Here is a 115,343-nt window from a genome sequence, read left to right as displayed (position 1 = left end):
GGACGCACGGCCGCACAACGCGAGCACCACGAGAACCCCTGCCAGCAAATGCCGATGGAATCGCTGCACCCGCTTCCTCACGAGCCGATATTGAGTGCCCGGCGCAGCCGAGTCAACGCACTCTCTTGCCGAACGGCGTCGCGGCTACCGGCTCGCCACCGTGCCTCCCGGGAATCTCATCCGCACACGCATCATTGACGCAGGGCGGGCCTTCATTCCGACGCAATCGATTGCGTCGATCTCGTATCTACTCAACGTTAGGCGCTGCCCAGCCCTCTCAGCATGCGACTCCTCCTCGCACTCAGAGCTCTCTTCTTCGTCCTGCTGCTACCCGGCACAGTGGCCGGCTGCATCCCATTCAGCATCCTCCGAGACGGAAACCTACTGCGCGTCCCGGACCTCGGGCTCGCCTCCGTCTGCGCCGCCGTCTTCGCCATCACCGGTGCCCTTGTCCTCCTCCGGTGCGTCTGGGACTTCTTCGACGAAGGCAAGGGCACTCTCGCCCCTATCGATCCCCCACGCTTCCTTGTTGTCCGAGGTCTGTATCGGTTCACCCGCAACCCGATGTACAATGGCGTCATCGCCCTCATCCTCGGGGAGGCGTGGCTCTTCCGGAGCATCGATGTGGCTGAGTACGCAGTTCTGGTCCTCATCCTCTTCCATCTATTCGTGGTTCTCTACGAGGAGCCTGCTCTCGAGTCACTGTTCGGGGAGTCGTATCGGGCCTACCGGCGTGCCGTTCCCCGCTGGGGCTTCACCACTCGGCCGTTTCAAGAGAGCACCGGGAGCACCGCCTGACATGCCGTTGCAGCTGACTGTCGCTCGCCCCGCGTGCGTGAGTACACGCAGCGGGGCTCGCGCCAGCAGCTGAACGCCGGTCGTCAGGCGTCCGGCGTTCGCGTCCCGGCTACGCCGCCGGGACGTTCAGGATGCCTGGACTCGCGGCTTCTCAATTGCACGGCGCGAATGCCGTACCTTCGTTCGTGAACTGCCTGGACGCAGAAGTTGAAGATGGCGGAGAGGGTGGGATTCGAACCCACGGTCCCTTCCGGGACACACGATTTCGAGTCGTGCTCCTTAAACCGGGCTCGGACACCTCTCCGGGAAGCGGCAATTACAGCCGCGACATGCCCCGTATGCAACTGCGCAGGAGGCCAGCATGCATGCCGCCGTGTGGGAACGCGTGGCGCCGGTTGCCTCGCGCCGTCGCCCGCCGCTTTTGCAGAGCCGGCGCCCGTCGTGAGACTGCCGGCCTGGAACGGTCAATTTCAGCGGCCGCGCCTGTCGCGAAAGAAGCTGCTCAGCAGCGCCGACGCCTCGGCCGCCAGAGGTCCCTCGCGTGATTCGAAGCGGTGATTGAGACGCAGGTCGCGGCCTACCTCGTACAGGGAGACGGCCGCTCCCGCTTTCGGGTCGCGGGTCGCGAACACGAGCCGCTCGATGCGCGCCTGCACGAGCGCACCCATGCACATCAGGCACGGCTCGAGCGTCACGTACAGCGTTCCACCGACACGATGGTCGCCGAAACCGGCGGCGGCGCTGCGCAGCGCGAGGATCTCGGCATGGGCACTCGGATCGCGATCGGCAATCGTGCGGTTTCCGGCGCGCGCGAGCACGAGCCCGTCGCGCACGAGCACGGCACCTATCGGAACCTCGCCGCGCGCACCGGCACGCTCGGCTTCTTCGAGCGCTTCGCGCATCCAGCGAAGGTCGGCGTCCGCGTCGGCGTCGTCACCGAGGCGACCGTGCTGTGCGTTGTCGCCGGTCACCTCGCGGCGGGCGGATTCTGACCGGAATTCTGCGGTCCCGGGCGCGGCGGCAGGACAGGATGCTGCAGGAGCGACGGCTTCGCAGGCGGCACGGCAGGTGCACCGCCCTCGTGCCTGGTGCCGTCTTCCACCGGCTTGCCGAACATGTTCGGCTGCATTCCGTTCTGGATGATGGGCGCGGCGCGGCGGGTGGTCGTGTTCGATGCGGGCAGGTGCGTGACCACCGTCGGAGCGGGAGCCGCAGCGGCCGGCGGCGTTTTGCCTGCGCCGGCTCCCGCCGCAGCAGATCCCTTCGCGTTCGGCTTGTTCTGCATCGCCCTGCCAGCGTTCTTCGGCGCCTTGCCCGCGGCCTCGGCGTGCGGCACGGGCGTATGGCCCGCCGACGGCATCGCGATTTCTTCGATCGTGCGAACCTGCGGGCTCGGCCACACGAGCGCAACGATCCCGACAAGAGTCGCGATGACCATCAGGATGTAGGCCCAGCTCCGGTACATCGACGGCTCGCGGGCAGGCTACGCAGCGGATGGCCGAATTGCAATGACGCCGCACGAGGCGACGCGCAGGGCGCGCGCCGCGGCTCGATGCGGATGGCATCGCGCCGAGGCGCCGTCTGCGGAGATTCCGACCGCGCTCAGGAGGTCGGACAGGTGAGCGTCACGGTCTGCTGGCCCACCGCCACGCGCAGCGTGCGCAGCGCGTCGGATGCCGTCACCTTGCCGCTGGCATCGTTGTCACAGACACGCGGGCTGCACGTGATCTGGCCCACTGCCGCCTTGAGCGTGAGCAGTGCGTCGCTCGACGTGATCGTTCCGCTGCCATTGACGTCGCCGCACTTGATCAGCACGCAGCCCACGCCGCAGTACTCGCCGGTGGTGAACGTCGAATTGCCGTCGTCGCACTGCTCGGGCGGATTGACGTTGCCGTCGCCGCAGAACCCGCAGCCCTGGACCGGAGTGCCCGTGCAGGTTCCGTTCGCGCAGATATCGCTGGTCGTGCACGAGTTGTTGTCGTTGCACGGCGAGGTGTTGTTGCTCGTTCCGCAGCCGGTCGCCGAGCAGAAGTCGTCGGTGCACGGGTTGCCGTCGTCGCACTTGGTGTTGTTCGGCACGTGCAGGCACTGGCCGTTTCCGGCGGCGCAGCTGTCGTCGGTGCAGTCGATGTTGTCGCTGCAGTTCTTGGCCGGGTGCTGGCAGGTGCCGCCGTTCAGGGCCGTATTGCAGACGTCCGCCGTACAGGCGTTCCCATCACTGCACAGCGGAACGGCGTTCGGGTGCGCCGGATCGTAGCCGGGCGTCTGCGCGATGCACTTCTCGTTCTGGCAGTCGCTGCTGCAACCGTCACCGCTGACCGTGTTGCCGTCGTCGCAGGTCTCGCCAAAATCGAGGGTGCCGTTGCCGCAAGTGGGGCAACCGGGCACGCCGGGCAGGCTCGGATCGACGATCTTGGTGGCTGCCGGAGAGACGGTCCCGCTGATGATCGGCGGCTTGGCGGCCGACCGGTAGATCAGCTTGTTCGCTCCGTTGGCGCCGGTGGTCACCGAGCTGCCCGCCAGCAGCTTCATGTTATCGAACGCGAGCTGCTTCAGCGTGTTGGTGCCGTTCAGGCAGTTGTTGTCGACGTTGCTGCCGCTCTGCAGCGTCAGGCGGCAGCCGTCGAGCTCGAGCTGTCCGCCGCCGCTGGTGGCGGCCACGGTGATCTCGCCGCCGAAGCTGATGTTCTTGCCTGCGCCGAGGAAGACGAGCCCGCCGATGCCGCCGTTGCCGGCGCTCGCATCGGCGAAGCCGCCGTAGGTGATGTCGCCGCTGTCGGTGGCCAGCGAGCAGACGCCGCCGCCGCCGTTGCCGCCGGTCACGTCGAAGGTGCCGGTGCTTCCGACGCTGAGCAGGCCCCCGCTCGTGATGTCGACGAATCCGCCGGTGCCCTGGATGCCGAGGGCCTTGGCCGTGATGTCACCGTTGAGCGTGAGCGTGCCGCCGATGTCGAACGTCACGTCGGAGCCGTAGCCGTCCGGCGTCGAGCCGTTGCCGATCAGGCGCGTGTTCGCGTTGAGCACGGCGTTGCGCACCGTCGAGAAGTCGATGCAGCCGCCGTCACCCGCGAAGTTGTCGACGTCGGTATGTCCGGTGCTCTCGATCGTCGTCTTGTTGGTCGGCGACGCGCCGTTGAGGACGATGTCGCGCCCGGCGTCGTAGCAGTGGTCGCCGCCGAATCCCGCGCCAGCAGCCGAGTTCGCGATGACGCTGCTGTTGATGACGATGTCGTTGCCGGCAGTGAAGTCGGGTGATCCGCCGTCGAAATCGCCTCCGATCACGTCGATTTCGGCACCGATCGTGATGTCGGTGGCGGAATCCAGCTCGACCGAGCCGCCCTGGGAGTCTCCGCCGGCGTTGGCGGTGACCTTGGCGGTGATCGAGATCGACCCGGAAGCCGCCTCTACGGTGAGGTCGCCGCCGTCGGACTCGATGTTGCTGCTGTTCAGGTTGACCGGCTTGGAAATCGACACCGAGTCGGCGGCGCGCAGCTCGATGTTGGCCGGGAAGTCGGAGTTGCCTGCGATCGGACCGTTCATCGTGAGCGAGGCGGAGCCGACCGAGCAGTCGCCGAAGAAGCAGTCGCTGGTGGCCGAGCAGGCCAGCGCGACCGCGGGACTGTGACACATGAGCTGGGCCGGGCAGGTGCCGAGCTGGCAGTCGGCGTTGGTCGAGCAGCGCACGAACGTCGCAGCGCCCGAGCACTTCTTCAGGATGGGGCTGCAGTTGCCGAGCTGGCAGTCCGAGTCCGCCGTGCACGTGCGCGACGACTTGAGTGAGCAGCGGCGCGAATCGCAGGCGCCGAGCTGGCAGTCGGCCTGGTCGACGCACGCTCGATTGTTCGGGTTCGGGTTCGGATTGGAGCATTGGCGGCGCGCCCTGATCTTGACGGTGCCGCTCTGGGTGCCGGACGCTCCGATGCCTGCTGCGTCGATCGCTGCAGCCGTCGTCGTCGCGAGAAAGGGGCCGCAGTCGATTTCGCCGCTGCCGATGCCGAAGTTGAACTGGCCGGCGCCGGTGACGTTGACGGTGCGGGTGCCGAAATCGAGCACGGCGCCGTCGGTGACGTCCATTTCGCTTGTCACGTTGCAGGGATTGGGGTTGCCCGGACAAACGTCGGCTGCCGTGGTGACCGAGGTGGCCGCCCATGCGTACGCCGCGAGGACCGAGGAGCACGCGACGGTCGCGGCCAACAGGAAAACTTTGCGAGGAAGTGCGCGGATCACTGGACTGCTCCCGGCTGGCCGCCGATACCGCTACGGCCGTTGCCCGTCGACTCGAGGCCGTTTACCTGGTGACCTGCGCCCGTTGCGACGACGCCCAGGCCGCCGTTCATCGACGAGTGCGACGACGACAGCACGTTGCCGCGGCCGCTGATCCTGGTGCCGTTGCGGCCGTTCTCGTTGGTTTCCGCCTGGATCTGTGCGCCCGAGGCGTGGACGGAAAGTCCGTCGCGGCTGTTGTTGTTGGCGACGACACCGTGGATCTGGATGTCGTGTCCGGACACCGTTGCACCGCCACGGCCGTTGTCCTGCGAGTGCACGTCTTCGATCTGGATGCCGCTGACGCGCACGTTCAGGCCATCGAAGCGGTTGTGGTGAACGTCGAGCCCGCGGATCGCGCGCAGCGCAGCGTGGCCCGACGCGCGGATGCCGATCGCGAAGTTGGCGATCTCGGCGCGAGTGTCGCCCGCGTCTCCGCCGATGATCGTCGAGCCGAGACGCCCGCCGCGAGCGACGAAGATCCCGGCGCCGTGGCCGTGGCCCGCCAGGCTCTGGCCGCCGAGATTGAGCGTGACGCCGTCCGAGCCGGGGGGAACCTGGATGATGAGGCCGTCATCGGTGCATGGCTCGACCGCGACAGGGTCGGTGGCCCAGATCACAGTGTCGGAAACGACGATGTCGCCGCACGAGCACGCCACGCGCTCGCCGCCGACGTCGTCGCCGCAATTGGCGGCCTGCGCTCGTCCCGGAAACCCGAGCGCGGCCAGGCACGCGGCAGCGATCACCGCAGCCCGCGCGAGAGGCGCGAGATCATTGAACGATGTGGGAAGACCCATCGTAAGCTCCTGGTGTCAAAGCAGGGGAATCCTGCCGGAAAACCCGCACGACCCGCGCCGCGCAAGCTCTCCCCTCGCCTCGCGCTTCATTGCCGCGAGGCACAAGCGCCCCGCGCTTCCTGACCGTGAAGCGCGGCGGCAACGCGCTTCCGTGAAGCGCGACGTGGAGGATAAGCACGAAAAAACGTGAAGTATAGTTGGCTTTTTCTGCGACTCACGAAAGCAGGACATCAAGCTTTCCACGTCGCTCGAGGGCGACGAGCTCGTCGCACCCCCCGATGAAGCGGTCGTCGATGAAGATCTGCGGAAAGGTCCAGTGTCCCGTTCGCTCACAGAGCCGCCTACGCTCCGCCTGATCGGCCGTCACGTCAATTTCGCGGTACGGGATTGCCTTGGAGTCGAGCAGGGCCTTGGCGCGGACACAGTACGGGCAGCCCCGAAGGACGTAGATCAGTACAACCGCCGCTTCGGATCGCTCACCCTTCGCCGCTTCGGATCGCTCACCCTTCGCCACTTCGGCTCGCTCAGCCTTCGCCACTTCGGCTAGCTCATCCCTTGCCGCCCGTCAGCTTGGTTTCGAGCTGATCCTTCTCGACCGTCAGCTCGCCGATGAGCTGGTTCAGCTTGGTGATCTCCATGTCCAGGCGGCGCAGCCGGTTGGTGTCGGTTTCTCCGGCCGATGCGCCGTATTTCGTCTGCCAGACGTGGATGACGACCACGGGGACGTTGTAACGGCGCGCAAGGTCGGCCGGCTGCATTCCCATCTTCGCGAGTTCGAGGATCTCGCGGATCTGGGTCTCGGAGTATTGGGTCCATCCCGACGCCGCCATGCTGACCTACCCTTGACGGGATTATGACGGGCCGTGCGATGGCGCAATGCTGCACGCACGGAAATATTGCCGGATTGCCGGAGCCTGCGCGCGCGGCCCTCGTAGCGACGACGGCCGGCTGCAACGCAAAGCACCAAAAAACCACGGAATTGGCCGCGCCGGCCCGTCGCGCAACCGGAGGAGGATTGGCGAAACGACGCGCAATGCTTCCGGCGCCGTCACCGGCCGCGACGCGCCAGCACCACCGCGGGGTGGGGGGTGGGGTCCGAGGGACTGGGACCGGCGGGGTCACGCATCCGAGGGAATCCGTTCGCCCCTGATCAGGTCGTCGAGGCCCTGCCGGGCCCTGACCAGGTGAGGGCGTCCCTCCGAGACGAGCACTTCGGCCGCCAGCGGCTTGGAGTTGTAGTTCGAGCTCATCGAAAAGCCGTAGGCGCCGGCGACGCCGATGACGATGATGTCGCCCACCGACGGCTGCGGCAGACGCGCGTGACCCACCACGCCGTCGGCGCCCTGGGTGAAAATGTCTCCCGACTCGCAAAGCGGTCCACCGACGACATAGTCGTCCTGCGCTCGTACACCGGCTCCGTCCTGCGGCGCCAGCGCCATCGGATGCCACGACCCGTACATCGCCGGACGCACGAGGTTGTGAAAGCCCGCGTCGACGAGACAGAAGCGGTTCGTTCCGACGCGCTTGATGGCGCGCACTTCGGTGAGAAGAAAACCGCTGTCGGCAACGAGATAGCGACCCGGCTCGATCTCGAGCCTGACCGCGTGACCGAACGACTTCTCGAGCTTCCTGCGCACGGCGTCCCACAGCGCGAAGTACGCATCGACGTCCATCACCGGATCGCCGAGCTTGTAAGGCACCGGCAGCCCGCCGCCGGCGCTGATCGAATCGAGCTGCGGGCCGATGCGCAGCGCAAGCTTTTCGGCAGCCTCGCACACCTGCGAAAGGTGCTCGAGGTCGCTGCCCGAGCCGATGTGCAGATGAAGACCCGACACGCGCATTCCGAGACCTGCCGCGCGCCCGAGCACCTCGGGAAGCTCCTCGTGCCAGATGCCGTGCTTGGAGTGCTCGCCGCCGGTGTTCGTCTTGCGGCTGTGGCCGTGGCCGAATCCGGGATTGATCCTGAGCGTGATGCTGCCGCGTCCGACTCGCGACGCGTACTGGTCGATCATGTCGGGCGAACCGCAGTTGACGTGAACGCCCGCGTCCACGACGAGGTCGAGCGAGTCGCGGTCGAAGATGTCGGCAGTGTAGACGATCGGCGGCGGATCGCCGCCGGGCGCATAACCCGCAACCATCGCGCGGTGCACCTCGCCCGCGCTCGTCGCATCGACGAGGGCGCCGTGGCGGCGGCAAAGGTCGAGCACCGCGATGTTCGAGCAGGCCTTCTGCGCGTAGCGCACGACGTCGAAGCGGGACAGGCTCGCGATGCGGGCAGCAATCGTCGTCGCGTCGTAGACGAACGTCGGAGTGCCGAAGCGCCGTGCGAGGTCGACGACCGGTACGCCGGCGATCCTCGCGAGCACGCCGTCCTCGGACGCGAATGTGGCCGGATGGGGCTTGTTCATGGTCGCCTTCACTCGGGAGTGAACAGGTTGACGGAGCCGGACGAGACGGTTCCGCGGCGCCCGACTGCCTCGGTCGTCATCCAGTTTTCGAGAAGCGCGCGGTCGGCCGGCGTGTGCGCGAGGAAGCGCTCTCCGCTGCCCAGGCGACCGACGACGATGCCGGTTTCCGGTTCGCCCTGTTTGCCGCAGACGACGGTGTAGGTTTCCACGGTGCCCTTGCCGTTCGGCTCGACTACGACGTTGCAGGCATGTTCGGCGTGCCGCGCACGCGCCGCGTCCGGCTCGGTCCTGGCTGGCCGCGACGGCGGCGCGCTCGAGTAGACGCCGGCGGCATGCTTGGTCAGGTACCAGCCGTTTGCCGTGACGAGGCCGTTTGCTCCCGGCTTGGCGCGAAGCGCCTCGGCCATCGCCGCGATGCCGTGCAGCGTGTAGTTGTTGCCCGGCCCGCCGAAGTACGGAAGACCGCCCGTCCTCGTCAGCCCGCGCGGATCGGTCTCGGAGATGCCGAGGCCCTCGCACGCGATCTCGACGGCAACCGGGAAGCACGAGTAGAGGTCGAAGAAATCAAGATCGGCCACCGTGACGCCGGCCCTCGCCATCGCCTGTTCGGCGGCGAACGCCATCGCCGGGCAGCGATCGAGGCTTGGCCGCTCGGTGAGATTCCACGGGTCCTCGCTCGCGGCGCCGCCGCCGAGGAACCACACGAGCCGGTCTTCGCTCACGCCGAGGCGGCGCGCCTGCGCGGCCGTGGTCACGACGACGGCCGCGGCCTGGTCGACGGCCATTACGGCGTTCAGGTACTTCGTGTACGGAAACGACACCCAGCGATTCGTGTCGGAAGCGGTCACGAGCTCCTCGGCGCTGCGCGCGACCGGGAACCATGCATACGGGTTGGCGGCCGCCACGTCGGTGAAGCGCGAGAACATGCGGCCGATGGCCAGGCTGTGCTCGCGAACTCCGAGTCCGCGCCGCGCCCTCAGCGCGTTCTCGAAAAGAGGATACGCGTTGGACGGCAGGAAAAGGCCGTGGGCGTTCTCGTAGTCGGTGCCCCCGGGCCTGGCGTCGCCGAAACGTTCCGGCTCGTTGCCGCCGCCGGTTGGCCACGCAAGGCGCACGCCTGCCGCCCTCGCCTTCATCATGCTCGCGACGACGTTGACGCCCGCGACGAGGCAGGTCGATGCCTTTCCCGCACGGATCTCGGCGGCCAGCCAGTTGACGTAAGCCTGCGGCGTGTTGCCGCCGACGCTGGAGACCACCAGCCGCGACGGCTTCGCACCGAGCGCATCGGACAGCAGCCTTGCGGCATTGGCCGGCTGCCAAGCGAAGGTATCGACGGTGGCGACGAGGTCGATGCTGTCGAACAGGCGGGCGCCGATGCCGCAGTCTTCGGCCGCGGCGCGCGCGGCATCGCTCATCAGCGCAACGGGGTCGCGCGCGTGGTCTGCAGCCACGTCGCGCTGCACGCACTGGCCGACTGCGATCAGGACGATCTCGTGTTCTTCGGCGTCGGCCAACGGATGCTACCTCTGCGGGCCACCCTCTGCGAAATCGAAAAGCAGTGCAAAAGCGCTGGTGCGCGCCGAACGGTGCCGACGAGAGCAAGAGACTGGAGCGGGAGACTGAAGCAGGAGACCAAGTAGGAACGATCGAGGACGAACGAAGCCGGCGCGCAGGGGTCGCGTTGCGCGAACCCCTGCGCGAGAGCGATCAGTTCGCTACGACCTTGTGCTGCTGGGCTCGAATGGCCTGCACGGCCATGAATGCCTCGAGGTCTCCCACCCTCGACAGGCTCCAGACGCTGAGCGCCAGCGACAGGGCCGAGGCCACCAGTGCCAGCGCAATCATCGTGTTGGGACTCCCGCTGAATTTGACGTCTTCTTCCGCCATCCCGTCCTCCTTCGAGAGCGCCACCGGCCTGTGCCCGCGCCGATGGCGCAACGCCTTCATCCTACTCGTCGGCCGGCTGGGGGGCAACGGCGGCGGTCCGCAAGATTCGTTTGTTATTTCAGCTACTTACATGTATTACTGCGCGGCAGCCGCTGGATCGTCCCCCCATTGCGGGCAGTCGCGCCGGGGCGCGGGGCGCTCTGCTGCGCACCCCGATTGCGCGCTCGGTCCGTTCTGAATAGCAGCGGCAACGCCGCGTCAGAGGGGCAAAACCCACGCGCATGCGTGACCACGACCGAGGAGTCTTGTCGCTGATGACCCTTCCGAATCGTTCTTCTCTGCCTTCGCGTCGCAGATCCGCCGGCTTTCTCGTGGCGGCCGCCGTCGGCGGCCTCGGCGGCGCGCTGCTGACGCTCAGCCTGATTTCTCCGCCGGCCGTGCCCGGCGATTCCGCTGCCGGATCCTTGCCGCGCGCTGCGGCTGCGCTCCTCCAGCCGAACGATGCGCATGCGTTCTATCCGGCCATCGACCTGGCCGACGTGGCCGAGAGAGTCACCGCCAGCGTCGTCAACATCTCGTCGACCCGCACGATGAAGCCGGAGGCCGGTCCCGGCGCCGGCGGAGACGGCGGTGGTGAAGAAGGAGGAGGAGGAGGAGGCTCGCCGTTCCTCGACGACCCGTTCTTCCGCAAGTTCTTCCAGCTTCCTCCGGGCCAGAACATTCCCCAGGAGCGGCGCGAGCAGAGCCTCGGATCCGGCGTCATCGTCGACAAGAACGGCATCATCCTGACGAACAACCACGTGGTCGAAGGTGCCGATGAGACCAAGGTCACGCTGGCCGACGGTCGCGAGTTCGACGCCGAGCTGGTGGGCGCCGATCCGCAGAGCGACGTCGCCGTGATCCGGCTGAAGGGCAGCCCGTCCGGCCTGAAGGCCATTCCGATCGGCGATTCCGACAAGCTTCGCCTGGCCGATACCGTCCTTGCGATCGGAAACCCGTTCGGCGTCGGCCAGACCGTGACGATGGGCATCGTTTCGGCCACCGGCCGCGCCAACCTCGGCATTGCCGACTACGAGGATTTCATCCAGACCGACGCGGCCATCAATCCCGGCAATTCCGGCGGCGCGCTCGTCAACATCAACGGCGAGCTGGTCGGCATCAATACCGCAATCGTGAGCCGTACCGGCGGCTACCAGGGAATCGGCTTCGCGATCCCGTCGAACATGGCCAGCAGCATCATGACGAGCCTCGTCAAGACCGGAAAGGTCGAGCGCGGCTGGCTAGGCGTGGCCATCCAGAACCTCGACCGCGACCTTGCCGACGCGATGGGCATCGACCAGGCCCACGGCGTGCTCGTCGCCGACGTCACTGCCGACGGCCCCGCGAAGAAGGCCGGCATCGAGCGCGGCGACGTGATCCTCGCGATCGACGGCCACGATGTGAAATCCACCGGCGAGTTGCGCAACATCGTCGCGGCGCATCCGTCCGGCAAGAGCGTCGACGTGACGATCGTGCGCGACAAGAAGAAGAAGGACATCGACGTGGTTCTCGGCTCGCTGCCGGCAACCAAGGAGACAGCCGAAGCCAAGCCGGCCAAGCCGTCCGACGAAGGCTTGCTCGGCGGAATCGGCGTCGCGGATCTGAACGCTGAGTCGCGCCGCAAGTTCCAGGTCCCCGACAAGATCGACACCGGCGCAGTGATCACGCAACTCAACCCGCGCAGTCCCGCCGCGCGCGCCGGCATGCAGCCGGGCGACGTGATCATCCAGATCGACCAGAACCCGGTCGCCGACGCGAAGGACTTCCACAAGCTCGCCGGCAAGGTCGGCGACAAGAGCGCGCTCTTGCTGGTGGCGAGGGAGAGCGGGACGATTTTCGTGCTGGTGAAGAAGTAGGGGCGGCCGTTTCAGCGAAAGGGTATTTGCAACCCGGCTGTTCTGGCCAGCGCCGCTTGCCGTTTGTCGAAGGTGAGGAACTGCGGGAGCCCCAGCACCAGCCCGCACGCGACGTGCAGGACGTCGAGGCTGCGGGTACCGAGTTTCTCGGAATGCAGCGCGCTCAGTCGCTCTGCCTCGGTCATCAATTCGGCCAGAGGCGGAGAAGCTGCCGCGAGAACTCCTGCCGCCAGGTCCGCCAGCATGGCATTGAGCGAGGCGTCGCGCTCGGCGGGAGTGATCTCCCGCCGAAAGACGCGCAGGCGCAATGCGTTTCGAAACTCGAGTTGGTGAAGCCAGGTGAACGGCAGCGGAAGATCCTGCCTTTTCATTCGTGCCACCGCCCGGGCGCTGTGTCCGTCCGGGGCATACAGCGAGCACAGGAATCCTGTATCGGCATAGGCGATCACGAATCGCCACGCGACTCGGATACGAGATCCGAGCCGGTCGTGGCGAGAATCCTCGCTCCGTAGATCGCCTTCATCCTGGCGGCAAAATCAGGACGCTTGACCCGCGACGCCCGTTTCGGCGGAGACAGCAGAGCCACTGGCGTATTACGTCGCAACACCTCCACGCTTTCTCCACCGGCCACCCACGAGAGCACGGTCGTGGTGTCGTGTTTCAGTTCCCGGATCGTCGTGGTCTTCATATGTGACACATTAATGTGACACATCGGATTCGTCAAGGACGGGCGGTTTTGGTCGCGCCTGAAACCCCTTCAGCCCCCCGAACCCATCCCTGGTTCTTCCGATCGCCGTCCACGCCGTCGAGATCGCGAGAAACCAGATCATCGCCGCCAGCGTCGGATGCGCGTCTTGCATCGACGCCGGGCACAGCCAGTCCAGCGGCGTGCTGAAAATCGCAGCGCCGCTCAGCAGCACCACGCGCTCGGCCCTCTGCATGGTCCCCGTCTTCAGGTCGCGTCCGAGCGAAGCCGATTTCGCACGCGCGTACGGCACGATGGCCGTCGCCGCGAGAGCGACGAGCGCCGCAATCAGGTTCCACGCATTGGCGCGCAGCAGGAACGCCGCGCCGCCGAAACAGAACGCGTCCGCGTAGCGGTCCAGCGTCGAGTCGAGGAATTCGCCGGCGGGGTTCGAAGTGCCGTGTGCGCGCGCGATTCGGCCGTCGAGATAATCGAACAGCGAAGATTCGAGCACGAGCAACCCGCCGAACAACAGCTCGCCCGCGCCGATGGCGACGCCACCGACGGCGCACAGCACGCAGCCCGCGACCGACAGTGCGTTGGCCGAGATCCCGGCGCGCACGAAGAAACGCTCGGCGGGCCCCGCCGTCCATGCGAACGCGTTACGGATGGTCGCACCGAGCACCGCGGAGTTGCCGCGGCGCGAAAGCTCTTCGTCGGCCGCAATGCGACCGCCCGACGCGAGAAGCGGGTACACGGCAAGACCCACCAGCAGCCACGCAAACGGCAGCAACAGCAGCAGAGTCGCGATCGTGATCATGGGAGCGGGCACGCCGTCACTCTCCGCCGCCGGGAGCGACGCTCAGCCGGACGACCGGCGCGCTGCGCAATCCGGCGAGCTCGAGAAGACCGGCGCCGAGCAGCACCGCAAGCACCGCGATGCAGGCCGCCTCCAGCAGGGTCGCCCCGCCCGCTCGCGCCTCGCGGCCGTCCGGTGCCCGGGATGCCATCGCTGAAGCTCTAGCACAGAATCCGCCGCGATCTTTTCGCGGGCGCCTCGATTTTGACCTGTCCCTTGGACAGCATAAATCGCCCGGATGCTCCGCGTCGTCCCCTCGCCCTCCGCCATTCCAGCCCGACGGTTGGAGAATGCCGGCATCCTGAACCCCGAACCGGAACTGGCCCCGTCGGACCGGCGCGAGGCCGTGCTGCGCGCCGCCCTCGAGCTTTTCGCCGAGAGGACTTACGGCGCGGCGCCGGTTCCCGAGATCGCCGCCCGCGCCCATGTCGGCACCGGCACGGTCTACCGGCACTTCGAAAGCAAGGAGGCGCTGGCCAACGCCGTGTTCCGCCGCTGCAAGACGGCGATGCACGACGGCCTGAAGGCCGCACTGGCCGGAGGCGGGACCGAGAAAGACGTCTTCCTTCGCCTTTGGCAGAGCCTCGCGGCCATGGCCGCCGCCGACCCGACGGCGCTTCGTTTCCTCGAGCTGCAGCACCACGAAGAATATCTCGATGAAGCCAGCCGCGCGCTCTCCGATTCGGTGTTCGCTACCGCCGAGGGGTTCGTTCGCGGCGGACAGGTCTCAGGAGAAGTTCGCGAAGGCGATCCGCGCATCCTGATCGGCCTGGTCTTCGGCGCCTTCGTCGGCATGTTCAAGGAATCGTGCCAGGAGCGCTTCGCATTCGACGACGCGACGATCGCGTTCGGCGGCGAGTGCGCCTGGCAGATGATTCGACGCTGATCCGTCGCTGATCCGTCGCTGATCTTGCATCGGGCCATTGCATCGCGCGAGAAGCGGTCGCCATCCTGAAAAATCGAAAGGGCGCGGAATTTCTTCCGCGCCCTTTCGTTTTCGTGCAGCGCCGGAGACCCGGCGCCCGGTTGTCGCGCTACTGCTTGACGGAAGTCGCGTTGCCCGAGAAGCAGTCGCTGACGACGTGCAGCACGACGTTGGTCGTCGCCGTCGTCTCGTCGGCCGCCGGCGCGGTCCACGCCTGGTCGGTCTTCATCGTGACCTTGTACACGTTCGGCGCATTGGTCGCCTTGACCATCGCCTTGGTGATTCCGGTCGTGCCCTTGGCAGCCTTGTACTTCCAGCTCTTGCCCGAGCTGCTCGCGACGAGGCTCGAGCCGTCGAGGCCGCCGGCGAAGATCGTGCCGCCGCCGTCGCTCACGTCGACGTAGATCGGGCTGCCAGTGTACGCGCCCGACAGCGTCACCGTCGCCGTGACCTGCAGCCGGCCCTTGCTGTCCTGCAGCGCCACCTTCTGGAACGCGAAGCTCGGCTCGTCGGTCATGCACGGCAGGATGATCGGGTTGGTGGGATCGCCGCCGTTGGCGGTCTCGTCGGCGTCGCCGAATCCGTCGAGGTCGCGGTCGATGCCGATGCGCTCGCCCTCGCCGACCGGAACGGCAGTGAACGTCAGCTCCTGTCCCGCGGTGCCCGCAAACGCCCTCAGCGCCATGTCGGTGATCTCGCCATCGGCGGCACGATCGCTGACGTATTTGCCGCCGCCCTCGTAGAGCCAGCCTCTCTCTACGCCGCCGACGACGCCCTTGACCACGACGTCGCACTCGGAGCCGGTCATTGCGTCCGCACGCGCGAGCATGAGGCTGATGCGCGTGCTGGCATCGCCACCGCTCGTCGACGACAGCGTCGCCTGCTGGCCGACGATGGGCCGGTGGTTGCTGTCGAACGCGAGTGCGAACTGCTCCATCTGGCGGCGCTCGGTGTCGCTGTGGAAGCCGTCGTTCGCCAGCGGCATCGTGGCGTGGTCGAACACGGTCGCGTTGAAGAAGCGGAACAGCGTGTCGGTGCTGCCGTCGTGCAGGAAGCCGAAGCCGCGGATCTGGTCGCCCTGGAAACCGTTGTCTCCGGGGTTGATGAATGCCTCGGCGGCATTCCCGAACATGCCGACCTTCTGGTACAGATTGCGCAGGTGCGGGATCTTGAAGTGCTGGGTCTCGTTCTCGAACGAGCTGCGGCCGTCGGTCCCGAAGAAGCCGGGGTGCGCAACGTTGAAGTTCGCATTGCCGTTGCGGTCGGTGACGTGGCAGCCGTTGCACTGCTCCAAGGTGTCGATCGTCCTCGCGAAGAAGATCCCCTGGCCCGTGGCCTGGTCCGACGTCAGCGAGTTGTCCAGGGCGCGGTTCGGGTTGGGCGGATACATGACCTGCAGGATGAAGGTCGTGAAGGCCTGCATCTGGTCATCGGTCAGGTTGGTGGTTCGCCCGACCAGCCCCGAGAACGCGACGTTGAACTTCTTGAAGGCCGCGTCTTCGTTGTAGACGCCGTGGTCAGGCTGCACGTTGTTCGGATTGCCGCCCACCAGGTCGTCATTGCCGCCGGTGCGGTCGCCGCGCCAGTGCATCGGGCCTTCGTTGTCCATGCCGCGCAGGCTCTGCGTCGTCATGGGGCCCTTCATCGGATGGAAGTTCGCATTGCCAACCGGGCCGATCACGAACGGCTGGGGATTGTTGAGTACGGTGCCGTCCGGATTGCCGAGGTCCCACGCCAGCGCGTCGAAATCGCCGAAGATGTGGCAAGACGCGCAGGCCTGGTCGCCGCGCGAGCTGGTCAGGCGCGCGTTGTAAAGGAAGGGACGGCCCGCGACGACGCTGGCCGGCTCCGGGTTGTGCAGCGAGAGGTGTGCTTCTTCCTGGTTCATCGCGGTGTCGATCACCGACACCGAGTCGTCGAAGCGTGTCAGCGCGTAGAGGCGGCCGTTGGCCTCGTCGAGCACGACGCCGGTAGGGCCTCCGCCCGTCACTTCGATCTGGTTGGCGGTATCGACGACGAAGCTGTCGTCCTCGATCTGCGACGGCGTGTAGACGCCGATCTTGCTCGAGCCGAGCGCCGCGACGTAGAGCTTGCTGCCGGCAGCGTTGAACGTGATGCCGATCGGGAACGCGAGGCTCTTCTCGCTGACGTCGTTCGGCGGATCGGGGAAAGCGGCGTTGTAGTCGATGTGCTTGTTGATGTTGCGCGAGACGACGGTCTCACCGACCGGATCGATGACCGAGATGCGACTCTCGACGATGTGGCCGCGCACCGTTGACGGGAAGAAGGTCCCCGGCCCCTCGAAGCGCACCTGGTTGAAGGACTCCAGGTTGCTGACGAAGAGCTTTCCGTCGCCGGGGTTGATCGCCATGTTGAACAGCGTCGTGCCCACGTGCGCGAACTTCTGGCCGGAGGCCACCGGAGGGTTCTGGTTGGAGTCGATCGTGAAGACGTCGAAGTCGGGCAGGTTGAACATCACGCTGGACGACCAGTCGCGATTGAGCTCATCGGTCCACTTGGTGCCGTCGTAGTGCACGATCAGGCCCACTTCGGGGCGCGGGTCGCCGTTGGAGTCGGTGCCGGGGTTGGGCATGCCGCCCATGCCCGGGCCGCCGTTCGGGATGACTCCCTCACCGAGAGTCGTCGTCTGGTTGCCTGACAGGAAGACACCGGCGTAAACCTTCTTGCCGTCGGCGCTGACCGCCAGCGGGCGCGGCGTGTCGCCGAACAGCGTGATGACTGCCTTCTCGTCGCCGCCGAAACTGCTGCCCAGGTCGTTCGCGTCGAAGACCCAGACGTCGGCGCGGCCGACGCCGGGCGTCGTCAGTTGCGGATCGAACGGAATGTTCTGGCCGCGGTGTGCGGTCGTGATGTACGCGTGATCGAAAGACGGGCCGGCGAACACGATGTCGCGGGGCTCATCGCCGACGGTGAGGCTGCGCGTGACGCGAGGCTCGTTGATGTTGCTGATGTCGATGATGCTGACGCTGTCGGAAAGGTGGTTGACCACCCACACCTCGGTATTGGTGCGCGCCGCGACTGCGACGGGCTCCAGGCCGACCGGCACCGACGTCACGTGGGTCAGTCCCTGTCCCGTGATGTCGAAGATCTCCAGGCGGTTGTCGGGCGTATTGCAGACGAACAAGCGTTGCCCGTCGGGCGACATCGCCAGCGGACGAACCTGTCCCGACTCGAAGGTGACGAACGCAGAAGCCGGCGCCGCGCGGACCAGCAGCGCGGCAGCGAAAAAGGCGCCGCCCGCAAAGAGCCTGAATTTGTTCATGTTTTGGGTCTCCTCCAATTCTGCACACACAGTGCAGAAATCCGCGGTCAATATGCCTTCGGAGGCGCGCTTGTTTCAAGAAGAAAAAGGAAGTGCGCTCCCTGACCGAACGCGCAAGAAGCGAGGGCTCAGGGGAAAGTCACGACAGCCCGGATCGATTCGCCGCGGTGCATCAAATCGAAGGCCGTGTTGATTTCCGCCAGCGGCATCGTGTGGGTGATCAGATCGTCGATCCGGATGCGGCCGTCCATGTACCAGTCGACGATGCGTGGAACGTCGGTACGCCCCCTGGCTCCGCCGAACGCCGTCCCTTTCCACACCCGTCCGGTCACCAGCTGGAAGGGCCTGGTCGAGATCTCTTCGCCGGCGCCGGCCACGCCGATGATCACACTGGTGCCCCAGCCCTTGTGGCAGCACTCGAGGGCCTGGCGCATCACCGAGACGTTGCCGATGCACTCGAAGCTGAAGTCGGCTCCGCCGCCGGTGAGGCTGACGAGGTAGGCGACGAGATCGCCTCCGACTTCGTTCGGGTTGACGAAATGGGTGATGCCGAAGCTTTCCGCCAGCGCGCGGCGTGACGGATTGACGTCGACGCCGACGATCAATGCGGCGCCGGCCAGGCGTGCACCCTGGACGACGTTGAGGCCGATGCCACCGAGCCCGAACACGACGACGCTGTCGCCCGGCCGCACTTTGGCGGTGTTGATCACGGCGCCGATGCCGGTCGTGACGCCGCAGCCGATGTAGCAGACCTTGTCGAACGGTGCGTCCTTGCGGATCTTCGCAAGAGCGATCTCCGGCACCACGGTATGGCTCGAGAACGTCGAGGTACCCATGTAGTGGAGCAGCGGCTTGCCGTCGATGGAGAAGCGGCTCGTGCCGTCGGGCATCAGCCCGCGACCCTGGGTCTCGCGAATGGCCTGGCAGAGGTTGGTTTTTCCGCTCGTGCAGTAATCGCACTGGCGGCATTCGGGAACGTACAACGGAATCACGTGGTCGCCCGCGGCGAGGCTCGTGACACCGGGGCCAACCTCGACGACGACGCCGGCGCCTTCATGGCCCAGGATCGCAGGGAACAGGCCTTCGGGGTCCTTGCCCGACAGCGTGTACGCGTCGGTGTGACAGACGCCACTGGCGCGGATCTCGACGAGGACTTCGCCGGCGCGGGGCCCTTCGAGCTGGACGGTTTCGATCGTCAGGGGCCGGCCCGGCCCCTGCGCCACTGCAGCGCGTACGTTCATACCTGCCCTCTTCCTTCCTTTTCTGTCTGCGCCGGCAATCTCGTCCTCCGGCGCCGCGTACGCCACCATGCCGCGACGACGACGACCAGGGTGAGCGCCGACACCGCGTTGGCGGACTTTTCGCGCGCGGGCCGTTCGAACTCCAGCGCGATGCGCGTCGCGCCTGCGGGAACCTCGAAGGAGATGCGCCGCGAGGGGGTGCAGGACGCCGCAACCGGAGCACCGTCGATTCTCACCGTCCAGTACGGGTGCCAGTTGATCGCGACAGTGGCCACTCGCAAGGGGTGCCCCTTGACGGCGACGTCCCACTCGATGTGCTCGGGCGTTTCGGCCCGCATCGCGTGCACGTCGATGCCGCCTCCGTGAAGCCACTGGCCTCCGCCTTGAAGCCGGTAAACGGCGATACCGAGCGACGGCGCCGTGCGCCGCGCGATTTTCGGTTCACGGCCCTCCGCGCTTGCCGCCAGGTGCGCCGGGTTCTGGTCGTACTCGAACACCCGCTCGAATTCGGCGCTCGCATCCAGGTGCCGGCGCAGCCCGGGACGGCTGACGATGAGCAACGAGACGCCGGACGTCCTCAGCGTCGCGGCGCTGCGCGGGAGATTGTCGTCGAAGCGTTCGAAGTTGATGCGCCCGGCGTGGTGCGCCGTGCGCGACAGCTCGGACTGGTCTCCGTGCAGCGTGTACAGGCCGGTGTCGACGTTGAGCAGGCTGATGATGCTGCGCGCACCGAGCGCCGATTGAGGCAGGACGGTGCGTGGGATCGCGACGATCTGCGGCGGCCTCGCGTGGGCGCGAAGCCAGTGCACGAGCTTGTCGTAGACCTTGTGGTCGCGCGGCTTCAGCATCGACATGGTCTTGACCCAGTGACGCTGGTACTGGATCTCGGGCGCAGCGACCACGACGAATGCGGCGAGCACGACGGCGTTGGCCACGATCGCAATCGATCGCCATCCGAATCTCGACGCCGCCCGATCCGCCGCGGCAAGCACGCCGTCGGCCGCGACGCCGACGAAAACGGCCTGCAGCAACGCCGCGTACGGAAGAGCCCGCGGACGCACCATCACTTCGAGGAGCTTGGCCAGCTCGTGCGGCTCCCACGGTTGCCCGTTCGATCCGCCGATGAGGCCCGTTGCCACGAATACGACAGCAGCGATCGCCATCGTGCGGCTGCCGCGCCACATCGCCCACAGCGCGGCCACCAGCGCCGCGTGCGCGAGCCACGGAGCGCCGAACAAAGTCCCCAACACGAAACGCAGGTACCGGTCACGGTCGTCGCCCCACCCGACCGTCCCGCCGGCCAGGTCGTGCAGCTCCACGCTCGGAACGAGCGCATGCGCAGCCAGCAGCAGCACGACGGCGGCAACGAGCGCGTATCGTGCCAGGGGCATCGCGCTGCGCGTGCGCAGTGCGACGCCGGCGGCAACGAATCCGGAAACGGCGAGCGCGTAAGCTCCGGAAATGAAGTGACAGAGCAGCAGCGCAGCCAGCGCGAGGCAGGCGCGCCACGGAGCGCGCCCGGGATCCACGAGGACGTCGAGCATTTCCGGCCACGCCACCGCGAAGCCCACCAGCCCCACGCCCTGGAGCAGCAGGCCCATGCCGAACATTCCCTGGGTGCCGTAGCCAAGCGGAGACGAGAATACGAGGCTCGCGGCCGCAGCGAACGCCGCACCTCGCCTGCCGGCGCCGAGTCGCCACGCGAGCAGCGCAGTGGCCGCCGGCAGCACGACGAGCGGCAGCACGTAGAACACCTTGAATACGGCTTCGATGCTCGCGTAGTGCGCCGCGAGCAGCGAAGTCGCAGCGATCAGCAGGAAGTAGCCGTAAGACTGGAACAGGAAGAGCTGGGCACCGAGGAACCAGTACGGCGACCAACCGTCGAGATGCCCCGACGGCAGGAATTGGCGCGCCATGACGATGGTGCGCAGCAGGTGTCTCGGTGCGTCCAGATTGACGATGTGGCCCGGCGAGAATGCAGGCCAGACGAGCCACAGAGCGCTCGCCGTCGCTGCAACGAGCAGGATCGCAGGCAGCAGACGTCCGCGGCGGCGGCGGCGGTCTGCCGGCTCCGGAGCGTCTGTCGTATCCGCGATGTCGGACAAGGGTTGCGCGCGCCCCCTTGCGTCACCAGCCGGCGAGCGAGGCGGCGCGCGCGCGGTGATAGTGCGAGTCGCCGAAGAACGCGCGATCGAAGATCGAGCGCCGGAACCAGAGGTGAAGATCGAACTCCCACGTAAAACCGATGCCGCCGTGCAGCTCGGTTGCGTCGCGCGAGGCGCGGTCGAAAAGATCGCACGAGAAAGCCTTGGCGAGCGCGGCGTGCCGCGGCGCCTGGTCGCGGATTCGATCGAAGGCGTGCGCTGCGTACCACCACAGCGACAGGGAAGGCTCGATCTCGACGGCCAGGTTGGCCAGCTGGTGCTTGACGGCCTGGAACGCTCCCACCGGCTGGCCGAACTGCTCGCGCACGAGCACGTATTCGCGCGCCATCTCGAGGCAACGCCTCGCGCCGCCGTAGGCATCGGCGGCGACAAGGACCAGCGCAGCGTCGCGCAGCCTTGCCAGCGCGTCCGCGCCGCCGAGCATCACGGCCTCGCTGCCGCGGTACTCGACCGAAGACAGGCGCCGCGTGCGGTCGTTGCCCGAAAGCTCGTTCGTCGAAACTGACGCGGAGTCGCGGGCGACGAGCCAGAGACCGGGCCCGTCGCTCCCGACTGCCGCAACCACGTGAAGATCGGCGAGGCTGCCGTACGGTACCAGGCTCTTGGCGCCGGTAACCGTGTTTCCGTCGACTCTCGCGGCAATCTCCCCGGCGTCCCAGCGGCCGCCGCTTTCACCGACGGCAAAAGTCGCGATGGTTTCACCGGAGGCGAGCCTGGGCAGCCAGCGCGCGCGAAGATCACTGTCGTCGGCCCCGGCAATCGCGATCGTCGCGACGAGAGAGCCGAGGAAAGGTCCGGGCGTGCACGCGTAACCCAGCTCCTCGGCAACCAGCGCGAGGTCCAGGAACTCGGCGCCCATGCCTCCGTCGGCTTCGGCAACGGGCAGCGCACCGATGCCGAGGTCCATGAGACCCTGCCAAAGGCCCGCGTCGTGGCCGCTTTCACTGTCCATGATCGTGCGCACGCGGGCGATCGGGCAGCGCTCGGCGAGATAGCGTCGCACCGTTGCCGCAAGGGCTTTCTGTTCCGCGGAAAGGCCGAAATCCATGACGTGTTTTTCCCTGCGTGCGCTGCCGCTTGCCGCCGCGCGGAGCCTTCAGCGTTTCTGCGAAGCGTCGCGCGGAAGGCCGAGGCCGCGCTCGGCGATGATGTTGCGCTGGATGTTGGCGGTGCCGCCGGCGATCAGGATGCCGAGGGACCAGAGATAGGCGTGCACGAACATGCCCATCGCCGGCGCTTCCGGTTCTCCGGGCGCCAGCGCCGCGCCGTCGCCGGAAATGTCCATCGCAAGGCGCGCCATCTCGTAGGAAAGCTGCGTCGTGTAGAGCTTCGGGACCATGCCGGGCAATCCGGGTTCCTCGCCGCGCGACTGCATCGTCAACAGCCTCATCGAGTGCAGCTCGGCCGCAATCAGCTTGGTCTCGACCTCGACGAGGCGCCCGCGAAGCACCGGATCCTCGATGGCCGGGCGACCGCGCCGGTCGATCGCGCGCGCGAGCATGACGAGCCCGTCGAGCGTTCGCCGGTTGATGTCGGTGTCACCGATGAGCGCCCTTTCGTACTTGAGCGTCGAGCGGCTGACGATCCAGCCCTTGCCCCTGTCGCCGACGATCGCGCTGCGCGGCACGCGCGCGTTGTCGAAGAACACTTCGTTGAAATCGGACTCGCCCGTCATCTGCCGCAGCGGCCGGACGGTGATGCCCGGCGTCTTCATGTCGATCAACAGGTAGCTGATGCCGTCGTGCTTGGGCGCATCGGGCTCGCTGCGCACCAGCGCGAACATCCAGTCGGCTTCCTGCGCATTGGAAGTCCAGATCTTCTGGCCGTTGATGACCCACTGGTCGCCGTCGAGCTCGGCGCGGGTGCGAAGCGACGCCAGGTCGCTGCCGGCACCGGGCTCGGAGTAGCCCTGGCACCACAGCACCTCGCCGAGCAGCGTGCTTCGGATGAAACGTTTCTTCTGTTCTTCGGTGCCGTGCTCGAGCAGCGTGAACACGAGCATCGACGGCCCCTGGCCCACCATTTCGCGCGGTGCGCGGGCGCGCTTGAACTCTTCGCGGATGATCGCCGAGCGCAGCGGATCGAACGGCTGCTCTCCTCCTCCCCACTGGCGAGGAATGTTGCGATAGAGATAGCCCGCTTCGATCGCGCGCATGCGGAACTCGGTGACGCGCGGCTCGGGCCGGGTGATGCGCCCGATCAGCACTTCGCTGCCGCCGTGCGCGGCGCGGTCGCCGTCGCTCCAGTGGCCGTCGAGGAACGCTCGTACCTCGGTGCGAAACGCCTGGTATTCGGCGTTGTAGCTCAGGTCCATGCGGCGCTGCTATCCGAGGGAAAGCCTCGCGGCAAGTGCCGGCCGGCCCGGCGGACGTGCCGCGCTCGTCGCTGCGGGAACACGCCACTCATGGTGCCGGCTGCCGGCGCGCTGCATACTGCGCGGCGGATGCAGCCGCAGTGACGAGTGCGCAAGCAAGGATCCTGGCGGCAGCCGATGCCCTGGCGCGGCGCTGCGATGCGATGCGCCGCGGGCAAGCCGTGGCCTGCGTCTACAATCCGCTCATTTATGCGCGCGCGGGATTCGCCGCCTACATCGAGCGCTACGGCAGCGGACCCAAGCCCGTCGTGATGGTCGGCATGAACCCGGGACCTTTCGGCATGGTGCAGACCGGCGTGCCGTTCGGGCATGTCGGCATGGTGCGCGACTGGATGGGCATCGACGTCGTGATCGAAAAGCCGCCGAGGGTTCATCCGAAGCGTCCGGTCGACGGATTCGCTTGCACTCGCAGCGAGGTCAGCGGCCAGCGTCTGTGGGGATGGGCGCGCGACCGTTTCGGCGCGCCCGAGCGGTTCTTCGAACGCTTCGTGGTGCTCAACTACTGTCCGCTCGCCTTCGTCGAAGAAAGCGGACGCAACCTCACTCCCGACAAGCTCGCGGCCGCCGAGCGCGCACCGCTGTTCGAGGCGTGCGACGCGGCGCTGGCCGAGTATGTCGACGCGCTCGAGCCGAGCTGGCTCATCGGCATCGGCGGCTTTGCCGCCGCACGCGTCGCACCGCTTGCGAAGAGTCGCGGTATTGCGACCGGCAGTCTGCCGCATCCAAGCCCCGCCAGTCCGGCCGCCAACCGAGGCTGGGCCGAAGCTGCCGAACGCAGTCTCGAGGCGCTCGGCATCGTGCTTGCGCCCGCCGCCATGCCTGGGAAAGCCCGCGGCGCGCGCTGACGGCACAAAAAAACAGGGCCGATCCGTGTTGCCACGGACCGGCCCTGCAATTTGCGTATCTGTCCGGTCTTTCCGACGTCAGCGCCGCGTTCAGTTGAACGCGTAGCCGATGCCGAGCGAGACCGACAGGTTGCGGTAATTGTCGGTGTTCGACGTCACCGGCAGGTTGTAGGCGACTTCCGGCTCGATGAAGATGTGCTCGGTCGCGTAGAAATCCGCACCGAGACCGAAGCGGAACGCGAAGCCGTAGCCGTCGTTCACACCGCCGTTCTGGAGGTTCGTCGGATTCTGGTGACCAGCCGGATTGAACTCCACCTGGTTGTTGTGGCCGTTGTTGGCGTGGAACAGACCGCCGCCGAGCGAAAGGAACGGCTCACAGAAACCCTGGATCGGGAAGAACTTGAGGTTCGGCTCCAGAAGCCACGTCGAACGGTCGATGTTGGCCGTGCGCAGACCCGGGTGAGAGATCGAGGGATCGACCCTGCCCGCATCCGCGTCGTACTCGATCGTGTCTTCGAACAGCAGCTCCGCTGCCAGCATCGGCATGAACCGATAGCCGACGCGGCCGTTGACGCCCCATCCGTACGTCTGGTTGATCTGACGCGCGTCGCCGAAGAAGAACTCCTGTCCGTAGAGTCCACCCACTGCGAGGTAGGCGAACGGCGCGAACTCCTGCGACTGGGCGACTTCGGCCACTGCCGGCGCCGGGCGCGGCTGTTCCTCGGCCTGCTCGGCTTCTCCGTATGCGCCGGCCATGGCGACCGATGCGGTACCGAAGATCGCGACGGCGCAGAACCACGAACTCATTGACTTCATCTTCATTGGAACTCTCTCCTTTGAGCTTGTCTCTTCAACGCCCGGCGGACGTGGGTGCCGGTGGGCACTGGACCGACAGGGCTCACCCTGCGCAGGGCTGCGCCCTGGAACCCATCGCCTTACAAGTCGGAGAGTTTACCTTAGTACGGCTGCGAGTCACGCACCGACGATGCATAAAAACGCCGAACAGGGGGTGCCGGTCGTGAACTTTTCGTAATCCGCAATACGGCCCCGGCCCGATCGAGACGGCCGAAAAACTGTTTGCTCTCTCAGGGAATCGGCGCGGACGGCGAAAAAACAGGCTGTTTCACAGCATTCCGGTGCCGATTCCCGACGAGAACCGCATCACAGGCGCCGCGCCGCTGGGACCCCGGCCACACGGGGCGCCGGGGCCGAGACGGCACGTGCGGCACCGGACCCGGGCATCTTGCGGACGGGGGTAAGCCCTCGCCCGCCCCGCACATTCACCATTGTTTCCGAGTGCTAATGGTCGAGCTTCCGTTCCGCTTCACGACCACGGGAGCGGGCGGAGGTGACGTGTGCGGATGGCCGAGAGATCTGTCTCACCTGGCGGCCGGCGGGGCCTGTGCAGAGCCGACCTGCCCGCCAGTCTGGTCGGCCGGAACGAGAAGGTCACGAGGCAGGCCGAGGAGGAGGTGCATCCGTGCCCACTGGATGGCGTCGGCATGCGCTCGAGCGGCGGGGCGTTGGTTGCGAGCCCAGCAGGGCTCGGATTCTGGAGCGGGAGTCAGCCCGGGGTTCATTCCGGCGGAGGGACGACGGACGCTGACCGGTGCGCAATCACGGCCTCGACCGCGAACACTACCAGCGCCGCCCACACCAGCGCGAAACCCGCCAGGCGCTCGTGCGAGAATGGCTCGCCGAAGACGAACACACCGATCAGCAGCTGCAACGTCGGCGCGACGTACTGCAGGATGCCGATCCACACCAGTGGGATGCTGCGCGCCGCCGACGCGAACATCAGCAGCGGCGCCGTCGTCACCGCACCGGCTCCAACGAGCAGCAGCGACAGATGGCCACCTGCATCGAGGTCGTGCAGGAACGCGGCGTCGCCGTGCACTTCGCTCCATGCGAGCACGAACAAGGCCGGAACCGCGAGCAGTCCGGTTTCGACCGCGAGCCCGTGCACCGCGCCGAGCGGAGCGCGCTTCTTGACGAAGCCGTAAAGCGCGAAGCTCGCGGCCAGCACCAACGATACCGACGGGAAAGAGCCGAGCGCGATCGTGAGCTGGAGCACGCCCGCCGCGGCCAGCGCGACGGCCATCCACTGCCACGGCCTCAGCGTTTCGCCGAGAACGATGACGCCGATCAGCATGCTCAGCAGCGGATTGACGAAGTACCCGAGGCTGACGTCGACGACGTAGCCCGCACTGACTGCCCAGATGAACACGGTCCAGTTGATCGCGATCAGCGCAGCCGCCATGGCGTACGTGGCAAGCACCCCCGGCCTCGACAGCGCTTCTCGAAGCGCCGACAGTTGTCCACGCGAACCGATGTAGACGACCAGCAGCGCAGTGGACCAGACGATGCGATGCGGAATGACCTGCAGCACCGGCACGCCTGCCAGCAGTTTCCAGTACAGCGGCAGCAGGCCCCACGCAGTGTAGGCGCCGAGACCGTACCAGAATCCGCGCTCCTCGTGGTTCATGTGGCAAGGCGCCGGCGCCAGGCCGGAACCCGCGCGGCTTCTATCGCAGCAGCGGTGCTTGCGCATCTGCGGATGATGCAAGGTACCCTTCGGACGCATCCTCCGTCGTGCGGTGACGGCGCGGGGCTTTCGGACGCACCCCCCGCCACCGTGCGGCAGTGGCGCGGGGCTTGCGCAGACGTCCGAGCCTCGCGTCGAACGACGGGCGTCGGTATAGACATCGGATGTTCCGGCTCGCAGCGTTCCCGATTCTGATTGTAGTGGCCGTCCTTACCGCAGGCGCCGGCCTGGCGGACGACGACTTCCTCACACCGAACCAGGCGGCAACGATCAAGAAGCTGACCGCGCTGCCGAAGGACAACGTCGCGGCAGCGTTCGACGCCGAATTCCGTCCGGCAGCCGACCATGCCCGCGACGGCGTCGAGAAAGCCGACGCGATCCTGAGGGCATCGGGAATCCGGCGCGACACGCGCGTCGGCGACGTGCTCGCCGGCGACGGCTACCTTGTCCAGCTCCTGGTCGCGGCGGTCTACCAGTACGGCCGCGTGTGGGCGAACAACGATCCGGCTTCGATCGATGCCGCGACCGGCGCGGCGTGGACCAAAAGGCTCGAGGATCCTTCGGCCGCGAACATCGCGCGACTCGATCAGCCGCTTTCGTCGCCGTTCCCCGGCTATGTGCTCGACCTCGACCTGATCTTCAGCCGTTACGCGTACGCGGACGCCGTGCGCCGCGGCATCGACCGCAGCGCGATGAACCACGATCTGTTCGCGACGCTCAAGCCGGGCGGTCGCCTAGTGATCGTCGATGCACGCGCAGGCGACGATGCCGACCCCGCGTCGGCCGCGGCACTGTGCCGCGTGCCGGAGGCGCTGGTGCGAAAGGAGCTCGAGTCGGCCGGCTTTCGCTTCGTCTCTTCGGGCAGCGAGCTGCGCGACAAGGGCGACGCCTCGTCGGCTTCGGCGTGCGGCGCCGAAGCGGCGCGGCGATCGATGGACCGTTTGCTGCTCGTGTTCGAGAAGCCGTAGTCCCGGGGGGCAGCGGGTTCCCGCGAGATTGCGCGCGGCCTTTGCGAGATTGCGCGGCGCTGACGCGCCGGGACGCGGCCTTCTCTCGCCAGTGCGCGGCGCTAGCGCGACAGCGCGCGGCGAAGCCCGCTGGCTTCTCCCGACAGCAGCTCGAGCTGGGCCATGACGTCTGCGTCGTAGCGGCAGGCCGAGCGCGCGCTGCCGAGGAAATCCTCGGCCTGGTCGAGCTGGCTCTTCGCACGCGTATTGTCGCCGGCGCGGACGCTGTCGCGCACGTCGTCGAAGGCGTGGCTCGCGGCGCGCGTCTCGGAGGCGCAGCGGCGCGCCTGCTCGACGTCCTGGGCAGTGGCCTGTTCTTCGACCGCCACGGCGCCGCGGGCACCGGCCGCGCCGACCAGCAGGATCGCAAGAAGCGAGACCGTAAGCGCATTCTTCGGCATTGCGATGATCTCCGTCACTTCGGTCGCCGGTTTGTCTCTTCCGCACCGGCGCGGTGTTTGGGTACGCCCGGCATCTTTCGGATAATGGTCCGGCGACCGTGGTGACGGTGGCATCTCGCGCGCTCCGCCGCAATCGTGGGCGATCGCGGATGCCGTGCGATGACGATCGGAGCATGCGAAAGGAGGAACCGGTGAAGAGCGGCGGAAGACTGATCCAGCGCGACGGCCAGCCGCGCTTCGGTATCTTCACCGACGCCGTCTCCGAGGTGAACTTCCGCGACTACGACCTTCGCTCGCCGATGGATCACCGGCGCACGCTGCTGGCGCGGCACTTCGGATTCAAGCAGTTCCAGTTTCTCGGCGGCATGTGCGAGTCGCTGGTGTTCGGTTGCGCGCTGGTGGACGTGCGCTACGTCGGACAGGTGTTCGTCTATTTCTATGAGCCGATGACGCGGCGCTACGCGGAGTACAGCCTGCGCACGCCGCTGGCATTCGGCACTCATTTCGACCAGAGGCCCGAAGACGGCAGCGCGACTTTTCGCAGCGGCGAGTCCCGCTTCGCGATGACCGCCACTCGCGATCCGCAGCAGCGCCAGCTGTGGGTGCGACTGGCAGGCGGCGTCGAGATCGACGCGGTATTCGACGAGCAGGAGCCGCTCGTGCAGCCGATGCGCATCTGCACGCCGGCCGGCGCCACCGGCTTCGTATTCGCGCGCAAGACGGCCGGCTCCCGCGTCAGCGGCACGATCCGGTGGGACGGGCGCACCATTGACCTGGCCGAAGCGGGAATGCTCGGCCACAACGACTGGAGCGCCGGCTACATGAGGCGCGAGACGTTCTGGAACTGGGGCTGCCTGGCCGGCCGCCTCGAGGATGAGCGCATTGTCGGGCTCAACGTGTCGAGTGGCGTCAACGAGACGGGGTTTGGCGAGAACTGTTTCTGGATCGACGGTGTGCTGCACCGCCTCGGCCACGTTTCGTTCCAGTTCGACCGCCACGACCTGATGCAGAGCTGGCAGCTTCGGGACAGCGAAGGTCGCCTCGATCTCGTGTTCAACCCCGAAGGCTCCCACGTCGAAAAGATCCAGGCCTTCGTCGTCGCGAGCAATTTCCACCAGCTCTTCGGGCGCTACCACGGCACGCTGGTGACCGGGACCGGAGAACCGGTGCGCGTCGTCGGGCTTCTCGGGTATGCGGAGAAGCATTACGCGAAGTGGTGACTTCGGAGTGGTGACCTCGCAGTGGTGTCCTCGGAGTGGGGACTTCCGGGTGGATGCGCCCGGGGACGCCCCTCAAAGGGGGCACGCGAAAAAACGTGCAAGCGAATCCAGCCTGGGTCACACTCGTCTGCATTGGAAGGAGGACGGCTGGGATGCGTAAGATTGCGCTGGCAATGATGGTTGCGTCTTCACTTCTCGTTGCGTCGGCGGCGCTGGCGCAGAACTCGGGTCTGCAGCCCGGCCTTCACGGCATGGATTCGGGGCTGAACGACAGCTCGATCCAGGCCGATACGAACCTGGATCGTAGATTCGGGCGTCCGGGCCTGAACGACAACGGCGTCGGCGGCCTCGGGTCGATGCAGGGCACGGGCCTCGGCTCCTACGGCGCCGGCAGTATCGGCCAGCCCGGCCCCGGCGGCCTCGGCTCGATGCGAGGGACCAACATCGGCGTTCAGCCGGTGCGGCCGCGCTGAATCAGCTCGCGCTGGTGGTGGTTCTCGCTGGTGCCTGCCGCTGGTGCCTGACCCCATTCCTCTGGTGCCTGACCCCATTACATCCATGTATGCGGGGAGATTGCCGCAGTCGGTGGATCGGATCCCGCATGCGGAAGTGCCGGGGTGCGGCAGGGATTCCCCACCCCTCATAGAATTGCGTGAATATCCGGGGGCTTGCCTCGCCGCTTCGAGTGGCACCCCGATTGCTGTGATGGCGGCAACCTTCCTTGGGGAGAAGGGCCGGCTGGGATGATGGGGACGACGGGCGAGCCGGTCGCCCAGGGCAGGCTGCTTGGACTCAGTACCAAGTGCGGGACCGACGCGGGCGCCGCGGGAATCGTTCGGACAACATCCACGGTTCCCCGGCGCCCGCTCGAAATCTGACTGGCTCACGGACGGGGAGGTACGGGGGGCCGCCGGCGACGGCGGCTGATTGCATGGCCACTCCCGACAACGATTTCCGGGATCTTCTCGCCAACGCTTTCGACTGTTTCCCGCTGGCTGTCGTCATCGTCGGCCTCGACGGTCGATTCCTTCACGCCAATCCGTCGGCCTGCCACCTGCTGGCAACCTCCCCGGACGCGCTGCGACGCCAGCGCATCGCCGAGTTCTTCCTGCCCGAGCAGCGCAGTGCACTGAGCGATCTTGCCGAAGCAATCCTCGACCGCGACCTCGACAACTTCCACGAGGAGCGCTCACTGGTGCGCCACGACGGCAAGACACTGGATCTCGACATCACCGGCGCGGTGCTGCGAACGGCCGGCGGGAAGCCGGGCGCGGTGCTCGCGCTCGGCCGCGAAGTTGCGCAGGCGCGCGCGGCCGATTCGTTCGAGCCGCTGCTCGGAATGTTCAACGTGGATCGCCTCTCGCGCGAGGAGTCGGGACCCGAAGGAGCCGCGCTGCGCGAAGAGTTCGAGTCGCTGTGCCGCAGTGTCTCCCAGCAGTTCCGCATCCCGCTCAGGATCATCGAGGGATATTCCGACATCGTCCTCGAGGACTGCGCCGCGGGGCTCGACGACGTCGCGCTTCGCTATCTCCACACGATCCGCGATCAGAGCCATCGGCTTTCCGCGCTGATCGACAACACGCTCGCGCTGGCGCGCATCTCCAGCCGGCCGCTGCACCGCGAGAACCTCGACCTGAGCGCAGCCGCGCTCGACGCTGCCGCAGTGGTGCGCGCCGAATCGCACGCGCACGAGGTCGAAGTCGAAGTGCAGCCGGGGCTGGTGGTCGATGCCGACGCAAACCTCACCGGGCGCCTGCTGCGGCGCCTGTTCGACAATGCATTCCGGTTCTCGCGCTGCGCCGACCATCCTCGCGTCGAATTCGGCTGCGACTGCAACGCTGCGGGAAGCACGTTTTTCGTGAGGGACAACGGCGCCGGGTTCGAGCCGGCGCTGGCCGAGCAGCTCTTCCTGCCCTTCGAGACGTCTCGGGAAACGAGCGAGCTTGCCGGAGCCGGTGTCGGCCTGGCGGAGGTGCAGCGCATCGTCGCGCGCCACGGCGGCAAGGTGTGGGCCGAAGGAGTTCCGGGAAACGGCGCGACGTTCTACTTCACGCTGCCTGCCGCACCCGTGCCGGTCCCGAAACCGTAGCGTACGCCGGCGCTGACGATGCGCGGCGCGGCGATCGACACGATGCCGTCGGCGCTGATCCCGTTCTCGATCGTCTTGTCGAACAGGTTTTCGGCAGCGACGAAAGCTTCGAAGCCCCAGCCGATCTTGCGCGCGACGAACGCGTCGATCGAGACGAACGCGTCGAGCTTGCGCGTGTTCTGGTCATCCTCGTACTGCTCGCCGACCACGCGCATCTGCAACGACGCCCTCCAGTTCTCTCCGGCGTCGTAGTCGAAGCCGATGGTTCCCTGGTTGCGCGGGACCTGCGGAAGCTGGTTGCCGACCAGCGAAGGATCGTCCTTGGCGGCGTGAACCTGGCCGTCGCTCCAGAGGTATGCCAGGCGAACGAGGAACCCGCGCCCGAGATCCATCCCGAGCTCCGACTCGATGCCGAGGATCTGCGTGCTGCCGATGTTGCGGCGCTGGAAACAGGTGCCGCCGGCGGGAACGAAACCGCACGGATCGACGACGCCGCCGCTGGCGCCGCCCTCGCCCACCGTCACGTTGAACACCGGGTCCTTGATCTCGTTGAAGTACACCGTCGACGACAGGCTCCAGGGCCCGGACTTCCAGTCGAAGCCGCCTTCGACGCCGATGAGCTTCTCGGCCGCCAGCGCGTCGTTGGCTTCGGTGATGTCGTTGCGGACGCGAAACGGTCGCACCTGCTCGTTGATCGTCGGCGCGCGAAAGCCGCGATAGACCGCCGAGCGCAGAGTCAGCGCGTCGGTAGCGGCGTAGGCCAGGCCGAGGCGCGGGTCGAGCAGTGTCTCGTCGCGCGTCGAGAGATTGCGGTCGACCGGCGGCGTCGCGCCGGAAAGGTCGATGTCGCGGCGAAACCCGTCGTAGCTCGTCCAGTAGTCGAGGCGCAGCGCCGAGGTGAGGCTCAGCTTCGGCGTCAGCGCGGCGATGTCCGAAACGAAGATGCCGCCCATCGCCTGGGTGGCGCCGCCGTTTCGCTGGCGCGTGTAGGAGCCGGCGATGTTGCGCCCGAGCTCCTCGTTCTTGCCGTCGACCCACAGCGTGTCGAGCCCCGCGACGAGGTGATGAATCTGGTACGCCTGGCGCGACCACACCAGCGAGCCGCCGGCGCTGGTGGCCGGAACGTCGAACTGGTCCGCGGCCGGAGTCTCGTTCGTGCGATCGGGAGATACCGAAGAGAACGTGCTCGTGAAATCCTGCACCGTGCTGAAGACATCGGCCGAGACGCTGCCGAGATGCCCGGCATCGACGTCCATTCCGCTGCGGAAGTAGCCGGCCTTGGTCTCGTTGTGCGTGTACGGAGTGCCGTTGTCGCGCGCGTCGTGGTAGCCGCGCGCCGCGAATCGAAGCCGCGTCGTCGGCGAGACCTGCTCCTGGAGGTGGATCGCGCCGGTTTCGTTCTCGCTGCCGCCGGGAACGTCGATCGGACCGCGATCGTCGGCCCGGATCAGCGGATAATCGCCGCTTCGCATCCAGCGTGCGTCGATGAGCGCCGACGTGTTGCCGAATCGGCGCGAGGCCCATCCTTCGGTTCGGCCGCTGCCGCGCTCGCCTCCTTCGGCGACGAAATCCCCGCCGTCTTCATTGACCGGCCGCGTGACGACGTTGATCACGCCGCCCATTGCGTAGTTGCCCCACAGGCTCGCACCCGAGCCGCGCAATACCTCGATCCGGTCGATCGTTTCGCTCGGGATCGAATCCCACGGGATCCACCCGCCGAACGGGTCGTTCAGCGGCACGCCGTCGACCATCACGAGCGCTCGACTGGTGCCGCTCGGCCCGATTCCTCGCAGCGACACGCCCTGGGTCGTCGGGTGCGCGGCGCCGCTCCCGAGCCGGCGAAACAGGCTGAATCCCGGGATGCGCCTGAGCAGGTCGTCGACGGTGCGCGCCGCCGAACTCTTCACTTCGGCGCTGCCCACGTCGCTGACGTAGGCGCTCGGGTCGGCGAGTGGAGCAGGCGAACGCGTCGCGCTGATACTGATCGGCTCGAGAGTGGGCGTCGATGCCGTCTCCGAGCCGGCGGTGGCCGAATCGGCGACAGCCGAGTCGGCGTTCGTCGAGGCGGGCGCCGCGACGTCGTCGGCTCGGGCGCGGGCGACATCGAGCATGCAAGTCGCCAGAGCAGAGAGCGCGACCGCTCGCATTACGTTGCGCACGTGACGCGAGCTCATGAGGTCCGGCCTGCCCTGACGCACGTCGCTTGCTCCTTTCGCTGCGTTGCCCGACGCAGACCCGCCCCCGCACGGAACCTAGTGCTTGTCGCGCTGGGCCTCGAGCCACTTCTTGATGAGCGCCGTATCGGACGCACTGACCCAGCGCGCGAGGTTCGGCATCCCGTTGGATACCTTGAGCCCCTGTCGCACCACCGCGTCGAACGACTCGTAGGGGAGCTGGGTGTAGCGAAGATCGGGAATCGCCTTCGTGCCGGAGACTCCACCTCCGCCGTGGCATTCCGCGCAGTTCTTGTGGTAGAGGCGGCCGCCGTCCTCGAGATCGCCCTTCTTGTCGAGCAGCGCGATCACGTCGGTCATCGCCGGAGGTGCATCGGTCGGGATTGCGTAGGTGACGACGCGGCCGCGCGAGTCGCTGTTGCCCTGGGCAGCCGCCGGCCCTCCTCCGAGCGCGAAGGCACCGCCCCAGCCGGCGACGATCGTCACGTACTGCTTTCCTTCCACCTTGTACGTGATCGGCCCGGCGCCGACGCCGGTGCCGACTCGCGATTCCCACAGCTCGCGGCCCGTCGACGCGTTGAATGCGAGGAAGCGACCGTCGGCCGAGCCCTGGAACACGAGGTTGCCGCCCGTGGCCAGCGTCCCGCCGTTCCATGCCATCGCGTACGGGTGGCGCCACGCTTCCTTGCGACGCACGGGATCCCACGCAATGAGAGCGCCGGAGGTCAGCTCGGGGCTGAGCAACGAAAACGCGTTGAAGTCGGTGCCGGTATTCCAGTTGCCGGGGCGATCCTGGAAATCGCGGTTGCGACGGTAAAGCCCGAGGATCTCCTGGGTTGGCACGTAGACGAGACCCGTCTTCGGGCTGAACGACATCGGCTGCCAGTTGTGTCCGCCGAACGGCGTCGGCTTGACGAACGCGGCGTTGTCCTTGAAATCCTGCCCCGCAACTTCCACCGGCTTGCCCGTTGCGAGGTCGACCTTCTCGGCCCACGTCGCCTCGACGTACTTGTCGGCCGACAGCAGCTTGCCGCTCGTGCGGTCGAGCACATAGAAGAATCCGTTCTTCGGCGCCTGCATGATGACCTTGCGAAGCTGGCCGTCGATCTTCAGGTCCGCGAGGATCAGAGGCTGGGTCGCAGTGAAATCCCAGCTGTCGCCGGGCGTGGTCTGGTAGTACCAGACGATCGCGCCGGTTTCGGGATTGAGCGCGAGGATCGACGAAAGATACAGGTTGTCGCCGCCCCCGGGGCTGCGGATCCAGCGCACCCACGGCGAGCCGTTGCCGGTGCCGACGTAGAGCAGGTTCAGCTCGGGATCGAAGGCCATCGAATCCCACGCGGTTCCGCCTCCGCCGATCTCCCACCAGGGCCCGCCTTTCCACGTCGCGGCGGCCTTCTCCATGTCCTTGTTCTCGAAGCCGTCGGCGGGATTGCCGGGCACCGTGAACGTGCGCCAGACCATGTTGCCGTTGTTGGGATCGTACGCAGAGATGTACCCGCGCACGCCGAACTCGGCGCCGCCGTTGCCGATCAGCACCTTGCCTTTGACGACGCGCGGCGCGCCGGTGATCGTGTAAGGCCGCGACTGGTCGACGGTGATCTTCTCCCACAGAAGCTTTCCGGTCTTCGCATCGAGCGCGATCAGGCGCCCGTCGAGAGTTGCCGAGAAAATCTTGCCTCCGTAGACCGCTACGCCGCGGTTGACGACGTCGCAGCAGGTCTTGGGCGCGGTATCGCCGGGAACTTTCGGATCGTAGCGCCAGATGAGCGAGCCGTTGCGCGCGTCCACGGCGAACACGACCGACCAGGAACCGGTGAAGAAGAGCACGCCGTCGACCGCGATCGGCGTCGATTCGTGGCCGCGCGTAAGGCCGGTGAAGAAGGTCCAGACCGGCTTGATCTTGGTCACATTGTTGTCGTTGATCTCGTCCAGCGGGCTGTAGCGCTGCTCCGAGTACGTGCGCCCGTGCGTGATCCAGTCCGAGGTGGCCGAGTCGGCCGAAGCCAGCGCCGCATCATCGATGGTCTCGGTCCTGGCGAAGGCCGCGAGCGCGCCCTGGGACGGGGCGCCGGTGGGATCCGGTGCGCCCGAGGCTGCCAGGGCCGTTGCAGCCGGAGTTGCCCCGGGCGGCGGAGTCGTCGAAGGCGGCGGCGGGGACGAAGTGGCTGGCAATGAGGTGTGCGCCGATGCGACGGGCGCGGTCGCGGGCGCAACGGCAGGAGCGGCGACGGGGGCCGAGGCATCCGGCCGCGACGCCGCACCGGGAATTTCCTGGGCGAACGCAGCGGCGCACGTGACCACGACGGCAGCGCCGGCAAGTGCCGGCGCGATTCGCACCAGCGCGCGCGCAATTCGAGATAGATGCATCGAGTCCTCCTGAGTAGTGGCCTGCCTGGTGCCGTGCCGCTGGTACCGTGCCCGCAGGCCGCGCACCGTTTGCCGATCGGCAGTCGCCTGCCGGTCGGCGGATACTACGAAGACGCCCGCGGGTCGGCAAGGCGGCAGCGAACGTCCTCAGGCCTTGACGAAAGTCCAGATTCCGATGGCGACGAAGGCGACTCCGGCAACGCGAGTCACCGTTTTCGGATCGATCATTTGGGCGACGACCTCGCCCGCGAGGACGCCGATGGCGCAGGCCAGCACGAGGGCCAGCGATGCCCCCGCGAAAACGGTCCAGCGGGCATCGGGGCTTCGCGACGAGTAGAGCAGCGTCGCGACCTGGGTCTTGTCGCCGAGCTCGGCGAGAAAGACGGTCGAGAATACGGTCGTGAAGAGCTTCGTGTCCATCGCTTCTCCGTGGCGAGCGTCCCGGCCGGTCGGCCGCAACGAGGCTCTTGTGTGCGCCGCAACGGCGCAAGTCCAGCGCAGCGCCGCACGCCCCGCGATCGACGCACGGACCTCGAAAATGACGCGTAGAAGCCGGCAATGACTCGTCAGAGCTCGTCGTCGACAACGTCACCGGCGACATCGCCGGCAACGTCGATGGCCGCCGCGACCGCGCCGTCTTCCGGCAGCGTCTCGACGTCCCTCAGCTTCTTCTGCAGCACACGAGTGCGCCTCTCGGTTTCCTCGATGCTGCCGGCGGCGGTTGCCAGCTGCTTCTTGACCTTGTCGAGAACGCCGGCGAACCTCGCGAACTCGCTCTTGACGCCGGCCAGCACCTGCCATGCTTCGCTCGCGCGCTTCTCGATCGCCAGCGTGCGAAATCCCATCCTCAGGCTCGAAAGCGTCGCGGCGAGCGTCGTCGGCCCTGCGACGATGACGCGGCAACCCTGCTGCAGCTCCTCGATCAGGCCGGCGTGGCGCAGGACTTCGGCAAACAGTCCTTCGGTAGGCAGGAACAGGATCGCGAAGTCGGTCGTGTGCGGCGGGTCGATGTACTTGTCGCGGATGTCGCCGGCGCACTTGCGCACGGCGCGTGCGAGGTCGGCCGACGCGCGCGCGACGCCGTCTGCATCGGCGGATTCGGACGCCTCGACGAGTCGAATGTAGTCTTCCTGCGGGAACTTCGAGTCGATCGGCAGCATCACGATCTGCCCGTCGCCGTTGCCGGGAAGGCGCACCGCGAACTCGACGATCTCGCGGGAGCCGGGGCGCGTCGCGACGTTTCGATCGTACTGCTCGGGAGCCAGCATCTGCTCGAGAATCGCGCCGAGCTGCACTTCGCCCCAGGTCCCGCGCACCTTGACGTTGGTCAGCACCTTGCGAAGGTCGCCTACTCCGGCCGCCAGCGTCTGCATCTCGCCGAGGCCCTTGTGCACGGCCTCGAGCTGGCTGCTGACGGTGCGGAACGATTCGCCGAGGCGCTTGCCGAGCATCTCGTCGAGCTTTTCGTCGACGGTCTTGCGCATCTCTTCGAGGCGGGCGTCGTTGGCAGCCTGCAGGTCGCGAAGGCGCTGCTCGACGCTGTCGCGCACCGACGTGCCGGCGCGCGCGAGCTCCTCACGCAGCGCCGTCGAGCCCCGCTGGCTCTCCTCGCGCAGCTCACGCGCCGCGCGCTGGCTCTCTTCACGGCTGGCACGAAGCTCTTCGCGCAGCGTCCTCTCGACGGAGCCAGGGTCGCTGCGCGAGCTTCTCAGGTAGAGCAGGACGCCGACCGTCGACAGGATGACCGCGAGCAGCAGGATGCTGAGAGTGAACGGTTCGCTCATTCGCGGTCGATCGCCGGATCGCCGGCTCAGTCCTCTTCTTCTTCCTCGCGTTTCTTCGGTCTTTCGACCTGCTTCAGCACGCGCTTGCGCAGGCGGATCGACTTCGGCGTCACCTCGACCAGCTCGTCGTCGGCGATCCACTCGATGGCCTGCTCCAGGCCGAACACGCGGTACGGCGTGATGATCGTGGCCTCGTCGTGGCCGCTGGCGCGCATGTTCGTCAGCTTCTTCTCGCGCACGATGTTGACGTTGAGGTCGTTGTCGCGCGAATATTCGCCGATCACCATGCCCTCGTACACCCGCGTTCCCGGCGGGATGAACATGACCCCGCGTTCCTGCAGATGGAAGACCGAGTACGGGGTGGCCACGCCTTCGCGGTCGGCGATGATCGCACCGTTGGTGCGCGCTTCGATCGGCCCCGCCCACGGGATCCATCCGTCGAACAGCGCGTTCATGATGCCGGTGCCGCGCGTTTCGGTGAGGAAGCGCGAGCGCAGCCCGATCAGCCCGCGCGACGGCACCTTGAACTCCATGCGCATGCGGCCGGTGCCGGCCGGCATCATCTTGACCATCCTTCCCTTGCGCAGCGCCAGCAGCTGGGAGACCACGCCGACGTAGTCGTCGGCGACGTCGATGACGAGCAGCTCGACGGGCTCGTGCTTGACCCCGTCGATCTCGCGGATGACGACGGTGGGCCTGGAGACCTGCATTTCGTAGCTTTCGCGGCGCATCGTCTCGATCAGGATCCCGAGCTGCAGCTCGCCGCGCCCGGTAACCTTGATCGACTCCGGCGAGTCGGTGTCCTCGATTCGCATGCTGACGTTGCGGCGCTGCTCCTGGTACAGGCGGTCGCGCAGCTTGCGTGACGTGACGTGGTCGCCTTCGCGCCCGCCCCACGGTCCGGTGTTCGCACTGAAGATCATCGAGATCGTCGGCTCGTCGACGCGAATCGGCGGCAGCGGCACGGGGTTCTCGCGCTCGCCGATCGTATCGCCGATCAGGATGTCTTCGATGCCGGCGACCGCGACGATGTCGCCGGCCGTGACGGTCTCGGACTCGCTGCGCTGGAATCCTTTCCACGAGTAGAGCTGCGAGATCTTGACGAGGCGGTCCGGCGCGCCGGGACGGCACAGCGAATACGTGCCGCCCTTGGCCAGGCTCCCGCTCTTGATGCGACCGATGGCCAGGCGACCGACGTACTCGTTGTAGTCGAGGTTGTTGCACTGGAACTGGACCGACGCCTGCGGACTGCACTCGGGTCCGGGCAGGCAGTCGACGATCGTGTCGAACAGCACCTTGAGATTGTCGCCGGGAACGGAAAGTTCGCGCGTGGCGGTACCCACCTTCGCATTCGTGTAGATGACGGGGAACTCGAGCTGGCCCTCGTCGGCGTCGAGGTCGATGAACAGGTCGTAGACTTCGTTGAGCACTTCCTGGATGCGGGCGTCCGGCCGGTCGATCTTGTTGATGCAGACGACGGGCACCAGGCCGAGCGACAGAGCTTTCTGAAGCACGAAGCGGGTCTGGGGAAGCGGGCCCTCGGAGGCGTCGACGAGCAGCATCACGCCGTCGACCATCGCCAGCGTGCGCTCGACCTCGCCGCCGAAGTCCGCGTGACCCGGCGTATCGACGATGTTGATGCGGACGCGTCCGTAGACGACCGCCGTGTTCTTGGCGAGGATCGTGATGCCGCGCTCGCGCTCGAGCGCGTTGGAATCCATGATGCGCTCGGCTACGTGCTGGTTGGCGCGGAAAAGGCCGCTCTGGTGCAGCATGGCGTCGACGAGCGTCGTCTTGCCGTGGTCGACGTGGGCGATGATGGCGACGTTGCGAAGGTCTTCGCGACGTGCGGATGCGGTGTCCATGAGCATGATTGCGAGCGGCTTGAGCCGGTTCTCCTGGGGAAAAGATCGGGGAACATAGCACGTCACGTCTCCGGAGCCAGCGCTGCCGGTGCGCAGCGCCTCGCCTTCACACGGGCAGGGTTGCAGCGGCGTTGCGGCCGGGCTGCGCTGCGTGCGCCGGAATTCCGTGTTTCCGAGCGATGTGGCGCGAGAATCGTCAGTCGCGACGCGGCGGCGGCGCGCGAAGCTGGCCGTCGTGAAGATTCGTCAGCGCGAGCTGGCGGCGAAACCGACGCCCGATTGCACCACCTCGGCCATCCTGACAGCCAGTGCGACGCGCCACAGCCACGGATCGGCGTCCGGCCCCACCGGCCGTGTGCGGGAAGGCGCAGGAGCAATCCCCAATGGAACGACGCTTCGAGAACAAGGCCGTCCTCATCACCGGCGCCGCTTCCGGAATCGGCGCCGCCACGGCCAGGCGGTTCGCCGGCGAAGGCGCGCGCCTCGTGCTCGCCGACATCGATCTCGACGGAGCGGTCCAGTTGGCGCGCGAGCTCGACGACGGCACCGGGCGCGTCGTCGCGCGCGCCACGGACGTGCGCGACATCGCGCAGGTGACCGGCGCCGTCGAGGAGACCGTTTCGCGTTTCGGCCGCATCGACGTGCTGTGCAACAACGCCGGCGTCGGAGCCTACGGCGAGTCGCCGGACCTCGACCCACAAGTCTGGCACAACGTGCTCGCGATCGATCTTCACGCGGTGTTCTACGGCACCCGCGCCGCGGTGCCGCACATGCGGCGCCAGGGCGGCGGCGCGATCGTCAACACCGCATCGATCTCGGGGCTTTTCGGCGATTTCGGGCTTGCGGCCTACAACGCGGCCAAGGGAGCGGTCGTCAATTACACGCGCACGGCGGCAATCGACCATGCGCGCGACGGAATCCGGGTCAACGCGGTGTGCCCCGGCCCGATCGATACCGTACTGATCTCGTTCTCGAAACAGTTTCCGGTGATCGTCGACGAGTGGAAGCGCAACATCCCGATGGGCCGCGTCGGCCGCGCCGAAGAAGTCGCCGCGGCAATCGCCTTCCTGTGCTCCGAGGACGCCTCGTACATCACCGGCGCGATGCTGGTCATCGACGGCGGCCTGACGGCCGCGACGGGGCAGGTCAACTACACGCGGGCGCTTGCGGGGTGAGGCTGCCGCCTCTTCCTTGCGGCGCAGGGGGCGGGTGGTAAAACCTGCCCATGCGATTCGGCGTTTTCTACGAGCTCCAGTTGCCCAAGCCCTGGGATGCGCAAAGCGAGCAGCGCATCGTCCACGAGGCACTGGCCCAGGTCGAGCTGGCCGACCGGCTCGGCTACGACTACGCGTGGTGCGTGGAGCACCACTTCCTCGAAGAATACTCGCACTGCTCGGCGCCGGAAGTGTTCCTCGCCGCGGCAGCGGCTCGCACGACGCGAATCCGCCTCGGCCACGGCATTCGCCAGGTCATCCCGAGCTACAATCATCCGGCGCGCACGGCCGAAGGACTCGGGATGCTCGACCTCGTCTCGGGAGGCCGCCTCGATTTCGGCATCGGCGAGGGAGCCACGCGCCTCGAGCTCGGCGGTTTCCACATCAACGCGAAGGAAAAACGCGCTCTCGCGCTGGAGGCCGCGCGCGAGATCGCCGACATGATGGTGATGGAGCCGTACCCCGGATTCGAGGGCGCGTCGTTCTCGATGCCGTGTCGCAACGTGCTGCCCAAGCCGCTGCAGAAACCCCACCCGCCGATGTGGATGGCGTGCACCAATCGCGACACGATCCGCGTTGCTGCCGAGAACGGCGTCGGTGCGCTGGCATTTGCCTTCGTCGATCCCGACGAGGCGCGCACCTGGAGCAAGGTGTACTACGACACGATCCGCAGCGACGCCTGCGTTCCCATCGGACACGCGGTCAATGCGAATCTCGCAATGGTCTCGGCGTTCTCGGTGCATCCCGACCGGGCCGAGGCGATCCGCCGCGGCCAGGAAGGCTTCGACTTCTTCTTTTATGCGATCAACGCGCTGGTGGCCGAAGATGCCACGCCAGGACATTCGCAGCTCTGGGACCGCTTCCGCGAGCTGCGCGGGGAGCGCACGGCCGAAATGGTCGCATCGGCAGTCGAGCCGTCGCTGCGCGGCTCGGGCATCGGAACGCCCGACGACATGCGCCGCCATCTGCATGGATTCGAGGATGCCGGAGTAGACCAGGTGATCTTCCTGCAGCAGGCCGGGCACAACCGCCACGACGACATTTGCGAGTCGCTCGAGCTGTTCGCCGGCGAAGTGCTCGAGGAATTCCGCGCCAAGGCCGCCGGGCGCGAGCAGCGCAAGGCCGAGGATCTTGCGCCGTGGATCGAAAAAGCGATGGCCCGGCGCACGATGAGGGCGCCGCTCCCCGAATGCGAGGTTCCCGTGGTGAAAGCGTCGCGCGCCAGGGCCGAAGTCAACCAGGCCAAGGCACGCTAGGATCCTGCGGCGGAGTTTCGTCGCTTCACCCGCGACGCTTTTCCGCTCAGGACATCAAGGAAGCAGTACCGTCGCGCCGGTCGTTTTCCTGGCCTGCAGGTCGCGATGCGCCGCCGCGGCTTCGGCCAGCGGGAATCGCTGGTGGACCTCGACGCGAAGCGTTCCGCCGCCAACGAGACTGAACAGCTCGGCAGCGCCCTCGGCAAGCTCGGAGGGGTCGGCGGTGTAGTGCAACAGCGTCGGACGCGTGATGAACAGCGATCCGCGCAGCGACAGCATGCCGAGGTCGACGGGCGGCGGAGGACCGGACGCGTTGCCGAAGCTCACCATCAGGCCGAGAGGCGACAGGCAGTCGAGCGACCCGTCGAAGGTGGTCTTGCCCACTCCGTCGTAAACTACCGGTACGCCCTTGCCGCCGGTGATCTCGCTCACGCGCCGCGCAAAATTCTCACGGCTGTAGTCGATGACGTCGTTGCAGCCGTGGTCACGCGCCAGCGCGATCTTCGCCTCGCTGCCCACCGTACCGATCACGTGGACGCCGAGGTGCCTCGCCCACTGGCAGGCCAGCAGACCCACGCCGCCGGCTGCCGCGTGGAACAGGATCGTGTCGCCGTGTTTTACGCGGAACGTGCGCCGCAGCAGGTACCACGCCGTCAGCCCCTTGAGCATCAGCGCAGCCGCCTGCTCGTCGCTGACATCGTTCGGAATCGCGACGACGCGGTCGGCCGGTACGCACGCTGCATCGGAATACGCGCCGACCGGGCCGGTGCCGTACGCGACACGGTCTCCCGGTTGCCAGCGCGCCACGCCGTCACCGACCGCTTCGACGACACCGGCGGCCTCGAGGCCGATTCCTGACGGAAGAGGCAGCGGGTACAGGCCGCTTCGATGGTAGGTGTCGATGTAGTTGACGCCGATTGCGGTGTGGCGCACGCGCACCCATCCCGCTGCGGGCGCACCGGGATCCCACTCCTCGTAGCGCAATACCTCGGGGCCGCCGGTTTCGTGCAGGCGGATTGCGCGCGTCACTCGCGCGCCCTTTCGTGCAGCTTTTCGATGTACTTCTGCTTGGCCGCACGGCCCTGGTACTGCAGCACGGGTCTCAGCAGGCGCGGGAGCTGGGGAATCAGGTATCCGACGGTCGCAAGATAGCCGGAGATCTGCGGGCAGACCCTTTCGATCTGTCCGTCGTGCGCGCAGTCGAGCACGAGCGCGGCGACTTCGTCGGCCGTGCTCATCGGCTGGGAGAACACGAGGTCGGGAACTTCCTCGACGTCGCGCAGCAGGAATCCGGTCTCGACCGGGCCCGGCGAGACAGCCGACACCGTGATGCCGGTCGACTCGAGCTCCTCAGCCAGCGCGAACGTGAACGCGCGAAGGCCGAACTTGGTCGCCGAATACGTCGCCTCATACGGAAGAGGGATGCGACCGGCGATCGATGCGACGTTGACGATCGCCGCCTTGCCCGCGCGGCGAAGATACGGCAGCGCAAGACGAGTCAGCACCACCGGCGCGCGCAGGTTGACGTCGATGATGCGCGCCAGCTCGGCCGACGGCGCCTCCTCGACCGGGCCGCGGAAATTGTAGCCAGCGTTGTTGACGAGCACGTGGATCGAGCCGAAGCGGCCCTGCGCGGCATCCAGCAGCGTCGCACAGGCCGCGCTGTCGGCGACGTCGGTCGCGACCGCCATCGCGGTGCCGCCTTCACTCGAGATCTCGGCGACGATGCGGTCGAGCTGGCTCGCAGTCCTGGCCGCGAGCACCACGCTCGCGCCTTCGGCCGCGAACATTCTCGACGCCGATTCGCCGATTCCGCTCGACGCACCGGTGACGATGACGGTCTTGCCTTCGAATCTCCTGGCCATGATGCCTCCTTACGGAAAGATGGCGGGCACGGGACCTTCGTGACGGGCGCCCTGGCGGCTTCCGCGGCAGGGCCTCCCGCCGCGAAGCCGGCGCAGCAAACGAAACGCGGCGGCCGGAATCAAACTCCGGCCGCCGCGCGTGTCCTGAGCGGGTTTTGCCAGGCACTCCGCCGCGCCGGGCCCCGGGGCCGGCGCGGCGGAGTGCTTTTCGTTACGGAATCGACGGAACGTTGACGACTGCCGTACCCTTGCGCCGGATACGCGACGGTCCGCCGAAACCCGACGCGGTGTTCACGGCCGAGTTCGCATTCGGCGGCACGCAGAAGGCTGCGTTCACGTAGACGTTGGTCGGCGAGCCGTTGCCGTTGATCGTATCGCCTCCCTCGGAGAATCCGTTGTTGACGAAGCAGTCCTCCGGCCTCGGCTCGCACTCGCCTGCGCCGGGGATGTCGTCGGCAGTGCCGGCAACGGTGTCGGGGCCGGTTTCACACCCGGACGAGACCGGCGTGTTCGCGTGGTCGAGGCAATTGGCGTCGACCGTGCAAGCGCTGCCGATCTTGTCCTGGTTGCCTTTCTTGCACACGTGCTGCGGCGAGCACTCGCCGTAGTTCAGATCGCAGGGAACCGTCGTATAGCCGGTGCCGTTGCAGCGGAACTTGGTGGGGCCGGCCGCGCACAGTCCGTCGTTCGGATCGGCAAGGTCACAGGTGACGCCCGGAAGCGCAGCACAAACGCCGTCGCCGCTGCCGAGTGCCGTGTTGCAACGCGAGTTCGTGTCGCACGCCACCCCGATCATGCTCGGATTGCCTGCCGTGCATTGCTTGCAGTGGTCGAGCGTCGAGCAGACGTCGCCGTCGCGTGCACCGTTGTGGCACTTGCCCTCCTGCAGGCACAGCGGAACGCAGCGCGCGCCGGGGCACGGGTTGGAGCAGACCCCGCCGGGCCCGCAATCGCTGTTGATCGAGCACGCGAAGCCCTGGAAGGTCGTCAGGCCGGCCGTGCACTCCTTCGGCTGTCCGCTGCAGGAGCCGCCGGGGCAGTCGCTGTCCTCATCGCATGCGAGGCCGGCGTTCGAGCCGAGGACGCACGTCGTGTACGCACCGCCGCCGCCCGCGCCGGTCGCGCAGCCGTGGCCGGCGTTGATGCCGCCGTCGCAGGCGCCGGAGCAGCTGTTCGGCCGCGTCGGCACGCCCAGTCCGGCGCAGGAGCTGCCCGGACACTGCAGATTCGACGTGCACGGATTGCCCGCGTTGGGTCCCGCGAAACAGGTGGGATTCGGGATGTCGGCCGGGCACGGGCAATCGAAGTTCTTGAACGACGGATCGCTGCAGGGCCCGCCCGGCGGGAACTGCACGGCCTCGGTCGTGACCGTGCCGAAAGGCTGCAGCAGTCCCTTGCCGGAAACCGCCTGCGACGGAATCGGCGGACAGTCGTGGGAGACGACGCCGAGCGGAGTCTTCGCATCCGGCGTGCAGAGGTGTGCAGCGTTCTGGCCGCTGTCGCAGCGCAGCTCGAGCGAGCACGTGCCGCCGGGGCAGTCATCCGAAGTGCCGGCGCACGTGGTATCACCCATGCCGGTGCAGTCGCTGTCGACGAGGCACTTGTCGTGGCTCGCGTTGCAGCGTCCGAAGCACGACACCCCGCTGTTCGACCCGCCGACGCAGCCACCGCCGCAGACCGGACACGGGGTCTTGAACAGCTGGCCCGTCTGGATGTTCGAGCGCGTCGTGTAGTGCACGGCCTGCTCGCCGGTGACGATGTTCTTGGTGCCGGTGATGTCGGTCAGGTACTGCAGCATCACGCACACCGGGGTCGACGCCGAGATGAGCGGCAGCGGCGAGCCTTCGGACATCTGGTTGCACGTGATCGAGTCGTCGCAGCGTCCGCGACAGCTCTGGCCCGTGGCGCAGTCGCCCTGCTTCTGGCAGGCGATCCCGGTATGCGTTCCGTCGGAGTCGATGACGCACTGGGACTGGCAGAGCGAATCCTTCTTCGCGGTGTCGACGACGCAGAACGTCCCGGGGTTGAGGCTGTCGTCATCGCAGCGGTAGCAGTCGTAATCCTCCGGCGCGCCGTCGTTGTCGCCGCGCTCGTCACAACTCTGCGTTCCGTGCGGGTCGTCGCTGCAGCGCGGCTCCATGTCGCCGTGCACGTCGCAGACCTTGTTGGCACTCGCTCCCGTGCACGTCGCTCCCGAGAACTGGGTGCAGTCGCAGTTGGTGAATGCGGTGACGTAGCCGAAGCCGTCGTTGTGGGTGGCGTCGTGGGAGGATCCCTCCCAGCCCGCATCGCTGTCGGTGTGGGCCGCATCGCCCTGGACGATGAAGCGCTCGCGCGGCGTGGAATCGCAGGTGCACTCGAAGGTGTCACCCGGCGGCAGGCAGTGGCCACTTCCGCACGGCGCATCCGAGCCGTCGCATTCTTCGCCGACCCCGGTGTGCTCCTCGCGGGTCGGCTCGACGATTCCGTCACCGCAGTAGGACTTGGCCGAAGCCGGGTGCGAGACGTTGAGCAGGCCCATCACCGAGAAGACGTGGTGGGACGGGCTGAGCTCCTCGGTTGCTTCCTCGCGCACGAGCTCGTCGAGGCAGTCCTTGGCCTGCTGCACGGTGATCGGCGTGACCCCGGCGGCGGCACACAGGCCGGCGAGTGCCGTGATGTCGGCGCTGGCACAGGACTTGTCGATCGTCGCATTGAGCTTGTCGATGTTGGATGCGATCGCCGTCATCGTGTTGGCGTCGTTGGTCGCGCAGGCCCACGGCGGCGACGAAGCCGCTCCGGCCTGCAGGCGTGCGTCACGACAGCTCGCCGTCGCGGTGTACGAACGACTGACGGCGCTGGCCACCGCCTTGTCGATCTTCGACACGCACTTTGCCGAATCCGAGGTCAGCCCCGAGCTTCCGTTGAGGTTGGCGTAGATCGCCTGGTCGACCGGACCGGTGACGTTGTCGACGAGAGCGGCAAGGCAGGTGCCGAGATCGTCGGTCTTTCGCATGGGATGCCCGAGAACGATGTCGCAATACGGTCCCGGCCAGCCGAGGTCGGACAGCGAGAACTGCTTGGATCCACCTTTTCCGGAGCAGCCCTCGGCGGTGGGATTCTGGTGGGAGGCCGGGCACGAAAGGTCACTGACGCAAACGACGTCGTTCGACAGCGAGCAGACGCTCGAACAGCTCTTGCCGACCGACGCGATGAACTTGGCCTTGGCAGCATCGACGACCGCCTGCGTGTCGGCGGGCAACGGGCGGCAGTGGTTCGGATCGGGGGCCTTGCCGGAGATGTCGTTGTCGTGGCACTTGGCGACGATCTTGGCGATCGAGGTTTCGAGCTTGCCGAGGTTCTTGCCGACGGCCGCCGAGCACTTCAGCTCGGCATCCGTGAGCGCGTGCACGGGCCGCGGCGAAAGCAGCCCGACGAGCGCAGTGGCGACTACGGCCGCGCCGTAGCGAGAGATGTTCATGCGGATCCTCCTCCCGCCCCGGGAGCCATCGACGGGACACGCTCAGGAACACCGGGCCGGCAGGCCCCGGTGCAAGGCGCAACGCGAAAGGCAGCGAGGCCGCACGGTTGTACGTTGCGGGATCGCACTGGGTCAAGGGAGCAATTGCTGCGACTGCGCAACAAACGTTCGTGTCTGTACCGTCTTCTCGCAACAACATCGCCGACAGGCCCGCGTGCCGGGCGACACGCGGCATGACCGTACGCGCGGACCTCGTCTGCGCGAAGGTTCTTGCGTTGTTCACGAGCATCGGCGCCGCTGGCGCCGCCGTGATCGCGCAAATGTTTTAGCGCGGTGCGGCAAGCCATGCTGCAGTTGCGGTGCACCCAAAATACCAAACGATCGTTAGTCGAGCCTAACCTTTTAAGATGAGAGATCCTGCGCGATCCTCGCCTCGGCCTGGTCCTGCTTCTAATCTTGGAGGCGTGCAGCACGCTGTCTCGAGCGCCGACGCGCCGTCGTCACGTCCGCAGGCCCCGGTACCACCGGGGTGCCCTTATGACGTGCGGCCGCTCGACGCCCACCCGGACCGCCTCCCGCTGGTGATCTCCGCGCGCGACGATGCGGACGTCGACCGGCTCTGCGCCTGGCTGCGCAGCAACGAGCAGTGGGTGGGTGAAGAGCTTCGCCGCTGGGGCGCAATCCTGCTGCGCGGCTTCGCAGTGCGCGACGCCGCGGGCTTCGAGAAAGTGGCCCGCTCGATCGACGACGACCTGAAGAACGAGTACCTCGGCACGTCGCCGCGCAACGCGCTGACGTCTCACGTCTTTACCGCGAGCGAGCTGCCGCCGTTCTATCCGATCCCCCAGCACTGCGAGATGAGCTTTACGAAGAACCCGCCGCGGCGCCTGTTCTTCTCGTGCCTCGTCGAGCCTGCCGGCGGATGCGGCGAGACGCCGCTGTGCGATTTCCGCCGCGTGCTCGCGGATCTCGATCCCGCGCTGGTCGAGCGTTTCGAGAGGCGCGGCATCCGCATCGTGCGCAACTACGGCGGCGCCTCGAGCACGAACCGTTTCAACCCTTTCCAGCTCAAGCGCTGGGACGAGATGTTCCTGACCACCGATCGCGCCGCCGTCGAGGAGCGCTGCCGCGCCGAAGGTTTCGAGCCGGTGTGGACGGGTGCGGACGGTCTTCGCCTGGTCAGCACCCAGCCGGTCGTGCGAACGCATCCGGAAACCGGCGTGCCGCTGTGGCACAACCACGTGACGACCTTCCATCCGAGCCAGGCCGCCGGCGAGTACCGGCGCATCCACGCGCTGCGCCCGACGTGGAAGCACTGGCTGCTGATCCAGGTGGCGCGGCTTCTCGAGATCGTCGAGAGAAGGCGGCCGCCCGACGAGCAGGCGATGAGCTGCACGCACCTCGACGGGAGCGCGATGGCAGATGAGGACATCGAGGAGCTTCGCAAGGTGATCTGGAAGCACCTGGTCGTCCATCCGTGGAAGGCCGGCGACGTCGTCGCGATCGACAACTTTGCCGTCTCGCACGGGCGTCTCCCATATGCGGGACCACGGATGATCGCCGTGGCGTGGGCTTGAATCGGCTGCTTTCCCGCCGCAAACGGGTTTCCGACATGAACGGCACCCCTTTCGACCTCGGCGGCAAGGTCGCCATCGTGACCGGCGGCGGCCGCGGCCTCGGACTGGCGATCTCCCTCGGCCTCGCTGCGGCCGGCGCCGACGTCGTCGCCTGCGGCCGCAAGCTCGAACCCTGCGAAGAAGCCGCTTCCCGCATCCGTTCCCTCGGCAGGCGCGCGTTGGCGATGTCGTGCCACATGGGCCACAGCCAAGAGATCGAAGCGGTCGTCGCGAGGACTCTCGAAGAGATGGGGCGCATCGACATCGTCATCAACAACGCGGCCACCAATCCCGCTGCCAGGCCCCTGATCGCCGGAACTCCCGAGCTGTTCGACAAGGTCTACGCGGTCAACGTACGCGGCCCGCTGCACCTTGCCGGCCTTGCCGCCGCATGGATGGCCGACCACGGAGGCGGCGCCATCGTCAACGTGATCTCGGTCGGCGCGATGCGGCCGGGAGCGACGATCGGGCTGTACTGCTCGAGCAAGGCCGCGCTCCAGTCGCTGACGCGCGTGATGGCGCAGGAGTGGGCGCCGCTCGGCGTGCGCGTCAATGCGCTCGCGCCGGGGCCGGTGGCCACCGACATGGTGCGCGCGGTCGAAGGCACCGAGTTCCACCGCCAGATGGTCGAAGCGACGTCGATGAAGAGGATCGCTCCGGCCGAAGAGATCGTCGGCAGCGTGCTTTACCTCGTCAGCGACGCGTCCACGTACACGACCGGCTCCACGCTGGTCGTCGACGGCGGGATGAACACATGAGTCGCTGCATCGCCACAAACGGCGCGAAGCCGGCATGAGCGGCCCGCCGCGCATCGACGCCGTGCTCTTCGACTTCGGCGGCGTCTTCACCGAATCGCCGTTCGAGGCGGCGCGCCGGTTTGCCGAATCGATCGGCGTCGATCCCCAGGTGATGCTCGATACCGTGTTCGGCCCGTACGAGTGCGACTCGGATCATCCGTGGCATTGCCTCGAGCGTGGAGAGCTGGATCTCGTCAGGGCACGCGAGAAAATCCTCGAGCTCGGGCGCGTCGGCGGCTTCGAAGCCGACCTGTTCCGCGTCCTTGCGGCGCTCGCCCGCTCGACGGGACCGCGCCAGGCTTTTCTCGACCGGGCGCGCGAGCTGCGCCGCCGCGGCATCGCCACCGCGATCGTCACCAACAACGTGCGCGAGTTCCGCGACGCGTGGCGCGGCATGATTCCGGTCGACGAGCTCTTCAACATCGTCGTCGATTCCTGCGAGGTGGGTTACCGCAAGCCCGATCCTCGCATCTTCCAGAAAGCGCTGGAGTTCCTCGGGGGCATTCCCCCGGAGCATGCGGTGTTCCTCGACGACTACGAGGGCAACGTAAAGGCCGCGCGGCTGCTCGGCATGCACGGCATCGTCGTGGCTCCGGATCCCGCCGAGGCGCTGGCCGAGTTCGACCGCCTCGTCCACACCGAAGACCTGCGACGCAGCCAGTAGCAGGCTACTGCGCCAGCAACGCCTTCATTTTCGCGAGCAGATCCTCGGCAACGTTCGGCGCCAGGCGAAGCGGGGTCCAGCCGATGCCGAGCCCCGTGTCGGCCAGGCGGGGAATGATGTGGAAATGCACGTGGTAGACCGCCTGGTGGGCCGACGCGCCGTTGTTCTGCAGGATATTGTAGGCCGTCGCGCCGGTCGCGTGCATGACCGCGCGACAAAGCCGCGGCATCACCCGGCCGATCGCCGCCGAAGCCTCGTCGCTCAACTCGTGCAGAAATGCGGCCCGTTCCTTCGGGACGACCAGCGTATGGCCTAGCGACAGGGGATTGATGTCGAGGAAGGCCAGCACGTGCTCGTCTTCGTAGACGCGATGGCACGGGATCTCACCGGCCAGGATCCTGTCGAAGATCGTCTCCTTGTGCGTAGCCATCACGTTTCTCCCTTGTCCCGATCTGGCGATCGATGCCGCAGTTGCGCCGCTGCAGCGACCGCCGCGGCCCCTCGCTTTCCGGTTTGTGCAGAGGCGGAGTTTGCACGTCGCCGCGCGCGGGCTCAAAAACGACGGGGCGCACCGATGGTAACCGAGGCCGATCGAGACGACGCCGACCCCGCCCTGCCCTCACGACCCCGCACCCGCCGGCTGGTGACTGCCGGGCCGCTGCTCCCTATTCTCTCTTTGATCCTGTCCGGCTGCGCTTCGCAGTTCGGCGTCGCCGGCGGGGGCGCCGGTCCGCTGCTGCGTGCACCGATCAAGCTCGCGACCGGCAGTGTCCGCGCCGACGTTGCCGTGGTCGGCGACGCAACCCAGATTCTCAAGGAATCGATCGACGACAGCCTCTCCGACGCGAAAATGACTTGCCACGGCACCTCCGGTGCCTGTGCCACGATCGACCTCTACGCTCGCCTGCGTCCGCCGGCCCGTGCGTTCTCGGAAGCTACGCCGCCGCTGCGCGTAGCCGAGCTCGTCGCCGAATTCCGCGGTTCTCCCGGCGCTCCGACGGCGGCGACGATGTCGTACCAGCGCACGGTCGCAATCGACGGCAATCTTTCGACTGCGACGTGGATGCGCCTTTCGGCCGCGCTCACCGAAGACCTGGCCGGTGATTTCCGGTTCCGTTCGGGCAAAGGCGGCGTCGTCGTGCGCCTTCCGGCGTGGGCGACGATGACGACCTCGCTGCCCAAGTCGTCCCAGCCTCGCTCGTTCCACGTCGCCAACACGAGCGACAGCCGCTCGGACGACGACACGATCGGCACCGTCGGCGGCCACGAAGTCCGCCTGGCCAGGCGCGCGACCGATTACATCACGGAAATGCTGACCGATGACCTGCGCGGCGCCGGCCACCTGATCGTGCCCGGCGGCGACGGCCGTCTCGTCGGAAGCGAGCTCGAGAAGTTCTGGGTGAGCTCGGTGGAGTCGGGCGGAGGGTGGGAGACGACGGTCGAGATCCAGGTCGATCTCGAAGTCGCGCCGCCTCCGGGCATCAAGCGCAAGAAAGCCGAGCGTCACTCCTGCTCGATGCGCGAGCACAGCAGCCAGATGCCGGGAGAGCCCGACCTCGCGCGCATCCTCGAGCACTGCCTCGGCGAGCTGGCCGGCTCGATCCGCAACGACTCCGCATGGTCTCTCGGCCAGGGATGATCAGCTCCGCGTTCGCACCTCGAAGCTGACGGCAACCGCTTCGCCGTCGTCCCCTTCCTCCGCGACCGCGAAAAACGGCCTCCACGACGAAGGCAGCGCTCCACCCGCCGGCGGGAAATAACGAGGCCTGCGCTCCCACGATTCGAGCACCTCGTCGCGAAGTGCAGCGCCAATGCGCGTGCTCCGGGCGACGACGTCGCGCACCGACCGCCGGCGCATCAGCGTAAGGTTGAGCTGCGAGACTGCGCCCGCATCGACGAAGGCGGCCAGCGAGATCGCGCCGCCGTCGTGCTCGGCCACGCGCACGTCGAGCCGCTCGCGAAGCAGCGCGGGCACGCGTGCCACGTCGATTGCACAGGGGTCGTCCGGCGGCGAAGCGACCAGCAGCATCGCATCGATCCGCCGGCCGCGTGCGCCGGCCTGGCGGCGGACCGCCTCGGCACCGGCTTCGCTCGTCACGATCCTTGCTTCGATCGCGGAGCCGTCGGGATGACGCTCGCGAAAGATCCGCGCGTCCAGCAGCTCCCGGCCCGGCAACGGCGACAGCCCGCTGCGCGTGACGACGATCTGCGCCGGATGAGGCCGCTCCGAAATCACGCCGAGCTCCTGCCAGCGTCGCCTCGTGCGCGCGACCGCGGGCTCGAGCGAGTCGCGCCAGGGTCGAAGCACCGGCCACGAAAACGCGTGCCATGCCTGCCAGATGTGACCGGGAGCGACATCGCTGCCGACGCCTTCGCGGCACACGGTCGTCGCACCGGCGATCACGGCATCAACGGTCCCGTACTGAAGCGCCAGGCGAAACGCATCGACCGCGTTGCCCGCCGAAACCGGCCAGCTTCCGCCGATTCCGGCAACGTCGTAGCACCAGTCGCCAACCAGCGGCAGCGCATCGACCATCGGCCCGCGCGCATCCGGATTCCACGCGCGCGAAGCAGGTCTCAACACCATCATGCCGAAGACGAGCGCACGCGAGAGGCGGCGCGGGTCTTCGATCAGAGGAAACGACGCACCGGGATGCAGTGCGGCAAGCGCATCGTCCAGAGGCAGACGCAGACCTGCGGCGTGCGAATCGTCGAACACGGTGCGCTGTGCCAGCGATGCAGGCATGACGGGACGTCTTAACATTGGAGGGCGCGACGGCGAAGCGGCGATAGACCATTGCGAGCCGGCCGCCCCTGTGACACGAAGAGAATCGTCACGTGGCATCACGCCCCGGGGGGACCGTGATCGATGGGCGAATGACGGTGGGCGGTTGTGTTGGAGTGGACCGGGCGGGAGTGTCCCGTCACTGGTTGCGCGTCGGCCCGTCGTGCCTTGCAGCAGCGCTCGTGACAATGGTCGGTGCACGGGCTGCGCTGGCTCACGAGTCGCCAGTGACCAAGCCGCTGCCGGTCGTCGCTCCCAAAACGCACTCGTCGGCGACACGCCCGGCATCGCCCGCGTTGCCGGCATCGCCAGGCAGAAAATCGCAATCGCCTTCGTTGCCCGGCAACAAGCCGATCCTCGACCTCTCCACGGCGCCGCCGGCCGCTGCTGCCGCGCCGGCTCCGGACGGCTCGGCTACTGCGCCGACGGCGGCGCCGGAGCCGCTCGCTGCCGGCGCCGGCACTGCCGTCACGACCACTCCGTCATCGCCGACATCCACGGTGCCCGCCCAACCGGAGGCGCACGAGAAAGTCGTGACCAACCTTCCGTCCATCCTCACCGCCGTACCAGCGACCAGAAAACATCAGTGGGAGGCTGAGCACGGCGGATTCATCGCATCGCGGCTCGCGATCTCCAGGCGCCTGACGGCATGGCCCGAGCAGCTTCTCTCCCCTCGGGAGAGCCTGCCGCGAGGCCGCGAGGAGTTTCTCTGGCGCGTCGCTCGCGACACGTGGACCGGCCTCCAGGCGTATACGGATCGCGACAGCGGCCTGGTCGTCGACAACGTGCGCATCGTCGGAGGCCTGGTGCCCCCGCTCGCGCTCAAGGTCGGCGACTACACGAACATCACGAACGTCGGGCTGCAGCTTGCCGCAATCGTCGCCGCCCGGCGCCTCGGCCTGATCGATGACGACGACGCACGCGAATGGACGGTGCGGATCATCGATACGCTGGAGACCCTCAAGCGTTTCGACGGATACTTCTTCAACTACTACGACACGACGTCGCTCGAGCCGACGAGCAGCTTCCTGTCCTTCGTCGACACGGGCTGGCTGGTCGCGGGCCTGATGATTGCGCGCCAGGGTTTCCCGGACCTTCAAAAGTCCATCAACGAGCTTCTCGAGCCGATCGACCTGCACTGGTTCTACGACGACTCGAGCGGGCTGATGTCGCACGGCTACTACGCCAGCCTCGGCGCGCTGTCGGCGTACGAGTACGGGTCGTTCTTCACCGAGGCGCGCCTTGGCAGCCTCATCGCGATCGGCAAGGGCGACGCGCCGCCGTCGCACTGGTACGCGATGCACCGCGCATCCAAACCCGGCTGCGTCGATGGCGAATGTCCGGAGCTGAACCAGCTCGCATGGCGCAGCTCGCGCGGCCAGGACATGACCGTCGCGTACTTTCGCTGGCGCTCGTACGAGTACGTGCCGAGCTGGGGCGGGAGCATGTTCGAGGCGCTGATGCCGCGTCTCGTGCTCGACGAGGGCCGCTGGGCGCCGCGCAGCCTCGGGCCCAACGGGCAGGCCCACGCGCTGTTGCAGAAATACTACGCAACCCAGGTGCTCGGCTATCCGGTCTGGGGCATGTCGCCGTGCATCGATCCCAACACCGGCCGCTACCACGAGTACGGCATGAAGGCCCTCGGCTCGCACGGCTACGACGAGACCGTCGTCACTGCGCACGCCGCGGCGCTGGCTCTGGCCGTGTCCCCGGACGATGCTGCCGAGGATCTCATGGATCTCGCGAAGCGCTACGACATGTACGGTCCCTTCGGGTTTTACGATTCGGTCGTGCCCGACACCGGCCGCGTCGCGTACGACCAGCTCGCGCTCGACCAGCTCATGCTGTTCCTGTCAGTCGCCAATTACCTTTCCGGCGGATACGTGCCGGCGCTCTTCGCCGAGGACCCCTGGGTGAAGGACGCGCTGCCGCTCCTGGCCGAGGAACGCTTCTTCAACTGACGCCGTGGCATCGGTGCACTGCGATCATCTCGTGCGCCAGTTTACGGCGGGCGTGCGCGCGCTCGACGATGTCAGCCTCGAAGTGGGCGACGGCGAGCTGGTCGTTCTCGTCGGGCCGTCGGGCTGCGGCAAGTCGACGCTGCTGCGCATCGTCGCAGGCCTGGAGACGGCCGACTCCGGCAGCGTCCGCATCGGCGACCGCGACGTCACGGGCCTTACGCCTCCGGAGCGCAACGTTGCGATGGTGTTCCAGGACTACGCGCTCTACCCGCACATGACGGTGCGCCGCAATCTCGAGTTCCCGCTGCGCATCCGCGGAGATTCGGCCGCTGCACGAGACGAGAAGATCGCGCGCACCGCCGCGATGCTCGACCTCGCGCCGCTTCTCGACCGGCTCCCGAAAGAGCTTTCGGGCGGGCAGCGCCAGAGAGTCGCGATGGGACGGGCCCTGGTGCGCGAGCCCGCCGTCTCGCTGCTGGACGAGCCGCTTTCGAACCTCGATGCCAAGCTGCGCGGCGAGGTACGCGCAGAGATCGCCGACCTGCAGCGTCGCACGAAGACGACGATGATCTACGTCACGCACGATCAGGTGGAGGCAATGACGCTCGGCCAGCGCGTTGCCGTCCTCGACCGCGGCATGCTCATGCAGGTGGCGCCGCCGGCCGAGCTTTACGAGCACCCCGCCAACGCATTCGTTGCCGGATTCGTCGGCAATCCGCCGATGAACCTGCTGCCGGTTTCCGCTGTGCGCGGCGGCTTCGCCGACATCCGCGGCACCGGCGCCCGGTTGAGGATCGACCGCGCCGCGACCAGGAACGCAGTGGACCGCGCGCCAATCGCAACTTTCGGCATCCGCCCGGAGAACCTCTCCGTTGCGGGCCCCGGCGAAGGCGACGCGATCGATGCCACCGTCGACCACGTCGAGATCCTCGGGTACGAAACGCTGATCCATGCCGTGGTCGGCGCAGTCGAAAACGATTCGACGCGCGTCATGGCCATCGCCCGTGTCCCGGGAACGCACCGCCTCGATCCGGGCGCCCCACTGCGCCTGAGGGCCGACGCGGATCGCGTCTACCTGTTCGACGAAGCCGGCCGCTCGCTTCGCGAGCGCGGCGCCTGAAGCGATTACGAGCGCGGAAGTGTTGCCGCTTTCGCGCCAGCGGTTGACCCGAGGCGAGATCGACCCTAGTTTTGCTCGCCTTCTGCACCGGCGAGTGCACGGCGGAGTCTCCATGTCGTCTTCTCATCCCACCGATTTTTCGGGTTCCGTCGTCGATGCCCTTCGCGAGGCGATCGAGAAAGAGATCCCCGACGCCACCGTCGAAGTGGTCGGAGGCGGCGGGCACTACTCGATCGACGTTGCCTCGAGCGTATTCGCCGGAAAATCGATGCTCGCCAGCCAGCGCCTCGTCTACAGCGCGATCGCGCACCTGATGGCGGGCGACACCGCGCCCGTCCACGCGATCGACTCCCTGCGCACGCGCACACCGCAGCCGTGACCACGGCAGGCGAGCGCCGGTCGCAGACCGGCTTCTCGATGCCGGCCGAACGCTTCGACAACCGTTTCGTCCGCGAGCTTGCCGGCGACAGCGAGACGCGCAACTTCCGTCGCCAGGTGCGCGGCGCGTGCTGGTCGCTCGCCGAGCCCACGCCCGTGGCGTCCCCGTCGCTGCTGGCCCACTCCCGGGAAGTCGCTTCCCTGCTCGGGATCGATGATCAAGCCGTGCTCGCGCCGGAGTTCGCGTCGGTGTTCGGCGGCAACCTGCTGCTTGCCGGAATGACTCCGTACGCCGCGTGCTACGGCGGTCACCAGTTCGGCAGCTGGGCCGGCCAGCTCGGTGACGGGCGCGCGATCGGGCTCGGTGAGTACGTCAATTCGCGCGGCGAGCGCTGGGAGCTCCAGCTGAAGGGTGCCGGGCCGACGCCGTACTCGCGCACGGCCGACGGCCGCGCGGTGCTGCGCTCGTCGATCCGCGAGTTCCTGTGCAGCGAAGCGATGCACCACCTCGGCGTACCGACCACCCGGGCGCTGAGCCTCGTCGCGACCGGCGAAGAAGTCGTGCGGGACGTGCTCTACGACGGCCACCCGCGGCCGGAGCCCGGCGCCATCGTCTGCCGCGTCGCACCGTCGTTCCTGCGTTTCGGCAATTTCGAGATCCTGGCGGCGCGCGAAGACACGCCGCTGCTCGAGCGTCTCGTCGAATTCACGATCTCGCGCGATTTTCCGTGGATCGACGAGGTCGATCCGGCGGCGCGACGCGTGCGCTGGTTCCGTGAAATCTGCGAACGCACGGCCGTCATGATCGCGCACTGGATGCGCGTCGGCTTCGTCCATGGCGTCATGAACACCGACAACATGTCGATCCTCGGGCTGACGATCGATTACGGTCCCTACGGCTGGGTCGACAACTACGATCCGGGCTGGACGCCGAACACCACCGACGCTGCGATGCACCGCTACGCGTACGGCCGCCAGCCTTCGATCGCGCTGTGGAACCTCGCGTGCCTGGCCAACGCCCTGGTGCCGGCGTTCGCATCCGTCGACGAGTTGAAGGAAGGGCTCGAGCACTACCGTCGCACGTATGCGCAGACCTCCGGGGCGATGACGCGGGCAAAGTTCGGGCTCGACGGTGACCGCAGCGGCGACGACGAGCTCGTCGAGGAAGCGTTCTCGCTGCTCTACGACGGCGAGATCGACATGACGCTGTTCTTCCGCGCCCTGCCCCTCGTGGATCCCGCGGCACCGGACGTCGCCGTGTTCGGCGAAGCGTACTACGACGCAGATCGCCGCGCTGCCGTCGCCGATGCGCTCGGCGCGTGGCTCACCCGCTACGCGGCGCGCGTGCGCGACGACAGCCGCGGCTGCGAAGGCCGGCGCCGCGCGATGGACGCCGTCAATCCCATCTACGTGCTTCGCAACTACCTCGCGCAGGAAGCCATCGACCTGGCCGAAGCCGGCGACGTTTCGCGGGTGCACGAGCTGCTCGAAGCGCTTCGCGATCCGTACACGCCGCGACCTGGACTCGAGCATTTCGCCGCGCGCCGGCCCGACTGGGCCCGCGCCCGGGTTGGCTGCTCGATGCTGTCGTGCAGCTCCTGAATCGATACAGGACACGCATGCGTTGCCGCCCGTCCGCGACGCCGCTGTGAGTGCCTGTCGCGGATTTCAGCCCAGGATCACCCGAGGATGACCTTGATCTTGTGCAGCTTGCCGTCGCGTCGAAGCACGATGCGCGCGCCGGCCTTGTCGACGGGAACCGCAACGCTCCCCATCATCGCCGACACCACCGACGCCGAGCGGCGCGACGGATTGTCGACTTCGATGTCGTACGTCGTGCGCCGGTCGGGCAGGCGGTACTTGATGCGGAAGCCGGGCCAGGAATCGGGAATGCAGGGCCGGATGCGCAGCAGGCGGCCTTCCTCGATCGTCAGTCCGAGCAGCGACTCGATGCCCGTGCGATACATCCACGCAGCCGACCCGGTGTACCAGGTCCATCCGCCGCGGCCGAGATGGGGATCGACGCCGTAAATGTCGGCGGCGATCACGTACGGCTCGGTCTTGTAGACGTCGGTCGCCTCCCGGTCGCGCGCGTGAGTGACGGGCGAGACCATCTCGAAGTACTTCATCGCCAGCTCGCGGTCGCCCAGCTTCGCGAGCGCCCGGACCGCCCAGACGGCGGCGTGCGTATACTGGCCGCCGTTCTCGCGGATGCCCGGTACGTAGCCTTTGATGTAGCCGGGGTCGTGACTGCAATGGTCGAACGGAGGCCACAGCAGGCGGATGATTCCCGCTTTCTCGTCGACGAGCTTGTCCCGAAGCGACTGCATGGCCTGCGCGGCGCGGTCCGGCGGCGCCGCACCCGACAACACGGCCCAGGATTGGGCGATCGCGTCGATCGAGCACTCCTCGTTGGTGTGGGAGCCGAGCACCTGGCCGTCGTCGTAGTACGCGCGGTTGTACCACGCGCCGTCCCACGCTGTCGTTGCGATCGGGGCATCCAGCGACTGGCGATACTGGCGGTAGCGCCGCAATCTTTCCCAGTCGGCGCGCTTCTCGACCATCGGAACGAAGCGGTCGAGGATGCTGACGAGAAAGAACGCCATCCACACGCTCTCGCCCTGGCCGCGGCGGCCGACGCGGTTCATTCCGTCGTTCCAGTCGCCGGTGCCCATCAGCGGAAGACCGTGCGCACCGTGCGTCAGCGAGCGGTCGAGCGCGCGGCAGCAATGCTCGTAGATGCTGGCGGTTTCACTGCTTCGATCTGCCAACAAGTAAGTCTCGTCCTCGCCCGGTTCCAGGAGCCGCGCCTTGACGAATGGTGCCTTCTCGTCGAGCACGCTCTCGTCCCCGGTGGTTCCGATGTAGGTCGTCACCAGGAACGGGAGCCACAGCAGGTCGTCGGAAAAACGCGTGCGCGTGCCGCGAGCGGCGGGCGGATGCCACCAGTGCAGCACGTCTCCCTCGACGAACTGGTGGGCTGCGTGCAGCAGGATCTGGGCGCGGGTCAGGTCGGGTCGCGCGTAAAGCAGCGCAGCCGAGTCCTGGAGCTGGTCGCGAAAGCCGTAGGCTCCTCCGGCCTGGTAGTACGCCGAGCGTGCGTCCATCCGGCAGCTCAACACCTGGTACAGCAGCCAGCCGTTCATCAGGAGGTCGAAAGACCGTGACGGAGTCTGGATCTGAACGGCGCCGGCGAGGTCTCGCCACGATGCGCGCGTGGCCTCCAGCGCCTCTTCGACTGCCGGCGTCCGGCGAAGCTTCTCGACGAGAGCCAGCGCAGCATCGCTGTCGGTGCCTTGTCCGAACGCCAGCACGACCTCGACTTCTCCGCGCGGCGGCAGCGTGAGCGGCACCTGCAGCGCGAAACACGGATCACCGCCGGTCGCGCCGTCGAGTGTTCCGCCGTCCGCGACGGCGCGCGGAGCCTGCATGGTCTCTCCGCGACCGAGGAACGATGCGCGATCCATCGTGAACGACGCCGGCGCCGATCCGCCGGGCGCCTGCAGCACCGCCGCGAACGCGACGGCGCCGCGATGATCCTCGCTCAGCGGATTGTTCGCGAGAAACACGTTGCGGGCCTCGTCGAACGACGTCGCAACCAAGCGCGACGATTCGATCGGCTGCACGCCGAGCACGAGCCGTGCGTACCAGTACAGCGACAGGTCACGCTCGCGGGTTCCGCGGTTGGCCAGGCGCACGCGCACGATCTTGACCGGATCTTCGCCGGCGACGAAAACCACGACTTCCTGCTCGATGGCTTCGGAGCGCTGCAGCCAGCGCGACCAGCCCAGGCCGTGACGAACTTCGCACCACGCGCCCGACGGTACGGGCCCGGGCTGCGGCGACCAGTAGCGACCGTTCGCGTTGTCGCGCAGGTAGAGCGCCTCGCCGAACGGATCGAGTACGGGGTCGTTGCTCCACGGCGTCAGCTTGTTCTGGCGGCTGTTGCCGGCCCACGTATAGCCGGCGCCGGTCTCGGTCGCGAGGAACCCGAAGCGCTGGTTCGAGACGATGTTGCACCACGGCATCGGCGGTACGGGCCCTTCGCCGGGAGCACACAACGAGGCCGGTCCGACGCGCACCACGTATTCGTGGCCGTCGCTCGAGAATCCGCCGTAGCCGTTGTCGAACTGCAGCTTCTCGCGGGTCGGCGGCGTCGGGTCGTGCTTCGGTGCGCGGGCGCGAGCGCGGGGCGGCGCAGCGACGGCATTCGCATCGGCCAGCTCCGGAAGCTCCGCAGCGACGAGCCAGTGGGCCTGCGCGCGCAGCGCCGCGACGGCATCGTCTCCGAGCTCGGTGGCCGAAGAGGCGACCAGGCGAAGCGGGCCCTGCGCCGTTTCGGCGCGAAACGGACAGCTTCCGTCCCGGCACTGTTCTTCTTCGCAGAGCAGCACGAGAGAAAGCGGCAGGCCGAGGTCGGCCTGGTAGCGGCACATTCGCAGCACGGTGTGCGCTCGCGGCAGATCCGAATGCCGCAGCGGAGCGACCACGAGAAGCGAATCGCCGGGAATGCCGAGCTTGCCGAGCGGACTGGCGGCTGCACCGGCCGCATTGGCCTGCGAAGGCGGCATTCGAAGTGCCGGATGGGCAAAAAACATCGCGCCCGCCAGCTCCTGCGCCAACTCGGCGTGCTCACTGGAGATCGCGCAACGTTTGCGGCGGGCTTTCTCGAGCGCGGCCGCAGCTTTCGCGGCCTCTTTCACACCCGTGGCTGCTTCAGCCGAAAGCTTCGTAACTGCACCGACGACAGGATCGCGATCGCTGCCGGCCGCGAGAATCCACGTGACGGCCGCGTCGGCGCCCGGCGCGACGGTGACGGTGCGGCGAAGTGCGAAGACCGGATCGAGCACGCTCCCGGTCGAGCCGGAAAGCGGCGACGAGTCGGCGAGCCCGGCGGGGCAGCGGCGGGCGCGGGCGCGGCCGAAAAACCTGCAGCGATCGGTCTCCAGCTGGAGCTCGCCTTCGCCGGCCAGGGTGGCAGCGGCCCACAGCGGTTTTTCGTCGGCGCTTCTCGGGCGGCGCCGCGCCGTCACCACGCCCGAAGCCGGATCGAAGCCCGTCTCGACGAAGAGCTTCGAGAACGCCGGATGCCCGTCGTCGCCGCCGCGATGTCCGTCGACGATCTCGGCACACACCGTCACTTCGATGCGCCGCGAGGCAGCAGCGCGCGTGCGAAGCACGATGCGGCGCACCTCGGCATCGGCATCGGCGGCGACGAAAATCTCGCAGCTCGCATCGATGCCCGCGTGGCGCCGTCCGAGCGTCACCGATCCCGGCGAGGTACGGGCCTGCATCGATCCGCCGGCCGTGCCCATCGGCGTCGCTCCGAGAGACCAGGTTTCGCCCGAATCCAAGTCGCGCAGGTAGACGAGAACACCTTCTTCGTCGCAGATGCGGTCGGCGGCCCAGCGCGTGACGGCAAACCAGCCGCACTGCGAAGTTCCCGAACCCGCCGAGCTGACGATGCTCCAGAAGCTGCCGTTCGACAGCACGCGCACGTGCGGAGCCGCATCGTGAAGGCGCGCGAAGTCGGGAGCCTTGGCATCGACCCACACACCGGGCGTGCCCGTTTCGTCGGTCGGCTGCGGCGAACCCGTCGTCTCGGGTCCGTCGTCGGCTTCTCTTGCCATCTTCGACGATTCGACTTCTCTTTCTGTCCCGGATGGCCCGGCTTCGTTTTCCATCCTGGACGGCTCGACTTCGCTTTGTACTTTGGACGGCTCGACTTCGCTTTCTATTTTGGATGGCTCGGCTTCGCTCACCATGGTTTCTCCAGTGGCGGCTTATACTGGAAGACTACGGTGGCCGGTAGCCGGCGCACCCGCACGGCACCTTTTTCGAGCCGATCGACGACGCCGTCGACCGTTACCGTATCCACATCTGCGCCAAACGGCGCGGCCACCTCGATGCCACCTTCGGGAACCTCGAACCGCCGCCCGCTCCCGTGCGCAGCGGACGAACCAGGCAGCCCACCCCCCGAAGCGATGTCGATTCGCACCGGGCGCTCCGCTGCTGCGGTCGCGCCCTGGTCGCGGCTCCACGAAACCGAAACGGGTCCGAACCAGGTCGGCAGGTCGCGGCCGCGAACGGTCTCGCCTCCGTCCAGCCAGGAAAGAGGAATGCCCGCTCCGATGAGCAGAGAAGGCGGCTGCCGCCGCGCTCCCGCTTCCTCGTCGCGCTCCATCACCATGAGGCTTCGCAGCGCGTGCACGTACGTCGAGCCGATCCACGTGTGCGGCAGGTCGCCGAGGAACTGAGGCTCGGTAGGAACCGTCCACGAGATCTCGGGCCACTGGTGCCACGCCGGCGGCCTCTGGTCGGAGACCATCCATCCAAGCAGCGCAAGGGCATCGGACTTGCGCCCGACCAGCATCAGCGCGATCGCGTTCCGCAGCTCGTAGCCGGTATAGCCGACTCCCGGCGAATGCGCGTCGCGACGTGCGCCGAGTTCGCGTGCGTACTTCTCCCACGAGCGCTCGAGGACGTCGCGGGGATAGACGTGGTCGCTGCCGAGCAGGAAACTGACCGCGGTGGACGTCGGATCGAAGTCGGCCAGCTCCACCGATGCCGGCGCGACGTCCATGTGGTGCGCCTCGATCACCGCGCGAATCGAGGCGCTCCAGTCTTTCTCGAACTCGTCGCGATCGGCCGCCAGCGCCGCCTCGGTCTCGTTGTCACCGACGACGCCGGCAAGCATTGCGGCATCGGTAAATCCGCGCAGTGCGAAGGCCTGGTCCCAGTACGAGTGCACCGGCCTCGCGCTGTAGCCTTCGTGGCTGATCGATTCCGGAAGCAGGCCGTACATCGCGTGGCGATCGCCGCTGCGGTAGGCCTCGGTCATTCGCGTCGCGCGCAGCCGGTTCATGTAGCCGGCAGCCGCCTTGACGCGTGGCCACAGGTCCTGCACGAAAGCGCGGTCGCGCGTAAAGCGCCAGACTTCGGCCACACCCCAGATGAATTCGCCGTAGCTGTCGTTCTCCGCAACAGGGTCGGCGCCGCGCGCATCGACGCAGCAAGGCACGCGCCCGTCGCGATCGACGAAACCGGAGAACCAGCGGAGAAACTCCTTGGCCTCCTGCGCCAGGCCGAGCTCGAGAAGGGCGCTCGACGTCATCGCGCCGTCGCGGATCCATGACCTCTCGTAAGTGCGCGAACCAGGCTGGATCGCCGGGCCGTCGCGGTTGATCAGCACGTAGGCAAGATTGCTGCGCAAGGACTCGACCCAGGCTTTCTCCGCGCGCGGAAGCTCGATGTCCACGCTGTCGAGGCGCCCGTGCCACCAGCCTCTGGTCTCAGCGAGCGCCTTTTCCGCACCCGCGGCATCCGCCGCGACGACGGAAGCGCGCGCCCACGGCACCGCGATCCACACATCGCGAGGCGTGCTCGAAACGTCGAACTCCCACGCAAGTGCGGCCGATGCGGCGCCGAAGGAATCGTCGACGGCCGCCGAAGACGGCAGCGAATGATCGGCGAGAAACGCCGTGATGTCGCCTTCCTCGAAGGCTGCCGCTCCGAACGCGTCGAGTTTGCTCAGAGCAACGACACGGCGATCGTCGGCGTGAATGGTCGATCCGGTGCGCGAAATCCGCGTCAGCGTGGATACGCCGCCGGTGCGATTGAGTGCCTGCCACGGCGGCAGCACCTGGAACGGCCGCAGCGCGACCACCAGGCCGAGCTTTCGCTCCGTCGCCGCCGTTGCGCGGTAGCGCACGTACAGGGTTCCTGCCTGTGGCGTTCCCGATGCGAATGCCGTGATTGCCAGCGTGAGATCGCCGTCGCGGCGAACGACGGTGGGTATCGGAAGGTAGCCGTCTTCGAGGCGGACTTCGTGGGTAGCGTCCTTCCACGTCCTCACCCCGTCGTCCGTGGTGACGAAAGGCTCGAGGGTGAAGGCGCCGGCATCGACTTCGACGCTTCCTTCCTCGTTGATGAGCGCCTCCTGCTTGCCGTCGGCCACGCCGACGACGGTCCAGTAGCTCTGCTCGCCGGAGAAATAGCGCGGATACTGTCCCGGCGGCGCCTGCGCGGCGATGCCGGCCGCAAATCCGTTGCGTGAAGCCGAGAACTCGAACGGCTGGGGACGGATCTCGCGGATCGCGATGGTGCGACCGGGGCCGACGGAGTAGCGCAGCCTCACGAATCGCGCGTAGACGTCGGGAGTATAAACGGCGTCCGTCGGACCCCGCGCCCTGGTGAACCGGCGGATCTCCTGCCAGTCCGATGCGTCCTTCGACGCATCGACGATGTACGCGCGCGGAATCTGCGCATCGACGTAGTCGATCTCGAGGCCGCCGAGCTCGAACGGCTGGTGGAAATCCAGCGTCACCTCGGGCGCAGAGTCGCCGGATGCACTGTACCACGCCGTCGCCTCGTTGCCGTCGAGCAGATGCGAAGCATCTTCCCCGTTGGAGCTGGTGCTGACCTTCGGAGGCTCGGCTGCCGCTCTCTCATCGCGCGGCTCGACGCGGATCTCGTCGATCCACAGTCGCCCCTTTCCGCCCTTGCCCGCGACCACTGCGATTTCGATCGCATCCAGGTGCGACGGCATGCCGCCGCCGGCAGGTCCCCACGCAAATGAAATGCGCGGACGCGAAACTCTCAGCTCCGTCCAGTCGTGGGGAATCTCGTAGTCGGGCAGACGCCTCCACCAGACGTTTTCGCCGGAGATGAACTTGATCTCGATCGTGTTCGGCTCCGCGTCGCCGCGGATACGGAACACGAACATGTAGTCGTCAGGAAGGTCGATCGAGACGTTGCGGCGCGCGATCGCGTGACTTCGTCCCCTGCCGAGATCGAAATCGAGGCAGATCGCGCCACCTTCGCTGCCGCTTCCGGCAACGATGCTCGCCTGCGCACTCGGCGACGCGAGCGCGGTCCACGCGGATGCGTCTTCTCCGGAATCGACCTGTACCGGGCCCGTCGCCATTGCGCCTGGCGCCCGCGCGGCCGGCGACTCGGCGCCAGCAGGCGCCGGCGCCAGCGGGGCCGCAAGCAGGAGGAGCGCAAGCGCGAGGCGTCGAAGCAGAAGCAAGGAAAATCGGCTCCGGCGCAGTTGCGCTCAGCCCTTGAGGCCACCGGCCGTCAGGCCCGCCACGTAGTAGCGCTGCAGCAGCAGGAATACGAGCATGACAGGAATCACGGTCACGACTGCGCCGGCCATCATCAGCTCGGTGTCCTGCACGTGCTCTCCGAACAGTCCGGCCAGCGCGACGGGAAGCGTGTAGAGCCGATCGTCGGACAAGACGACCAGGGGCCAGAGAAAATCGTTCCACGTGCCCATGAACGTCGCGACGGCGAGCGTCACGAGAATGGGCCGGCAAAGAGGAAGCGCAATCTCGGTGAAGATGCGCAACTCGCTTGCACCGTCGACGCGCGCGGCGTCGAGCAGCGCATCGGGAATCGACTGCGCGTACTGCCCGACGAGGAAGATTCCGAAGATGCTCGCCATGCCCGGCACGACGACTCCCCACCAGCTTCCCACCAGGTGCATCTGCCGCAGAAGCAGGAACAGCGGAAGCATGGCGACCTGCCCGGGGATGACCAGCGCAGCCAGAAAAAGCCGTCGCAGGTTTTCGCGACCGGCGAACGGAAGCTTCGCGAAGGCATAGCCTGCCATCGCGTTGAAGCAGACGGAGAAAAACGTCGCCGCCAGCGACACGAACAGGCTCGCGCCGATGGAATGAGCCAGGTCCAGCCGGGCGAAAAGATCGCGGTAGTGCTCGAGCGTCGGTGCGCTCGGCAGAAGCCTGGGCGGGATCGACAGCGCTTCGCCGGACGGCATCAGCGACGCCGACAGCATCCACAGCAGCGGGAACAGCGTCAGCGCGGCGGCAACCACGAGCAGCACGTTGACGGCAACTGCGGCGGCCAGGCTCCGGCGACTCATCGATGGACTCCTTCGCCCGTCGCGAAAAGCGCCGGTCTGCGAAGTCGCCGCAGCGCCACGGGAATCGCGGTCGCCGCCAGCAGCACGACGAAGAGCAGGAATGCCACGGCCGCCGCGCGGCCGAGGTTCCACCAGCGGAATCCCTCTTCGTACATCAGCAGCACGATGCTGCGCGTGCTGCCGGCGGGCCCGCCCTGCGTCATTACGTAAGGCTCGGCGAAGAGCTGGAAGTAGCCGATCGCGGTCAGCAGTGAGACGAAGCCGAGAGTCGGCGCTAGAAGAGGCAGCGTGATGGAGCGAAGGCGGCGCCACGCACCGGCGCCGTCGAGGCTGGCCGCTTCGTACAGTCTCTCGGGAATCCCCTGCAGGCCGGCCAGCAGGATGATCATGTTGAAACCGAAGTTCTTCCACACGGCCATGAGGATGATCGCCGGCATCGACCACACCGGATCGCCGAGCCAGTCCACCGGTCTTACTCCGAATGCCCCCAGCGCCTGGTCGATGAGCCCGAACCGCGGGTGGTAAAGATAGCGCCACACCACCGCGACCGCGACGATCGTCGTCGTCACCGGCAGGAAGAACACCGTGCGCATGAGGCCTTTCATGCGCGCCACGCGCGAGTCGACGAGCAGCGCGGCGGCCAGCGAGACGCCGATCGAAAGCGGACCGCCGACGAGCACGAAATAAAAAGTATTGCGGAGCGCGGTCCAGAACTGGGGATCGGCAAGAAGCGCGCGGTAGTTGTCGAGCGCGACGAAGCGCAGGTCGTGAGGATTCGCCAGCGCGTAGACATCGAAATCGGTGACGCTCAGCAGCAGGGACGCGGCAACCGGGAGAAAGAAAAACACGACGATCAACGCGAGCGCAGGACCGGCAAGCAGCAGACCGGCTGTGCTGCGGGCATCGCGGGCCTTCATGTTCTCGCCCCCGGGCCCGGGGTCGTGCACGGCGTGCCGCGGGAGGCGAGCAGCGAGCGGCGTTTTTCCAGGATCGAGTCGATGTCGTAGTCGAGGTCGGCCAGCCCCTGGTCCATCGTCGCGTCGCCGCGCACGATGCGCTCGAGATGCAGCGTCAGCTTGGCGGCGATGCGCTCCCATTCGGGGATTTTCGGCGGAGTGGCAAGGTTCTCGATCTGCGAGACGAAAGAGAGCTGGAGCCGGTCCTGGTACGACATCCTGTCGTGATCGTAGACCTCGCGCCTGGCCGGCAAAGCTTCGGCCTTTTTCCGGAAATCCCACGCGCCATGGCCTGCTGTCAGGTAGCGAACGAGCTTCCAGGCCTTTTCCTTGCGCGGTGACGCCGGCGAGATCGCCAGGTCGGCGCCGCCGGCGATCGAGACTCCGAAGCGTCCCTCCGCTGCATGAGGAGCCGGCAGAGGAGCCGTCTCCCACTTGTCGTGCAGAGCGTATACGGGAAAGACCTTTGCGACTTCCGAGAGACTCCAGGGCCCCGAGACGAAATACGCGAAGTAGCCCTGCGCGAACTCCCGGTAAAGATTGGCAATCTGCGCCGCCGAGCGCTGCGGCACCAGGCCGCTGTGAAACAGGTCGACGTAGAAGCCGAGCGCGCGGCGCGCCTCGGCGCTCTGCATGTTCCCGTAGCAGTCGTTGTCGCGAAGCAGGCTTCCGCCCTGCTGCAGCACCAGTGCGACCGGCACCTGCCATTCGTCGATCGGCAGAAAAGCGCCATAGCGGGGATGCGCCGGATCGCCTGCGTCGCGGAACTTCTGCATCGCGTCGCGCCACTGTTGCCACTCGTGCGGCGGCTCGGCGACACCGGCTTCGCGAAGCAGGTCCTGGCGATAGAACAGGATGCGCGTGTCGATGTACCACGGCACGGCAAGCGCCTTTGCGCCGATCACGCACGTATCGAGCGCACCGGGGAAGAACGTCTTGCCGCCGCCGGGAAGCGACGCAATCCGCTCGTCCATCGGCTCCAGGGCGCCCAGCTCGGCGAACTCCGGTACCCACGTCGTTCCGATCTGGAACACGTCCGGCATCGCGCCGGCGACGTAGGCTGTCAGCAGTTTCTCGTGCGCCGCGCTCCACGGGATGCGCTGGACGTGCACGGCGATGCCGGGCTCCGCGGCGCGAAACCCGTCCAGCAGCGAATCGGCCACCTCGGCTTCGCTGCCCATCGCCCAGAAGACGACTTCGTCCCGATCGCCGCCGAAGTGGGACAGCAACATCGGAGTGACCACGAGAAGCACCGCGACAGCGCCTGCGGCGGGAACGATCCAGCGACGATCCACCGCGTCATTAGACCCGGGCGCCGCCGGTCGCACAACGACGGCGATCTGCGCGAGTTGACTCGCGCCCGGTTCGCCTCAGTCTGCGTGCGGTGAGCCTGCGTCCGTTCCTGCTCGCCGTCGTCGCGGCGGCGTGCCTCAGCGCGGGCTGCCTTCCCTATCCGGTTGGCCAGAGGCCCTATGGATCCTGGGACGATCCGGCGTCGCTGTACGCGGCGCACGTGGAGAACGGCATCTACTTCAACCCGTGGCACCCGTTCACGCCGCCGAGCACGCGCATTTTCCGCCTCGTGCTGACCCGCAACCCGTTCGACCGCAGCCACACACCCGAGCTGCCGGTGGTCCCCAACGACGGCAGCGAGCTTTCGGTGCCGGCGCCGCAGCCGCGTATCACGTGGATAGGCCATTCGACGATGGCGATCCACGACGGCAGCGACGTCGTCGTCACCGATCCGAACTTCGCGCGCCGCATGATCGTCGTGAAACGCCACACGCCGCCGGGGCTTCCGATCGAATCGATCCCGGCCGACGCGATGGGCGTGATCTCGCACAGCCACAACGATCACCTGGATGCAGGCTCGGTGGAGGGGCTGCCGGCGACGATGCACTGGTTCGTGCCTCTCGGGCTGGCCGAATGGTTCCGCCGCCACGGCCGCGACAACGTCGTCGAGCTGGACTGGTGGCAGAGCGCGCAGAACGGCCGCTGGACGATCACGTGCCTGCCGGCCCAGCACTGGTCACGGCGCATCGACCAGCCGCCCAACCGCACGCTGTGGTGCTCGTGGCTGATCGACTCGGGGACGACGCGCTACTACTTCGCCGGCGACACCGGCTACTTCCACGGATTTCGCGAGTACGGCCGAAGGTTCGCGCCCATCGACGTCGCGCTGCTGCCGATCGGCGCCTACGAGCCGCGCTGGTTCATGCGCGAGCAGCACGAGAATCCCGCCGAAGCGTACCGCGCGTTCCAGGATCTCGGGGCGCGCTACATGATCGCGATGCACTGGGGCACGTTCGACCTTTCGTTCGAGCCGCTGGACCAGCCGCCGAAGGACCTGATGGAGGCCGTCGACGCCGACGACGGCGATCGCAGTCGCGTCAAGGTGCTGAAGATCGGCGAGACATTCACGCTGCCGCCGCGGGACGAGGACGCCGACGCGGCAGCGCGCTGAGCCGCGACGCAGGGCGGCGCGTACGGCCCCGGCTTTTCTTTCCTTTGCCGCGTTCCCGTCGCATGGTCGCCGGATGGACGACGCAGAGCTTCTCGTAAGGGCCGACCTCAACCTCATCGAATTCAATCGCGAGGGCGCGCGCTCGACCGCCGGCGGCATCGTGCACGAGGAGGACGGCCTGGTATTCTTTGCGCCGGGCCACCGTTTTCCGGTCGGCTTCACCGGAGTGATGCGCACGGACGTCTGCGTAACGGCCACCGACGTCGTCGCGCGTACCCGCGCGTTCTTCCGCGACCGCGGCCACGGCTATACCTTCATCGCGATGATGCACCGGGACGACGATCTCGCGGCGCTTCTCGAGAGCGAAGGCGTCGGTCGTTTCGGCAACAGCCCCGGAATGGCGTGCGACAAAAGGCTCGATGACAAGCCGCTTCCCGCCGGCGCATCGATCGAGCGCGTGCACGGCGGCGACGGAGCGCGCGCTTTCGCCGCGGTTTCCGCGTCTGCATACGCGACATACGGAATGCCACCGGACGTCGCCACGAAACAGTTCGCGGACCATCGCTTCTTCGAGCTCCCCCAGGTCGCGGCGTTCATCGCAAGGCTCGACGGCACGCCGGCGGCGGCAGCGATGGTGCTGGTCTCGCACGGAGTCGCCGGCATCTATTGGGTAGGCACGACGCCCGAGGCGCGCGGACGCGGGCTTGCCGAGGCGTGCACGCGCGCCGCGACCAACGCCGGCTTCGACATGGGTGCGAAATTCGCCGCGCTGCAGGCCTCGGTGATGGGAGAGCCGATCTACCTTCGGATGGGGTACCGCGAGATTACGCGCTACCCGTGGTTCACCGAGATTCCCTGAGCGAAGCGACGATCGCTCAGCCGCGCCACGCAAGCAGGCGGCGAAACGTGAGGTTCATGCGCGGACCGCACGGCGCCTTCACCTTCGGGACCCCGTGTTGCCAGTGGCGCTGCGTTTCTCCGCGCATCACGAGCAGGCTGCCGGAAGGAAGTTCGAGGCGCCGGATCTTCTGCGAGCGATCCGTCTTGTGGCGCATCACGAAGGTGCGCGTCCGGCCGAGGCTGAGCGATGCGATCACCGGCTCCGGCCCAAGCTCGCCTTCGTCGTCGCTGTGCATCGCGACGCTGTCGTTGCCGTCGCGATAGAAGTTCACGAGGACGCTGTCGAACCGGCAGCCGGCCGCAGCCTCGACACGGCCGCGAAGATCGAGCAGCAGCGGCGTCCACGGCATCGGCTCGTGATGACGACCGCTGTAACGGTAGCCGGTGCCGTCGTCGCCGTGCCACGCAATGAGGCGCGGTTGAAGGTACGTCTTGTCCCAGACCCGGATCGTCTCGCCACGCCAGTCGCTCTCGTCGATCAGTCTTCGAAGAACCGCCTCCGGCTCCTGCCCGAGGTCGAGCCAGCGAAGAAACAGCACCTCGGCGTCGGCAATCGGCAGGCGTGCGAGGTGCTGCGCTTCATCGGCAAAGAGGCTGTCGCGCGGCATGGTCACGCAGCGTGCCGGCGAACATCGCCGGCACGATCGGGGGGTCGGGCTCCCTCGTCCTGCGTCAGTCCCTGAGGAAGTGGCAGGTGTAGCCTCCGGGGTTCTTCTCGAGGTAGTCCTGGTGGTATTCCTCGGCGCGCCACCACTGCCCCGCCGGCGAGATCTCGGTCATGACCGGGCTCTTCCACTTGCCCGACTTGTCCACGTCCTGCTTGACGCGCTCGGCAATCTCCTTCTGGCGATCGTCGAGATAGAAAATCGCACTGCGGTACGAGGTGCCGACATCGTTGCCCTGGCGATTCATCGTCGTCGGGTCGTGAAGACGGAAGAAGTAGTGCAGCAGGTCGGCGTAGCTGAGTTTGGCCGGGTCGAACTTGATGCGCACCGCTTCTGCGTGGCCCGTGTGATTCTCGTAAGTCGCGTTCGAGACGCTGCCGCCGGTGTAGCCTACCTCGCTCGTGACGACGCCGGGTAGCTGACGGATCAATTCCTGCACGCCCCAGAAGCATCCGCCGGCGACCTCCGCGACCTCGAGGTTGCCTTCGTAGGCCGCGTCCTTCGGATCGTGTGCTGTCGCCGTGCCAGCTGCAGCAGCCGACGCCCCGTTGCCGGAAGGGCTCTTGCCGAACACTGCCAGGTATTTCCCGTAACCTTCGGCTTCGAGCTTGTCGACAGGAACGAAGCGCATGGACGCCGAGTTCATGCAGTAGCGCAGGCCGGTGGGCTTCGGGCCGTCGTCAAAGACATGTCCGAGGTGCGAATCGGCATGGGCCGAGCGCACTTCGGTGCGGCGCATGAACAGGCTGTTGTCGCTGTGCTCCGCAACGTTGTGCGGTTCCAGCGGCCGCGTGAAGCTCGGCCAGCCGGTGCCGGAATCGAACTTGTCCTTCGAGCTGAACAGCGGCTCGCCCGAGACGACGTCGACGTAAATTCCGTCCTGGTGGTTGTCCCAGTAGTCGTTGCTGAACGGAGGCTCGGTGCCCTCCTGCTGGGTGACCTTGAACTGAAGCGGACTCAGCTTCTGGCGAAGCTCGTTGTCGCTGGGCTTGGTGTAGTTGGCCATCGGATCGTCCTTTTCATTGGCCGGCGCCTGGGCCGGCGCCTGGGCGGGCGCCTGCGCCGTCTGGCTCGCGGCCGCGGGGACATCGTTCAGCACAGCCGGCCTTCCCGTGAAACCGTAGTAGACGGCCGCGGCCAGCACGGCGGCTGCCAGCACCGCAGTTTTTCTCGAGAGGGGGTGTTTCCGCGAGATTCTCATCGACGGAAATGACGCTGCAGCGCCCCCGGAGTTACGCCCCACCCTTCGGCGAGGCGCCTTTTCCCGCCGGCAGCGCAATCAGGGGCTGGGGCGGCTGGCTGGTTGGCCCGGCGCGGAAGAAGTCGTGCCCCTTGTCGTCGATCAGGATGAACGCAGGGAAATCCTCGACCTGGATTTTCCAGACGGCCTCCATCCCGAGCTCGGCGAAGTCGACGACTTCGACCTTGCGGATGTTCTCCCGGGCCAGGATCGCCGCCGGGCCGCCGATCGACCCCAGGTAGAAGCCGCCGTGCTTGCGGCACGCCTCGGTCACGACCGGGCTGCGGTTGCCCTTGGCGAGCATCACCAGCGAGGCGCCGTGGGACTGGAAGAGGTCGACGTACGAATCCATGCGACCGGCAGTAGTCGGGCCGAAGCTTCCCGACGGCAGTCCCTTCGGAGTCTTGGCCGGTCCTGCGTAGTAGACCGGATGCTGCTTGAAGTAGTCGGGCAGCTCTTCGCCGCGCTCGAGCAGCTCCTTGAGCTTCGCGTGCGCGATGTCGCGCGCGACGATCAGGGTTCCGGTCAGCGAAAGTCGCGTCGTCACCGGGTGCTTCGTCAGCTCGGCGAGGATTTCTTTCATCGGGCGATCCAGGTTGATCGCCACTGTTCCCGACTGCTTGAGCACCCGCTGGCTGTCGGGAATGAAGCGGCCTGGATTGGTCTCGAGCTTCTCGAGCCAGATGCCGTCCCGATCGATGCGCGCCTTGATGTTGCGATCGGCAGAACACGAGACGCCGATGCCTACCGGCAGCGAGGCGCCGTGGCGCGGAAGCCGGATCACGCGGGTGTCGAGCGCGAAATACTTGCCGCCGAACTGGGCGCCGATGCCGGATGCCTGCGCGATCTCGAGCACCTTCTTCTCGGTCTCGATGTCGCGGAAAGCGCGGCCGTACTCGTTGCCGGTGGTCGGAAGGTCGTCCAGCGCCTTGGCCGATGCGAGCTTGACGGTCTTCAGACACGCTTCGGCGGAAGTTCCGCCGATCACGAACACGAGGTGGTACGGCGGGCAAGCCGCGGTGCCGAGGGCGCGGATTTTTTCGTCGAAAAAGCGCGCGAGGCCTTCGGGAGTCAGCAGCGCGCGTGTTTCCTGGAACAGGAACGTCTTGTTCGCCGAGCCTCCGCCCTTGGCGACGAACAGGAACTCGTAGGCCTCGCCTTCGGTCGCGTACAGGTCGATCTGCGCCGGCAGGTTCGTGCCGGTGTTGATCTCGCGGAACATGTCCAGCGGCGCGTTCTGCGAGTAGCGCAGGTTCTCCTGCGTGTACGTCTCGTAGATACCCTTGGCGAGGAATTCCGCGTCGTCGGCGCCGGTCCACACCTGCTGTCCTTTCTTGCCGATCACCGTGGCGGTTCCGGTGTCCTGGCAGAACGGCAGGATTCCTTCGGCGGAGACCTCGGCGTTGCGCAGCATCGTCAGCGCGACGTAGCGGTCGTTGTCGGACGCGTCCTTGTCGTCGAGGATCGCCGCCACCTGGCGAAGGTGCTTCTCGCGCAGCAGGAACGAACAGTCTCGAAACGCCTGGTGCGCGACGTAGGTGAGCGCCTCGGGATCGACCTTGACGACCTCCCGGCCGTCGAAGCTTGCCGTCTGGACGAAGTCCTTCGTCAGCAGGCGGAACTCGGTCGTGTCCGCCTCATGCGGGAACAGATCCTGGTAGATGAACTCCGGCATGCGCGCCCTCTCCATGTGCCTTTTTATCCGCAGCGGGGCTTAAAAGAACACCCATGTCACGACGAGGAAGGTCGGGATCAGCACGGCGGCGGACCAGGCCATGTAGCCGAAGAATCCCGGCATCGCGACGCCGCGTTCCTCGGCGATCGACTTGACCATGAAGTTCGGCGCGTTGCCGATGTAGGAGTTCGCGCCCATGAAAACGGAGCCGGCCGAAATCGCCATCAGCGTGTGCGACATCGGCCCCGTCAGGTGCGCGGCGTCGCCCCCCGCCATGTTGAAGAAAACGAGGTAAGTCGGAGCGTTGTCGAGAAAGCTCGACAGGCCTCCGGAAAGCCAGAAGTACGCGGCGTTGACCGGCTCCCCGCCCGGCCCGGTCACCAGCGAGACGACGGGCGCCAGAGCCCCGTGCGTTCCGGCCCTCAGGATGGCCAGCGCGGGGATCATCGTCACGAAGATGCCGGCGAACAGGATCGCCACCTCGACGATCGGACCCCACGTGAACGCGTTTTCGCGGCGCACCTCGCGGCGCGTGATCGCCAGCGAAACCGCGGCAATCGCGAGCAGCGAAACGTCGCGAACGACGTTCTGAAGCTCGATCTCGATTCCGAGCACGGTCCACGACACGCCGGGATGCCACACCCCGCTGGCGAACACCGCGGCGACGATCGCGAGCAGCAGCACGAAATTGCCGCGCCCTTCGACCCGCACCGGCGAGTCCGGCGTAGGGTCGCGCAGCGGCCGGAAATGCGCGTCGCGCCGGTACATCGCCGTATCGATCGCAAAGAAGACCGAGAGCACGATCAGCATGGCCAGCAACGTGGGCGCGAGCAGGTGCACGGTGGGCCAGAAGAAACCCACGCCCTTCAGGTAGCCGAGGAACAGCGGCGGATCGCCGAGAGGAGTCAGCGCGCCGCCGATGTTGGCGACGACGAAGATCAGGAACACGAAGACGTGCGCGTTGTGGCGGCGTCCGTCGTTCGCCCTCACCAGCGGCCGCACCAGCAGCATCGCGGCTCCGGTCGTCCCCATCACGCTGGCCAGGAGCGCACCGAGGACGAGCAGCTTGAGGTTGGTTTTCGGATCCCCGTGGATGTTGCCGACGACGAGGATTCCTCCCGCCACCGTGAACAGCGTCCCGATCAGCAGCAGGAACGGAACGTACTCGAGGACGATCGTGTGCAGGAACACCTGCAGTGCCGTGCCCGCACCAAACAGGGCTGCACACGGAAGCAGCACCAGCACGCTCCACGCCGCGGCGATCTTGCCGAAGTGGTGATGCCAGAGCTGCGGCGCCGCCAGCGGTAGGATCGCGATCGACAGCAGCATTCCGGCGAAAGGCAGGGCCCACGGAAGCGGGAGCAACGCTCCATCGAGCATTAGAAGGATCCTCGCGGGGGCGGCAGGAGCGTCATCGGCTGCGCTCTCTAGCGGGGGATCGGCGAAAACGCGAGGGCGAAACGGCTGCGCTCAGGCACTCCACTTCTGCCGCAGCGCCTGCGTCTGCTTTCCCAGGCGGTCGAGCAGCACGAGGCTGGCCGGAAGCACGAGAAGGTCGCAGAAGATCCCCGTGATCATCGTCAACCCGGTCAGCAGCGAGAAGTAGATCGTCGGGCGGAACGAACCGAACGCGCCGACCCAGAAGCCGAGCACGAGGGCGGTCGACGAAACGGTGACGGGAGCGCCGATCGCGCGGCTCGTGATTCGCGTCGCCGCGACCGGATCTCCGCGATAGACGCCGCGGTAGTACGAAAGGTAGTGGATCGTGTCGTCGACGATCAGCCCGAGCACGGCCGATGCGATCATCGCGGTGCCGGTGCTGAGCTCGATGCCGACGAAACCCATGAAACCGCCGGTCCACAGGATCGGCATCACGTTGGGAATCATCGCGATCACCGTGAACGCCACCGAGCGCAGCAGGATGCCGATGGCGAGGACGACGAGCACGATCGCCCAGCCGAAGCTCTGCACCTGCTGCTGCACGAGGTTCTCGGAATCGCGCACGACCTGCCAGAGCGAGCCCGTCGGCGTGAGCACGAGGTCGGGCCCGAGGATGCGCGCGGCATCGTCCCGGATCGCGGCGACCAGCGGCGACGACACCGCGCTTCCGACCGCGTGCAGCCTCACCGTCATTCTAAGCGTCTTCATTTCGGGCGCCGCGAAATGCCGCACCAGCGAGTGGCCGCTCTCGTCGAGAAGGTCGATCTCGTGCTGCAGGGTCTCTTCGTCGGAGGGAAGCTCGAGGCGGCCGCTGCCGCTTTCGGCGCGGTGCACCTGCCGCACCAGCGCCGTGACGCTGGTGACGCCGGCGACGTGCTCACGCGCGCGAATTGCGTCTTCGAGCGCCGCCAGGCGGCGGAACTCGTCGACGGACTCGACCGGCTTCCCGTCGCGGCGGGCAATCATGAAGTCGAGCGGAAGCGTCCCCGTCAGGTGATCGTCGATCCACGTCGTGTCGATGCGAAGCGGCGCATCTGCTCGCAGGAAGCCGACGAGGTCGGTGTTCGAGCGCAGCAGCGGGATGCCTGCCGACAGCACCACCGTCAGCAGCGTGAACACCGTGATGACCGTGATCGGGTAGCCCGTCGAGATGCCCGACGTGAAGCTGAGGAAACGGTGGGTCCAGCCGTGCTCGTCCGAAGCGCGGTGGGGCGGAGCCTTGACGTAGCTCAGCGCCGCCGGCGCCACCGTCATTGCCATGACGAATGCGACGAAGGTGCCGTACGCCGCGAAGAACCCGAATTGTCCCACGGCCGGAAGGTCGCCGGCCGACAGGGAAACGAAGCCCTGCGCCGTCGTGACGGCACACAGCAGGCCCGGCACGAACACCGACCGCACTGCGAGATAGGCGCGGTCGAAGCGGTCTTCGTGCGCACTGTCGTGGTGTGCGCTGTCTTCGTGCTCCGCCTCTTCGTGCTCCGCCTGGTCGTGCGCCATGCCGACAGGCTTGTGCCCGGCCAGCCACGCGTCGTAGACGTGCACCGTCATCGCCAGCGCGATCACGAGCAGCACCGGAGGCAGCAGCGCGGTGATCGCATTCATCGAATGGCCGGTCGCCGAATAGGTGCCGATCGTCCAGACCACCGTCAGTCCCGAGACGGCAAGCGGGACCACGACGCCCGAAATGTGGCGGAAAAACAGCGCCAGCGTCAGCCCGAGCACGATCGCAGCGGCCGGCAGCAGTACCTTCTGGTCGCGGTCGACGTAGGCCGAGACGTCGATTTTCTGGACCGGCACTCCGGTCAGGTGCAGCTCGCCTCCGCGCGCAGCCACCAACGGCGCCATCGCGCGCAGCGCCGACACGAGGCGGCTGCGGTACTCGTTGTCGTTCGGCCGGTCTTCGATCTGAACGACGATGCCGGCCGTCTTGCGGTCTTCGGAAACGAGCCAGCCGGTGAAGTCGGGATTGCGGTCGAGCGCGGCGGCGGCGGTCTCCTCGATGCCGGGGGCGGTCCACGGCGGAACGAGAAGTGGTTTTGGTACGGCGCCTTCGCTTCCTTTCACGATCTCCTCGACGTCGGTCAGACTCCACGCGTGGCTTACGCCGTCGAGCTTGCCGATCGTGTCGGTCAGCTGCGCGATCAGCGTCAAACCGTCGCTGCCCAGCAGGCGCGGATAGCCGATCGCGACCAGGACGTCCTCGTCGCTGCCGAACGTGTCGCGGAAATTCCGGTAGACGCGCAGATCGTCGGAGTTGGTCGTGCGCAGCGACTCGTTGTCGTGCTCGACGCCGACGTTCGCCGCATGCACGCCGAGCCACGCAGTGACGGCGACACAGAGCGCGAGCAGCGGGATGCGAAGGCTGCGAAGCCGTGTGCTCAAGGAGCGCTGCCCCCGGGATGTTCCGGCCTGGCGGCCTTGCCCGGCGCGGGCTTCGGCGGCAGCTTGGCCACTGTCTCTGCGGACGCCGGCCCGAGCGGCCCGAGCCTGTCCACGTCCGCTTCGGCCATCTTGAAGGAATCCGCAAGAATCAGCCGCATGTTGCGCAGCACGTAGTCTCGCGGAAGCGCCAGCGTCTGGAGGATCCGCCGATTGCGGGGCGTGATCGTGCGCGCTTCCGCGTCGCTGTCGAATGTTCCGAAGGAGACGGTGGCAGCCTGGTCGTCGGCGGCGAACTCGATCAGCAGGCGGCGATGACGGTCGCCGCCCTCGCTGTCGCCCTTTTCGACGGCGTCGCGCGCAGCGTCCAGCGCGGCCAGGTAGCTTCGCGCCGGCTCGTAGTCCGCCGGCCAGTTGCCGTGTTCCTTGTCGTGGATCTCGGAGACGACGCGCGACAGCAGCTTGGTGACGAGAAGCGTCTGCACCACCACGCCGGGCCCGCGCTGCAGCAGGCGCACTTCGCCCACCTTGCGGGCGGGGTCGGGAACGACGGTGGTCGCGTTCACCCGGTCGGCGGACGCATCGGCGGATGCATCGGAAGGATCCCCGGCAAACGAGGAGGCCGGTGCAAGCGTCGCGACCAGCAGCGCAACGACACCGATGCGCCGGACGATGTGCGCAGGCATGACGTGGCTCACCTGTGCGGGATACGCGACGCCCGCTGTGGCATCAAGGCCGCGCCGCCTCGCAAGGTGCGGCGCGCTTCATCATTGCTTCAGAAGAATCGCGGCTCGGGATTCCTGAGCTCGCAGATGCCGTCGATCCGGGCGCGAAAGCGCTTCATGCCTTCGTCATTCCACGGAAGGATGTAGAAACGATCCTCGCGAAGACCGGCAAGCGCGTGCTGCGCGACCTCGGCCGGGCTCGTCGTCTCCAGCTTGCGTCCCATCGCCTCGAAGATCTGTCCGAGGCTCTCCAGCGTCACCGGCGGCGCCACCTGTTCGGTCTCGCGCCGGAACTGGTCCGGGCGGTTTCGCGCCGCCGTGAAGATGTTGGACGAGACGATGTGAGGCCCCGGGTACAGCACGTGCGCGTGGATCTTGGCGCCCTGCATCGCAAGCTGCAGGTGCAGCGATTCGGTGATCGCGCTGACGGCAGCCTTGGTCGCCGAGTAGATGGGCGTCGTCGGCACCAGCACCAGTCCGCCGTTTCCCGACGACGTGTGCACGACGTGTCCTTCTTCGCCGTGCGCAATCATGCCCGGCACGAAAGCCTTGATCCCGTGGACGATGCCCCAGACGTTGACGGCCATGCACCAGCGCCAGTCGCTGAGCGGAAGATCCCAGATCGAGACGTCCTCGTGGGCACCGACGCCGGCGTTGCCGACGAAGACGTGCACGTTGCCGAATGCCGCGACCGCCGCTTTTTCGAGCGCCTGCATCGACTCGAAGGAGCTGACGTCGGTGCGAACGCCGATCGCGTCGGCGCCGCCGGAGCGAAGCCCGGCGACTGCCCGATCCAGGGCGCCCTGCTCGACGTCGGCAATGACGATGCGCGCGCCCTCGCGCGCCAGCACGTTCGCGATCGCAAGGCCGATGCCGCTCGCGCCGCCGGTGATGACGGCGTTTTTTCCGCGAAACTCTTTCATCTCAGAGCTCGATGCCGTCTCCGGACGTATCGTCGTAGCGCTGGTGCAGGAATGGCTCGAGCCAGGCGCCGGGCACGCTGCGCAGCACGCGGCCGTTGCTCTCAGCGCTTCCTTCTTCGTATTCGGCCGTGACGAGGCGGCGCACCGGAACGTCGGCGACCGGATCGAACATCGAATCGTAAAGGTTCAGCTCGGCATCCTCGAGGCGATGCACGGCGGTATGGCGGTGGCGCCATTCGAGTCGCACCAGCAGCGGTTCGACGTCGAAGGCCCGCGACTTCTCGCAGGCAGGAAGAGCCTTGTAGCAGAAGCCGTACTCGGTGAACTCGCGCGCCCCGAGATCGGCGCCGATGCGGCCCTTGCCTTCGAGGTAGGTGAATCCCATGCGCGTGACGTCGCAGCTGACGCGGTCGCCGTCCTTCTTGAAATCGATCGCGGCGATCTTCTTCGGCTCTCCGAAAGTCTCGCGCCCGGGCACGACGGCCTGCTCCGTCGTCATCGGCATCGTCACGAGGTAGATCCCGCCGACTCCTTCGTACGTCGCCTTGACGCCGAAAATCGCCGAGCCGATCTCGAACGTGAAATCCTTGCTGATATGGATCGCCACGTGCGAGAACGTCACGCACACCTGGTTCGACGGATCGACGACGAGCGGCTGGGGAACCAGCGCGGCGGCGATCTCGGCGTCCGTCTCGTAGACGAAGCGCAGGGATCTTACCGTGCTCTCGAGGAACTCCTGGTTGTTCTGGCGGGCCTTGGCGATCTGGCCGGCAGTCTTGACGTAGCGCAGCTTGGACATCGTTTTCCTCCCACTCGATCCTCGCCCTTCGGGCTGCGGATTCTCGATCCTCGCCCTTCGGGCTGCGGATTCTCGATCCTCGCCGTTTCGGGCTGCGGATTCTCGATTCTCGCCCTTTCGGGCTGCGATCAGGATGCAAAACTCGCGGCCGGCGGCCCGATCCGCTCGACGAGCGGCGAAAGCGCTGCAACGTCGAGGCCATAGAAGCGCGCGGCGTTGCCGCCGAGCATCGCGGCGACTTCGCGATGCGGGAGCCCGTCGAACGCCTGGTGCATCTGCGGCTTGGTCACCGGCCAGGTGCCTTCGGGATGCGGATAGTCGCTTCCCCACATGATGCAGTCGATGCCGATCTGGTGGCGCTGCTCGGCCTCGCGTCGTGACATGCACGATGCGCCGAGCGCCACCTGGCGCGCGAAGTATTCGCTCGGCTTGCTCTTGAGATGACTGCGGTAGTCGCCGAGCTTGGCGGCATAGTGCGTCTCCGAGTAACGCTGGTCGAGCAGCGCGAGGTACTCGGGAACCCAGATCGTCGTGCTCTCGGTGATCGCGACGCGAAGTCGCGGATGGCGCTCGAAGACTCCGCCCCAGATCAGGTACGTCAGCGGCCGCACCGCCCACCAGACGACTTCGGAGACGTAGATGCCCATCGCCCCGGGCCTGGCAATGCCGTCGGGCGCGATGAGGGAACCGAAAGCATCTTCCATCGGCGCGGCGCCCGAATGGAAATGGATGATGACGCCGTGGTCCTCGCACGCCGCCCACAGCGGCTCGTACTTGGGATGATGGTAGGCGTCGAGCTTGCCCCACACGCAAGGAAGAAGAATGCCGCGAAGACCGTTGGCAGCGGCCCACTCCACTTCCTTCACCGCTTCGGCCACGTCCCACAGCGCCGGTACCAGCGCGACTCCGACCCGTCGGTTCGGAGCCATCGCGACGAGCTCGGCCAGCCAGCGGTTGTGCGCCCTGGCCCCTGCCCACTGAAGCTCCGGGACGATGCGCTCCTCGACAGGCAGCGATAGTCCGGCACCGAACGGAGGCGTGTTCATCTCGGTGATGCCGTCGGGAAAGATGACTTCGGCAGCGATCCCGTCGCCGTCCATGACGCGCAGGCGCTCAACGTGGTCCCACGCCCCGCTCAGGCCCGAGCCCGCGTCCACCCGCCATTGTTCGTTGATGTCGTCGATGAGGAACATCTTCGACATCTTCTGCATCTCGGCGATCTGGATCGGCAGCGCGACGTCGAACGCGTCGCGGTACTGCGGGTCGAGGTACTCGCGGTAGCGATCGGGCGGGAGCCCGGCATGACAGTCGGAAGAGACGACGAGCAGACGGTCCATCGCAGTAATCCTCAGGCGGCTTCGCTGTAGAATTGTTTCACCCACTGGCGGAACTCGGCCAGGTAGGTGTCGGCTTCGCAGAGCACGGGACGCGCGCGGTGCACCTTGTTCGACCAGATGCGAAGGTCCTGCATCACGCCGCTGGTCAACCCGTTCATGAAGTCCTCACCGGCAAGGTCGACCATGTTCCTGGTCGCCGTGAGCAGCCAGCGCGAGAACGTGCGGCCCTGGTCGACCGGCGTCGTCGACGAGAACATCAGCAGCCCGGCATTCGGAATGCCGACCGTGCTGACGGCCGAAAGTCCGATTCCCCACGAGTCGCGCACGAGCGTGGTCTCGAAGCGTCCGTAGGGCGTGTCGCGAACCTGGGTGCTCGAGATGCGGTAGGCACGGCCGTCGGCAGCGTAGGAAATCTCGGAGGGCAGCGGCTCGGTGTTGCCGTGCACGAACTGGAAGTGCACGGGATCGTTGTTGTTCTCGTGCATGTCCTGCACGTGCACCGGCACTTCGAGCTCGAAGGTGCGCGGCTCCGACCAGTCGGGGTGACCGATCTCGGTAAGCTCCGGAAAATCCCAGCTCGGCGCCGCGCCGGCGTCGTGGTGCCAGACGAAGATCATTCCGTTCTTCTCGGCGACCGGCCACGAGCGCACCGCCGCTTTGGGCGGAATCCGCTCGCAGTAGGGAATTTGCGTGCAATGGCCGCTGTCGCCGTCGTACGTCCATCCGTGGAAAGGGCACCGCAGCCCGTCGCCGATCACGCGGCCGCCTTCGCCCAGATGGGCGCCGAGGTGGGGACAGTAAGGATCGAGCACGTGCGCTTTTCCGGAGCGCCCGCGAAAGATCACCAGGTCTTCGCCGAAGTAGTGGATGCTCTTGACCTGGCCGTCGATCAGTTCCCTGCTCCACTCGACGGCGAACCAGCCGTTCGGGATCGGCAGCACGGTATTTTCGACTTCACGCCTTGCCATCTCGTCTCTCCCTTTCCTGTCGCTGCCGTGATCTGCCGGCAACCGCGCGCAGCGGAACCGCGGGCGGCTCGCTGGCGCTCGCTGCGCCGGCGGCGAGCGCGTCGGCGAGGAACGCGGCGGCCGATCGCGCCCTTTCGACGATCGGGTACGCCTCGAGGTTCGCCCAGTTGAACATCAGCGCGTAGTACGTCCCGAGGATCGTGTCCGTCAGCGTTTCGGCCGGGTGGCGGGCAGTGACTTCGCGGGCAGCGACGCCGTCGCGCACGATCGCCGAGAACGCCGCATGAAGTCGCCGGGCGTTGGCCGGCTCGTCGTCGGCGTGCTGGGCGGCATGGATGATCTCGGCGAGGAGCTCGCGGTGCATCGGCCCGGCGGCACGGGCGCGCTCGGCGACGCTTTCGAAGAACAGCACAAGCCTTTCGCGGGTGTCGCGGCCGTGGCGGCGGGCACGGTCGATCTCGCCCAGCAGGATTTCCATCGATGCGTCGGCCATCGCACGGACCAGGTCCTGCTTGGCGGGGAAATGGTTGAAGAACGTCTTGTGCGCGACGTCGGCGCGGTCGCAGATCTCGGCCACTGTCGTCGCGTGCACGCCCCTTTCTTCGAAGAGCGCTTCGGCCGCCTCGACCATGCGTCGGCGCACCTCGAGCTTGCGGCGCTCGCGGCGCCCGGGGACGGCGGCAACCGGCTCGTCCGGCTCGGAAATCAGGGCGTCCATCCGCCGCGGAAGCTAGCGGTCGATATACGACAATGCAAGAGTATACTGTCAGTATACTTTTGTTGCCCCCGCTTCGGGGGGCCGCGGCGCAGCCCCGAGGTCCCTTCCGGGGTCAACGCGTGCCTGAGAGCCCATCGCGGCCGCGGGTCTCGGCAGTGCGACTGAACGGAACTACAGGCGTACGCACCGCTTTTTTGCATTCGGGGGCCTTGCTCCACCTGCTCCATCGTGAAAACGTCTGCGCCTGCACTCCCGGGGGGAGCGCGTAACCACAGAGCCGCTCCAAGGGAGGAGCGGCCCTCGTGCTCGGAGGTAGTTCCATGCGGATTCCGTCGATTTCGTCGTCGTCGTGCCGGCGATTGCTTGGTAGTGCCGCCGTTGCGGCGGCCTTTCTGTTCATTGCAACCGGCGCGGCTCACGCGGGCGGCGTGTCCACGACGACGGAGCTGATCACTACGACCACGGTGCTGGAGCCCGCCTGCGGCAACTTCGTCGTCGAGCCCGGCGAACAGTGCGACGACGGCAACACGGTGAGCGGCGACGGCTGCAACTCCACGTGCCAGACGGAATTCTGCGGCGATCACGTCGTCAACGACTGCACCATCCCGCGCGGCCGCTCCATCGGCTTCTGCCCGGAGCAGTGCGACGACGGCAACACGGTCAGCGGCGACGGCTGCTCGGCCAACTGCAAGATCGAGTTCTGCGGTGACGGCGTCACCAACAACATGGGCACCGAGCAGTGCGACGACGCCAACACCGACAACACCGACGCCTGCGTGAACTGCCAGGTCGCCACCTGCGGCGACGGTTTCGTGCACACCGGCTTCGAGCAGTGCGACGACGCCAACACGGACAACACGGACGGCTGCGTGAACTGCCAGCTCGCCACCTGCGGCGACGGCTTCGTGCAGACCGACGTCGAGCAGTGCGACGACGCCAACACCGCCAGCGGCGACGGCTGCAGCTCCGACTGCACCCTCGAGTTCTGCGGCGACGGCCTCGTCAACAACGGCACCGAGACCTGCGACGACGCCAATACGGACAACACCGACGCCTGCGTGAACTGCCACGCGGCCGCCTGCGGCGACGGCTTCGTCTACGCCGGCTTCGAGCAGTGCGACGACGCCAACACCGTCAGCGGTGACGGCTGCAGCTCCACCTGCGTCCTCGAGTTCTGCGGCGACGGCGTCGTCAACGACGGCGGCAAGGAGCAGTGCGACGACGGCAACACGAGCGATGCCGACTTCTGCAAGAACAACTGCACCCTCGCCACCTGCGGCGACGGCATCATCAACCAGAGCAGCAAGGTGCTGGAGCAGTGCGACGACGGCAACACCGCCAGTGGCGACGGCTGCAGCTCGACCTGCACGCTCGAGAGCGGCGCCTGCTGCTTCGGCCAGGCTCAGTGCAGCGATGTCACGGCATCGGCCTGCGCCGACCTCAAGGGCAGCTTCAGCGGCGCCGGAACGAGCTGCAAGAACTCGTCGGTCTGCGTGAACTGCGGCGACGGCGTCCTCGAGTTCGGCGAGACCTGCGACGACGCCAACAACGCCAGCGGTGACGGCTGCAGCTCCACCTGCACGGTCGAGACCTGCTGGAAGTGCTCGGGCGCGGCGCCAACCGGCGACAATCCGCCGCCTTCCCCGTCGGTCTGCACGCCGGACGACCAGGCGACGTGCGACGACGGCAAGCTGTGCACCCTCAGCGACCACTGCAGCAACGGCGACTGCGTCGGCAGCCCGCCGATCATCCCGGCAGCCTGTGACTGGGTGATCGTCGGCGGCAACCCGACCAAGACCGTGCAGATCCGCACCCGCGGTGAAGTGGACATCACCGGTCACTCCTGCGCGAAGAAGACGCGCATCGGCGACACCAACTCGGTCAACGGCGACGTCATCGCGACCGAGGCGAGCGGAACCGGCTCGCAGTGGGGCGCGCTGACCGACGAGATCGGCGACATCTGCACCGGCGGATCGGCGATCAGCGGACGCCCGAGCGACGTGACGCTGCCGGGCCTCAACCAGTTCACCGTCGCGGCCGGAAGCTCGGCCGTCCAGACGGACAACCCGACCCGCGATCTGGACGCGACCGGCGGCTGCACGCGTGTCGCCGACTGCCAGGACGCGATCGACACGATCGTTCCGTCGACCGGACTGCTGGATAACCTCAACCAGACCGACAACAAGGGTAAGGTCGAGATCCCGATCAGCGGCAGCCTGACGCTGACGGCCACCGGCGCACTCAACGTGATCGACTTCCGCAAGCTGTTCGGCGGCGACCACTCCAACCTGATCCTGGACGGCGCGAACATCCCCGGGGTCGCGTTCGTGCTGCGCGTCAGCGGCAAGATCTACCTGTCGTTCGACACGACGATCCAGCTCATCAACGGAGCCGATGCGTCGCGCGTGATCATCTACGGCAAGGGGCTGTGCAAGTACGGCCAGAAGGTCACCGGCAAGGGCACCGCGTTCTGCCCGAACGGCAAGATCAAGGTCGACCAGAACAGCACCTGGGACGGTGCCTTGATCAGCGGCAAGAAGCGTGTCGACCTGAGGCACCAGGCCGCGATCAACCACGTGCCTCTGCTGCTCGGCGCTCCGTAAGGCGCGCGCCCGCGGCGCACGACAAAGGGCCGGCCTCTCGAAAGAGGGGCCGGCCCTTTCTTTTTCAGCGGGCTAGTTTCCTGAGCCCGCCGCGAGCACTGCTGCTGCGCAGCGCTCGCCGTCCATCGCAGCCGAGACGATTCCACCGGCGGCACCGGCCCCTTCGCCGCAGGGGAAAAGGCCCTCGAGCTGGGGATGCATCGAAGTGCGCGGATCGCGCGGGATGCGAACGGGCGCCGACGTGCGGGTCTCGACGCCGACGACGATGGCCTCCTCCGTGAGAAACCCGGCCATTTTCCGGCCGAACTCGCGAAAGCCGTCGCGAAGCGCCGACGTGAGCGCCGCGGGGAGCACCGACGAAAGATCGGCGGCCGTGACGCCGGGCGGATACGAACAGGCGGGCAGGGAAGCGCTGTCGCGACCGGCGAGGAAATCGAGCAGACGCTGGGCAGGCGCCATCGCCCGTCCCCCGCCGGCGTCTGCTGCAGCCTCTTCGATCGACGCCTGCAGCCGCATGCCGGCCAGCGCGTCGTCTCCTTCCAGATCCGGCGCCGGATCCCGCGCCAGATCGTGCGCGAAATTGCGCGCGACCTTGCGCGCATCCTCGACCGTAGTCTCGACGACGATGCCGGAGTTGGCCCAGGGCGAGTTGCGACGCGACGGCGACCAGCCGTTGACGACAACCTCGCCCGACGCCGTAGTTGCCGGGCAGATCACGCCCCCGGGGCACATGCAGAACGAATACACGCCGCGGCCCTGGCTTCGATGCAGCAGCGAGTACGACGCTGCAGGAAGGCCTTCGGGCCGCGGAGCGCTCCCGTACTGGATGCGGTCGATGAGGTCCTGCGGATGCTCGACGCGCACTCCCATCGCGAGCGGCTTCGGCTCGAGCGCGAGCTTTTCCCGCCCGAGCATCGTGTAGATGTCGCGCGCCGAGTGTCCGGTGGCGAGCACGACTGCATCGCCTTCGAAGATGCGGCCGTCGCCGGTGCGAACGCCGAAGATGCGGCCGTCGCGGCGAAGCAGCGCTTCCACCCTGGCGCCGAAGATCACGTCCGCTCCGCAGCCGACGATGGTCTGCCTCAGCGCCTGCACGACCGCGGGCAGGCGGTTGGTGCCGATGTGCGGATGCGCGTCGACGAGGATGTCGGCCGCCGCGCCGTGCTGCACGAGGATCGAAAGGATCCGGGCTACCTCGCCTCGCTTGGTCGAGCGCGTGTAGAGCTTGCCGTCGGAAAACGTTCCTGCGCCGCCTTCCCCGAAGCAGTAGTTGGAGTCGGGGTCGACGATGCCGTCGCGACTGAGCAGGGCAACGTCACGACGGCGCGCCCTCACCTCCTTGCCCCGCTCCAGAATGAGCGGGCGGCGGCCGCCTTCGATCAGCTTGAGGGCGGCAAACAGGCCGGCGGGCCCGGCTCCGACGACGAGGACGGGAGCGGCGGCCGCCACGTTGCGCAGGTCCAGCGAGAATCCCCGCTCCGGCTGCGGCTCCTCGTCGATCCAGACGCGGATCTTGAGCTGGAACACTGCCGGCCGCGGCCTCGCGTCGAGGCTTCGGCGCAGCAGCGTAACGTGGCGGATCCGCGAAACGGCCACGCCCACGGCCCTGGCCGCCGCCTGCGCCAGAGGCCCGGCTGCTTGCGTGGCCGGAACGCGAAGCTCGAGATCGCGGATCATCTGGTGTCGGCGCGTTGTAGCGCGCGCCGTCCCGCAACGCTTGCCGGCGCGGGCACAGGCGGCCGAAAAAAGCGGCCGCGACGCTCGACACGACGCGAGCATCGCCTATACGTGCGAGGATGATCCAGGACGCGACCCGCCGCTGGTCCACGCAGGATGCCGCCGAGCTGTACGAGGTGTCGGGCTGGGGCAAAGGCTACTTTTCGGTCTCGACCGCCGGGCACCTTCTGTGCCACCCGGAGAAGGACCCGACCCGTTCGGTGGACTTGAAGCAGCTCGTCGATTCGATGCAGCTTCGCGGGCTCGACCTTCCCCTTCTCGTGCGCTTCAACGGCATCCTCAAGGACCGCGTCCGCGAGATGCACGACGTCTTCGCGCGCGCGATTGCCGAGCACCGCTACGGGGGAGGCTACTCGTGCGTCTACCCGATCAAGGTCAACCAGCAGCGGCACGTCGTCGAGGAAATCGTCCGCTGCGGCAAGGAATTCGGGTTCGGCCTGGAAGCCGGCAGCAAGCCGGAGCTGCTGGCCGTCGTCGCGATGACCGAGGCCAACTCGCCGATCATCTGCAACGGCTTCAAGGACAGCGAGTTCATCGAAATGGCAATGCTCGCGCACAAGGTCGGGCGCAACGTCACGCCGGTGGTCGAGAAATACACCGAGCTCGACCTGATCCTGAAGAGCGCCCAGAGCATCGGCGTGCGTCCCCAGATCGGCATGCGCGTCAAGCTCGCGGCCCGCGGCTCCGGGCGCTGGCAGGCTTCGGGCGGTCACCGCTCCAAGTTCGGGCTGACCGCCAGCGAAATCCTGATGGGCCTGGAAGAGCTGAAAGGCCACGGCATGGCCGACTGCTTCAAGCTGCTGCATTTCCACCTCGGCAGCCAGATCACCAACATTCGCTACGTGAAGGCCGCGCTCATCGAGGCTGCCCGCATCTACACCGAGCTGTACCAGCGGGGAGCGGGCCTGGAGACGATCAACGTCGGCGGCGGGCTCGGCGTCGACTACGACGGCTCCCAGACGAATTTCGAATCGAGCATGAACTATACGCTCGAGGAGTACGCCAACGACGTCGTCTACCATATCCAGAGCATCTGCGACGAGGCGGGCGTGCCCCATCCGAACATCGTTTCGGAGAGCGGAAGGGCGCTGACGGCGTACCACGCGGCACTGATCTTCGGCTGCCTCGGCGTATCCGGCCAGGGCGGCGGAGAGCAGGTTCCTCTTGCGGTGCCCGACGATGCCGAGCAGCCGCTGCACGACCTGCTGCAGACCTACCACGGTCTTACGCCGCGCAACGTGCTCGAAAGCTACCACGACGCCCAGCAGGCGCTCGACACCGCGATGAACCAGTTCGCCACGGGCTACCTGCCGCTGGACCAGCGCTGCCTGATCGAGAACCTGTTCTTCGCGACGCTGCGCAAGATCCGCAAGATCACCGAACAGCTCGACTACGTGCCCGAGGAGCTCGAGGGCCTGGACCTGATGCTGTCGGATACCTACTTCTGCAACTTCTCGCTGTTCCAGTCGATGCCCGACAGCTGGGCGATCAAGCAGCTCTTTCCCGTGATGCCGATCCACCGCCTCGGCGAGGCGCCCACCCAGCACGCGGTGATCGGCGACGTCACCTGCGATTCGGACGGCAAGATCGACCACTTCATCGACCGCCGCGACGTGCGGCGCACGCTGCGCTTCCACTGCTTCAACGGCGAGCCGTATTATCTCGGCGCCTTCCTCGTCGGCGCCTACCAGGAAATCCTCGGCGACCTGCACAACCTGTTCGGCGACACCAATACCGTGCACGTCGACCTTACCGAGAACGGCGAAGTGGTGATCGGCAGCGTGATCAAGGGCGACACGGTCAGCGAAGTGCTCAACTACGTGCAGTTCCCCAAGGACCAGCTCGTGCACAAGCTGCAGACGGCAGTGGACCAGGCGGTTCGCGCCGGCAGGCTCGATCACCTCGAAGCGGGGCGTTTCCTCAAGTTCTATGAGGACGGGCTCAACGGCTATACCTACCTCGAAGAAGTGCACGGGCACTGACGGGCGCGCCAGCGCTCTTGCGCGGGCGGCGTTTCGATCACGATGCCCGGCGCCGGTAGACGCGGATCTCCGGCCCGGTCGCCGTGAGGCCGTCGCCGCGGAAAGTCTTGATCAGGTCGTAGCTCGCGAACAGGCTGTGATAGGCCGCCGCTTCCTCGGGAAACTGGTCGGGGTGGTTGACGAAGCGGCCGAAGTCGCCGCTGCTCGCGACTAAATAATCGCACCCTTCGACGTCCGCCGAGCTGATCAGTCCCCAGAATCCCACCTCGAACACGTGGAAGCGCTGCGCATCGACCGCCGGCGTGTAGTGCTCGCGCGCGATGAGACTTCCGCGCGGCAGGTTCTCATCGATCCAGGTCTTGGACAGCCACTGGGTGTTCGGCAGCACGAGAACGCGGGTGTATTCCCTCGCCGCCGCCAGTTGCCGGTTGCCGCCGACGGCAAGAAGTGCCGCCGTGCAAGCCGTCGCCACCCACATCGAGACACGCCATCGGCCGCGAGGGGTGTGCGCCGCCGCGTCGGCCAGTACCATGATCGAGCAGCCCGCCGCGATTGCCGCGAACGGCACCACCGCGACGATGTTGCGGTCGAAATGCACCGGATAGGCGCCCATGACCGCGAACCACGCAATCGGGAATACTGCCAGGATCGCCGCGACGCGCGGTTTGCGAATGGCGAGAAGAGCCAGCCCTACCGCCGCCGCGGCCAGCGGCAGCGCACCGAAGCCGTCGCTGAGCGCACCGAAATAGAATCCGTAGCTCGTCCCCTGCGACACTGCGCCGGAGTCGATCGTGACGTAGCGGTCGTGCAGGGCGTCGAGAAACGCCACGAAGAGATCGGGGTGAAGAACCGAATAGGGAGTCGCGACCACGAACCCGAGCACGCCTGCGACCGCCGCCAGCGCGAGCCGCCCGTCTGCGAGCGATGCCGGCCATGTCGCGCCCGCGGCGTGCCGGCCCGCCGGCACCGCGCGTGACCTCGAGAAGCAAACGACGTGCGCGACCAACACCGGAAGAATCGCCAGTCCGCCGTTGTACTTCGTACTGGCCGCGAGCCCGGCGGCGAACGCCGCAGCGGCGTAGTCGCGCATCCGACCGCCGCGCGTGCAGATCCGCACGCTCATCCAGAGCGACAGCGTCACGAAGAACGTCATCGGCACGTCGGTCGTGATCGGCAGCGAGTTTGCGACGTGCAGGCGGCTGAACGCGGTCAGCGCCGCCGCGATGAGCGCGGCGCCGCCGCCATAGATTTCGACGGCGCAGAGATAGGCGACAAGGACCGTCGCCACCGAGAACAGCACCGTCACGGTGCGGCCGGTGATGTAGATCGTCGTCAGCGGAACGTCGGCGAACGTCGGCGCATCGGACAGGGCGTAGCGCAAGCGGTAGGAAACCGCCTGCACGTAGTAGAACAGCGACGGATAGACGAAGGTGCCCGGATCGGGATTGCCGGTCTCCGCCATCTGCCGCGACGGATCGACGACCGCGTATTCGTCGGGATGCACGAGTGCGGGAAGCCCGAACGTGACGGCGGGGTAGCGGATCGCAAAAGCCGCGAGCACGATCGCGCCGAGCACGAGCGCCCTCAGCACCCGCGCGACGATGGCCGGCGGCGAGATGGAAGTCGGCCCGACGATCACCAGCGCAATCCTATCGCAGCGGGCCGAGCGCCGGAAGCAGCGGGCTCGCCGTCGTAAGTTTACATGGAGCCCGAAGATGCTGCGTTGGCAGGCATGTCCGTTGCCATGTCGATGCGGACGCCGTCAAGGAACGCTTCGCCCTCTCTCGACAGCCCCGGATCGATTTCGCTGGCCGGTCCTCGCTCGCTGTAGAAGAAATCGAGAGTGGTTCGCGGCCACTTCGGATGCAGGCAGCGGTATCCGCGCAGGATCATCGTCAGGTCCTCGTGCGGTGCGACGGGAGAACCGCGCACGAGGTACGAGGAATCGAAGCGGATGCACCATTGCTCCTGGCGCGGAGCGGGATGCTGCTCGTAGGAGACGAGCTGAACCTGGTACGGCGCATCCTGCGACGTCGCGCGGGCCATCTCGGCAAATTCCGAGGCGCTGGCAGGCTGGCGGTCCAGGTGCCCGAGGCTCACGCGCGCAAAGAAACTGTGCGTATCACTTTCCGGATGCAGGTGACGGCGAAGCATCACGTCGTCGTCGTGCTCGTCGCTGCGCAGCAGGTACCATTCCCAGCTTACAGGCCGTGCGAACGAAAACCCGAGATAGCTCGAGCGCGGCGGCATGTCGCCGCGATGGATTTCGCCGGCGGTGACCGAGCAGGCGCAGGCAAGCGATGCGGCCAGGGCGATCGAGCAGCGCAGGTGCGGCAGTCGACGGCGCCGTCGCTGCGGCCTTCGGTTACTGGCCGCCGTGGTCATTGCGTAGCGTCGGCGCAGGCTCGATGGCCGCGAAATCGCTGTCGAGGGCCGAGTTTCGAGAGATGCGGTCATGCTTGTGCCTCCCGCTCCGGCTGCCTGGATTGTGAGTCATGCCACGACGTGCGGCAAGCGCGGCCGGTCTGGCCTGAGGGAAATTCCCTCGGATTCTTTTTGAGATTGCGCCGGCAGGTTGCCGTCCTCGCCGTCGCCAGATCGCAGGATCGGGTCCCGTTCGACTCGACGTCCGGAGATTCCGGATGGACAACGATGCCTTCGCCCGCGCGCGACGCGTTTCGCGCAGGTGGGAATCCTGCGGCGCACTGCAGCAGCGCCGACTCCCCACGCCCGGCGCAACGGATGCGACACGGCTCACCATTCGCTATCGCGCTCGCGCGCGCAACGCACGAGCGTCGCCCCCCGCGTGCGACGACTTGCGCAGCCGGCCACCCCACCCCGCGGATCACGCGGCGACACCCGCGGGCGGGCTCAATCGCCATGCTGCAACTGCGGTTTCGCGAAACGCCGTTGGACGCCGCAGGCTTTCGTGTCGGGATCATCGAAGCGCGCATGCACCTCGTCGCTTCCGGAAGCGTCGACCTTCGCGCGCACCAGACATGGTGCCAGGCCGTCTCGCGTATCCGCGAAGGCCGCATGCACCCGGAAAGGCGATGCAAAGTTGCCAGTGAGCCAGTGAGGATGACGAATGCCGAAACCACCCGAGCCCGACCTTGTCTGTTTCTCCCATCTGCGCTGGGACTTCGTGTTCCAGAGGCCGCATCACCTGATGACCCGCTGGGCACGCGATCGGCGCGTGTTTTTTTTCGAAGAGCCGTCGCCGAAGCCTTCCGATCGCGCCCGTCTCGAGCTGCGACTGACGAGCCACGGTGTCCACCTCGTGACGCCGCACCTGCCGGCGGGCGCCGACACCGCCACGACGATTGCGGAGCTGCTGCCGGAGTTTTTCCGCTCGCGCGCAATCCGCCGCTTCGTGAGCTGGTACTACTCTCCGCTGTGGCTCGAGAGCACGTCGGCGCTCGAGCCTGCGGCAATCGTCTACGACTGCATGGACGAGCTGTCGGGATTCCGCAACGCCTCGCCGCGCCTGAAAGTTTTCGAGCGCGAGCTTTGCCGGGTCGCCGACCTCGTTTTCACCGGCGGCCAGAGCCTCTTCGAATCCAAGCGATTCCTGCACCGCTCGGTGCACGCATTTCCGAGTGCGGTCGACATCGCCCATTTTGCGAAGGCGCGCACTCCGGAGGTCGATCCGCCCGACCAGGCGGATATTCCGCACCCGCGTCTCGGCTTCTTCGGGGTGATCGACGAGCGCATGGACCTCGATCTTGTCGAGCAACTCGCCGAGCGCCGGCCCGACTGGCACATCGTCCTCGTCGGCCCGATCACCAAGATCGATCCGGAAAGCGTGCCGAAGCGGCCGAACATTCATCTTCTCGGGTCCAAGCCGTACGAGGAGCTCCCGGCTTATCTTGGCGGATGGGACGTCGCGCTGCTCCCGTTCGCGCACAACGAGGCCACCCATTTCATCAGCCCGACCAAGACGCCCGAGTACCTCGCGGGCGGGCGGCCCGTCGTCTCGACATCGATTCGCGACGTCGTCCGGCCCTACGGTGAGCTCGGACTGGCCGAGATCGCCGACACTGCCGAAGAGTTCGAGTCCTGCATCGAGTTCCTGCTCTCGAGCGACAGCGCCGAGCGCCGGCGCCGCGCCGATGAATTTCTCGCCGGAATCTCGTGGGACCAAACCTGGTCGGCAATGAAATCGCTGGTCGACGCGGCAGTCGGATCATCCGGGCCGCCGGGCCTCGCCGGCGACGGCGCAGGCCGGGGCGCCGCGATGCGCGGGGCGCGCGGCTCACGCGACAGCGTAGGAATTCCGGCCGGCGGACGCAGCGGCGTCGGCGGAACCTCGGCGCGACTTTCCGCCGCGGGCTCGCCCGCCATGGCGCAACCGGCGCGCCCCTGCTTCGACGTGCTGGTCGTCGGCGCCGGATTTGCCGGCAGCGTCGTCGCCGAGCGCCTCGCCTCGCGCGCGCACAAGAAGGTGCTCCTGTGCGACGTGCGGCCCCACATTGCCGGAAACGCGTACGACTATCGCAATTCCTACGGCCTTCTCGTCCATCGCTACGGTCCGCACATTTTCCACACGAACTCGCCCGACGTCTTCCAATACCTGTCGCAGTTCACCACGTGGAGGCCGTACGAGCACCGCGTGCTCGCGTGTGTCGAGTCGAGGCTGCTGCCGATCCCGATCAACCTGGATACGGTCAACCGCCTCTATGGCTGGAACCTCGACTCGCAAGCACTCGAGAGCTACCTCGGCCGCGTCACCGAGGCGCGCGAAAAGATCGTGACGTCGGAGGACTCGGCCATCAGCCGCGTCGGCCGCGACCTGTACGAGAAGTTCTTCCGCAACTACACGCGAAAGCAGTGGGGCCTGGACCCGAGCGAGCTCGATGCCGCGGTCCTCGCGCGCATCCCGGTGCGTACCGACCACGACGACCGCTACTTTACCGACAAATACCAGGCGATGCCTGCCGATGGCATGACGGCGATGTTCACGAGAATGCTGGATCATCCGAACATCACGCTCGCGCTCGGAATCGACTACCGGCGCCTGCTCGGGCGCATCCGCGCGACCGAGATCATCTACACCGGCCCTGTCGACGAGTACTTCGACTGCTGCTACGGAAAACTGCCGTACCGCGCGCTCGCATTCTCGCACGAAACTCTCGACGAAGAGATTCACCAGCCGGTCGCCGTCGTCAACTATCCCAACGAATACGACTACACGCGCGTCACCGAGTTCAAGCACCTGACCGGCCAGCAGCACCGCAGGACGTCGATCGTCTATGAGTATCCCTGCGACGAAGGCGACCCGTACTACCCTGTTCCGCGGCCGGAGAACGCGCGCCTTTACGCCAGATACGAGGCATTGGCCCAGGCAACGCCGCACGTGCACTTCTGCGGCCGCCTCGCGACGTACCGCTACTACAACATGGACCAGGTGGTGGCACAGTCGCTGACGCTGGCGTCGCGCCTGCTCGGGATGCAGCGCAAACAGCTCCTGGCCTATGCGAGTTGAAGAGGAGCGCGAGTGCTGGGCACGCAAAACGGTGTATAGTGCGCAACGCCGCAGGCGAGGCAGCTTTCTTCCGGGCCGCCCTCCGTGCCTGCAGCGTATTGGCGCCGAATGCGCATGATTCCGGAGACTCGCTCCCAGGAGCTCGTGCTCCTGGAGGGCGACATGCTCGACCCGTACGGGCGCGGCTATCCGCGCCCTCAGCTCCAACGCGATTCGTGGATCTCGCTCAACGGCCGGTGGGAGTTCGCGCTCGACCCCAAAGGGGCAACGGGCGTCCTCGACGTCGTCTGGCGTGACATCATCGAGGTTCCGTTTTCTCCCGAGACTGCACGAAGCGGAATCCACGACACAGGGATGTATACGGCGTGCTGGTACCGGCGTCGCTTCGTCTCGCCGCCGCTGCCGCCCGACAAGCGACTGCTTCTGCACTTCGGCGCCGTGGATCACCATGCGACGGTGTGGCTCAACGGCCAGCGCATCGGCGAGCACGAGGGCGGCTACACGCCGTTTCAACTCGACATCACCGATTACCTGGTACCCACCGGGGAGCAGGTCCTCGTCGTGCGCGCCGAGGACGATCCGCTGGACCTCGAAAAACCCCGAGGAAAGCAGGACTGGCAGCGCGAGCCGCATGCCATCTGGTATCCGCGTACCACGGGCATCTGGCAGACGGTGTGGCTCGAGGTCGTTCCGCCGCTTCGAATCGACCGCCTCGCGTGGAACACGAGTCTCGAACACTGGGAATGCTCGCTCGATGCGTGGATCCGCTGCACCGACGACAAGGGTCTCCAGCTTTCCGTCACGCTGAGCTCCGGCGGCAGCGTTCTTGCGCGCGACAGCTACGAAGTTCTTTCCAGGGAAGTGCACCGGCGCCTGGCGTTTTCCGATCCTGGAATCGACGATTACCGCAACGAGCTGCTGTGGAGCCCGCGCAATCCGAAAATCATCGACGCGGAGCTGCAGCTGAGGACGGCGGACGGCAAACTCCTCGATCGCGCGCGGTCGTACACGGCGATCCGTTCGGTCGCGCTCGAAGGCGACCGCTTCGTGCTCAACGGACGGCCGTATTTCCTGAGAATGGCGCTCGACCAGGGCTACTGGCCCGAAAGCGGACTGACGGCGCCGGACGACGCTGCTCTGGTTCGCGACGTGATGCTCGCGCGCGCCATGGGATTCAACGGTGTGCGAAAGCACCAGAAGGTCGAGGATCCGCGCTACCTGTACTGGGCCGACCGGCTCGGCATGCTCGTGTGGGAAGAAATGCCGAGCGCCTACCGGTTCTCACCGACGGCCGTTGCCAGGGTCACTCGCGAATGGGAACGGGTGCTCGCGCGCGATTCGTCGCATCCGTGCATCATCGCGTGGGTGCCGATCAACGAATCATGGGGAGTGCCCAATCTTCCGCAAAGTGCCGTCGAGCGTCACTACATCGAAGCGCTTTACCACCTGACGAAGAGCTTCGATCCGACGCGGCCGGTCGTCGGCAACGACGGCTGGGAAAGCGTCGCCACCGACATCATCGGCGTGCACGACTACGACCCCAACCCCGACAGGCTGCGCCACCGTTACCACGGCGACCGCATGCTTCCCCACCTCCTGCTGCAGGAGAGACCCGGAGGGCGCCGTCTCGTTGTCGGCGATCGCCCGCACGCCGATCATCCGGTCGTGCTTTCCGAGTTCGGGGGCATCAAGCTCTCGAACAAAATCGGTGCGTGGGGTTATCACTCCAGTGAAAGCTCCGAGGATCTCGCGCGCCTTTACGAACGGTTGATGGATGCAGTGCGATCGCTCGGGCTTCTCACCGGGTTCTGCTACACGCAGTTCACCGACACGTACCAGGAAGCCAACGGCCTTCTCGACGAGCATCGCAATCCGAAATTCCCGATCGAACGAATCCGCGCAGCGACGATGGGGCCACCGGGGGAAAAGCCCGTCTGGGCATGAAGCGACCATCTCGCCCAGAAGCGCTGAATGTCCCTCGCACCGCAATCGTCACTGCTTTTTGGATAGGAATTGGCGCGCCGTTTCTTTCGTATAGGAATGGCGCGCCTTTCCTTCCTCGGAGACTGCTTCGGAGGCTGCGATGCAAGCAGAGAAGGGAGAAGAAGCAGCGCACGGTCACTCGCCGAAATATTGCGGACACCTTCGCGGAGGATTCGCGATCGTGACCGGCGCTTCGAGCGGTATCGGCTACGAGTTGGCCAAATGCGCTGCGGAGCACGGCATGGATCTCCTGCTCGCCGCCGATGATCCGGACATCCACAACGCAGCCGAAGTGCTCAAGCAATGCGGCGTCCGCGTCGATGCCGTCGAGGCCGACCTGGCCACCAACGAGGGCGTGGACCGTCTGTGCGCGGCGACGCACGACCGACCGGTCGACGTATTGTTTGCGAACGCGGGGCACGGCCTTGGCCGCGCTTTTCTCGATCAGGATTTCCAGGACGTACGCCACGTCATCGACACGAACATCACCGGCACGGTGTATCTCATCCAGAAGATCGCGCGAGAGATGCGCGAGCGCGACAAAGGCCGGATCCTGATTACCGGCTCGATCGCCGGCTTCATTCCCGGAACGTTCTCGGCCGTCTACAACGGATCGAAGGCTTTCCTGGATTCGTTCTCGTACGCGCTGCGAAACGAGCTCAAGAACACGGGCGTTACCGTGACCTGCCTGATGCCGGGCGCGACCGAGACGGAGTTCTTCGAGCGAGCGGGAATGCTCGACACGAAGGTCGGCACCGAAGAGAAGGCCGATCCCGCGGACGTTGCCAAGGCAGGGTTCGAAGCGATGGCCAGGGGAGAGGCCGAGGTCGTTGCCGGATGGCAGGCGAAGATCGCGTCGTTGCTGGCGAACATCACACCAGCCGGGTTCCTGGCCGAAAGGCACCGCAAGGTGGCGGAGCCGGGCTCTGCGAAGAGTTAGCGGAACAGAAGATCGCAGCCGGTGTCGGCAAGAACGGGCGCAAGAGTCGCGCGGTCGGCGGCGGCAAGCCTCGTCCACCCCTCGCGCAGCCAGCCCAGGCACTTGCCCTGATACGGGAACGGCTTTTGCGTCCACGGGCTTCCGTCGATCACGCACGTGACTGCTTCGGCACCGCGAGCCAGCGCTTCGGCGTTGGCAACGAGGAACGGCGCGTAGACGCGACCGATTTCCTGGAGCAACGGTGCGAGCGCGATCGTCGCCTCGTCGCGCGCGATCCAGTCGCTCTCTTTCGGCTCCAGCCCGGAAAGATCCTCGACGAGATCAACCCATGCCAGGATTCGAGGCGCTTGTTCGAGCGCAATGGCACGCGGCGTCGGGTCGAAACCCACGAGCTGCGTCAGTTGTCCGTAGAGCGCGAAATCCGCACTGCCCGGGCGGTTTCCCATCACGAAGCGCGAACCGGTCAGGCGCGAATCGAGAATCGCGAGCAACCGTCGATAGCTGTCTTCGATGGTCGCCGCCGTCGTCGCATTGGAGCCGACGACGCCGAGGCGCCCGATCTGGCGATCGGCGAACGCGCGTCCCGCCGCATCGAGGTCCGTGGCAGGCGCCGCCGGCATGCTCCAGCGCGGCAGGATCGCGGCGGCCTGCGCGATGTCGGGCGCGAAAGCCCAGCGGTAGTGGAACATCGCCTTGGTCAGCCATTCATCGGCGTAGTCCTCGACGAGGGCGTCGAGGAAGGCGACCGCAGGATCGGGCGGTACGACGGAGCGGCCGTCGTGGAGAGCTTCGAGGCGACGAATGAGAGGCGTCGAGTCGGTGAGCGCTTCGGCAGAGCCGTCGGCGCCGGTCATGATGAGCTGGGGCAGCAGCTCGACTTTCGGACGTGGCAAAGTGCGATGCTCCGCAGATCCGAGGGCAACCCACGCGTACGCAATGCGCCGATAGCGAAGGACGGCGCGCAGCTTTCGGCTGTACGGCGAGCCGGGGACGCCGACGATGCGGAGGATCGTGTCGCTCATGCGCGGATCTCAAGCCATCGGCGAGCGGGATTGTCCAGCGCGCGGCGCTGCCCACCAGGTGGTAGTGTTCGGGATGGCGACCGGTGGTGTTGCGTGACTGCTAAATGCGAATCGCGACAATCGCGTCCGACGGAATCAGGAACGGCGCGAGCGAGCGGTGGTGAACGATTCTCCATCGGTTCGCCGAGAGTCTGGAAATGAGATCGATGGGGCGGCATCCGCCGACCAGCTCAGGCGAGAGCGTGTGAATGCCTTGCCAGAGTCGAGCCGTCGCCTGCGCGTACCAGGTCCGGCCCGTCGATAACGACGCCAGGCACAGCAACCCGTCCGGCGCGAGCATCCGGTGCGCCTGTTCGAGCACGGCGTCGATCTCCGGATCCGAAAGCAGGTCGAGCACGAAGTTCGACACCCATCGATCGTAGACGGCGGCCGGTTCGAGCACGGGAGGACCGCCTTCGCAGAGCACCACTTCGGCCCTCGGAGCAAAGCGTGCCAGGCGACGGTTAGCCAAGCCGACCATCGTCGGACTGAGATCGATCCCGCGGTAAGTCGCCGCCGGGCCGAGGCGCTTCGTCAGGAGTGACTCTGCGAAGCGCCCCGTCCCGCATCCGAACTCGAACACTCGCGTCGCTCGCTCGAACGAACCATGTTCGATCAGCTCGCCGGTCGTCCTGTCTTCGTAGAACGCCTGGCTGTCCTGGAACGAGCCGATCCGGTCGTAGACGCGCCGTGCGTCGGCGTGCGATAGCGTCCTCGTCACGTCAGTTGTCCGCGCACGCACTCCCCGAAAGTCCCGCCGGTGCGCAGCAGTCGGCGGCAGGAGATCTGCGCTCCGATTCACCGCTCGTGCCGGCCGACTGCTGGCCGAGGAAGGACCGCAGCGAAGGGTCGGCAGCCGTCTCGGCATCGGCGTCCTCGATCAGTGCGTACATCTCCCACGGGATCCCGTCGGCGTCGCGAACCCAGAACTTGTCGGCCTTCGCGTAGCAGCACGTGGTGCCGGTCTGCTGCAGAAGCGGAATCTCGGCCTGCTTTACGCGGACCATTTCGGTCGCGACCTCGCCGGTATCGCCGTAGCGAATGCCGAGGTGGCTCAGCTTTCCGGCTTCACCTCCGATGTTCAGCGAGAAAATCACCGGCGGATCGGCCAGCTCGAACTTCGCATAGTCATGGCGGACCTTGGCGGGCTCGATTCCGAGCATCTTGCGGTATTGCTCGACCGCCTGGGGGATGTCCTGGACGTAGACGGCGACGTGGAAGGTATTCGACATGGGTTTTCCTCCAAATATTGCGGATACGGCGTGGCTCTCGCGTCGGGATATTGACGTGCGTCGATATTGCGTCGGATATCGAACTCTGTCAATATCTATCCATGAAGAAAATCAGCCCCTGCTGTCCGCCGGTCCTGCACGCGGCGCTCAACGAAAGCGAAGCCGAGGGGCTCGCCTCTTCGCTCAAGGCCCTGGCCGATCCTGCGCGGCTTCGCATCCTCAGCCTGATCGCCGCGCAGCCGGAGTCGGAGGCCTGCGTCTGCCACCTCACCGAGCCGATCGGCCTCTCGCAGCCGACGATGACGCACCATCTGCAAGTCCTGCACGGCGCCGGAATCCTTGATCGCGACAAGCGCGGAGCGTGGGTCTACTACAAGATCGTTCCCGACCGCCTCGAAGAGATCCGCAGCGCGCTCGCGACGCGCATCCCCCGGCCGAAGGTCGCGAACCGACGATAAGCGACGATGCGACTCCGACGCTTGCCCGGCCAGCTTTCGCCGAGGGCATCGGCACCTGCTTTCTGCTCGCGGCGGTAGTCGGGTCGGGAATCATGGCCGAGCGGTTTTTCCCGGACAGCATCGGGCTGGCACTTCTTGCGAACACGATCGCGACCGGCGCCGCGCTGGCCGCGCTGATTCTCAGCCTGGCGCCGATATCGGGGGCTCAGTTCAATCCGGCTGTCACTCTTTCGGCTGTGCTGGCTCGACAGTTGCCGCCCGCAGATGCGGTGCTCTATCTCGCGGCACAGGTCTCGGGCGCGATCTTCGGCGTTGCGCTGGCCGATCTCATGTTCGAGCTGCCCGCGTTCTCGATATCGCAGCACGCCCGCCACGGCTTCGGACAGTTGCTGAGCGAATTCGTCGCGACGTTCGGCCTCCTCACGGTGATCTGGGGCTGCTCGCGGTCCTCGTCGAGAGTCGCAGTCGCCGTCGCTGCCTACATCACGGCGGCGTACTGGTTCACGGCCTCTACGTCGTTTGCCAATCCTGCGGTTACCGTGGCTCGCTCTCTCAGCAACACGTTCGCGGGAATCGCTCCGGCCGACGTTGCCGGTTTCGTCGTCGTGCAACTCGCGGGCGCCGTCAGCTCCACCCTGCTCTTCCGATGGCTGCTGTCCGAACCCGCGGCGGTTCGCGACGAAGACGTGCGATCGGCTCGCGTCACCCAGCCCGAGACAATCGCGTGAACCTCGTGATCTTTGCGTGCGTCCACAACGCGGGCCGCTCGCAGATGGCCGCCGCGTTCTTCAACGAACTGGCGAACCCGTCTGATGCAAGAGCGATCTCCGCGGGAACTTCGCCGGGGACTCAGGTTCATCCGGAAGTTGTCGCGGCAATGCAGGAGGTAGGAATCGACCTGGCCGGCGCCCGTCCTCAACTTCTGACTGCCGAGCTTGCCGCGGGTGCAAAGATCCTCGTTACGATGGGATGCGGCGAGGCGTGCCCGGTCGTGCCCGGCGTGCGGCGCGAGGACTGGCCGCTCGAGGATCCGAAAGGAAAACCCATCGAGCGAGTTCGCGAGATCCGCGACGAGATTCGCTCGCGCATCCGGGAGCTTATTGTCCGCGAGGATTGGAGCCGGCCGAGTCGGTCGTCGACGACCGCATAGAGAACGCCGGCAAGCAGTCTGCCACACTCGCGACGACGCCAGCCTGTCATCGTTCCAGGTCAGGTTCCTGCGACTTGTCCTCGTCCGTCGACCCAGGCTCGACGCGGTTCGCCCGCATCGTGGCGCGGCGCTGGTTGCGCTTGCGGTTTCTCTCCATCGCCTGGCGGTCGTCGAGATAGAGGCGTTCCAGCTTCTGACGGGCCCATTCGGTCTTGCGCAGGAACTTGAGACTCGACGCCACGCTCGGGTTCTCGCTAAAGCAGCGGATCCGAATGCGCTCGGCCATCCCCGCCCAGCCGTACCGCTCGACCAGTTCCTCCAGCATCGTCTTGAGGCTGATGCCGTGCAGCGGATTGTTGGGCTGTGGCTCATTCATCGAAGGGCGTTCGTCTTGACGGCGAATCTGCGAAGACACGGCCAGCCTGCACCAAGTCAGGACGATAAGACAGCGGCAGCAGTCCGACCTGATCCGCGAACGCTGGCATGAGCTTCGCCGGCTGGGCATAGTGCGCCGTCGTATCGCCGGCATGCCGGCGACGACGCGTTCGCGGGGAGGATTCCATGCGTCTCATCGTAGCTGCGGCCACCATGCTGCTCTGTTCGACTGTGCCATTGCCGGTGCTGGCCGGCCCCGGTACGCCGTGTTCGCCAGGTTACTTCAGCGGGTCCGGCCTCGCGCCCTGCAATCCGTGCCCGGGCGGATACTACCAGTCGCTCAGCGGCCAGACCGGCTGCATCGGATGCAACGGTGGCACCTACAGCACCAGCGCCAGCGCGACCTGTACGGCCTGCAATGCCGGTACCTACAGCGGCGATCTCGCCACGAGTTGTACGACGTGCGATCCCGGAACCTACAGTGGCTTCGACTCCGCCATGTGCACGACCTGCGGCCCCGGTCAGTACAGCGCCGCGGGGGCGGGTGGCTGCTCGACCTGCGCGGCAGGAACCTACAGCGCATCGGGTGCCCAAACGTGCTCGCCGTGCAGCGCGGGCTACTACAGCGACGCGGGCGCCGGCGTGTGCATCCCGTGCCCGGCCGGTACATACGCAGCGAACTCCGGCTCTCCGTCCTGCACCAACTGTGCCGCCGGCACCTTCGAGCTCTCGACGGCATCGTCGATGTGTGACGCGTGTCCGGGCGGAGCCGCCACGCCGTGCAACGGCAACGGCACCTGCAGCGACGGCCCTACCGGCGACGGCACCTGCTCGTGCAACTACGGCTACTCGGGAAGCGCATGCCAGAACACGCCGACAACCACGACGCTACCGTCGGGCGCCTGTCCGGCCGAGCCGGCGATGGGTTGCGTCCTCGCAAACGTCGTCGCGCTGCAGATCCAGAAAAGTCCGGCGCTGATCAAATGGAAATGGCAGCTCGGTTCGTCGATGAGCGCAGCGTCACTCGGTGATCCGGGGACGACGACGCAGTATACGCTTTGCATCTACGACGAGACGGCATTGACGCCGGCACTGAAGAGCGAGGTGATGGTGCCGCCGGGCTCGTACTGGACCGGCAAAGGCGACCAGTGGACGTACAAGGACAAGCCGGGCAGCAACGACGGTGTCACCAAAGTGCTGCTCAAGGCGAGCGACAAGAACACCTCCAAGGCGATGGTGACGGCCAAGGGGGCACTCGCTCCTGTGCCGACGCCGGTCAGCGGAACGCGGTACTTCGCGGAAGATCCGGGTGTCATCGTGCAGTTGCTGAGCAGCGGCGGACCTGCAGCCGATCAGTGCTGGTCGAGCGCGTGGATTGACGTCGTGACGAGTCGAAATGATGGGAATCAGTTCAAGGGGCTCGTGAAATAGAAGGTGCCGAGCTTGCGGATTGAACCAGAATGACCGCCGAACTGGCGTGACTTCCGGACACGAAACGGGGGCCACGTCAGGGCGATTCGCGTTGTTCAGTGCGTGACGGTCAAGCCTCCCGCCTGACCACTTGGCGATCGCGAGGCATCGTTAAGGCCGGGACAAGCACCATCGAGGTCGGGGTTGGGATCGCCGGCCTGGATCCGTTCGTACTGTTCGTCCAGCCACGCCGCGAGACGTACCCTGGTAGCAGCCCGGTCCTGGGGTGATGCGCGCTCGTCGTACGGGATCTTTCCCTGCGTCCAGCGGCCGAGAATCCATCCGACGGCGTCGCCCGGCTGCGACCAATGATTGATCGCGGACTGCGCATCGAACGTCGGGGGAAGGCGCGCCTTGAGGCCGTCGATCACGTCGCGCCGCCGCATCTTGAGGAGGCGGCAGATCCAGACATCCGAGCAGTTTCCGCCCCAGTCGCAGAACTGCGGTTTTTGTACGACGGTCGCGAGGAGATCGTCGATATCGGGTTGATGCAGCGAGACCAGGTCGTCCCAAGCGGTATCGAACAAGGACCCTTCTTCGGTGTTTTGAAGAATATCGCGAATCGTCTGCAGGCCTTCAAAGTGCTGCCGATCGCCGAACCGCAGCAGGATCGTCGCCATGTAGAGCCGCTCGGATGTTAGCAAGGGCTCTGGAGAGAGTGTCGCGTGATCCATGATCTCGCGGATGGTGGGCACGGACTCGGGAGAGTTCAGCTTGAAGAGATCCATGATGATCGCCGCGAGATACTGCGGCTCCTCCTTCGCCTGCTGTGCGAGAAAAGGAACGACTCGCGGATCGTGCAGCGTCACGAGTCCGGCCATTGCGTCCCACCGCGTTTCCCGAGAACTCTGCGGGTCGCGAAGCGCGCTCAGGTACAGATCCACCTCCGACGTGCCGATATGCTCGCGGCTCCACGCGACGATCTCCGCTTCGCATTTTCGTCGGGCCGCCGCCGGCAGACCGCGTAGCTCATCCGGTCGGACCAGATCCTGCTTGGCGATGTCGTTGATCATTTCGGCGACGATCGTGCTTACTCGTCGAGGTTCCGTGGGATCCTTGAACGGCGAGGTGAGGCCCCTCTCGCGGACGGGAACCGGCACGAACCGGTCGTCCGCGAGGAAAGGCACCATGGTCGGGATCTGCGCAATACCCGGATGAAGCTCCCACACCAGACCCTCCGGATCGAAGGGCTCCCGCGATCCTGGCGGTAACGCTGCGTCGCGTGGCAACGGCGGGTGAATTGCGGGCAGGCACTCCAGAAGGTACGAAATCTTCTGGTCGATGCTGAGAGTCGACGAAATTGCATTCCACTGTTCCAACGTCGGAACCGTGACGGGCGGCGGCTTGCGCTCGACGGCCAGCTCTTCGGCGAGCTCGCGCGCTCCGTTCTGGAACTCATATCCGTTGAACAGCGGTCCTCCCAGATGACGACCGAGGCGGATCGCCTTCGGGAAATCGCGTTCATAGCTGACGGCATGGATCAGTGCTTCATGCGTAACGCGAGCGAGATGGTCGACGACACGGTCGCGCAGCTTGCTCGGGTCAGGGAGGTTCGCGTAGATGGGCGTGAGGAGGGCGGCAGCGGTCCGAACGTCTCCGCGCTGCCACGCCCAGACACCCGGCAGCAGCGTGGAGGGGATTGCGAAGTCGTGCGACTCGTGACCGATCTCGTCGCGTAGAGAAGCGGACTTGACGGAGATCCCCGGCTTCGGGATCCACCTCTCGACTCCGAGGAAATCGAGGATGTGAATCTCGTGATCGTCCTGCTCGAGTAGCCAGCCGCTGATGTGATGCGCGGAGGCCCCTGCGCCGCCGTCCTCGAAATTGCGCTCGAACATCGAATAGACGTTACTTGGAACGGTCACCTGCACCCACGTTGCGGGTCGAGGCACCGCCGTGGGCACCATCGCAGCAAAATCCCGGAGCTGTTGGGCAAAAGGGACGAGCGCAAGCTTCGGATTGAGATCGGAGGCGCTCTGACCCAGAGCAGGCGCCGCCGTGCGCATCGCAAGCACGCAGCAGAGTATGAAAGCTACCTGAGCAGGCCGTCGGCTGCGCATGCACCCACGTTGGAAGAGAGTTGGCCAATCCAACATGGGCGCCCTCGTCGGGAGGCGCACGATGCCAGCGAGCCTGAGGCACGGCCAGCAGTCCGAGACGCGACCGATCGGCGCCGCTGCGAGCGCTACGTAACCGCCTGAAAACAAAGTGCGCCCGGCAAGAGTCGAACTTGCAACCCCCAGATCCGTAGTCAGCGAAGGCTGTGCATGACGCAGCCGCACCGAACATGACCAAGCATGACAAGTAACTGATCTCGCACGATTTTCCTTGCTGCCTTCACCGCACCTCGTAGTCTCCAACCTCGTCCAGCATGACCCCGCACGGATGCGCAGCGGATGCGGAACGGATGCGGGCCAGGAGGGAGACACGATGCAGTGCAAACTTACCAAGCGAACGGTTGAAGCGATCCCGGCCCCTGCCGGGACAAGCACCGAGATCATAGTCCGAGACAGCGAGCTGCCGGGATTCGGGCTGCGGGTGACCGCGACCGGCGGCCGGATCTACTTCGCAGAACCGCGGCTTGCCGGCCGGCGCCGGCGAATCCGCATCGGTCGGCACGGCGTTGTCACCGCCGACCAGGCCCGAGAGAAGGCGAAGGAGATTCTTGCCCATACGCTTCTCGGCGAGGACATCGCATCGGCCCGCCAGCAGGCCCGCCAGTGCCCTACCGTCGCCCATCTTCTGAATACGTACGCCGATCGCTTTGCGAACTCGCATAAGAAGGCCCGAACCATCGCCGAGGACGAGCGGATGGCCAAGCTCCACATCCTTCCCGCGCTGGGAACCACGCGAACCAGCGAGGTAACCGGAGAGGACATCGCCTGCCTTCGCCGAGCGATGGAAAAGACGCCCATCCGGTTCAATGCATGCCGAGCGCTCCTCTCCCACGCCTTCAACTTGGCGCTTCGCGGTGAGCACGGCCCTCTGGGACCCGGCTGGGGCATCACCTCGAACCCGTGCAGCTACATCCCGAAGTACCCTACACGGAAGAAGGAGCGGTTCCTGTCGCAGGACGAATTTTCTGCGCTCGGTAAGGCGCTGATTGCGGTGGGAACGGGGAAACGACCGCTCCGTGCGCCGGTGATCTCCGCCATCCGCCTCCTCGCGCTCACGGGTGCCCGGCGAGACGAGATTCGCACCTGTCGATGGGAATGGGTGGACTTCGAGAACGCCTACCTACGGCTCCCCGACTCGAAGACTGGCGCGAAAGCGATCCCACTCCCGGCCGCTGCGGTAACGGTGTTGAAGGAACTTCGCGCGGCGCATCCGTTCTCAAAGTGGGTCATCCCCGGGAAGGCGCCGGGAACTTGCCTCAACGACCTCGAACACCCGTGGCAGCGCGTCCGGAAGGCTGCTGGCCTTACGGACGTGCGTCTTCACGACTTGCGGCACTCTCACGCCAGCACCGCAGTCGTTGGTGGAATCCCACTGCGGATCGTTGGTGCGATCCTCGGCCATCGTAATCTCTCCACAACCGATCGTTATGCTCATCTCGGCGTTGATCCGGTTCGCGAAGGAGTAGAACGAGTCGGGGATCTGATCGCAGGCAGGTTGGCTGCCGGGGCGTAGTCGCGCTATCACTGCATCGCTGTGGCTAGGTTGGCCGCCGAAGAGCCGGGACCGACTCTGCACCCGGCCTGCCGCAGCGGTCCCTTCTGCGGGGTGCGGGAGCAGAGCCCGCGGTGCAAGACGACCTCACAGAGTCGATCTCCGACGGTGTATTCACGGAAGCTGCCTACGCGAGAATCGTGGCGCAGATTCCGCTCGACCAAGAACGGTTATCGGAAAACTATACAATCGAGGCTCGAGATATCCTCGAGAAGACCTTCGGCCTTGAATCGACCACCGATCTTGTCGCCGAATTGCTGATACGCGCCGATCTCAAGCGGATCGCACTGGATCACGTTCGACGGGTGCGGAGGATGCAAGGTAACGGCGAAGGAACGTGTGTGGTGGCAAATCGACTTCGTGCGATCGAAGAAGCAGTTCGTACGCTGGAGGGTGCCCTACATCGCGCGATACAGCTTTCCACTGGCGAGGCTGAGTTCCGTGAGGCTCTGATCGGGCGTGTCAAACACGTTCGACCACTTCGCGACCCGATGAGCTTTCTAGTTCATCTCTCAAAGTGGCTTCGTGGCACGGCCGCGAATGCCGTCGATGCGCACCGTGCAGAGTGTCCGACGTGTTCGATTCCACCTCCCCCGAGCCACGAATCTAGGCCCGCCAAGCGTCGCACGGGACGGCCGGAGGCCCGGGCGGTCGTAGAGACACTAGCTTCGCTGCTGTCGCTCTTTGAGCGCGTGAGTAAGCGTACCCCAACAATTACACGCGACGGGAACTTACCCCGAGAGGGCTTCGGTGCGTTCGTCTGGACCTTTTTTCTCGAAATCAACAATGTCTATCCAGACTGTCCACGCCCATCCGTGAGTCGACTCCAAGACTTGCTTCGAGAGATTCGCCGCCGACCCGCGGATCGTAACTGAAGAACTATTGCCCCCCCTTTTTCCAGCCTTCGCCGCCAGCTCCTAGTAGGCGACAACATCGCCAGCGTTGACTGGAGGCGCTTGGCGATGACAGAACCGGAGAAGGCCTCTTGGCCCCACCTGACCACGCGTGATGTCGCGGCACTACTCGGCTGCCGCCCGCAGACGCTTGAGAAATGGCGTATGACCGGCGACGGACCTCCATTCTGCGTGGTGGGTCGAGGGTCGATTCGCTACTCGCCTGAGTCGGTGCAGGCCTGGCTGGCATCTCGCGCTCGGCGCTCCACGAGTGATCCCGGCCGCGACAACAATCAGAACCAACCCTGAACGAAAACGGCCTGCCGGTAGGGCAAGCCGTCCGTTCGCGGAGGAAGCCGCGTCTTCTCGTACCAGCGTCCGAGAACGTAACTCAAGGCATCGCTACGCGCAACGTTTCGGTTCCCGTTCCGGCGGCAAGGAGGAATCCATGCCGACCACCAATGCATCTCAATCTATCGTTCACCTTCTCACACCGATCAAAGCGATGCGCCTGTTCTGCTTGGGCTGTCGCGGCGGCAGCTGCAAGGATGTACGAAAGTGCAATCGCACTCGCTGCCCGTTGTGGGAATACCGCCTCGGCTGTCGGCCAAGAGGCGAAGCGAAGCATACTCCTCTGCGGGCGATAAGAGCCTGGTGGCTGTGGAGCATGCTCGGAAGTGCGGCTGAAGTTCGACGTAGCCGCGAAATTGAGTCCCCTATCTGGCGTTACCGCTTCGGCAAGCGGCCGAAGCTACCCTCGGCCGTCTCCGACGAGATAGCCCCGGCAACTGGCAGTAGGGACGGCAATTCCAAGACTGGCGCGCCTTTTCTTGCGGCGGCCACGAGGTCGCGATGAACCCCGACGCGTATCGGGCCGTCTTCGAAGAGAGGGAATGGCGTGTCGATGAGGGGGACTGGGTTGCCCAGTGTGTCAGCTACTTTTCCAGCCCAGCGTTCGGCGGGCGATTCGTCGTCCTGTGGAAGTTATTGGCGGGACCTTACATGCGTGGCACACCGCGCTGGCGTCACGATCAGTCCGAACTCGCCAAGGTACTCCCGGGCTACGATGACCCGCTCGCCGCGATCATCCCGAGGTACTATCCAGCGAAGGTCGGAGACCACGTTTCCATCAAGCGGAAATCCGATCTTGCTCGCGACTGGTTTCGACTGACGGGTCAGAATCCGCCGCGATATGATCGATTCCCGGTTACCGAGTTTCCTGGCCGAATAGCCGTGGTCCGGATCGTCGACGTCACGTTGGATCACCAGGAGTTGCCCTGTCCACCATACTCCAGGGTATGCGCGATCCTCAGCCCGGCGTCGGGAGTAGTCTTGTCCAACGAGTCAGAAGAAAACGCAGAAGGGACCAAGGGTTGAGGCATGGCCAAGGTGTGGTGTGCTTCGCTGCGTAGTGGTGCGATGTGTGATGTTGTGCTGGGTGGTGTTGGGAAGGGAAGTGATTCGTGGCGTTGTGATTCAAGAGTGACGCCTTGCTAACGCGAAGTGTTGTATTCGCACGGCCCTAAGGCCTGCAATGCCTTAAGGCCCTCCCGGCCAGACAGTCACCGAGAGGCGGTCTCCGGCCGCGAGCACATTGCCGGAGTTCCCTCACCCCGACACGTGGACCAGACTACCAGCCGGCTTCGCCGCTCTGATCGGGGGCTGGCTCGAACTGCCGGCTTCGCCTGGCTGGAAGGAGGCACCTATGCGTGCGGCTTACATTGCCCTGGCTTTCCTCGCCGCGACCGGATGCGGCGCCTACAACGTCACGAGGTCACCGGTAGCGCCGGGTGCGATCGCGGCCTCTGCCACAGACCGAATTCGCGTCATGGAGGCCACGGACGGAAGCCTGGAGGGGCACGTCTACGGCGGCTCGGGCCGCAATCTTGCCGCACGGGTTGTCCAGGCCCTGCAGGGTAACTTCGTCGACGTCGCTCTCGTCTCTACCTCGAATCTGTCGGAGGCGCTGGGATTGTCCCGGGCGGACCACGCACGGTACCTGATCGTACCGACCATCCTCGGCTGGGAAGACCGAAACTCGAAGTGGTCGATGATGCCGGATCGCGTCAGCGTGCAGCTCGCCCTGCGAGACGTGGCGACTGACACCACCGTGAACGCGATTAGCTACCAGGCGCAGAGTCGCCGGCAGTTCATCAACGGGAACCCGCCACCGGAAGCACTACTGAACAAGAACTTCGATCGCGCGGTCCGCGAGCTCCTGCAGCGGTAGCGATCGGTGCGGGATGCCTCGTAGACATTCCCACCCCGCTCAACACCGTCCCGTCCTCTTTCGACGGCCCGAGTCTCTCGCGCGCGAGGGCTTCGGTGGTCCGGAACCGGTCCTGGCAGCCCTGCCCTCAGCCCCCGGCCCCCGCTCCAACGCGGGCCAAAGCAGCTCCGCCAGGGCCGCCTGGCCCGTCAGTACGTCCCCCTCTTTCACGATGTAGGTTCGATACCGTCCCCGGTGAGCCGTGCCTGGGCCGGGCCAGCCTAAATCGCCTTGTTTGTGACTCTTGAAGCACCCGCAACTGGTGGTGGCGCCCGCCCGCAGATTGTCGGCCCGGACGATGCGCCAGCCCGGGCTCCAGCTTCCCCGACACCGACATCGGCAAAGTACGTAGACACAGGTCGAGCGACTCCCCGGCTTCCGCCCGAGGATGGCCTCCACGGTAAGGTCGCCGTACCTGTCCCCGACCGCGATGGGCTTTCGGAAGTCCGCCCATACGTCGTCATGGTGGCGCCAATCAGCAACGTGCCGGCGAGCCGCAGCGAGTTCCATACGCCGAATGTGACCCAGAGATTCCTTTATGCCCCGGCGAACCAAGCTGACCAGTTTGGAGCTCATGCTTGGCAAGGTAGCGCCCCAGCGCCCGTTCGTTGAAGCGGGTTAGTGAGTGGAGAGATCCCGAAGAAACTCCCGCCGTAGCTCCCCTTCTCGAGAGGCCTCCGTTCGAGTCACCACCTCGGTACCAGTCGGCAGACTTAGGTCGCGAAATGGGCACATAGCCCCATACTTTCTAAGCGTACGGGCCTGATCGGCTCGGGTCACGGGTTTGGAGGCGAGCCGCTTGGCGTGACAGCGACTCACCGTCCTCCAAGACCTAGTTTGGATACTACCAGCGTTGCCCCTCCTCGGGCGTGCTGTGGTGCGGCCCTGCGTGGCGAGAAAGGACGCGAATAAATGACCCCGCAATTTCCGAGATGGGTTTTCCTCTTGTCTCCTCCCGTCTACGGCGAATGACGGCCCCCGCGCGAAGATTGTCGGCCAGCGCGGTGGGCCGCGGGCTCAGTGCTTCAGGCACTGGCAGCGGTAGAAGACATACGCGCAGGTCGAGCGGCCCCTCGGCTTCCGCCCCAGGATCACCTCCACGATCAGGTCTCCGGACCTGTCGCCGACCGCGTGATCGGCTTGCGGAAGTCCGCCCATACGTCGTCATGGTGTCGCCATCTGGCGATGTATCGCCGAGCCGCGGTGAGCTCCATATGGCGCATGCGACCCTCCAACTCCTTCACCGCCCGGCGAACCAAGCTGACGAGATTGGAGCCCATGCCGCGCAGGGTAGCGCCCCGCGCCGGTTCGTTGAAGCCGGGTTGTATGCGGACTGTTCGCGAAGAAACCCCCGCCGTAGCCCCCTTTCTCGAGAGCCTACCGTTCGAGTCACCACCTCGGTACCAGTGAGCAGACTTACGTCGCGAAATGGGCACGTAGCCCCATAGTTTCTAAGCGGACGGGCCTGTTCGGCTCCGGTCACGGGTTTGGAGGCGAGCCGCTTGGCGTGTCAGCGACTCACCGTCCTCCAGGACATTCGTATCGGTTACGAACTCTGGGAGTCGGTTAACGAGGCCGCACCGCCGAGGCTCGGGCGACCTTGTTCCTCATGTTTCAGTCGGCCGAGCTTTGGCACACTATGGGATGACCCGCTCCGCCTGCATGTCATGGAAGGTGCTGCTGAATCAGGTTTCTGGCCAAGGAGTTTCGAGCGGAAGTGGTGCCTGGTCACGCCATTCGGTGAAGTGGTCGAGTTCCGGCAGCTTCGCGCGATCGTTCTGCGCAGCGACGAGGGCGGTGAGGAATTCCGGAGCGCCCACGGGAAGCTTCGGACGCAGGTATTCGACGAAGTAGGCGATGTCCCACGGGACGGCCACGTCGCTAGACATCGGAAGTTCCAGGCCGATTAGGAGGGTTTTGAGCTCGCCGAGGAAGGGAGTGTCCGGTTGCGATTCGAGCAGGGTGGCGATGTGGCGAAGGAACGCGACGCGCGGTGTAGTGTTCGCGTGCAGTGGAGCATTCAGACGCCAGTTCGTCGCGAGTATATGTCGGGCTTCCTCCAGCTTGCCGAGCATGACGAGGGTAAGGACCAGATTGTTCCGGCTGTGAATAGTACGCGGATGGATGTCCCCAAGTAGATTCGCGGTCGTCGCTACCACTCTTCGGTCAATCATTTCAGCCGGCTCAGCGCGGCCGCGCTTGCGTAAGGTTGCGCTGTAGCTAGTCCCGCTAGCAAGCGTGTCAGGATGCTCCCACCCCAGCACCCGCTCGCGGGCCTCGAGTGCCCGCCGGAGGAGTGGCTCGGCGGCCACATAGTCCCCTTTCCGCTCCAGGAATAAGGCCAAGCTGTTCACGCTTCCTAGTGTTTGAGGATGCTCCGGCCCCAGCACCCGCTCGCGGGTAGCCAGCACCCGGCGGAAGACTGGCTCAGCGGCCATGTAGTCCCCCTTCCTACCCAGCGAGAAGGCCAAGTTGTTCATTCTGATCAGCGTATCGGAATGCTCTTCGCCGAGCATCCGCTCCTGCACATCCAAGACTCGCTCGAGCAAAGGTGCGGCTTCGTCAAAACGACCTACGGCCTCCAAAACTCCTGCCAGCTCCTTCGCACTCTCTACAGTCAAAGGATGTTCCTTCCCTAGTATCCGCTCTCTGGTTTCCATCACTTGTCGGTACAACGGCTCTGCACCGGCGTAGTCACCGCGCTCGACCAATATTTCAGCCCACTTCTCCATCACCCACTGTGTGCCGCGATGCTCCGGTCCGAGAAGGCGCTTGCGGCCCTCTAGGGCCCGCTGAAACAACGGTTCAGCGCTTGCGTATTCCCCTTTCTTGGTCAGCAACACGGCCAGATTGACCATGGCAATCTGCGTGCTGGGATGTTCTGGCCCCACAGCGCGCTCGCGAGCTTCGAGCACCCGACGGCAGAGTGGTTCCGCACCTACATAGTCGCCTTTCTCACGCAGCAGTTCAGCTAGGTGCGCCGTGGTGTCGTAGCTCTCGGGGTGCTCGGGCCCGAATACTCGTTCACGCCCGTCCAAGGCACGCCGAAACAACCTCTCGGCACTCGTGTAGTCGCCTTTCTTCGTCAACAGGACGGCAAGGTGGTCAACGCTCTCTAACGTGGCAGGATGCTCCGGTCCCCGGGTGCGGTCACGGCACTCCAAAACGTGCCGCAGCATTGTCTCTGCGTCTGTGTAGTCGCCTTTACGGCGTAGCAAGACGCCCAGAGTGGAAATCCCCCCAAGAGTTATGGAATGCTCCGGTCCAAAGATCCGCTTTTCGCTTTCCACAGCTCGCCGACAAAGGGATTCCGCCCCCCGTGAATCTCCTTGGTCGTCCAGTATTTTTGAGAACACGATTGCCGCTCGCAGTGTGGCTGGGTGATCGAATCCAAACAGCTTCTCTAAACCGTCGAACTCGCGTCGAAATAGGGCTTCGCCATCGGTAAGATTCCCTCTGTTCCACGCAAATGCGGCAACCCAGCCGACGCACACGAGCGTCTCGTAGCGGTTCGGGCCGTATTCTCTCTCGCTGTGTTCAAGTGCGCGCCTTGCGTAGCACTCGGCGTCGGCCGGCCGGCCGAGAGACGACAGGCAGCCGGCAAGCTGGTTGCACCTTATCGCCAATGCCCCTTCATCAGGTCCCTTGGCACTTTCGTCAAGTTCCAAGGCGCGGCGTAGGTATTCTTCGGCCTCGGAAAACCGACCGAGGCATTGAAGAGCCCAAGCCAAGTTGGACAGCGTGGTCGTCAGGTCAAGCGGATCTGTGGTTGGATGCTCTTCGATTTGGACGAGGGTTGCTCGTAGGAGGGGTTCTGAGTTGCGGCCATGATCGAACGAAGGCAGCCACTGGCAAAGTGAACGCATGAATGTAGGAACGATGGCAGCACGCCGCACGAGCAGATCTTGGGCAAAGGCAATCAGGGGAGCAATCTCCCACTGATTCAAATGCCAGGCTTCCTGCAA

91 protein-coding genes and 1 tRNA gene (1 of these 92 running past the window's edge) are annotated in these 115,343 nt (G+C 66.4%); 34 read left to right on the top strand and 58 right to left on the bottom strand.

Annotated elements, in window-relative coordinates; translation table 11 throughout:
• Positions 1–69 carry the beginning of a hypothetical protein gene (locus VGK20_12045; GenBank protein HEY2774768.1) on the bottom strand. It extends 1,557 nt beyond the left edge of the window, so the window shows 69 of its 1,626 coding nt (coding positions 1–69); the start codon lies at positions 67–69; its stop codon lies off the left edge, out of view.
• A 213-nt stretch (positions 70–282) separates the two neighbouring features.
• On the opposite strand from VGK20_12045, the gene VGK20_12040 reads away from it, so the two are divergent.
• Positions 283–798, top strand: coding sequence for an isoprenylcysteine carboxylmethyltransferase family protein (locus VGK20_12040; GenBank protein HEY2774767.1), 516 nt, complete (start codon positions 283–285; stop codon positions 796–798).
• Between the two features lie 214 nt (positions 799–1,012).
• Here VGK20_12040 and VGK20_12035 read toward each other — a convergent pair.
• The 10 genes from VGK20_12035 to VGK20_11990 all read right to left on the bottom strand — a co-directional run bounded on the left by VGK20_12035 (position 1,013) and on the right by VGK20_11990 (position 10,153).
• A tRNA-Ser gene (locus VGK20_12035) sits at positions 1,013–1,102 on the bottom strand.
• 166 nt (positions 1,103–1,268) lie between these two features.
• Positions 1,269–1,769, bottom strand: coding sequence for a tRNA adenosine(34) deaminase TadA (gene tadA / locus VGK20_12030; protein ID HEY2774766.1), 501 nt, complete (start codon positions 1,767–1,769; stop codon positions 1,269–1,271).
• A complete protein-coding gene (locus tag VGK20_12025) occupies positions 1,766–2,263 on the bottom strand; it encodes a hypothetical protein (protein ID HEY2774765.1) in 498 nt (165 codons plus the stop codon). The genes tadA and VGK20_12025 overlap by 4 nt, the downstream gene beginning before the upstream one ends.
• Positions 2,264–2,400: 137 nt before the next feature.
• Complete coding sequence (locus VGK20_12020; protein ID HEY2774764.1) at positions 2,401–4,992, bottom strand: hypothetical protein; 2,592 nt, start codon at positions 4,990–4,992, stop codon at positions 2,401–2,403.
• A gap of 29 nt (positions 4,993–5,021) precedes the next feature.
• A complete protein-coding gene (locus VGK20_12015) occupies positions 5,022–5,858 on the bottom strand; it encodes a hypothetical protein (GenBank protein ID HEY2774763.1) in 837 nt (278 codons plus the stop codon).
• A gap of 214 nt (positions 5,859–6,072) precedes the next feature.
• Entirely contained in the window at positions 6,073–6,312 is a 240-nt protein-coding gene (gene grxC, locus VGK20_12010; protein HEY2774762.1) for a glutaredoxin 3, read from the bottom strand.
• 94 nt (positions 6,313–6,406) lie between these two features.
• Positions 6,407–6,688 (bottom strand): transposase, encoded by a 282-nt coding sequence (locus tag VGK20_12005; protein HEY2774761.1) that lies wholly within the window; start codon positions 6,686–6,688, stop codon positions 6,407–6,409.
• 288 nt (positions 6,689–6,976) lie between these two features.
• Positions 6,977–8,266, bottom strand: coding sequence for a diaminopimelate decarboxylase (lysA, locus tag VGK20_12000; protein ID HEY2774760.1), 1,290 nt, complete (start codon positions 8,264–8,266; stop codon positions 6,977–6,979).
• A gap of 8 nt (positions 8,267–8,274) precedes the next feature.
• A complete protein-coding gene (locus VGK20_11995; protein ID HEY2774759.1) occupies positions 8,275–9,780 on the bottom strand; it encodes an acetyl-CoA acetyltransferase in 1,506 nt (501 codons plus the stop codon).
• 193 nt (positions 9,781–9,973) lie between these two features.
• Complete coding sequence (locus tag VGK20_11990) at positions 9,974–10,153, bottom strand: hypothetical protein (protein HEY2774758.1); 180 nt, start codon at positions 10,151–10,153, stop codon at positions 9,974–9,976.
• Between the two features lie 314 nt (positions 10,154–10,467).
• On the opposite strand from VGK20_11990, the gene VGK20_11985 reads away from it, so the two are divergent.
• A complete protein-coding gene (locus VGK20_11985) occupies positions 10,468–12,048 on the top strand; it encodes a DegQ family serine endoprotease (protein ID HEY2774757.1) in 1,581 nt (526 codons plus the stop codon).
• An 11-nt stretch (positions 12,049–12,059) separates the two neighbouring features.
• Here VGK20_11985 and VGK20_11980 read toward each other — a convergent pair whose 3' ends face one another.
• Genes VGK20_11980 through VGK20_11965 form a run of 4 tightly spaced genes read right to left on the bottom strand, consistent with a single transcriptional unit; the run spans position 12,060 to position 13,743 of the window.
• Complete coding sequence (locus VGK20_11980) at positions 12,060–12,497, bottom strand: type II toxin-antitoxin system VapC family toxin (GenBank protein HEY2774756.1); 438 nt, start codon at positions 12,495–12,497, stop codon at positions 12,060–12,062.
• Positions 12,494–12,736 (bottom strand): hypothetical protein, encoded by a 243-nt coding sequence (locus VGK20_11975; protein HEY2774755.1) that lies wholly within the window; start codon positions 12,734–12,736, stop codon positions 12,494–12,496. The genes VGK20_11980 and VGK20_11975 overlap by 4 nt, the downstream gene beginning before the upstream one ends.
• A 10-nt stretch (positions 12,737–12,746) precedes the next feature.
• Complete coding sequence (locus tag VGK20_11970; GenBank protein ID HEY2774754.1) at positions 12,747–13,565, bottom strand: CDP-alcohol phosphatidyltransferase family protein; 819 nt, start codon at positions 13,563–13,565, stop codon at positions 12,747–12,749.
• A 4-nt stretch (positions 13,566–13,569) separates the two neighbouring features.
• Positions 13,570–13,743: a hypothetical protein gene (locus VGK20_11965; GenBank protein HEY2774753.1), complete on the bottom strand. Its 174-nt coding sequence runs from the start codon at positions 13,741–13,743 to the stop codon at positions 13,570–13,572.
• A 195-nt stretch (positions 13,744–13,938) separates the two neighbouring features.
• Between VGK20_11965 and VGK20_11960 the strand changes: the two genes are divergently transcribed.
• The gene (locus VGK20_11960) at positions 13,939–14,478 is read left to right on the top strand and encodes a TetR/AcrR family transcriptional regulator (GenBank protein ID HEY2774752.1); all 540 of its coding nucleotides are present in this window, start codon (positions 13,939–13,941) and stop codon (positions 14,476–14,478) included.
• A gap of 148 nt (positions 14,479–14,626) precedes the next feature.
• Here VGK20_11960 and VGK20_11955 read toward each other — a convergent pair whose 3' ends face one another.
• The 5 genes from VGK20_11955 to VGK20_11935 form a co-directional block, all read right to left on the bottom strand.
• The gene (locus VGK20_11955; GenBank protein HEY2774751.1) at positions 14,627–17,800 is read right to left on the bottom strand and encodes a hypothetical protein; all 3,174 of its coding nucleotides are present in this window, start codon (positions 17,798–17,800) and stop codon (positions 14,627–14,629) included.
• A gap of 128 nt (positions 17,801–17,928) precedes the next feature.
• A complete protein-coding gene (locus VGK20_11950) occupies positions 17,929–19,041 on the bottom strand; it encodes an S-(hydroxymethyl)glutathione dehydrogenase/class III alcohol dehydrogenase (protein ID HEY2774750.1) in 1,113 nt (370 codons plus the stop codon).
• The gene (locus VGK20_11945; protein ID HEY2774749.1) at positions 19,038–21,146 is read right to left on the bottom strand and encodes a hypothetical protein; all 2,109 of its coding nucleotides are present in this window, start codon (positions 21,144–21,146) and stop codon (positions 19,038–19,040) included. The genes VGK20_11950 and VGK20_11945 overlap by 4 nt, the downstream gene beginning before the upstream one ends.
• A gap of 22 nt (positions 21,147–21,168) precedes the next feature.
• Entirely contained in the window at positions 21,169–22,254 is a 1,086-nt protein-coding gene (locus tag VGK20_11940; protein ID HEY2774748.1) for an acyl-CoA dehydrogenase family protein, read from the bottom strand.
• Between the two features lie 48 nt (positions 22,255–22,302).
• Positions 22,303–23,520, bottom strand: coding sequence for an acyl-CoA dehydrogenase family protein (locus tag VGK20_11935; GenBank protein HEY2774747.1), 1,218 nt, complete (start codon positions 23,518–23,520; stop codon positions 22,303–22,305).
• A gap of 140 nt (positions 23,521–23,660) precedes the next feature.
• Between VGK20_11935 and VGK20_11930 the strand changes: the two genes are divergently transcribed.
• Positions 23,661–24,425, top strand: coding sequence for a uracil-DNA glycosylase family protein (locus tag VGK20_11930; GenBank protein ID HEY2774746.1), 765 nt, complete (start codon positions 23,661–23,663; stop codon positions 24,423–24,425).
• Positions 24,426–24,515: 90 nt separating this feature from the next.
• On the opposite strand, the gene VGK20_11925 is transcribed toward VGK20_11930, so the two are convergent.
• A complete protein-coding gene (locus VGK20_11925; GenBank protein HEY2774745.1) occupies positions 24,516–25,247 on the bottom strand; it encodes an outer membrane beta-barrel protein in 732 nt (243 codons plus the stop codon).
• Positions 25,248–26,001: 754 nt separating this feature from the next.
• Complete coding sequence (gene rarD / locus VGK20_11920; protein HEY2774744.1) at positions 26,002–26,910, bottom strand: EamA family transporter RarD; 909 nt, start codon at positions 26,908–26,910, stop codon at positions 26,002–26,004.
• Between the two features lie 224 nt (positions 26,911–27,134).
• Between rarD and VGK20_11915 the strand changes: the two genes are divergently transcribed.
• Positions 27,135–27,938, top strand: a complete 804-nt coding sequence (locus tag VGK20_11915; GenBank protein ID HEY2774743.1) for a hypothetical protein — start codon at positions 27,135–27,137, stop codon at positions 27,936–27,938.
• A gap of 101 nt (positions 27,939–28,039) precedes the next feature.
• Here the strand turns inward: VGK20_11915 and VGK20_11910 are convergent, their stop codons facing one another.
• Positions 28,040–28,378, bottom strand: a complete 339-nt coding sequence (locus VGK20_11910; GenBank protein HEY2774742.1) for a hypothetical protein — start codon at positions 28,376–28,378, stop codon at positions 28,040–28,042.
• Between the two features lie 191 nt (positions 28,379–28,569).
• Here VGK20_11910 and VGK20_11905 point away from each other — a divergent pair, with 191 nt between their 5' ends.
• From VGK20_11905 to VGK20_11895, 3 genes are all read left to right on the top strand, one after another.
• Positions 28,570–29,598: a DUF2804 domain-containing protein gene (locus VGK20_11905; protein HEY2774741.1), complete on the top strand. Its 1,029-nt coding sequence runs from the start codon at positions 28,570–28,572 to the stop codon at positions 29,596–29,598.
• A 152-nt stretch (positions 29,599–29,750) separates the two neighbouring features.
• Positions 29,751–30,071, top strand: coding sequence for a hypothetical protein (locus VGK20_11900; protein HEY2774740.1), 321 nt, complete (start codon positions 29,751–29,753; stop codon positions 30,069–30,071).
• Between the two features lie 458 nt (positions 30,072–30,529).
• The gene (locus VGK20_11895; GenBank protein HEY2774739.1) at positions 30,530–31,687 is read left to right on the top strand and encodes an ATP-binding protein; all 1,158 of its coding nucleotides are present in this window, start codon (positions 30,530–30,532) and stop codon (positions 31,685–31,687) included.
• Here the strand turns inward: VGK20_11895 and VGK20_11890 are convergent.
• The 5 genes from VGK20_11890 to typA all read right to left on the bottom strand — a co-directional run bounded on the left by VGK20_11890 (position 31,642) and on the right by typA (position 39,886).
• The gene (locus tag VGK20_11890; protein HEY2774738.1) at positions 31,642–33,798 is read right to left on the bottom strand and encodes a TonB-dependent receptor; all 2,157 of its coding nucleotides are present in this window, start codon (positions 33,796–33,798) and stop codon (positions 31,642–31,644) included. The genes VGK20_11895 and VGK20_11890 overlap by 46 nt on opposite strands.
• Positions 33,799–33,939: 141 nt before the next feature.
• Positions 33,940–36,231, bottom strand: a complete 2,292-nt coding sequence (locus VGK20_11885) for a PQQ-dependent dehydrogenase, methanol/ethanol family (GenBank protein HEY2774737.1) — start codon at positions 36,229–36,231, stop codon at positions 33,940–33,942.
• A gap of 147 nt (positions 36,232–36,378) precedes the next feature.
• Positions 36,379–36,651: a TMEM165/GDT1 family protein gene (locus VGK20_11880; GenBank protein ID HEY2774736.1), complete on the bottom strand. Its 273-nt coding sequence runs from the start codon at positions 36,649–36,651 to the stop codon at positions 36,379–36,381.
• Between the two features lie 146 nt (positions 36,652–36,797).
• Positions 36,798–38,015 carry a DNA recombination protein RmuC gene (gene rmuC / locus VGK20_11875; GenBank protein HEY2774735.1) on the bottom strand — a complete coding sequence of 406 codons (1,218 nt, stop codon included), beginning with the start codon at positions 38,013–38,015 and terminating at the stop codon, positions 36,798–36,800.
• Positions 38,016–38,041: 26 nt separating this feature from the next.
• Positions 38,042–39,886 carry a translational GTPase TypA gene (gene typA, locus VGK20_11870; GenBank protein HEY2774734.1) on the bottom strand — a complete coding sequence of 615 codons (1,845 nt, stop codon included), beginning with the start codon at positions 39,884–39,886 and terminating at the stop codon, positions 38,042–38,044.
• A 377-nt stretch (positions 39,887–40,263) separates the two neighbouring features.
• On the opposite strand from typA, the gene VGK20_11865 reads away from it, so the two are divergent.
• Positions 40,264–41,055 carry an SDR family NAD(P)-dependent oxidoreductase gene (locus VGK20_11865; GenBank protein HEY2774733.1) on the top strand — a complete coding sequence of 264 codons (792 nt, stop codon included), beginning with the start codon at positions 40,264–40,266 and terminating at the stop codon, positions 41,053–41,055.
• A 50-nt stretch (positions 41,056–41,105) separates the two neighbouring features.
• On the top strand, positions 41,106–42,350 hold the full coding sequence (locus tag VGK20_11860) for an LLM class flavin-dependent oxidoreductase (protein HEY2774732.1): 1,245 nt from the start codon (positions 41,106–41,108) through the stop codon (positions 42,348–42,350).
• Between the two features lie 54 nt (positions 42,351–42,404).
• On the opposite strand, the gene VGK20_11855 is transcribed toward VGK20_11860, so the two are convergent.
• The 3 genes from VGK20_11855 to VGK20_11845 all read right to left on the bottom strand — a co-directional run bounded on the left by VGK20_11855 (position 42,405) and on the right by VGK20_11845 (position 47,675).
• Positions 42,405–43,379, bottom strand: a complete 975-nt coding sequence (locus VGK20_11855; protein HEY2774731.1) for a quinone oxidoreductase — start codon at positions 43,377–43,379, stop codon at positions 42,405–42,407.
• A complete protein-coding gene (locus VGK20_11850; GenBank protein HEY2774730.1) occupies positions 43,376–44,215 on the bottom strand; it encodes an SDR family oxidoreductase in 840 nt (279 codons plus the stop codon). Before VGK20_11850 ends, VGK20_11855 begins: the two co-directional genes overlap by 4 nt.
• A gap of 211 nt (positions 44,216–44,426) precedes the next feature.
• The gene (locus VGK20_11845; protein ID HEY2774729.1) at positions 44,427–47,675 is read right to left on the bottom strand and encodes a hypothetical protein; all 3,249 of its coding nucleotides are present in this window, start codon (positions 47,673–47,675) and stop codon (positions 44,427–44,429) included.
• 464 nt (positions 47,676–48,139) lie between these two features.
• On the opposite strand from VGK20_11845, the gene VGK20_11840 reads away from it, so the two are divergent.
• The 3 genes from VGK20_11840 to VGK20_11830 are packed head-to-tail and all read left to right on the top strand — an operon-like array spanning position 48,140 to position 50,752.
• Positions 48,140–49,252 (top strand): TauD/TfdA family dioxygenase, encoded by a 1,113-nt coding sequence (locus VGK20_11840; protein ID HEY2774728.1) that lies wholly within the window; start codon positions 48,140–48,142, stop codon positions 49,250–49,252.
• A 35-nt stretch (positions 49,253–49,287) separates the two neighbouring features.
• The gene (locus VGK20_11835; protein ID HEY2774727.1) at positions 49,288–50,049 is read left to right on the top strand and encodes a glucose 1-dehydrogenase; all 762 of its coding nucleotides are present in this window, start codon (positions 49,288–49,290) and stop codon (positions 50,047–50,049) included.
• A 34-nt stretch (positions 50,050–50,083) separates the two neighbouring features.
• Entirely contained in the window at positions 50,084–50,752 is a 669-nt protein-coding gene (locus VGK20_11830; protein ID HEY2774726.1) for an HAD family phosphatase, read from the top strand.
• Between the two features lie 4 nt (positions 50,753–50,756).
• On the opposite strand, the gene VGK20_11825 is transcribed toward VGK20_11830, so the two are convergent.
• On the bottom strand, positions 50,757–51,182 hold the full coding sequence (locus VGK20_11825; protein HEY2774725.1) for an HIT family protein: 426 nt from the start codon (positions 51,180–51,182) through the stop codon (positions 50,757–50,759).
• A gap of 246 nt (positions 51,183–51,428) precedes the next feature.
• On the opposite strand from VGK20_11825, the gene VGK20_11820 reads away from it, so the two are divergent.
• Positions 51,429–52,391 carry a hypothetical protein gene (locus tag VGK20_11820; GenBank protein HEY2774724.1) on the top strand — a complete coding sequence of 321 codons (963 nt, stop codon included), beginning with the start codon at positions 51,429–51,431 and terminating at the stop codon, positions 52,389–52,391.
• On the opposite strand, the gene VGK20_11815 is transcribed toward VGK20_11820, so the two are convergent.
• Complete coding sequence (locus VGK20_11815; protein HEY2774723.1) at positions 52,392–53,498, bottom strand: hypothetical protein; 1,107 nt, start codon at positions 53,496–53,498, stop codon at positions 52,392–52,394.
• 374 nt (positions 53,499–53,872) lie between these two features.
• On the opposite strand from VGK20_11815, the gene VGK20_11810 reads away from it, so the two are divergent.
• The 4 genes from VGK20_11810 (at position 53,873) to VGK20_11795 (ending at position 58,598) form a co-directional block, all read left to right on the top strand.
• On the top strand, positions 53,873–55,498 hold the full coding sequence (locus VGK20_11810) for a glucoamylase family protein (protein HEY2774722.1): 1,626 nt from the start codon (positions 53,873–53,875) through the stop codon (positions 55,496–55,498).
• 4 nt (positions 55,499–55,502) lie between these two features.
• Positions 55,503–56,618 (top strand): ABC transporter ATP-binding protein, encoded by a 1,116-nt coding sequence (locus tag VGK20_11805; GenBank protein ID HEY2774721.1) that lies wholly within the window; start codon positions 55,503–55,505, stop codon positions 56,616–56,618.
• Between the two features lie 112 nt (positions 56,619–56,730).
• A complete protein-coding gene (locus VGK20_11800) occupies positions 56,731–56,997 on the top strand; it encodes a BolA family protein (protein HEY2774720.1) in 267 nt (88 codons plus the stop codon).
• A gap of 38 nt (positions 56,998–57,035) precedes the next feature.
• Positions 57,036–58,598: a YdiU family protein gene (locus tag VGK20_11795; protein HEY2774719.1), complete on the top strand. Its 1,563-nt coding sequence runs from the start codon at positions 57,036–57,038 to the stop codon at positions 58,596–58,598.
• A 77-nt stretch (positions 58,599–58,675) separates the two neighbouring features.
• Here the strand turns inward: VGK20_11795 and VGK20_11790 are convergent, their stop codons facing one another.
• Genes VGK20_11790 through VGK20_11770 form a run of 5 tightly spaced genes read right to left on the bottom strand, consistent with a single transcriptional unit; the run spans position 58,676 to position 69,133 of the window.
• Entirely contained in the window at positions 58,676–62,758 is a 4,083-nt protein-coding gene (locus tag VGK20_11790; GenBank protein ID HEY2774718.1) for a glycosyl transferase, read from the bottom strand.
• On the bottom strand, positions 62,755–66,027 hold the full coding sequence (locus VGK20_11785) for a discoidin domain-containing protein (protein HEY2774717.1): 3,273 nt from the start codon (positions 66,025–66,027) through the stop codon (positions 62,755–62,757). Before VGK20_11785 ends, VGK20_11790 begins: the two co-directional genes overlap by 4 nt.
• 27 nt (positions 66,028–66,054) lie before the next feature.
• Complete coding sequence (locus tag VGK20_11780; GenBank protein HEY2774716.1) at positions 66,055–66,882, bottom strand: carbohydrate ABC transporter permease; 828 nt, start codon at positions 66,880–66,882, stop codon at positions 66,055–66,057.
• Positions 66,879–67,799: a sugar ABC transporter permease gene (locus VGK20_11775; GenBank protein HEY2774715.1), complete on the bottom strand. Its 921-nt coding sequence runs from the start codon at positions 67,797–67,799 to the stop codon at positions 66,879–66,881. Before VGK20_11775 ends, VGK20_11780 begins: the two co-directional genes overlap by 4 nt.
• Complete coding sequence (locus VGK20_11770; protein HEY2774714.1) at positions 67,796–69,133, bottom strand: extracellular solute-binding protein; 1,338 nt, start codon at positions 69,131–69,133, stop codon at positions 67,796–67,798. The genes VGK20_11775 and VGK20_11770 overlap by 4 nt, the downstream gene beginning before the upstream one ends.
• An 89-nt stretch (positions 69,134–69,222) precedes the next feature.
• Here VGK20_11770 and VGK20_11765 point away from each other — a divergent pair, with 89 nt between their 5' ends.
• Together VGK20_11765 and VGK20_11760 are read left to right on the top strand one after the other, a co-directional pair.
• Complete coding sequence (locus VGK20_11765; GenBank protein ID HEY2774713.1) at positions 69,223–70,302, top strand: MBL fold metallo-hydrolase; 1,080 nt, start codon at positions 69,223–69,225, stop codon at positions 70,300–70,302.
• A gap of 73 nt (positions 70,303–70,375) precedes the next feature.
• Complete coding sequence (locus VGK20_11760; GenBank protein HEY2774712.1) at positions 70,376–71,161, top strand: GNAT family N-acetyltransferase; 786 nt, start codon at positions 70,376–70,378, stop codon at positions 71,159–71,161.
• A 16-nt stretch (positions 71,162–71,177) separates the two neighbouring features.
• Here VGK20_11760 and VGK20_11755 read toward each other — a convergent pair whose 3' ends face one another.
• The 11 genes from VGK20_11755 to VGK20_11705 form a co-directional block, all read right to left on the bottom strand.
• A complete protein-coding gene (locus VGK20_11755) occupies positions 71,178–71,810 on the bottom strand; it encodes an alpha-ketoglutarate-dependent dioxygenase AlkB (protein HEY2774711.1) in 633 nt (210 codons plus the stop codon).
• 64 nt (positions 71,811–71,874) lie between these two features.
• Positions 71,875–72,873, bottom strand: coding sequence for a bifunctional methionine sulfoxide reductase B/A protein (locus VGK20_11750; protein ID HEY2774710.1), 999 nt, complete (start codon positions 72,871–72,873; stop codon positions 71,875–71,877).
• Between the two features lie 226 nt (positions 72,874–73,099).
• The gene (locus VGK20_11745; GenBank protein ID HEY2774709.1) at positions 73,100–74,797 is read right to left on the bottom strand and encodes a fumarate hydratase; all 1,698 of its coding nucleotides are present in this window, start codon (positions 74,795–74,797) and stop codon (positions 73,100–73,102) included.
• A gap of 24 nt (positions 74,798–74,821) precedes the next feature.
• On the bottom strand, positions 74,822–76,162 hold the full coding sequence (locus VGK20_11740) for a sodium:proton antiporter (protein HEY2774708.1): 1,341 nt from the start codon (positions 76,160–76,162) through the stop codon (positions 74,822–74,824).
• 90 nt (positions 76,163–76,252) lie between these two features.
• The gene (locus VGK20_11735; GenBank protein ID HEY2774707.1) at positions 76,253–78,604 is read right to left on the bottom strand and encodes an MMPL family transporter; all 2,352 of its coding nucleotides are present in this window, start codon (positions 78,602–78,604) and stop codon (positions 76,253–76,255) included.
• Positions 78,601–79,299 (bottom strand): hypothetical protein, encoded by a 699-nt coding sequence (locus VGK20_11730; protein ID HEY2774706.1) that lies wholly within the window; start codon positions 79,297–79,299, stop codon positions 78,601–78,603. The genes VGK20_11735 and VGK20_11730 overlap by 4 nt, the downstream gene beginning before the upstream one ends.
• 77 nt (positions 79,300–79,376) lie before the next feature.
• The gene (locus VGK20_11725) at positions 79,377–80,249 is read right to left on the bottom strand and encodes an SDR family NAD(P)-dependent oxidoreductase (protein HEY2774705.1); all 873 of its coding nucleotides are present in this window, start codon (positions 80,247–80,249) and stop codon (positions 79,377–79,379) included.
• A 1-nt stretch (position 80,250) separates the two neighbouring features.
• A complete protein-coding gene (locus VGK20_11720; GenBank protein HEY2774704.1) occupies positions 80,251–81,048 on the bottom strand; it encodes an acetoacetate decarboxylase family protein in 798 nt (265 codons plus the stop codon).
• A 128-nt stretch (positions 81,049–81,176) separates the two neighbouring features.
• Complete coding sequence (locus VGK20_11715) at positions 81,177–82,385, bottom strand: amidohydrolase family protein (protein HEY2774703.1); 1,209 nt, start codon at positions 82,383–82,385, stop codon at positions 81,177–81,179.
• Positions 82,386–82,396: 11 nt separating this feature from the next.
• The gene (locus tag VGK20_11710; GenBank protein ID HEY2774702.1) at positions 82,397–83,353 is read right to left on the bottom strand and encodes a Rieske 2Fe-2S domain-containing protein; all 957 of its coding nucleotides are present in this window, start codon (positions 83,351–83,353) and stop codon (positions 82,397–82,399) included.
• Entirely contained in the window at positions 83,340–84,071 is a 732-nt protein-coding gene (locus VGK20_11705) for a helix-turn-helix domain-containing protein (GenBank protein HEY2774701.1), read from the bottom strand. The genes VGK20_11710 and VGK20_11705 overlap by 14 nt, the downstream gene beginning before the upstream one ends.
• A gap of 320 nt (positions 84,072–84,391) precedes the next feature.
• On the opposite strand from VGK20_11705, the gene VGK20_11700 reads away from it, so the two are divergent.
• The gene (locus VGK20_11700; protein HEY2774700.1) at positions 84,392–86,674 is read left to right on the top strand and encodes a DUF4215 domain-containing protein; all 2,283 of its coding nucleotides are present in this window, start codon (positions 84,392–84,394) and stop codon (positions 86,672–86,674) included.
• 72 nt (positions 86,675–86,746) lie between these two features.
• On the opposite strand, the gene VGK20_11695 is transcribed toward VGK20_11700, so the two are convergent.
• Positions 86,747–88,351: an FAD-dependent oxidoreductase gene (locus VGK20_11695; GenBank protein ID HEY2774699.1), complete on the bottom strand. Its 1,605-nt coding sequence runs from the start codon at positions 88,349–88,351 to the stop codon at positions 86,747–86,749.
• 119 nt (positions 88,352–88,470) lie between these two features.
• On the opposite strand from VGK20_11695, the gene speA reads away from it, so the two are divergent.
• Positions 88,471–90,393 carry a biosynthetic arginine decarboxylase gene (gene speA / locus VGK20_11690; protein ID HEY2774698.1) on the top strand — a complete coding sequence of 641 codons (1,923 nt, stop codon included), beginning with the start codon at positions 88,471–88,473 and terminating at the stop codon, positions 90,391–90,393.
• A gap of 37 nt (positions 90,394–90,430) precedes the next feature.
• Here speA and VGK20_11685 read toward each other — a convergent pair whose 3' ends face one another.
• Complete coding sequence (locus tag VGK20_11685; GenBank protein HEY2774697.1) at positions 90,431–92,032, bottom strand: glycosyltransferase family 39 protein; 1,602 nt, start codon at positions 92,030–92,032, stop codon at positions 90,431–90,433.
• Positions 92,033–92,091: 59 nt separating this feature from the next.
• Positions 92,092–92,778, bottom strand: coding sequence for a hypothetical protein (locus tag VGK20_11680; protein HEY2774696.1), 687 nt, complete (start codon positions 92,776–92,778; stop codon positions 92,092–92,094).
• Between the two features lie 703 nt (positions 92,779–93,481).
• On the opposite strand from VGK20_11680, the gene glf reads away from it, so the two are divergent.
• From glf to VGK20_11665, 3 genes are all read left to right on the top strand, one after another.
• A complete protein-coding gene (glf, locus tag VGK20_11675) occupies positions 93,482–95,878 on the top strand; it encodes a UDP-galactopyranose mutase (protein HEY2774695.1) in 2,397 nt (798 codons plus the stop codon).
• 114 nt (positions 95,879–95,992) lie between these two features.
• The gene (locus tag VGK20_11670) at positions 95,993–97,822 is read left to right on the top strand and encodes a glycoside hydrolase family 2 TIM barrel-domain containing protein (GenBank protein ID HEY2774694.1); all 1,830 of its coding nucleotides are present in this window, start codon (positions 95,993–95,995) and stop codon (positions 97,820–97,822) included.
• Positions 97,823–97,961: 139 nt separating this feature from the next.
• The gene (locus VGK20_11665) at positions 97,962–98,801 is read left to right on the top strand and encodes an SDR family NAD(P)-dependent oxidoreductase (protein HEY2774693.1); all 840 of its coding nucleotides are present in this window, start codon (positions 97,962–97,964) and stop codon (positions 98,799–98,801) included.
• Here VGK20_11665 and VGK20_11660 read toward each other — a convergent pair.
• From VGK20_11660 to VGK20_11650, 3 genes are all read right to left on the bottom strand, one after another.
• Positions 98,798–99,823: a glutathione S-transferase gene (locus tag VGK20_11660; protein HEY2774692.1), complete on the bottom strand. Its 1,026-nt coding sequence runs from the start codon at positions 99,821–99,823 to the stop codon at positions 98,798–98,800. The genes VGK20_11665 and VGK20_11660 overlap by 4 nt on opposite strands.
• 100 nt (positions 99,824–99,923) lie before the next feature.
• A complete protein-coding gene (locus VGK20_11655) occupies positions 99,924–100,583 on the bottom strand; it encodes a class I SAM-dependent methyltransferase (GenBank protein HEY2774691.1) in 660 nt (219 codons plus the stop codon).
• A gap of 1 nt (position 100,584) precedes the next feature.
• Positions 100,585–101,094 carry an ArsI/CadI family heavy metal resistance metalloenzyme gene (locus tag VGK20_11650; protein ID HEY2774690.1) on the bottom strand — a complete coding sequence of 170 codons (510 nt, stop codon included), beginning with the start codon at positions 101,092–101,094 and terminating at the stop codon, positions 100,585–100,587.
• 101 nt (positions 101,095–101,195) lie between these two features.
• Here VGK20_11650 and VGK20_11645 point away from each other — a divergent pair, with 101 nt between their 5' ends.
• From VGK20_11645 to VGK20_11635, 3 genes are read left to right on the top strand one after another with little or no spacing between them, the layout of a single operon-like run.
• Positions 101,196–101,552, top strand: coding sequence for a metalloregulator ArsR/SmtB family transcription factor (locus tag VGK20_11645; GenBank protein HEY2774689.1), 357 nt, complete (start codon positions 101,196–101,198; stop codon positions 101,550–101,552).
• Positions 101,549–102,280, top strand: coding sequence for an MIP/aquaporin family protein (locus tag VGK20_11640; GenBank protein ID HEY2774688.1), 732 nt, complete (start codon positions 101,549–101,551; stop codon positions 102,278–102,280). The genes VGK20_11645 and VGK20_11640 overlap by 4 nt, the downstream gene beginning before the upstream one ends.
• Positions 102,277–102,702, top strand: coding sequence for an arsenate reductase ArsC (locus tag VGK20_11635; GenBank protein HEY2774687.1), 426 nt, complete (start codon positions 102,277–102,279; stop codon positions 102,700–102,702). The genes VGK20_11640 and VGK20_11635 overlap by 4 nt, the downstream gene beginning before the upstream one ends.
• A 46-nt stretch (positions 102,703–102,748) precedes the next feature.
• Here the strand turns inward: VGK20_11635 and VGK20_11630 are convergent, their stop codons facing one another.
• Complete coding sequence (locus VGK20_11630) at positions 102,749–103,078, bottom strand: VF530 family protein (protein HEY2774686.1); 330 nt, start codon at positions 103,076–103,078, stop codon at positions 102,749–102,751.
• Positions 103,079–103,263: 185 nt separating this feature from the next.
• Here VGK20_11630 and VGK20_11625 point away from each other — a divergent pair, with 185 nt between their 5' ends.
• Complete coding sequence (locus VGK20_11625) at positions 103,264–104,508, top strand: hypothetical protein (GenBank protein HEY2774685.1); 1,245 nt, start codon at positions 103,264–103,266, stop codon at positions 104,506–104,508.
• A 95-nt stretch (positions 104,509–104,603) separates the two neighbouring features.
• On the opposite strand, the gene VGK20_11620 is transcribed toward VGK20_11625, so the two are convergent.
• On the bottom strand, positions 104,604–106,553 hold the full coding sequence (locus VGK20_11620) for a hypothetical protein (GenBank protein ID HEY2774684.1): 1,950 nt from the start codon (positions 106,551–106,553) through the stop codon (positions 104,604–104,606).
• Positions 106,554–106,977: 424 nt separating this feature from the next.
• Between VGK20_11620 and VGK20_11615 the strand changes: the two genes are divergently transcribed.
• The 5 genes from VGK20_11615 (at position 106,978) to VGK20_11595 (ending at position 111,339) form a co-directional block, all read left to right on the top strand.
• Positions 106,978–108,177, top strand: coding sequence for a site-specific integrase (locus VGK20_11615; GenBank protein HEY2774683.1), 1,200 nt, complete (start codon positions 106,978–106,980; stop codon positions 108,175–108,177).
• Between the two features lie 113 nt (positions 108,178–108,290).
• Entirely contained in the window at positions 108,291–109,091 is an 801-nt protein-coding gene (locus VGK20_11610) for a hypothetical protein (protein HEY2774682.1), read from the top strand.
• An 87-nt stretch (positions 109,092–109,178) separates the two neighbouring features.
• Positions 109,179–109,418 (top strand): helix-turn-helix domain-containing protein, encoded by a 240-nt coding sequence (locus tag VGK20_11605; GenBank protein ID HEY2774681.1) that lies wholly within the window; start codon positions 109,179–109,181, stop codon positions 109,416–109,418.
• Positions 109,419–109,961: 543 nt separating this feature from the next.
• Positions 109,962–110,486 (top strand): hypothetical protein, encoded by a 525-nt coding sequence (locus VGK20_11600; GenBank protein HEY2774680.1) that lies wholly within the window; start codon positions 109,962–109,964, stop codon positions 110,484–110,486.
• Between the two features lie 328 nt (positions 110,487–110,814).
• Positions 110,815–111,339, top strand: a complete 525-nt coding sequence (locus VGK20_11595; GenBank protein ID HEY2774679.1) for a DUF4823 domain-containing protein — start codon at positions 110,815–110,817, stop codon at positions 111,337–111,339.
• Positions 111,340–113,063: 1,724 nt separating this feature from the next.
• On the opposite strand, the gene VGK20_11590 is transcribed toward VGK20_11595, so the two are convergent.
• The coding region (locus VGK20_11590) for a tetratricopeptide repeat protein (GenBank protein HEY2774678.1) at positions 113,064–115,343 on the bottom strand (2,280 nt) is incomplete at its 5' end.

The sequence above is a fragment of the Candidatus Binatia bacterium genome, assembly GCA_036493895.1.
Lineage (GTDB): Bacteria > Desulfobacterota > Binatia > UBA1149 > CAITLU01 > DATNBU01.
Note: the sequence above shows the minus strand (reverse complement) of the source record. Positions and strands in the feature narration are given on the sequence as shown.

Bases quoted from the DNA above. Each gene is read 5' to 3' on its own strand.
- VGK20_11600 (HEY2774680.1), top strand. From the start codon at position 109,962: ATGAACCCCGACGCGTATCGGGCCGTCTTCGAAGAGAGGGAATGGCGT.
- VGK20_11835 (HEY2774727.1), top strand. From the start codon at position 49,288: ATGAACGGCACCCCTTTCGACCTCGGCGGCAAGGTCGCCATCGTGACC.
- glf (HEY2774695.1), top strand. From the start codon at position 93,482: ATGCCGAAACCACCCGAGCCCGACCTTGTCTGTTTCTCCCATCTGCGC.
- VGK20_11625 (HEY2774685.1), top strand. From the start codon at position 103,264: ATGCGTCTCATCGTAGCTGCGGCCACCATGCTGCTCTGTTCGACTGTG.
- VGK20_11695 (HEY2774699.1), bottom strand. From the start codon at position 88,351: ATGATCCGCGATCTCGAGCTTCGCGTTCCGGCCACGCAAGCAGCCGGG.
- VGK20_11630 (HEY2774686.1), bottom strand. From the start codon at position 103,078: ATGAATGAGCCACAGCCCAACAATCCGCTGCACGGCATCAGCCTCAAG.
- VGK20_11650 (HEY2774690.1), bottom strand. From the start codon at position 101,094: ATGTCGAATACCTTCCACGTCGCCGTCTACGTCCAGGACATCCCCCAG.
- VGK20_12025 (HEY2774765.1), bottom strand. From the start codon at position 2,263: ATGTACCGGAGCTGGGCCTACATCCTGATGGTCATCGCGACTCTTGTC.
- VGK20_11750 (HEY2774710.1), bottom strand. From the start codon at position 72,873: ATGGCCAACTACACCAAGCCCAGCGACAACGAGCTTCGCCAGAAGCTG.
- VGK20_11710 (HEY2774702.1), bottom strand. From the start codon at position 83,353: ATGGCAAGGCGTGAAGTCGAAAATACCGTGCTGCCGATCCCGAACGGC.
- VGK20_11950 (HEY2774750.1), bottom strand. From the start codon at position 19,041: ATGAACGTACGCGCTGCAGTGGCGCAGGGGCCGGGCCGGCCCCTGACG.
- VGK20_11845 (HEY2774729.1), bottom strand. From the start codon at position 47,675: ATGAACATCTCTCGCTACGGCGCGGCCGTAGTCGCCACTGCGCTCGTC.
- VGK20_11990 (HEY2774758.1), bottom strand. From the start codon at position 10,153: ATGGCGGAAGAAGACGTCAAATTCAGCGGGAGTCCCAACACGATGATT.
- VGK20_11680 (HEY2774696.1), bottom strand. From the start codon at position 92,778: ATGACCACGGCGGCCAGTAACCGAAGGCCGCAGCGACGGCGCCGTCGA.
- VGK20_11795 (HEY2774719.1), top strand. From the start codon at position 57,036: ATGCCGGCCGAACGCTTCGACAACCGTTTCGTCCGCGAGCTTGCCGGC.
- VGK20_11740 (HEY2774708.1), bottom strand. From the start codon at position 76,162: ATGCTCGATGGAGCGTTGCTCCCGCTTCCGTGGGCCCTGCCTTTCGCC.
- VGK20_11850 (HEY2774730.1), bottom strand. From the start codon at position 44,215: ATGGCCAGGAGATTCGAAGGCAAGACCGTCATCGTCACCGGTGCGTCG.
- VGK20_11910 (HEY2774742.1), bottom strand. From the start codon at position 28,378: ATGCCGAAGAATGCGCTTACGGTCTCGCTTCTTGCGATCCTGCTGGTC.
- VGK20_11800 (HEY2774720.1), top strand. From the start codon at position 56,731: ATGTCGTCTTCTCATCCCACCGATTTTTCGGGTTCCGTCGTCGATGCC.
- VGK20_11660 (HEY2774692.1), bottom strand. From the start codon at position 99,823: ATGAGCGACACGATCCTCCGCATCGTCGGCGTCCCCGGCTCGCCGTAC.
- VGK20_11895 (HEY2774739.1), top strand. From the start codon at position 30,530: ATGGCCACTCCCGACAACGATTTCCGGGATCTTCTCGCCAACGCTTTC.
- VGK20_11615 (HEY2774683.1), top strand. From the start codon at position 106,978: ATGCAGTGCAAACTTACCAAGCGAACGGTTGAAGCGATCCCGGCCCCT.
- VGK20_11755 (HEY2774711.1), bottom strand. From the start codon at position 71,810: ATGCCGCGCGACAGCCTCTTTGCCGATGAAGCGCAGCACCTCGCACGC.
- VGK20_11935 (HEY2774747.1), bottom strand. From the start codon at position 23,520: ATGGACCTGAGCTACAACGCCGAATACCAGGCGTTTCGCACCGAGGTA.
- VGK20_11595 (HEY2774679.1), top strand. From the start codon at position 110,815: ATGCGTGCGGCTTACATTGCCCTGGCTTTCCTCGCCGCGACCGGATGC.
- VGK20_11700 (HEY2774700.1), top strand. From the start codon at position 84,392: ATGCGGATTCCGTCGATTTCGTCGTCGTCGTGCCGGCGATTGCTTGGT.
- VGK20_11715 (HEY2774703.1), bottom strand. From the start codon at position 82,385: ATGGACCGTCTGCTCGTCGTCTCTTCCGACTGTCATGCCGGGCTCCCG.
- VGK20_11940 (HEY2774748.1), bottom strand. From the start codon at position 22,254: ATGGATTTCGGCCTTTCCGCGGAACAGAAAGCCCTTGCGGCAACGGTG.
- VGK20_11830 (HEY2774726.1), top strand. From the start codon at position 50,084: ATGAGCGGCCCGCCGCGCATCGACGCCGTGCTCTTCGACTTCGGCGGC.
- VGK20_11620 (HEY2774684.1), bottom strand. From the start codon at position 106,553: ATGCGCACGGCGGCGCCTGCTCTGGGTCAGAGCGCCTCCGATCTCAAT.
- VGK20_11865 (HEY2774733.1), top strand. From the start codon at position 40,264: ATGGAACGACGCTTCGAGAACAAGGCCGTCCTCATCACCGGCGCCGCT.
- typA (HEY2774734.1), bottom strand. From the start codon at position 39,886: ATGCTCATGGACACCGCATCCGCACGTCGCGAAGACCTTCGCAACGTC.
- speA (HEY2774698.1), top strand. From the start codon at position 88,471: ATGATCCAGGACGCGACCCGCCGCTGGTCCACGCAGGATGCCGCCGAG.
- rarD (HEY2774744.1), bottom strand. From the start codon at position 26,910: ATGAACCACGAGGAGCGCGGATTCTGGTACGGTCTCGGCGCCTACACT.
- VGK20_11965 (HEY2774753.1), bottom strand. From the start codon at position 13,743: ATGGCATCCCGGGCACCGGACGGCCGCGAGGCGCGAGCGGGCGGGGCG.
- VGK20_11885 (HEY2774737.1), bottom strand. From the start codon at position 36,231: ATGCATCTATCTCGAATTGCGCGCGCGCTGGTGCGAATCGCGCCGGCA.
- VGK20_11925 (HEY2774745.1), bottom strand. From the start codon at position 25,247: ATGAAGATGAAGTCAATGAGTTCGTGGTTCTGCGCCGTCGCGATCTTC.
- VGK20_12040 (HEY2774767.1), top strand. From the start codon at position 283: ATGCGACTCCTCCTCGCACTCAGAGCTCTCTTCTTCGTCCTGCTGCTA.
- VGK20_11670 (HEY2774694.1), top strand. From the start codon at position 95,993: ATGATTCCGGAGACTCGCTCCCAGGAGCTCGTGCTCCTGGAGGGCGAC.
- VGK20_12005 (HEY2774761.1), bottom strand. From the start codon at position 6,688: ATGGCGGCGTCGGGATGGACCCAATACTCCGAGACCCAGATCCGCGAG.
- VGK20_11815 (HEY2774723.1), bottom strand. From the start codon at position 53,498: ATGCCTGCATCGCTGGCACAGCGCACCGTGTTCGACGATTCGCACGCC.
- VGK20_11780 (HEY2774716.1), bottom strand. From the start codon at position 66,882: ATGAGTCGCCGGAGCCTGGCCGCCGCAGTTGCCGTCAACGTGCTGCTC.
- lysA (HEY2774760.1), bottom strand. From the start codon at position 8,266: ATGAACAAGCCCCATCCGGCCACATTCGCGTCCGAGGACGGCGTGCTC.
- VGK20_11890 (HEY2774738.1), bottom strand. From the start codon at position 33,798: ATGCTCGATGTCGCCCGCGCCCGAGCCGACGACGTCGCGGCGCCCGCC.
- VGK20_11915 (HEY2774743.1), top strand. From the start codon at position 27,135: ATGTTCCGGCTCGCAGCGTTCCCGATTCTGATTGTAGTGGCCGTCCTT.
- VGK20_11720 (HEY2774704.1), bottom strand. From the start codon at position 81,048: ATGTCCAAGCTGCGCTACGTCAAGACTGCCGGCCAGATCGCCAAGGCC.
- VGK20_11880 (HEY2774736.1), bottom strand. From the start codon at position 36,651: ATGGACACGAAGCTCTTCACGACCGTATTCTCGACCGTCTTTCTCGCC.
- VGK20_11705 (HEY2774701.1), bottom strand. From the start codon at position 84,071: ATGGACGCCCTGATTTCCGAGCCGGACGAGCCGGTTGCCGCCGTCCCC.
- VGK20_11760 (HEY2774712.1), top strand. From the start codon at position 70,376: ATGGACGACGCAGAGCTTCTCGTAAGGGCCGACCTCAACCTCATCGAA.
- VGK20_11825 (HEY2774725.1), bottom strand. From the start codon at position 51,182: ATGGCTACGCACAAGGAGACGATCTTCGACAGGATCCTGGCCGGTGAG.
- VGK20_11860 (HEY2774732.1), top strand. From the start codon at position 41,106: ATGCGATTCGGCGTTTTCTACGAGCTCCAGTTGCCCAAGCCCTGGGAT.
- VGK20_11665 (HEY2774693.1), top strand. From the start codon at position 97,962: ATGCAAGCAGAGAAGGGAGAAGAAGCAGCGCACGGTCACTCGCCGAAA.
- VGK20_11900 (HEY2774740.1), top strand. From the start codon at position 29,751: ATGCGTAAGATTGCGCTGGCAATGATGGTTGCGTCTTCACTTCTCGTT.
- VGK20_11775 (HEY2774715.1), bottom strand. From the start codon at position 67,799: ATGAAGGCCCGCGATGCCCGCAGCACAGCCGGTCTGCTGCTTGCCGGT.
- VGK20_11985 (HEY2774757.1), top strand. From the start codon at position 10,468: ATGACCCTTCCGAATCGTTCTTCTCTGCCTTCGCGTCGCAGATCCGCC.
- VGK20_11955 (HEY2774751.1), bottom strand. From the start codon at position 17,800: ATGAACAAATTCAGGCTCTTTGCGGGCGGCGCCTTTTTCGCTGCCGCG.
- VGK20_11975 (HEY2774755.1), bottom strand. From the start codon at position 12,736: ATGAAGACCACGACGATCCGGGAACTGAAACACGACACCACGACCGTG.
- rmuC (HEY2774735.1), bottom strand. From the start codon at position 38,015: ATGAGCGAACCGTTCACTCTCAGCATCCTGCTGCTCGCGGTCATCCTG.
- VGK20_12015 (HEY2774763.1), bottom strand. From the start codon at position 5,858: ATGGGTCTTCCCACATCGTTCAATGATCTCGCGCCTCTCGCGCGGGCT.
- VGK20_11605 (HEY2774681.1), top strand. From the start codon at position 109,179: ATGACAGAACCGGAGAAGGCCTCTTGGCCCCACCTGACCACGCGTGAT.
- VGK20_11645 (HEY2774689.1), top strand. From the start codon at position 101,196: ATGAAGAAAATCAGCCCCTGCTGTCCGCCGGTCCTGCACGCGGCGCTC.
- VGK20_11745 (HEY2774709.1), bottom strand. From the start codon at position 74,797: ATGGAGAGGGCGCGCATGCCGGAGTTCATCTACCAGGATCTGTTCCCG.
- VGK20_11725 (HEY2774705.1), bottom strand. From the start codon at position 80,249: ATGAAAGAGTTTCGCGGAAAAAACGCCGTCATCACCGGCGGCGCGAGC.